105 protein-coding genes and 1 riboswitch (2 of these 106 only partly in view) are annotated in these 112,420 nt (G+C 62.3%); of the genes, 74 read left to right on the plus strand and 31 right to left on the minus strand.

The genetic code is table 11. From position 1 onward, the window contains the following. Positions 1-703, minus strand: the 5' portion of a protein-coding gene (locus HMPREF2932_RS08120; protein ID WP_071409968.1) for an HNH endonuclease signature motif containing protein. 374 nt of this gene lie to the left of the window's left edge; the window shows 703 of its 1,077 coding nt (coding positions 1-703); it begins with the start codon at positions 701-703; its stop codon lies off the left edge, out of view. 363 nt (positions 704-1,066) lie between these two features. Here HMPREF2932_RS08120 and ileS point away from each other — a divergent pair, with 363 nt between their 5' ends. Continuing rightward, positions 1,067-4,264, plus strand: coding sequence for an isoleucine--tRNA ligase (ileS, locus tag HMPREF2932_RS08125; protein WP_071409969.1), 3,198 nt, complete (start codon positions 1,067-1,069; stop codon positions 4,262-4,264). Positions 4,265-4,395: 131 nt separating this feature from the next. Here the strand turns inward: ileS and HMPREF2932_RS08130 are convergent, their stop codons facing one another. Both HMPREF2932_RS08130 and HMPREF2932_RS08135 read right to left on the minus strand, forming a co-directional pair. Then, positions 4,396-5,745, minus strand: coding sequence for an MFS transporter (locus HMPREF2932_RS08130; RefSeq protein ID WP_049155277.1), 1,350 nt, complete (start codon positions 5,743-5,745; stop codon positions 4,396-4,398). Beyond that, positions 5,742-6,383, minus strand: coding sequence for a GntR family transcriptional regulator (locus HMPREF2932_RS08135; protein WP_071409970.1), 642 nt, complete (start codon positions 6,381-6,383; stop codon positions 5,742-5,744). The genes HMPREF2932_RS08130 and HMPREF2932_RS08135 overlap by 4 nt, the downstream gene beginning before the upstream one ends. Before the next feature lie 150 nt (positions 6,384-6,533). Here HMPREF2932_RS08135 and HMPREF2932_RS08140 point away from each other — a divergent pair, with 150 nt between their 5' ends. Further along, entirely contained in the window at positions 6,534-7,988 is a 1,455-nt protein-coding gene (locus HMPREF2932_RS08140) for a DNA polymerase IV (protein ID WP_049155282.1), read from the plus strand. Here HMPREF2932_RS08140 and HMPREF2932_RS08145 read toward each other — a convergent pair. After that, positions 7,985-8,920 (minus strand): asparaginase, encoded by a 936-nt coding sequence (locus HMPREF2932_RS08145; protein ID WP_071409971.1) that lies wholly within the window; start codon positions 8,918-8,920, stop codon positions 7,985-7,987. The two genes, HMPREF2932_RS08140 and HMPREF2932_RS08145, sit on opposite strands and share 4 nt — an antisense overlap. A gap of 106 nt (positions 8,921-9,026) precedes the next feature. Between HMPREF2932_RS08145 and HMPREF2932_RS08150 the strand changes: the two genes are divergently transcribed. Then, positions 9,027-9,629 carry a WKL family lipoprotein gene (locus HMPREF2932_RS08150; protein WP_046647983.1) on the plus strand — a complete coding sequence of 201 codons (603 nt, stop codon included), beginning with the start codon at positions 9,027-9,029 and terminating at the stop codon, positions 9,627-9,629. Positions 9,630-9,757: 128 nt separating this feature from the next. Here the strand turns inward: HMPREF2932_RS08150 and HMPREF2932_RS08155 are convergent, their stop codons facing one another. Continuing rightward, positions 9,758-10,705 (minus strand): DUF6263 family protein, encoded by a 948-nt coding sequence (locus HMPREF2932_RS08155; protein WP_070512489.1) that lies wholly within the window; start codon positions 10,703-10,705, stop codon positions 9,758-9,760. A gap of 32 nt (positions 10,706-10,737) precedes the next feature. Between HMPREF2932_RS08155 and lspA the strand changes: the two genes are divergently transcribed. From lspA to HMPREF2932_RS08175, 4 genes are read left to right on the plus strand one after another with little or no spacing between them, the layout of a single operon-like run. Beyond that, positions 10,738-11,253 carry a signal peptidase II gene (gene lspA / locus HMPREF2932_RS08160; RefSeq protein ID WP_071409972.1) on the plus strand — a complete coding sequence of 172 codons (516 nt, stop codon included), beginning with the start codon at positions 10,738-10,740 and terminating at the stop codon, positions 11,251-11,253. Beyond that, positions 11,253-12,176: an RluA family pseudouridine synthase gene (locus HMPREF2932_RS08165; RefSeq protein WP_071409973.1), complete on the plus strand. Its 924-nt coding sequence runs from the start codon at positions 11,253-11,255 to the stop codon at positions 12,174-12,176. Before lspA ends, HMPREF2932_RS08165 begins: the two co-directional genes overlap by 1 nt. Further along, complete coding sequence (locus tag HMPREF2932_RS08170) at positions 12,173-12,772, plus strand: hypothetical protein (RefSeq protein WP_070512499.1); 600 nt, start codon at positions 12,173-12,175, stop codon at positions 12,770-12,772. The genes HMPREF2932_RS08165 and HMPREF2932_RS08170 overlap by 4 nt, the downstream gene beginning before the upstream one ends. An 18-nt stretch (positions 12,773-12,790) precedes the next feature. After that, positions 12,791-13,060, plus strand: a complete 270-nt coding sequence (locus HMPREF2932_RS08175; RefSeq protein WP_070512502.1) for a type II secretion system protein — start codon at positions 12,791-12,793, stop codon at positions 13,058-13,060. Here HMPREF2932_RS08175 and rarD read toward each other — a convergent pair. Then, positions 13,057-13,959 (minus strand): EamA family transporter RarD, encoded by a 903-nt coding sequence (gene rarD / locus HMPREF2932_RS08180; RefSeq protein WP_071409974.1) that lies wholly within the window; start codon positions 13,957-13,959, stop codon positions 13,057-13,059. The two genes, HMPREF2932_RS08175 and rarD, sit on opposite strands and share 4 nt — an antisense overlap. A 65-nt stretch (positions 13,960-14,024) precedes the next feature. On the opposite strand from rarD, the gene dnaE reads away from it, so the two are divergent. Further along, positions 14,025-17,600 (plus strand): DNA polymerase III subunit alpha, encoded by a 3,576-nt coding sequence (gene dnaE, locus HMPREF2932_RS08185; protein ID WP_070546904.1) that lies wholly within the window; start codon positions 14,025-14,027, stop codon positions 17,598-17,600. A 111-nt stretch (positions 17,601-17,711) separates the two neighbouring features. Further along, positions 17,712-18,908 (plus strand): cobalamin-independent methionine synthase II family protein, encoded by a 1,197-nt coding sequence (locus HMPREF2932_RS08190; RefSeq protein ID WP_070546811.1) that lies wholly within the window; start codon positions 17,712-17,714, stop codon positions 18,906-18,908. A 114-nt stretch (positions 18,909-19,022) separates the two neighbouring features. Here HMPREF2932_RS08190 and HMPREF2932_RS08195 read toward each other — a convergent pair whose 3' ends face one another. Together HMPREF2932_RS08195 and HMPREF2932_RS08200 are read right to left on the minus strand one after the other, a co-directional pair. Continuing rightward, entirely contained in the window at positions 19,023-19,637 is a 615-nt protein-coding gene (locus HMPREF2932_RS08195) for a hypothetical protein (RefSeq protein WP_070515724.1), read from the minus strand. Positions 19,638-19,747: 110 nt separating this feature from the next. Then, positions 19,748-21,709 (minus strand): choice-of-anchor I family protein, encoded by a 1,962-nt coding sequence (locus tag HMPREF2932_RS08200; RefSeq protein ID WP_071409975.1) that lies wholly within the window; start codon positions 21,707-21,709, stop codon positions 19,748-19,750. Between the two features lie 176 nt (positions 21,710-21,885). Here HMPREF2932_RS08200 and ilvA point away from each other — a divergent pair, with 176 nt between their 5' ends. The 4 genes from ilvA to HMPREF2932_RS08220 are packed head-to-tail and all read left to right on the plus strand — an operon-like array spanning position 21,886 to position 24,471. Continuing rightward, complete coding sequence (ilvA, locus tag HMPREF2932_RS08205) at positions 21,886-23,169, plus strand: threonine ammonia-lyase IlvA (protein ID WP_070515721.1); 1,284 nt, start codon at positions 21,886-21,888, stop codon at positions 23,167-23,169. Next, positions 23,169-23,807 (plus strand): YigZ family protein, encoded by a 639-nt coding sequence (locus HMPREF2932_RS08210; protein WP_071409976.1) that lies wholly within the window; start codon positions 23,169-23,171, stop codon positions 23,805-23,807. Before ilvA ends, HMPREF2932_RS08210 begins: the two co-directional genes overlap by 1 nt. Before the next feature lie 34 nt (positions 23,808-23,841). Further along, positions 23,842-24,078: a hypothetical protein gene (locus tag HMPREF2932_RS08215; protein ID WP_070546804.1), complete on the plus strand. Its 237-nt coding sequence runs from the start codon at positions 23,842-23,844 to the stop codon at positions 24,076-24,078. 6 nt (positions 24,079-24,084) lie between these two features. After that, on the plus strand, positions 24,085-24,471 hold the full coding sequence (locus HMPREF2932_RS08220) for an RNA-binding S4 domain-containing protein (RefSeq protein ID WP_010190494.1): 387 nt from the start codon (positions 24,085-24,087) through the stop codon (positions 24,469-24,471). On the opposite strand, the gene HMPREF2932_RS08225 is transcribed toward HMPREF2932_RS08220, so the two are convergent. The 5 genes from HMPREF2932_RS08225 to HMPREF2932_RS08245 all read right to left on the minus strand — a co-directional run bounded on the left by HMPREF2932_RS08225 (position 24,468) and on the right by HMPREF2932_RS08245 (position 30,510). Beyond that, on the minus strand, positions 24,468-25,472 hold the full coding sequence (locus HMPREF2932_RS08225; protein ID WP_071409977.1) for a GTP pyrophosphokinase: 1,005 nt from the start codon (positions 25,470-25,472) through the stop codon (positions 24,468-24,470). The two genes, HMPREF2932_RS08220 and HMPREF2932_RS08225, sit on opposite strands and share 4 nt — an antisense overlap. Positions 25,473-25,523: 51 nt before the next feature. Then, positions 25,524-26,132 carry a hypothetical protein gene (locus HMPREF2932_RS08230; RefSeq protein ID WP_070512523.1) on the minus strand — a complete coding sequence of 203 codons (609 nt, stop codon included), beginning with the start codon at positions 26,130-26,132 and terminating at the stop codon, positions 25,524-25,526. 145 nt (positions 26,133-26,277) lie between these two features. Further along, entirely contained in the window at positions 26,278-27,663 is a 1,386-nt protein-coding gene (locus HMPREF2932_RS08235) for a 3'-5' exonuclease (RefSeq protein WP_070515713.1), read from the minus strand. Positions 27,664-27,712: 49 nt separating this feature from the next. Next, entirely contained in the window at positions 27,713-29,923 is a 2,211-nt protein-coding gene (gene glgX, locus HMPREF2932_RS08240) for a glycogen debranching protein GlgX (protein ID WP_049155312.1), read from the minus strand. A 38-nt stretch (positions 29,924-29,961) separates the two neighbouring features. After that, positions 29,962-30,510: a TetR family transcriptional regulator gene (locus HMPREF2932_RS08245; protein WP_049155313.1), complete on the minus strand. Its 549-nt coding sequence runs from the start codon at positions 30,508-30,510 to the stop codon at positions 29,962-29,964. Between the two features lie 176 nt (positions 30,511-30,686). Between HMPREF2932_RS08245 and HMPREF2932_RS08250 the strand changes: the two genes are divergently transcribed. After that, positions 30,687-31,442 (plus strand): hypothetical protein, encoded by a 756-nt coding sequence (locus HMPREF2932_RS08250; protein WP_049155315.1) that lies wholly within the window; start codon positions 30,687-30,689, stop codon positions 31,440-31,442. An 8-nt stretch (positions 31,443-31,450) separates the two neighbouring features. Then, on the plus strand, positions 31,451-31,993 hold the full coding sequence (locus tag HMPREF2932_RS08255; RefSeq protein WP_232745218.1) for a hypothetical protein: 543 nt from the start codon (positions 31,451-31,453) through the stop codon (positions 31,991-31,993). Here the strand turns inward: HMPREF2932_RS08255 and HMPREF2932_RS08260 are convergent. Further along, positions 31,990-32,913 carry a YbjN domain-containing protein gene (locus tag HMPREF2932_RS08260; RefSeq protein WP_046648000.1) on the minus strand — a complete coding sequence of 308 codons (924 nt, stop codon included), beginning with the start codon at positions 32,911-32,913 and terminating at the stop codon, positions 31,990-31,992. The two genes, HMPREF2932_RS08255 and HMPREF2932_RS08260, sit on opposite strands and share 4 nt — an antisense overlap. A gap of 166 nt (positions 32,914-33,079) precedes the next feature. Between HMPREF2932_RS08260 and hisD the strand changes: the two genes are divergently transcribed. The 14 genes from hisD (at position 33,080) to pyk (ending at position 45,572) form a co-directional block, all read left to right on the plus strand. Then, a complete protein-coding gene (gene hisD / locus HMPREF2932_RS08265; RefSeq protein ID WP_071409978.1) occupies positions 33,080-34,429 on the plus strand; it encodes a histidinol dehydrogenase in 1,350 nt (449 codons plus the stop codon). Between the two features lie 3 nt (positions 34,430-34,432). After that, positions 34,433-35,536 carry a histidinol-phosphate transaminase gene (locus HMPREF2932_RS08270; RefSeq protein WP_049155319.1) on the plus strand — a complete coding sequence of 368 codons (1,104 nt, stop codon included), beginning with the start codon at positions 34,433-34,435 and terminating at the stop codon, positions 35,534-35,536. A gap of 43 nt (positions 35,537-35,579) precedes the next feature. Then, positions 35,580-36,212, plus strand: a complete 633-nt coding sequence (gene hisB / locus HMPREF2932_RS08275) for an imidazoleglycerol-phosphate dehydratase HisB (RefSeq protein WP_049155321.1) — start codon at positions 35,580-35,582, stop codon at positions 36,210-36,212. 6 nt (positions 36,213-36,218) lie between these two features. After that, positions 36,219-36,401, plus strand: coding sequence for a hypothetical protein (locus HMPREF2932_RS08280; RefSeq protein ID WP_049155322.1), 183 nt, complete (start codon positions 36,219-36,221; stop codon positions 36,399-36,401). A gap of 50 nt (positions 36,402-36,451) precedes the next feature. After that, positions 36,452-37,672 carry an MFS transporter gene (locus HMPREF2932_RS08285; protein ID WP_049155324.1) on the plus strand — a complete coding sequence of 407 codons (1,221 nt, stop codon included), beginning with the start codon at positions 36,452-36,454 and terminating at the stop codon, positions 37,670-37,672. Further along, the gene (gene hisH, locus HMPREF2932_RS08290) at positions 37,669-38,304 is read left to right on the plus strand and encodes an imidazole glycerol phosphate synthase subunit HisH (RefSeq protein WP_071409979.1); all 636 of its coding nucleotides are present in this window, start codon (positions 37,669-37,671) and stop codon (positions 38,302-38,304) included. Before HMPREF2932_RS08285 ends, hisH begins: the two co-directional genes overlap by 4 nt. A 30-nt stretch (positions 38,305-38,334) precedes the next feature. Then, on the plus strand, positions 38,335-39,117 hold the full coding sequence (gene priA / locus HMPREF2932_RS08295; RefSeq protein WP_049155328.1) for a bifunctional 1-(5-phosphoribosyl)-5-((5-phosphoribosylamino)methylideneamino)imidazole-4-carboxamide isomerase/phosphoribosylanthranilate isomerase PriA: 783 nt from the start codon (positions 38,335-38,337) through the stop codon (positions 39,115-39,117). Positions 39,118-39,121: 4 nt separating this feature from the next. Next, the gene (locus tag HMPREF2932_RS08300; protein ID WP_071409980.1) at positions 39,122-39,925 is read left to right on the plus strand and encodes an inositol monophosphatase family protein; all 804 of its coding nucleotides are present in this window, start codon (positions 39,122-39,124) and stop codon (positions 39,923-39,925) included. 161 nt (positions 39,926-40,086) lie between these two features. Beyond that, entirely contained in the window at positions 40,087-40,851 is a 765-nt protein-coding gene (gene hisF / locus HMPREF2932_RS08305) for an imidazole glycerol phosphate synthase subunit HisF (RefSeq protein WP_070546773.1), read from the plus strand. After that, on the plus strand, positions 40,848-41,246 hold the full coding sequence (gene hisI / locus HMPREF2932_RS08310) for a phosphoribosyl-AMP cyclohydrolase (protein WP_049155332.1): 399 nt from the start codon (positions 40,848-40,850) through the stop codon (positions 41,244-41,246). The genes hisF and hisI overlap by 4 nt, the downstream gene beginning before the upstream one ends. Next, positions 41,239-41,868: a TIGR02234 family membrane protein gene (locus HMPREF2932_RS08315; protein WP_070546770.1), complete on the plus strand. Its 630-nt coding sequence runs from the start codon at positions 41,239-41,241 to the stop codon at positions 41,866-41,868. Before hisI ends, HMPREF2932_RS08315 begins: the two co-directional genes overlap by 8 nt. Before the next feature lie 192 nt (positions 41,869-42,060). Continuing rightward, the gene (locus HMPREF2932_RS08320) at positions 42,061-42,888 is read left to right on the plus strand and encodes an indole-3-glycerol phosphate synthase TrpC (protein ID WP_070546767.1); all 828 of its coding nucleotides are present in this window, start codon (positions 42,061-42,063) and stop codon (positions 42,886-42,888) included. 41 nt (positions 42,889-42,929) lie between these two features. Then, positions 42,930-43,850, plus strand: a complete 921-nt coding sequence (gene lgt / locus HMPREF2932_RS08325) for a prolipoprotein diacylglyceryl transferase (RefSeq protein ID WP_049155334.1) — start codon at positions 42,930-42,932, stop codon at positions 43,848-43,850. A gap of 300 nt (positions 43,851-44,150) precedes the next feature. Continuing rightward, on the plus strand, positions 44,151-45,572 hold the full coding sequence (pyk, locus tag HMPREF2932_RS08330) for a pyruvate kinase (RefSeq protein WP_070512713.1): 1,422 nt from the start codon (positions 44,151-44,153) through the stop codon (positions 45,570-45,572). A gap of 156 nt (positions 45,573-45,728) precedes the next feature. Here the strand turns inward: pyk and HMPREF2932_RS08335 are convergent, their stop codons facing one another. Both HMPREF2932_RS08335 and HMPREF2932_RS08340 read right to left on the minus strand, forming a co-directional pair. Beyond that, positions 45,729-48,119, minus strand: a complete 2,391-nt coding sequence (locus HMPREF2932_RS08335; protein WP_049155336.1) for a glycogen/starch/alpha-glucan phosphorylase — start codon at positions 48,117-48,119, stop codon at positions 45,729-45,731. A 99-nt stretch (positions 48,120-48,218) separates the two neighbouring features. Further along, positions 48,219-49,427 carry an amidohydrolase gene (locus HMPREF2932_RS08340; RefSeq protein WP_071409981.1) on the minus strand — a complete coding sequence of 403 codons (1,209 nt, stop codon included), beginning with the start codon at positions 49,425-49,427 and terminating at the stop codon, positions 48,219-48,221. Between the two features lie 36 nt (positions 49,428-49,463). On the opposite strand from HMPREF2932_RS08340, the gene HMPREF2932_RS08345 reads away from it, so the two are divergent. Further along, positions 49,464-49,862, plus strand: a complete 399-nt coding sequence (locus HMPREF2932_RS08345; protein ID WP_046648013.1) for a hypothetical protein — start codon at positions 49,464-49,466, stop codon at positions 49,860-49,862. A gap of 34 nt (positions 49,863-49,896) precedes the next feature. Here HMPREF2932_RS08345 and HMPREF2932_RS08350 read toward each other — a convergent pair whose 3' ends face one another. Further along, positions 49,897-51,015 carry a glycerate kinase gene (locus HMPREF2932_RS08350; RefSeq protein ID WP_046648133.1) on the minus strand — a complete coding sequence of 373 codons (1,119 nt, stop codon included), beginning with the start codon at positions 51,013-51,015 and terminating at the stop codon, positions 49,897-49,899. A 171-nt stretch (positions 51,016-51,186) separates the two neighbouring features. Between HMPREF2932_RS08350 and gdhA the strand changes: the two genes are divergently transcribed. Together gdhA and HMPREF2932_RS08360 are read left to right on the plus strand one after the other, a co-directional pair. Beyond that, positions 51,187-52,533: an NADP-specific glutamate dehydrogenase gene (gene gdhA, locus HMPREF2932_RS08355; RefSeq protein WP_070512568.1), complete on the plus strand. Its 1,347-nt coding sequence runs from the start codon at positions 51,187-51,189 to the stop codon at positions 52,531-52,533. 115 nt (positions 52,534-52,648) lie between these two features. Then, positions 52,649-53,395, plus strand: a complete 747-nt coding sequence (locus tag HMPREF2932_RS08360) for a DivIVA domain-containing protein (protein ID WP_046648014.1) — start codon at positions 52,649-52,651, stop codon at positions 53,393-53,395. On the opposite strand, the gene HMPREF2932_RS08365 is transcribed toward HMPREF2932_RS08360, so the two are convergent. Continuing rightward, a complete protein-coding gene (locus tag HMPREF2932_RS08365) occupies positions 53,334-53,975 on the minus strand; it encodes a hypothetical protein (RefSeq protein ID WP_230308876.1) in 642 nt (213 codons plus the stop codon). The two genes, HMPREF2932_RS08360 and HMPREF2932_RS08365, sit on opposite strands and share 62 nt — an antisense overlap. A gap of 133 nt (positions 53,976-54,108) precedes the next feature. Between HMPREF2932_RS08365 and HMPREF2932_RS08370 the strand changes: the two genes are divergently transcribed. The 17 genes from HMPREF2932_RS08370 (at position 54,109) to ffh (ending at position 75,620) form a co-directional block, all read left to right on the plus strand. Beyond that, positions 54,109-54,648, plus strand: coding sequence for a YceD family protein (locus HMPREF2932_RS08370; protein WP_071409982.1), 540 nt, complete (start codon positions 54,109-54,111; stop codon positions 54,646-54,648). Beyond that, positions 54,645-55,415: a ribonuclease III gene (rnc, locus tag HMPREF2932_RS08375; protein ID WP_046648016.1), complete on the plus strand. Its 771-nt coding sequence runs from the start codon at positions 54,645-54,647 to the stop codon at positions 55,413-55,415. Before HMPREF2932_RS08370 ends, rnc begins: the two co-directional genes overlap by 4 nt. 14 nt (positions 55,416-55,429) lie before the next feature. Next, complete coding sequence (mutM, locus tag HMPREF2932_RS08380) at positions 55,430-56,278, plus strand: bifunctional DNA-formamidopyrimidine glycosylase/DNA-(apurinic or apyrimidinic site) lyase (protein WP_046648017.1); 849 nt, start codon at positions 55,430-55,432, stop codon at positions 56,276-56,278. 34 nt (positions 56,279-56,312) lie between these two features. Further along, positions 56,313-57,839, plus strand: a complete 1,527-nt coding sequence (locus HMPREF2932_RS08385; RefSeq protein WP_046648018.1) for an alanine/glycine:cation symporter family protein — start codon at positions 56,313-56,315, stop codon at positions 57,837-57,839. Beyond that, positions 57,840-58,145: an acylphosphatase gene (locus tag HMPREF2932_RS08390; RefSeq protein ID WP_046648019.1), complete on the plus strand. Its 306-nt coding sequence runs from the start codon at positions 57,840-57,842 to the stop codon at positions 58,143-58,145. It begins immediately after the preceding gene. 10 nt (positions 58,146-58,155) lie between these two features. Beyond that, on the plus strand, positions 58,156-61,659 hold the full coding sequence (smc, locus tag HMPREF2932_RS08395) for a chromosome segregation protein SMC (RefSeq protein WP_071409983.1): 3,504 nt from the start codon (positions 58,156-58,158) through the stop codon (positions 61,657-61,659). A 74-nt stretch (positions 61,660-61,733) separates the two neighbouring features. After that, positions 61,734-63,626 carry a signal recognition particle-docking protein FtsY gene (gene ftsY / locus HMPREF2932_RS08400; protein WP_071409984.1) on the plus strand — a complete coding sequence of 631 codons (1,893 nt, stop codon included), beginning with the start codon at positions 61,734-61,736 and terminating at the stop codon, positions 63,624-63,626. A gap of 188 nt (positions 63,627-63,814) precedes the next feature. Further along, positions 63,815-66,796, plus strand: coding sequence for a DUF4040 family protein (locus HMPREF2932_RS08405; RefSeq protein WP_070682056.1), 2,982 nt, complete (start codon positions 63,815-63,817; stop codon positions 66,794-66,796). Further along, positions 66,793-67,230, plus strand: a complete 438-nt coding sequence (locus tag HMPREF2932_RS08410; RefSeq protein WP_010190439.1) for a cation:proton antiporter subunit C — start codon at positions 66,793-66,795, stop codon at positions 67,228-67,230. The genes HMPREF2932_RS08405 and HMPREF2932_RS08410 overlap by 4 nt, the downstream gene beginning before the upstream one ends. Continuing rightward, the gene (locus HMPREF2932_RS08415) at positions 67,231-68,772 is read left to right on the plus strand and encodes a monovalent cation/H+ antiporter subunit D family protein (RefSeq protein ID WP_070515684.1); all 1,542 of its coding nucleotides are present in this window, start codon (positions 67,231-67,233) and stop codon (positions 68,770-68,772) included. Beyond that, positions 68,773-69,327: a monovalent cation/H+ antiporter subunit E gene (locus tag HMPREF2932_RS08420; RefSeq protein WP_049155361.1), complete on the plus strand. Its 555-nt coding sequence runs from the start codon at positions 68,773-68,775 to the stop codon at positions 69,325-69,327. Then, complete coding sequence (locus HMPREF2932_RS08425) at positions 69,324-69,614, plus strand: cation:proton antiporter (protein WP_070515683.1); 291 nt, start codon at positions 69,324-69,326, stop codon at positions 69,612-69,614. The genes HMPREF2932_RS08420 and HMPREF2932_RS08425 overlap by 4 nt, the downstream gene beginning before the upstream one ends. A 4-nt stretch (positions 69,615-69,618) precedes the next feature. Then, a complete protein-coding gene (locus HMPREF2932_RS08430) occupies positions 69,619-69,987 on the plus strand; it encodes a Na+/H+ antiporter subunit G (RefSeq protein WP_046648025.1) in 369 nt (122 codons plus the stop codon). Between the two features lie 157 nt (positions 69,988-70,144). Further along, a complete protein-coding gene (locus HMPREF2932_RS08435; protein WP_070515681.1) occupies positions 70,145-71,530 on the plus strand; it encodes an ammonium transporter in 1,386 nt (461 codons plus the stop codon). A 3-nt stretch (positions 71,531-71,533) separates the two neighbouring features. Then, on the plus strand, positions 71,534-71,872 hold the full coding sequence (locus tag HMPREF2932_RS08440) for a P-II family nitrogen regulator (RefSeq protein WP_070701736.1): 339 nt from the start codon (positions 71,534-71,536) through the stop codon (positions 71,870-71,872). Between the two features lie 3 nt (positions 71,873-71,875). Continuing rightward, positions 71,876-73,975, plus strand: a complete 2,100-nt coding sequence (locus HMPREF2932_RS08445) for a [protein-PII] uridylyltransferase (protein ID WP_071409985.1) — start codon at positions 71,876-71,878, stop codon at positions 73,973-73,975. 49 nt (positions 73,976-74,024) lie between these two features. Further along, positions 74,025-75,620: a signal recognition particle protein gene (gene ffh / locus HMPREF2932_RS08450; RefSeq protein WP_049155367.1), complete on the plus strand. Its 1,596-nt coding sequence runs from the start codon at positions 74,025-74,027 to the stop codon at positions 75,618-75,620. Between the two features lie 69 nt (positions 75,621-75,689). Here ffh and HMPREF2932_RS08455 read toward each other — a convergent pair whose 3' ends face one another. Further along, positions 75,690-77,942, minus strand: coding sequence for an acyltransferase family protein (locus HMPREF2932_RS08455; protein WP_070682050.1), 2,253 nt, complete (start codon positions 77,940-77,942; stop codon positions 75,690-75,692). Between the two features lie 294 nt (positions 77,943-78,236). On the opposite strand from HMPREF2932_RS08455, the gene rpsP reads away from it, so the two are divergent. Continuing rightward, on the plus strand, positions 78,237-78,761 hold the full coding sequence (gene rpsP / locus HMPREF2932_RS08460) for a 30S ribosomal protein S16 (protein ID WP_046648030.1): 525 nt from the start codon (positions 78,237-78,239) through the stop codon (positions 78,759-78,761). Positions 78,762-78,814: 53 nt separating this feature from the next. Here the strand turns inward: rpsP and HMPREF2932_RS08465 are convergent, their stop codons facing one another. Beyond that, positions 78,815-79,483 (minus strand): TetR/AcrR family transcriptional regulator, encoded by a 669-nt coding sequence (locus tag HMPREF2932_RS08465; RefSeq protein ID WP_046648031.1) that lies wholly within the window; start codon positions 79,481-79,483, stop codon positions 78,815-78,817. 23 nt (positions 79,484-79,506) lie between these two features. Beyond that, a complete protein-coding gene (locus tag HMPREF2932_RS08470; protein ID WP_070515676.1) occupies positions 79,507-79,905 on the minus strand; it encodes a cupin domain-containing protein in 399 nt (132 codons plus the stop codon). Positions 79,906-79,938: 33 nt separating this feature from the next. Here HMPREF2932_RS08470 and rimM point away from each other — a divergent pair, with 33 nt between their 5' ends. From rimM to HMPREF2932_RS08490, 4 genes are read left to right on the plus strand one after another with little or no spacing between them, the layout of a single operon-like run. Continuing rightward, complete coding sequence (gene rimM / locus HMPREF2932_RS08475) at positions 79,939-80,439, plus strand: ribosome maturation factor RimM (RefSeq protein WP_070512602.1); 501 nt, start codon at positions 79,939-79,941, stop codon at positions 80,437-80,439. Next, entirely contained in the window at positions 80,436-81,278 is an 843-nt protein-coding gene (gene trmD, locus HMPREF2932_RS08480; protein WP_046648034.1) for a tRNA (guanosine(37)-N1)-methyltransferase TrmD, read from the plus strand. The genes rimM and trmD overlap by 4 nt, the downstream gene beginning before the upstream one ends. A gap of 31 nt (positions 81,279-81,309) precedes the next feature. Further along, positions 81,310-81,648, plus strand: coding sequence for a hypothetical protein (locus HMPREF2932_RS08485; protein ID WP_232751664.1), 339 nt, complete (start codon positions 81,310-81,312; stop codon positions 81,646-81,648). A 40-nt stretch (positions 81,649-81,688) separates the two neighbouring features. Further along, positions 81,689-83,992 (plus strand): Tex family protein, encoded by a 2,304-nt coding sequence (locus HMPREF2932_RS08490; RefSeq protein ID WP_070754164.1) that lies wholly within the window; start codon positions 81,689-81,691, stop codon positions 83,990-83,992. 218 nt (positions 83,993-84,210) lie between these two features. Here HMPREF2932_RS08490 and HMPREF2932_RS08495 read toward each other — a convergent pair whose 3' ends face one another. Beyond that, the gene (locus HMPREF2932_RS08495) at positions 84,211-85,320 is read right to left on the minus strand and encodes an HNH endonuclease signature motif containing protein (protein WP_046648037.1); all 1,110 of its coding nucleotides are present in this window, start codon (positions 85,318-85,320) and stop codon (positions 84,211-84,213) included. A gap of 320 nt (positions 85,321-85,640) precedes the next feature. On the opposite strand from HMPREF2932_RS08495, the gene HMPREF2932_RS08500 reads away from it, so the two are divergent. Then, positions 85,641-87,806, plus strand: coding sequence for a YhgE/Pip domain-containing protein (locus HMPREF2932_RS08500; protein ID WP_071409986.1), 2,166 nt, complete (start codon positions 85,641-85,643; stop codon positions 87,804-87,806). Here HMPREF2932_RS08500 and HMPREF2932_RS08505 read toward each other — a convergent pair. The 6 genes from HMPREF2932_RS08505 to thiC form a co-directional block, all read right to left on the minus strand. After that, positions 87,803-88,861, minus strand: coding sequence for a ThiF family adenylyltransferase (locus HMPREF2932_RS08505; RefSeq protein WP_071409987.1), 1,059 nt, complete (start codon positions 88,859-88,861; stop codon positions 87,803-87,805). The two genes, HMPREF2932_RS08500 and HMPREF2932_RS08505, sit on opposite strands and share 4 nt — an antisense overlap. A 25-nt stretch (positions 88,862-88,886) precedes the next feature. After that, entirely contained in the window at positions 88,887-89,666 is a 780-nt protein-coding gene (locus HMPREF2932_RS08510) for a thiazole synthase (protein WP_046648040.1), read from the minus strand. A gap of 7 nt (positions 89,667-89,673) precedes the next feature. Further along, positions 89,674-89,871: a sulfur carrier protein ThiS gene (gene thiS, locus HMPREF2932_RS08515; RefSeq protein ID WP_046648041.1), complete on the minus strand. Its 198-nt coding sequence runs from the start codon at positions 89,869-89,871 to the stop codon at positions 89,674-89,676. After that, on the minus strand, positions 89,868-91,013 hold the full coding sequence (thiO, locus tag HMPREF2932_RS08520; protein ID WP_071409988.1) for a glycine oxidase ThiO: 1,146 nt from the start codon (positions 91,011-91,013) through the stop codon (positions 89,868-89,870). The genes thiS and thiO overlap by 4 nt, the downstream gene beginning before the upstream one ends. Beyond that, positions 91,010-91,660 carry a thiamine phosphate synthase gene (locus HMPREF2932_RS08525; RefSeq protein WP_071409989.1) on the minus strand — a complete coding sequence of 217 codons (651 nt, stop codon included), beginning with the start codon at positions 91,658-91,660 and terminating at the stop codon, positions 91,010-91,012. The genes thiO and HMPREF2932_RS08525 overlap by 4 nt, the downstream gene beginning before the upstream one ends. Beyond that, a complete protein-coding gene (thiC, locus tag HMPREF2932_RS08530) occupies positions 91,653-93,455 on the minus strand; it encodes a phosphomethylpyrimidine synthase ThiC (RefSeq protein ID WP_071409990.1) in 1,803 nt (600 codons plus the stop codon). The genes HMPREF2932_RS08525 and thiC overlap by 8 nt, the downstream gene beginning before the upstream one ends. Beyond that, positions 93,451-93,565, minus strand: a riboswitch (TPP riboswitch). It overlaps the preceding gene by 5 nt. Positions 93,566-93,738: 173 nt before the next feature. Here thiC and rplS point away from each other — a divergent pair. The 9 genes from rplS to HMPREF2932_RS08575 all read left to right on the plus strand — a co-directional run bounded on the left by rplS (position 93,739) and on the right by HMPREF2932_RS08575 (position 100,976). Then, positions 93,739-94,083, plus strand: coding sequence for a 50S ribosomal protein L19 (gene rplS, locus HMPREF2932_RS08535; protein WP_046648044.1), 345 nt, complete (start codon positions 93,739-93,741; stop codon positions 94,081-94,083). A 221-nt stretch (positions 94,084-94,304) separates the two neighbouring features. After that, positions 94,305-95,000, plus strand: a complete 696-nt coding sequence (gene lepB, locus HMPREF2932_RS08540; protein ID WP_246818647.1) for a signal peptidase I — start codon at positions 94,305-94,307, stop codon at positions 94,998-95,000. Beyond that, positions 94,978-95,679, plus strand: coding sequence for a signal peptidase I (gene lepB, locus HMPREF2932_RS08545; RefSeq protein ID WP_070701711.1), 702 nt, complete (start codon positions 94,978-94,980; stop codon positions 95,677-95,679). Before lepB (HMPREF2932_RS08540) ends, lepB (HMPREF2932_RS08545) begins: the two co-directional genes overlap by 23 nt. Positions 95,680-95,684: 5 nt before the next feature. Beyond that, positions 95,685-96,326: a ribonuclease HII gene (locus HMPREF2932_RS08550; protein ID WP_046648047.1), complete on the plus strand. Its 642-nt coding sequence runs from the start codon at positions 95,685-95,687 to the stop codon at positions 96,324-96,326. A gap of 87 nt (positions 96,327-96,413) precedes the next feature. Then, complete coding sequence (locus HMPREF2932_RS08555) at positions 96,414-96,719, plus strand: DUF2469 domain-containing protein (protein WP_005528899.1); 306 nt, start codon at positions 96,414-96,416, stop codon at positions 96,717-96,719. A gap of 207 nt (positions 96,720-96,926) precedes the next feature. Beyond that, positions 96,927-97,364: a YraN family protein gene (locus HMPREF2932_RS08560; RefSeq protein ID WP_049155384.1), complete on the plus strand. Its 438-nt coding sequence runs from the start codon at positions 96,927-96,929 to the stop codon at positions 97,362-97,364. Next, complete coding sequence (locus HMPREF2932_RS08565; protein ID WP_070701708.1) at positions 97,351-98,874, plus strand: YifB family Mg chelatase-like AAA ATPase; 1,524 nt, start codon at positions 97,351-97,353, stop codon at positions 98,872-98,874. Before HMPREF2932_RS08560 ends, HMPREF2932_RS08565 begins: the two co-directional genes overlap by 14 nt. Next, entirely contained in the window at positions 98,871-100,049 is a 1,179-nt protein-coding gene (gene dprA / locus HMPREF2932_RS08570) for a DNA-processing protein DprA (protein WP_049155388.1), read from the plus strand. The genes HMPREF2932_RS08565 and dprA overlap by 4 nt, the downstream gene beginning before the upstream one ends. 15 nt (positions 100,050-100,064) lie before the next feature. Then, complete coding sequence (locus HMPREF2932_RS08575; protein ID WP_049155390.1) at positions 100,065-100,976, plus strand: tyrosine recombinase XerC; 912 nt, start codon at positions 100,065-100,067, stop codon at positions 100,974-100,976. Here HMPREF2932_RS08575 and HMPREF2932_RS13185 read toward each other — a convergent pair. After that, positions 100,939-101,445, minus strand: coding sequence for a M23 family metallopeptidase (locus HMPREF2932_RS13185; protein ID WP_070515659.1), 507 nt, complete (start codon positions 101,443-101,445; stop codon positions 100,939-100,941). The genes HMPREF2932_RS08575 and HMPREF2932_RS13185 overlap by 38 nt on opposite strands. 394 nt (positions 101,446-101,839) lie before the next feature. Between HMPREF2932_RS13185 and rpsB the strand changes: the two genes are divergently transcribed. The 5 genes from rpsB to HMPREF2932_RS08605 all read left to right on the plus strand — a co-directional run bounded on the left by rpsB (position 101,840) and on the right by HMPREF2932_RS08605 (position 106,328). Continuing rightward, positions 101,840-102,667 carry a 30S ribosomal protein S2 gene (rpsB, locus tag HMPREF2932_RS08585; RefSeq protein WP_010190382.1) on the plus strand — a complete coding sequence of 276 codons (828 nt, stop codon included), beginning with the start codon at positions 101,840-101,842 and terminating at the stop codon, positions 102,665-102,667. A 247-nt stretch (positions 102,668-102,914) separates the two neighbouring features. After that, positions 102,915-103,727, plus strand: a complete 813-nt coding sequence (gene tsf / locus HMPREF2932_RS08590) for a translation elongation factor Ts (protein ID WP_070701706.1) — start codon at positions 102,915-102,917, stop codon at positions 103,725-103,727. Positions 103,728-103,975: 248 nt separating this feature from the next. After that, positions 103,976-104,713: a UMP kinase gene (gene pyrH / locus HMPREF2932_RS08595; RefSeq protein ID WP_070512635.1), complete on the plus strand. Its 738-nt coding sequence runs from the start codon at positions 103,976-103,978 to the stop codon at positions 104,711-104,713. Between the two features lie 70 nt (positions 104,714-104,783). Further along, the gene (frr, locus tag HMPREF2932_RS08600) at positions 104,784-105,341 is read left to right on the plus strand and encodes a ribosome recycling factor (protein ID WP_046648055.1); all 558 of its coding nucleotides are present in this window, start codon (positions 104,784-104,786) and stop codon (positions 105,339-105,341) included. A 132-nt stretch (positions 105,342-105,473) separates the two neighbouring features. Then, positions 105,474-106,328, plus strand: coding sequence for a phosphatidate cytidylyltransferase (locus tag HMPREF2932_RS08605; RefSeq protein WP_175973262.1), 855 nt, complete (start codon positions 105,474-105,476; stop codon positions 106,326-106,328). A gap of 3 nt (positions 106,329-106,331) precedes the next feature. Here the strand turns inward: HMPREF2932_RS08605 and HMPREF2932_RS08610 are convergent, their stop codons facing one another. Next, positions 106,332-106,736 (minus strand): LapA family protein, encoded by a 405-nt coding sequence (locus HMPREF2932_RS08610; protein WP_046648056.1) that lies wholly within the window; start codon positions 106,734-106,736, stop codon positions 106,332-106,334. Positions 106,737-106,829: 93 nt separating this feature from the next. On the opposite strand from HMPREF2932_RS08610, the gene rlmN reads away from it, so the two are divergent. From rlmN to HMPREF2932_RS08625, 3 genes are all read left to right on the plus strand, one after another. Beyond that, positions 106,830-107,936 (plus strand): dual-specificity RNA methyltransferase RlmN, encoded by a 1,107-nt coding sequence (gene rlmN, locus HMPREF2932_RS08615; protein ID WP_070512717.1) that lies wholly within the window; start codon positions 106,830-106,832, stop codon positions 107,934-107,936. A 70-nt stretch (positions 107,937-108,006) separates the two neighbouring features. Continuing rightward, entirely contained in the window at positions 108,007-108,828 is an 822-nt protein-coding gene (locus tag HMPREF2932_RS08620; RefSeq protein WP_070701704.1) for an ABC transporter ATP-binding protein, read from the plus strand. Next, positions 108,825-110,414, plus strand: coding sequence for an ABC transporter permease (locus HMPREF2932_RS08625; RefSeq protein ID WP_246818645.1), 1,590 nt, complete (start codon positions 108,825-108,827; stop codon positions 110,412-110,414). Before HMPREF2932_RS08620 ends, HMPREF2932_RS08625 begins: the two co-directional genes overlap by 4 nt. A gap of 85 nt (positions 110,415-110,499) precedes the next feature. On the opposite strand, the gene HMPREF2932_RS08630 is transcribed toward HMPREF2932_RS08625, so the two are convergent. Beyond that, complete coding sequence (locus HMPREF2932_RS08630) at positions 110,500-110,949, minus strand: DUF2631 domain-containing protein (RefSeq protein ID WP_010190371.1); 450 nt, start codon at positions 110,947-110,949, stop codon at positions 110,500-110,502. A 192-nt stretch (positions 110,950-111,141) separates the two neighbouring features. Here HMPREF2932_RS08630 and dxr point away from each other — a divergent pair, with 192 nt between their 5' ends. Together dxr and HMPREF2932_RS08640 are read left to right on the plus strand one after the other, a co-directional pair. Further along, a complete protein-coding gene (gene dxr / locus HMPREF2932_RS08635; protein WP_070701702.1) occupies positions 111,142-112,308 on the plus strand; it encodes a 1-deoxy-D-xylulose-5-phosphate reductoisomerase in 1,167 nt (388 codons plus the stop codon). A gap of 15 nt (positions 112,309-112,323) precedes the next feature. After that, positions 112,324-112,420, plus strand: the 5' portion of a protein-coding gene (locus HMPREF2932_RS08640; protein ID WP_071409992.1) for a M50 family metallopeptidase. Its footprint extends 1,112 nt past the window's final position; only the first 97 of its 1,209 coding nucleotides appear in the window; the start codon lies at positions 112,324-112,326; its stop codon lies off the right edge, out of view.

Below are 112,420 nucleotides of genomic sequence, written 5' to 3' on the forward strand. Positions count from 1 at the left end.
TCGCGAGCGCGCCGTCTTTATCGATTTCACCGGCGATGACCTTGTTGAGGTACTCTGCCCCGGTCATCGTGGCGCCATTGGTCATCTGGAGGGTGATTTCTTCGCCGTCACCGTCGAGAATTTTCGTCATTGCATCCAGCGGCACAAGGATATTGGTCTGCAAGCCGCGGCGCGGTGCAGCGCCTTTGAAGAAGGCCTCGCGGATGGACTCGAGGGGACGTGCCGGGTCGACGGCGTCGTTAAGCTCTGCAATCAGTTGCGAGGGGCCCGTGATCGCCATCGTCCACGGTGCATTGCGGCGGCGGTAGACAGTCACGCCCTCCTTCGGCGTGGGCGGTGCTGAGTGTTCCTTGAGCTTCTTCTTCGCCAGCGCCTCCATGGCGAGGGTGTCAGCGCTCGTTCGGCAGAGTTCTAGACGCAGCTTCCAGCCCAACGCTTGTGTTTTGGCTTTCCGGGCATAGCGGTCGATGACCTCCAAGGTAGGCAAAGAATGCTTGCGTTGGCGCGCTGCCTTCACTGCGTCGCGTTGCATCCGCGTCATGGCGGTTTTGCCAAAGAAGCTCGTATGCAGCCGCACCAACTCCGCGGCGGTTTTGTCTGGGGAACCGGCGGCGATGAGGTCTGCTTCAGACATGCCTTCGCACTCGGCGACGACATCGATGCCGGCCCCGAGTGCGTTAAGGAAAGTCTGCAGTGCGCTCATGACATTGGAGCTTAAAACACCTTATGACCTGCTCGCATTAGAAAAAATGTTCCTGTGGAAAACCTTATCCCAGGTACCTCATTCATGTACTGTCGTTTCTATTTTGGGGCTTTCGGGAACCTGCGCCTGTGAAAACTTGACCGGCTCGCTATACTTTTAGGCGTATGCAGTGAGCCGGCTATCACCGGGGAGCATTCCGGAAGAACGTGCTTCGCGCTTAGCAGAGCATTATTAGAACCGGGCGGGTAGGGACCGTCATCTCCTTCACATCAACGAAGCGGGGCGCCTCGGCGCCCAAGCGGGGTGGTACCGCGAGCCGTAAGGCGCGTCCCCGCCACAGCGAACGAGTGAAGGAATTTTTAGATGAGTAGCAACCCCGCGAACGTCGGCAGCGTTTATCCCAAAGTTGATATGACTGCTGGGTCTTCCCGTTTCCCCGATATGGAGCAGGAAGTCCAGAAGTACTGGAAGGCCGACGACACCTTTAAAGCCAGCCTCGAGCAAACCGAGGGCTGCCCCGAGTACGTCTTTTATGATGGCCCTCCCTTTGCCAACGGTCTGCCGCACTACGGCCACCTGTTGACCGGTTACGTCAAGGACATCGTCCCGCGCTACCGCACTATGGCCGGCAACCACGTTCCGCGCGTCTTCGGCTGGGACACCCACGGTCTGCCAGCGGAGCTGGAGGCAGAAAAGCAGCTCGGCATCACCGACAAGGCCCAGATCGAGGAGATGGGCCTGGAGAAGTTCAACGAGTACTGCGCCAAGTCTGTGCTCGAGTACACCGATGAATGGGAAGAGTACGTCAACCGCCAGGCTCGCTGGGTGGACTTTGAAAACGGCTACAAGACCATGGACTTGAACTACATGGAGTCCGTGATGTGGGCGTTTAAGGAGCTCTATGACAAGGACCTGATCTACCAGGGCTTTAGGGTTCTGCCGTACTCCTGGGCTGAGCACACCTCGCTGTCGAACCAGGAGACGCGCCTGGATGATTCCTACAAGATGCGTCAGGATCCGACCCTGACGGTGACCTTCCCGGTAGCGGGCGCTGTGGAGGGAAGCGCGGCGGAGAAGACGTTGGCGGATAACGCCGAGCTTGCCGACGCCTCCTTCCTCGCCTGGACCACCACCCCGTGGACCCTGCCGTCCAACCTGGCTTTGGCGGTCCACCCGGAGGTCGACTACGTCCTGTTCAAGGCCACCGAGGGCGACTTTGCTGGCCGCACCTTCATCATGGCCGAGGCGCTCACCGGCACCCTGGCCAAGGAGCTGGGTGAGGCGGAAGTTCTCAAGACGTTCAAGGGCGCTGAGCTCGAGGGCTTTAAGTACCAGCCCATCTTCGATTTCTTCCCGGATGTCGAGAATGCCTACCAGCTGCTGCTCGCAGATTACGTCACCACTGAGGACGGTACCGGTGTGGTCCACCAGGCTCCGGCCTTCGGTGAGGACGATATGCTCACCTGCCAGAAGTACGGTGTGGGCCTGGTCATTCCGGTGGATGAGGATGGCAAGTTCACCTCGCAGGTGCCACCTTACGAGGGCCAGCTGGTCTTCGACGCTAACAAGGGCATCATCAAGGACCTGAAGGAAGCTGGCCGCGTGGTGCGCCACGTGACCATCGAGCACTCCTACCCGCACTCCTGGCGCTCCGGCGAGCCGCTCATCTACATGGCGTTGCCGGCATGGTTCGTCAAGGTGACCGAGTTCCGTGACCGCATGGTGGAGCTCAACCACAACGAGATCGAGTGGCTGCCGGAGCACATCCGTGACGGCCAGTTCGGCAAGTGGCTGGAGGGCGCTCGCGATTGGAACATCTCTCGTACCCGCTACTGGGGCGCTCCGATCCCGGCGTGGATCTCCGATGACCCGGAGTACCCGCGCGTGGATGTCTACGGCTCCCTGGATGAGCTGGAGCGTGACTTCGGCGTGCGCCCCACCAGCCTGCATCGCCCGCACATCGATGAGCTGACCCGCCCGAACCCGGATGATCCGACGGGCAAGTCCACGATGCGCCGTGTGCCGGATGTGTTGGATTGCTGGTTTGAGTCCGGCTCGATGCCGTTTGCCCAGAAGCACTACCCGTTTGAGAACAAGGAGTGGTTTGAGACCCACTCGCCGTCTGATTTCATCGTGGAGTACTCCGGTCAGACCCGCGGCTGGTTCTACGTTATGCATGCGCTGTCCACCGCGCTCTTTGACCGCCCGGCCTACAAGAAGGTTGTGGCCCACGGCATCGTTCTGGGCAATGACGGCCTGAAGATGTCCAAGTCCAAGGGCAATTACCCGAACGTTAACGAGGTCTTTGACCGCGATGGTTCGGATGCCATGCGCTGGTTCCTCATGTCCTCGCCGATCTTGCGCGGTGGCAACCTCATCGTCACCGAACAGGGCATCCGTGAGGGCGTGCGCCAGGCTATCCTGCCGATCTGGAATGCCTACACCTTCCTGCAGCTTTACGCTTCCCAGGACGCGAAGTTCGATGTCAGCTCCACTAACGTGCTGGACCGCTACATCTTGGCCAAGACGCATGACTTGGTAAAGAACACGAATGATGCGTTGGCGAATACCGATATTGCTACGGCAACCGAGGAGGTTCGCCTCTTCGCGGATGCCTTGACTAACTGGTACGTGCGCCGCTCCCGCGACCGTTTCTGGGAGGGCGAGGAGACCCACGCAGAGGCTTTCAACACCCTCTACACGGTGCTGGAGACCGTCTCCCGCGTGGTGGCTCCGCTGCTACCGCACGTGGCTGAGGTCATCTACCGCGGCCTGACCGGTGAGCGTTCCGTGCACTTGGCTTCCTACCCGAAGGCTGAGGACTACCCGGCTGACGCGAACCTGGTGGCCGCTATGGATGCCACCCGCGCGGTGGCTTCGGCGGCGTCGTCTGTGCGCAAGTCCAATAAGCTGCGTAACCGCCTGCCGCTGCCGAAGCTGACGGTGGCGATGCCGGATTCGGCTCGCTTGGCCGACTTCAAGGACATCATCCGCGATGAGGTCAACGTCAAGGACGTTGAGCTGACCGATGATGTCGATGAGGTCGGCACCTTCGAAGTAGTCTGCAACGCCAAGGTGGCGGGCCCTCGCTTGGGCAAGGACGTACAGCGCGCCATCAAGAACCTGAAGGCGGGCAACTACGAGCGCGACGGCGAGGAGGTTATCGTCGACGGCGATATCCGCCTGACCCCGGACGAGTACACGGAACGTCTCAAGGCGGCGAACCCGGAGTCCACGGCGCGCGTGGACGGCGTGGATGGCCTAGTGGTGTTGGATACCAACGTCACCGAAGAGCTGGAGGCTGAGGGCTGGGCCGCGGATGTCATCCGCGGCCTGCAGGATGCCCGCAAGGCCGAGGACTTCGTGGTCACCGACCGCATCACCGTGGCCCTGTCTGTCCCCGCGGAGAAGGAAGAGTGGGCCAACCGCCACCGCGAGCACATCGCGGCAGAGGTACTCGCCGTCGACTTCACCGTGACGACCCAGCCTCTCGAGGCTGGTGCCGACAAGAACGTCCACGACGTTCTCAAGGGCGTGACCGCCACGGTGGCTAAGGCCTAAGACGGCAACAGCGACGTTAACGGTCGCAGAAAAAGCTCCGCCTCCCGGATCCGGGAGGCGGAGCTTTTAGCGTCTGTGCACAGGTAGCGCAGTGCGGCCCAGGGGAGGGCGCCCGACTGGTGGGGCCGGTGCTAGCGGCGAGTGCCGGGCAGGTGCGCGCGCCAAGCAAGGATGACATTGATGAGGCAGACCAGAGCCAAGAAGCTACCGATGCTGAACAACGCGGTGAAACCAAGGTAAGGTGCGAGGGCGCTGAAAGCCATCGGGATGAAGAAACCGGTGTAGGAAATGGAGTAGTACACGGCGGTCAGGCCGGCGAGCTCACGCTCGCCCGCGATGCGTTGGACCTCCGACAAGCCGGCGACGAGTGCCAGGCCGTATCCTGCGCCCATGGTCGCGGCGGCGGCGATGCCGAGCGGCAGGGAGAGCGAGTGGGCGGCGAAGGCTCCGAGGATGGCGCCGACTGTGATGACGAACATGGCCAGCGCCGAGGCGCGCGCAGACTTATGGGTATCCACCAGTCGGCCCAACATCTGGACAGCGACACCGCACCCCAGGGTGATAACGGTCATCAGGCCGGAGAAAGCGATGGGGGCATCGCCTGCCGAGTCGGACAACAGCTGTGGCAGGAGCGCATAGGCCGCTCCCGCGCAACCGAATACCCACGGGGCCACAGGGACGACGACGCGTAGGAAACGCTTGTGAGCAACGGCGGGAATGTGCAGCATCTCCAGCATGTCGCGCACCCGAAGCTCCAAGATGGTGGTCTTGACGTCGCCCCGGGTGGGCTGGCGGGTCTCCGGAGTATGCAGGATCCACACGGCGGTCAGCAACGTAAGCAGCATGTGGAGGATATAAGCCGTGTGCGTCGGCCACGGACCCCACTGGGCGAGCACCGAAGCGATGCCCGCGCCGACGAGGAAGCCGGCAGTCAAACACAAGGAAGCCTTGCGGGCGCCCGCCGCCGGGTCACCGCCAGCCCTCGTGATGAGCTCCGTAATCCACGTTGAGCCCACGGCCATGACCAAGCCCAAAGCCATGCCGCATAGGACACGCCCCAGCGCGATGATGAGTGGCTCGTTGGGCGCGATGGACAGCAAGAAAGACCCCGCCAAAGACAGTGGCGCTGCGGGGAGTAACAGGGGGCGGCGGCCAAGCAGATCGGACAGTGGGCCGCCGATCAGAAGGGCGGGGATGATGCCCACGACGTAGGCGGCCAAGAGCCCGTTGACTGTCACCTGGGAAAAGTTGGAGGTCTCGCGGTACATCACCAGCAGCGGGGTGAACTCGTTTCCACCCCACGCCACGGCGATCATGGAACCGGCGACGGGGAACCACGCGCGCGGCGACAGCGGCGTTCCGTCCGAGTGGATAGACGAACGCGAGGAGGTGGGGCTTTCGGCAGCGTCGGTGTCCAGAATGGCGTCGTGCTCGGTGGTGGGCGCCTCGACAGCAGGGTTCGAATGCGCAGAGACAGTCACAGTTGCTTCCTTGAGGAGTTGAGGTGGGAGTGGAGTTCGGTGAGGTAGGAGTCGATGTCGCCGGAGCGGAGGGCGTCGGCAAGCACTGCGTGCTGGGCCACGAAGGCGCGGGCCTTCTCAACGCTGCGGCCGATGGCGGTGGCGGTAAAACGCTGTTGGCGCTCGCGCAGCGTGTGGCCGAGGTGCGCCAGCAGGCGGTTGCCGCCGTTGTCCATGATGGTCTGGTGGAACTTTGCGTCCAGTTGGGTGTAAGTGCGCAGATCAGAGTTGTCGAGGGCGGCTTTCTGTTCCTCGATCGTGGCATCGAGGACATCAGCGATAAGGCCACGCTCTTCGGCGGGGAGCTCGCAGATGTGGCGGGCAGAGTGCTCGTCCACGAGGAGGCGTGCCTCGTAAACCTCTCGGATCTCGCGGGGGCTGATGGGAACGACCAACGCGCCGCGCTTGGGGTAGAGCTTCAAAAAGCCCTCCATCTCCAACCGGAGGAACGCCTCACGCACCGGGGTGCGGCTCATTCCTAGCTCGGTGGCAAGGGCGGCTTCGGAGAGCATGTCCGAGTCATCGACCTCGTCATCGATGATGCGGCGCTTGAGGTGCTCATAGGCCCTTTCTGCGGCAGGTACCTTGTCTTTTTGCATGCATACATGATGCATGCATGTGGGGCTTAGTGTCTAGTACCACACGCCAATCGTGGGGCATAGATCACTCATGCCGCGCGTGAGAGCTAGTTCTCTTTGCCTGCCGAGGGCTTCCTTGTGGATGCGAATATATGTTTTAGACTTGTAGCTATGCAGCGCTGGGTTCTTCACATCGACATGGATGCGTTCTTTGCCTCGGTGGAACAGCTCACCCGCCCCACCCTGCGCGGCCGGCCGGTGTTGGTGGGAGGGACATCCGGCCGCGGGGTCGTCGCGGGTGCGTCCTACGAAGCGCGCGCTTATGGTGCGCATTCCGCCATGCCCATGTTCCGCGCGCAGCAGCTTGTGGGTTATCGAGCCGTGGTGGTGCAACCGCGCCGGGCGGTCTATTCGGCAGCCTCGCGCCGGGTGTTTGGGATTATTGCGCAGCACGCCGGGGTAATCGAACAACTATCTATCGATGAGGCCTTTATGGAGCCTGAGGCACTCGTCGGTGCCTCACCAGCCGAGGTCCGCGAGTGGGCAGAGAACCTCCGCCGCGTGATTCGAACGGAGACGGGCCTGCCCAGCTCTATTGGAGCGGGTGCGGGAAAGCAGAGCGCGAAGATCGCCTCTGGGGAAGCTAAACCGGATGGCACCTTCGTGGTCCCGCAGGAGCGCTTCGACGAGCTCATTCACCCGCTGCCGGTGGGCAAGCTCTGGGGAGCGGGCCCAGTTACGCAGCAGAAATTGGCCGCCATCGGAGTGGAGACCATCGGCCAGTTGGCGGCGATGAGCCGCAAGGAAGTCGAGATTTCACTCGGCGGCGTGGTGGGGGTGCAGCTGTGGGAGCTTGCCCAGGGAATTGATGAGCGCCCCGTCGCCCCGCGCGCGATTGCCAAACAGATCTCCACCGAATTCACCTACCCAACGGATCTGCGCACGGCGGCCGAGGTAGACGCGGCGCTGATCCGCGCGGCACACGGTGCTCATTCTCGGTTGCTCAAGGATGGGCGCGGCGCGCGCACGGTGACGGTGAAGCTGCGGATGGCGGACTTTCACATCGAGTCACGCTCAGCCACCTTGCCCTACGCCACCGATGACCTGAAGGTGCTCGAAGCCAAAGCACTGAGCTTGGCCCGCTACCCGGAGGAGCTCGGACCGATCAGGCTGGTGGGCGTGAGCTACTCAGGGCTGGAAGAGGCCCGCCAAGACGTGCTCTTTCCGGAACTGGATCGTGAGATTGTGCGCCGGGCACCGGACACCGACTACGAAACCGGGGTCAGTGATTATCTGCCTGGGACGCCATCTGTCCCCGAGAGTGTTTCCCCGGCGGGCGGAGCTGCGGATTCCGAAGAATCGCTGAGACACCGGTGGCGAGCGACCCAAGACGTCTACCACCCCGACTTCGGCCACGGCTGGATTCAGGGCGCGGGCCACGGGGTGGTCAGTGTGCGCTTTGAAACCCGCGCTACGGGCCCGGGGTTCGTGCGCTCCTTCGCGGCTGAGGATGAAGACCTCCGCCCCGCCGACCCGCTGGACTCACTGGCGTGGGAGGACATCCCGCCGGATGAAGACGCCGACCCCGAGGACGCGGTAGAGGCCCCACCACGAGAGGACAGCTAGCCCGCGGTATAGGTCGTGGCAGGCGGGGTCGAGCTAAACATCTCGCCCACCGGGGTACCCGTGGCGAGGGCAGCGGCGAGCATGATGCGGGCTTGGCCTGCGCGGAATCCGCCGGAAGCCACCGCGCCCATTTCGCCCAAGGTGGCTCCACCGCCTGCACCGCCATAGGCCAGCTTTGTCACTCCATAAGGCGTGCGGGTGCTAATCACCACGGGCACACCCGCCTGTAGCGCGCGGGTTACGCCGGCACCCATCTCCGCGCCCATGTTGCCGGAGCCCATCGCCTCGATGACGAGGCCGGAGGTGTGGGGGAGGGAGGCGTCGACAAGCGTGGCGCCGGCCCCCGGGTAGGCCGCGATGATCTCCACTGGGTGCTCAGCCAAGGGCGCCAGGGGGAGGGGCTCTAAGGAGGTTTCTCCCACCGGCAGCTCCTCAAAGCCGTTGAGCTGCGACGTGTGCCACTTGCGCGCACCGCGCCCAGGGATGGTGCGGCCGCCAAACTGCACCCACACACCCGGCTTCCCAGAACACAGAAGTTCATAAGCATCGCGCAGGTTGCGCGGTCCGTCACCATCCGGGTGGTCAAAGGCGCGCTGCGCGCCCGTGAGCACGATGGAACCTGCACCTAAGTTAAAGAGGGACAACGCTAGGGCGGTCTCCTCCATAGAATCGGTGCCATGGGTGATGAGGACGCCGTCGATGTCCGAGCGGGCCAGCTGGTCACGTACGCACAGCAGCAGCTCATCGAGGTCTGCCAAAGTAATCGAGCTGGAGTCCAGGGCGCGGAACTCCACCACCTCGATATCGTGAGGGCTGCCCGCAGTGCCTAGGGATGCGGCCAGCTGCTGGCCGCTGACGGTGGGGACGAGGGAGCCGTCACGGACCGTCGTGCAGGCGATGGTGCCACCGGTGGCGATGAGTGCAAAAGTCATGCCAGCAGGCTACTACAGGCGCACACCTGCGCGGGAAACCCAGGGTGAAGCTCGCGGGCGCTAGAGTAAAAGGGATGAACCACGATCCCCAACGTGAGGAGTATTTGTGAAATCCTTCAAGCTGAGCGCCGCCGTCCTGGCTTTGGGCGCCGCGACTGCCCTGTCCGCCTGCTCGTCTTCCGACGACGGCGCGGCCGAGAACAGCACCGCCGCTAAGCCCTCGGGCGAAACCTCCGCCTCGCAGGTTGTCTCCACCGAGATGCCCTCCGTGGAGGAACTCAACGAGATCTTGGCTAAGGCTGCCGACCCGAACCTGCCGCAGGAAGAGAAGGTGCAGCTGGTGCAGGGCAGCGAAACGGCGCCGGAGCTTTTCGACGTCATGTCGCAGTCCCAGGCCGAATCCGGTGCCACCTTCGAGGTTGTGGCCCCGGTCATCCCGGGCCTCGTGCCGGATTCCGCGCTCGCTACCGTCCACATCAACACCCCTGATGGCCAGCAGCAGACCGCTGACCAGGTGGAGTTCATCAACGAGGGCGGCACGTGGAAGCTGTCTAAGACCTGGGCTTGTGTCTTGGTCACCAACATCGTCCCGCCGGAAGAGGTCCCGGAGATGTGTGCGGACTCCGTGCCGGAAGGCGCTGGCGCCGAGGAAGGCGCTGAGGCGCCTGCCGACGCCCCCGCAGAAGGTGCTGAGGCTCCCGCCCAGTAAACCCGGGTTTTCATAACTTAAGCGCCCGCCACTCGCTGGATCTCATGCCAGCCAGGTGGTGGGCGCTGCCTTGTGCGGAGGCTGTCTGGCGGTGCTCGCGCGCAGGAGAAGGTGTGGCGCGAAGCAGGCTACTCGGTGGTGAACTCCATCTCGGTGGCGCTGGTCTGCACCACGCGAAGATCAGAGCCTTCCGCACCATAAGAAATCGCGGTGGTCACGGAGACATCGCCGGCGGTGGGAAGCGGCTTGGTCAGATCAACGGTAACGGAGCCCTCCGAGGTCGATGTGTGGTCCGTAACCTTCAGCTCCTTGCCACGTAGCTCTTCGGGGGCGTCGGCGCCGTCGAAGGACAGTGCGCCCAGGGAAGGCCGCTGCTCAATCTTCACGCTGAGCTCAGCGATATCCCCGTCCAGCTTGTCCAAGGTATAGGTCGTGGTTTGCAACAGCGTGGATTCGCCAGTGACGCGCGATTCCACCACCCACGTCGCACCCGGGCCGATTTCCTCATCAGGGAAGACGATGGGCAGTGAGGTCAGGCTGGTGATGGCGCGCTCGACGGTGCTGCGGGCCTGATCGGTCGCCGCCTGCGGGGCGGCCAGGCGCAGCGAGTTCATCTGGCCCGTATCCGTGCCGCGCCATCCAAACTGGAAGCCCTCGGCGGAGGAGACATCCGCGCCGTCAGCCTCCGGCTTTCCGACGGTGACGAACGCGTTGCGGCTGGCTGGAAGTTGGCCTTCGACATTCTCGGTGGCAGCCTCCACCGAGGCCTGGAGCGGAAGAGTGACCTTGTCCTGAGCTTCCGGTGAAGGGGCGGCGCTGCCGTCCTTGCGTAGCTGCTGGTCGAAGCCCGTGGCGACCTCATAGGTGAGTTCCTGCGTGGCATCGAGGTCCTTAAAAGCCAGGACCTGACCGGCGCCGTCACCTGGTTCTAGGAGGGTCACGCGCGGGGCATCGAGGGCCAGCCCCACTGGCTCCTCGACGGGCTTGGCCGGCTGGGAATAGGAACAGCCGGCGAGCGCGCCGGCGACTCCCAGGACGGTGGCGGACAGGACTGCTAGGGCTCTCACACGAAACACGCATTCCAAATTACCGGATGAGCCTGTTTAGAATGGAACGGGTGAAAGCAAGGAGTTATATCGGAGTGATGGTCGCGGTGGTGCTCGGTGTGGCTGCCGTCGACCAAGCCGTGAAGGCGCTGATGCTGTCCATCCTCACTGAAGGTGAAGCGTTGCCGGTAATCGGTGACTGGTTCCGTTTCTACCTTCTGTTTAACCCCGGCGCCGCCTTCTCTATGGGCGGGGAGGGATCGACGTGGCTGTTTACCACGATCCAATTGGCCTTCATCATTGGTGTGGCCATCGCCGCCCCGCGCATTCACGATAAGTGGCAGGCGATAGGCCTGGCCATGATCGCCGGAGGTGCCCTGGGCAACTTCATCGACCGCCTCGTGCGTGAGCCGGGGTTTTGGTTTGGGCACGTGGTGGATTACATCTCCGTGGGCAGCTTCGCTGTTTTCAATATTGCAGATGCGGCCATTACCTGTGGCGTCGTGGTCTTTATCAGCGCGATGTTCTGGGCAGAGATGAAAGAAAAGCCACAAGAGCAGGAAGCGGGGGAAGCTTGATGCGTGAAAGTCGTAGGTTGCCGGTGCCCGAGGGCTTAGAAGGCATGCGTGCGGATGCCGCCCTGGCCAAGCTCTTGGGTATTTCGCGGGCCCGGGTGGCCCAGTTGTGCGCGGCGGGAGACGTGGAAATCGATGGTGCCGCCGTGGGCAAGTCCGAGCGCTTAAGTGCTGGCGGCTGGATCGACGTCATGATGCCAGCGCCTGAGGAACCGCTCATCCCCAAGGACGAGCTGGTGGAGGGCATGGATGTCCTCTACGCGGACGAGGACATCATCTGCGTGTGCAAGCCCGTCGGTGTGGCTGCGCACCCCACGTTGGGTTGGGATGGGCCCACCGTCATCGGCGGGCTGCGGGCAGCAGGCTATGCGCTTGCCGACGCCGGCCCTACCGAACGCAAGGGTATTGTCCACCGTCTCGACGTGGGGACCTCAGGCGTCATGGTGGTGGCCGCCAGCGAGCGCGCCTACTCCCAACTCAAGAACGCCTTCCGCGAGCGCACCGTGCAGAAGACCTATCACGCCGTGGTGCAGGGCCTGCCGGATCCCATCGTGGGGACCATTGATGCACCCATTGGCCGTCATCCTTCGGCGGGCTGGAAATTTGGGGTCGTCGATGACGGCAAACCGGCCGTGACACATTACAAGCTGTTGGAGGCCTTCCGCGAGGCTAGCCTCCTCGAGGTTCATTTGGAGACCGGCCGAACCCACCAGATCCGTGTCCACATGTCCGCCACCGGGCATCCCTGTGTCGGCGATCCGATGTATGGCTGTGACCCGAACCTAGCCAAGCGCGTGGGCCTGAGCCGTCAATGGCTGCACGCGGTCGAACTCGGCTTTACCCACCCGGGAACCGGCAAGTGGTTCGAGTGCACTGCACCCTACCCGGACGATCTCAAGCACGCCGTGGAGGTTTTGCGCGGATGAGCCCGCAGCGAAGCACCAGCCAACGCATCTACCGGCGCCGCCGTGCCGCGGCGCTGGTGCTGTTGGCCGTGCTCGCCTTGGCCGTGGTGGTCGCCTTCGGGCTTTTCGGAACGCAGCCCAGCACGGCGGTGCAGGGAGACCAACTTGGCCCTGATGGCTCGGAGAGCGCGGCCGATTATCGGGAGCGCGCGGAGACCTCATTAGCGCACGCAACCGATCCGGCCTACGCGCTGGTGGGCTTTCGCGAGCCGCTGAGTCCGCAGGACGTGAGCGACGCCCTGCAGCCCGTCGAGCGCATGGATGCCATCGTGATCGGGCTGGCCGCGCCCATCGCGGTCCCCGAGCCTGTCGCCGGCGCCACGCGCGCCGACGTTATCGATACCGTCTTGGCCCGCGTGGCCGACCATGCCCGTGACATGGCGGAGGATGCACCAGCGAAGGTCGATGCCGTCGTGGTCTATTCCGGGGGGAGTCAACTGCGCGCCCTCGCTAACGATCCGCGGGTCGATACCGTGGAGGTCGCGCCCGCTGACGCCGCGTGGGGCTCCTTCGGCGTGCGCCCGCCCGCCAACGTCGGACAGAATGAGAACCGCTAGAACAGCCGAGGAGAAGACATGCGCCTGTTTCCCAACACATCCGAGTGGCCGCCGAACTACCGCTTTGCCTACCTCTTGATGTGGGCGGGCGCGTTCATCGCCTCTGGGGCCGCCATCGCGCAAGGAATCTGGGGAGCGGACAAGCTCACCTTCGGCATTCTCATCGTGGTGGCCATCTACTGCATCGCCATGGCCATCCTCATGCCGCGGTGGGCGCTTAATGCACGCGAGGAATCCGCCCGGCGCGCCGAGGCTAAGCAGGCGCGCGAGGAGCTGAAGCGCCGTTAGCCCTCTGCGGTGGGTGACGCGTCGGCGGGGTGGAGGCGGGCGCGGCGTCGAGAAGCGCGGCCCATGCGCACCAAGTCTGCAAGGTAGATGATCACCGCAACCCAGATGATGGCAAAGCCAATCCAGCGTTCGGTGGACATGTGCTCCTGGGTCACGAACAGCGCCCACAGCATCTGCATGATGGGGGTCATGTACTGCAGCATGCCGAGCGTAGACAGGCGCAGGTGCTTAGCGCCCTGGGCGAAACACAACAGCGGCAGAGCGGTGACGAGGCCGGAGGTGACCAGCAGTGCGACGTGCTCGGGGCCTTCGGTCGTGAAGGTGGATTCGCCCTGTGCCTGGAGGTAGCCCAGGTAGACCAGCGCGAAGGGGAGCATGACCAAGGTTTCCGCGGCCACTGAGCCCATCGAGGAGACCGTGATGCGTTTCTTCAGCAGGCCATAGATTCCGAAGCTGAAGGCCAAGGCCAGCGAATAATAGGGGGCCTGGCCCGTCATAAAGGTCAGCCACAACACCGCGATGAAGGCGATGCTGACCGACGCCACCTGCGCCTTCGTCAGCTTCTCCTTGAGGAAGATAATGCCGAGGGCCACGGAGACGAGCGGGTTAATGAAATAGCCCAGTGCGGCATCGGCCACGTGATCGCTGTTGATGGCGATGACATAGGTACCCCAGTTGATGGTGATGGCCACGCCGCAGGCGAACATCCACCCCCAGGTGCGCAAGCTGAATGCGCGGAGCTCGCGCCAGCCACCAGTCACCAGCAGCATTGCGGTGACGAGAACCGCAGTCCACACGATGCGGTGGGCCAAGATCTCAAACGGGCTGGCGGGGCGCAGCAGCGGGAAGAACGCTGGGAAGAAGCCCCACATGAGATAGGCGGCAATAGTGTAGAACATTTAAGAAAATGTACCTTAACGAGGACCTACGGGCGAAGTTTGACGGCCCCGCTAAGATGAGCCGCATGGCCAAAAACTCCTCCTTCGTCCATCTGCACAACCACACCGAATTTTCCATGCTGGACGGCATGGCCAAGGTGGACATGTTGGCGGATGAGGTTCTCCGCCAAGGCATGCCGGCAGTCGGTATGACCGACCACGGCAACATGTATGGATCCAATGCCTTCTATCAAAGGATGACCAGCGCCGGCATTAAACCAATCATCGGCATCGAGGCCTACCTGGCTCCTGAGTCACGTTTCAACAAGAAGCGCGTGCTGTGGGGAACCCCGGACCAGAAGCGCGATGACGTCTCTGCCTCCGGTGCCTACCTGCACCAGACCATGTTGGCGGAGAATGAAACCGGGCTGCGCAACCTGTTCAAGCTTTCCTCCTTGGCTTCCTACGAGGGCCAGTTAGGAAAGTGGCCGCGCATGGACGCGGAGCTTATTGCCGAGCACGCCGAAGGCATCATCGCGACCACCGGCTGCCCCTCCGGCGACGTGCAGACCCGCCTGCGCTTGGGCCAGTTCAACGAGGCTCTCGAGGCTGCCGCGATGTGGCAGGACATCTACGGCAAGGACAACTTCTTCCTGGAGCTCATGGACCATGGGCTGGACATCGAGAAGCGCACGCGCGACGGCCTGCTGGAGATCGGCCGCAAGCTGGACTTGCCGCCGTTGGTGACCAATGACTGCCACTACGTGCTGGAGTCCCAAGCCCCGGCGCACGAGGCCATGCTGTGCGTGCAGACCGGTAAGACGTTCATGGACCCGGATCGCTTCAAGTTCGATGGCACCGGCTACTACATCAAGTCCGCCGCGCAGATGCGCGAACTGTGGGATCACATGGTGCCGGAGGCCTGCGATAACACCCTGTGGATTGCGGAGCGCGTGCAGGACTACGGTGCGATTTGGGAGGAGCACACCCACGATCGCATGCCGATTGCCGACGTCCCCGAGGGCCACACCCCAACCTCCTGGCTGACCCACGAGGTGATGGAAGGACTGAAGGATCGCTTCAACGGTGGGGATGTGCCGCAGGAGTACATCGATCGCGCTGAGTACGAGATCAGCGTCATCGACATGAAGGGCTACCCCTCTTACTTCCTCATCGTGGCCGAGCTCATCAAACACGCGCGGTCCATCGGCATTCGCGTCGGTCCGGGTCGTGGTTCGGCGGCCGGTGCACTCGTGGCCTACGCGCTGACCATTACCAACATTGACCCCATCGAGCACGGCCTGCTCTTTGAGCGATTCTTGAACCCGGAGCGTCCGTCCGCACCGGATATCGATATCGACTTCGATGATCGCCGCCGCGGCGAGATGATTACTTACGCCGCCGAGCGGTGGGGCGAGGACAAGGTTGCCCAGGTGATTACCTTCGGCACCGTGAAGACCAAGCAGGCCATTAAGGACTCCGCTAAGGTGCACTTTGGCCAGCCGGGCTTCCAGATGGCGGACCGCATTAACGGTGCGCTGCCGCCTGCCATCATGGCCAAGGACATCCCGCTCGCCGGCATCATGGACCCCGAGCACGAGCGCTACTCGGAGGCGACCGAGGTCCGGCAGATGATTGAGACTGACCCGGACGTCAAGAAGATCTACGAGACCGCTCGCGGCCTCGAGGGCGTGGTCCGCCAGGCCGGCGTGCATGCCTGCGCGGTCATTATGGCCTCGGTCCGGCTTATGGACCACATCCCGATGTGGAAGCGCCCAGCCGACGGCGCCTACATCACCGGCTGGGACTACCCGGCCTGTGAGGCCATCGGCCTGCTGAAGATGGACTTCCTGGGTCTGCGCAACCTCACCGTGATTGGTGACTGCCTGGAAAACATCAAGAAGAACCGCGGCGAGGAAGTCCACCTAGAAGACCTCCATGCCGACGACCCGAATGCCTCAAAGGTCTATGACCTGCTCTCGCGCGGCGATACTCTGGGCGTGTTCCAGCTGGACTCCGGCGGCATGCAGGAGCTGCTCAAACGCATGAAGCCAACGGGCTTTAAGGACATCGTGGCGTCGCTGGCGCTCTACCGCCCGGGCCCGATGGGTGTGAACGCGCACTGGGATTATGCCGACCGCAAGAACGGCCGCAAGGAAATTACCCCAATTCACCCCGAGCTGGAGGAGCCGCTCAAGGAAATCCTGGATGAGACCTATGGCCTCATTGTGTACCAGGAGCAGATCATGCGTATCTCGCAGAAGGTGGCGAACTACACCGCCGGCGAGGCAGACGGCTTCCGCAAGGCCATGGGTAAGAAGAAGCCGGAAGTGCTGGCCCAGCAATATGACAAGTTCTGGGGCGGCATGAAGGATAACGGCTACTCCAAGGAAGCGATGGACGCTCTGTGGGGCACCATTGAGCCCTTCGCCTCCTACGCGTTTAACAAGTCCCACGCCGCCGGTTACGGGTTGGTGTCCTTCTGGACGGCTTACCTGAAGGCCTATTACGCGCCGGAGTACATGGCCGCGCTGCTGACCTCGGTGGGTGACAAGAAGGATAAGTCCGCTATCTACCTGGCCGACTGTCGCCACCTGGGCATCCGCGTGCTCTCCCCGGACGTCAATGAGTCCCAAGAAACCTTCCAGGCCGTGGGCGAGGATATCCGCTTCGGCATGGGCGCTATCCGCAACGTCGGTGGGGAAGTGGTGGATTCCATCGTGAAGACCCGCCGGGAGAAAGGCGCTTTCACGTCCTTCTCCGATTACCTGGAGAAGATCGAGCTGGCGGCCTGTTCGAAGCGCGTGACCGAATCCCTCATCAAGGCCGGAGCCTTCGATTCCCTGGAACACCCGCGCAAGGGCCTCATGCTCATCCACGAGGATGCCGTGGATTCGGTGCAGACTACCAAAAAAGCAGCCGACAAGGGCCAATTTGACCTCTTCGCTGGCTTTGGCGGTGGTGATGAACAGGGCGACTCTGTCTCCGCCTTCGCCATCGATATCCCAGATGAGAACTGGGATCGAAAGCACGAGCTGGCCTTGGAGAGGGAGATGCTCGGCCTGTACGTGTCCGGCCACCCGCTCGATGGCTTCGAGGAAGCCCTCAACGCGCAGACCGACACCCCGATTACCAAGATCCTCAACGGTGAAGTCGGCAACGGGCAGGAGCTGGTGATCGGCGGCATTATCTCGGGCGTCGACAGGCGCTTTTCCAAGCGCGATGGCTCGCCCTGGGCCATCGTCAGCATCGAGGACCATAACGGCGCCCAGGTGGATATCCTCGTGTTCAACCAGGTGTACTCGCTGGTGGCCCCGCAGATTGCGGAAGACAATATCATCCTGGCCAAGGTTCAGGTGAAGATTCGCGATGAGCGCATGTCCTTGTTCTGCTCCGATATCCGCGTTCCCGATTTGGGGCCGGGCAACGGTGCTGGCCTGCCGCTGCGACTGACCATGCGCACGGATCAGTGCACGATGGACAACATTGCGCGGCTCAAGCAGGTCTTGGTCAACAACAAGGGTGAGTCCGACGTGTACCTCACGCTTGTCGACGGCGAAGAGTCCACCATGATGGTCCTCGGCGAACATCTGCGTGTGGAGCGCTCCAGCAACCTCATGGGTGATCTCAAGGCGACGATGGGCGCCGGCATCCTTGGGTGAGCCCACCTGCTGGGGCCGCGTGCTGAATAAAAGTGCAGAACGAAGCGGGCTGTGCTTCGCCCGTGGGTTACGCTAGACAGCACAGTCTAGTTGAAAGGGAATGTACCTCCTATGGTCAATAAGATCCGCACCACCCACGTCGGCTCGCTGCCACGCACCAAGGAGCTGCTGGAGGCTAACCTCGAGCGTTCTGCCGGCACCATCTCCGATGAGAAGTTCCACGAGATTCTTCAGCGCTCGGTTGCTGACGTGGTCAAGCGCCAGGTTGATCTCGGCATCGACATCATCAACGAGGGCGAGTACGGCCACATCACCTCCGGCGCTGTGGACTATGGAGCTTGGTGGAACTACTCCTTTACCCGCCTGGGTGGATTGACCATGACGGACAAGGACCGCTGGGAAATCGGTGACAAGATCCGTTCCGAGCCGGGCAAGATTCGCCTTTCCTCGATGAAGGATCGCCGCGACCGCGCACTGTTCGCCGAAGCTTACAACGATCCGGATTCGGGTATCTTTACCGGCCGCAAGAAGGTCGCTAACCCGGAGTTCACCGGCCCGGTTACGTACATCGGCCAGGAGCAGGTCGAGGCGGACGTGAAGCTGCTTGCCCACGCCCTCCCCGAAGGCACCGAAGGCTTCGTCGCCGCCCTATCTCCGGGTGCTGCGGCACGTCTGCCCAACAAGTACTACGAGGATGAGTCCGATCTCGTGCGTGCGTGTGGCGAGGCGCTCAAGGTGGAGTACAAGGCCATTACCGATGCCGGTCTAACAGTCCAGTTCGATGCCCCGGATCTGGCCGAAGCTTGGGACTCGGTGGTCCCGGAGCCGACCGTAGAGGACTTCCAGGCATTCCTGCGCGAGCGCATTGACATCCTCAACGAGTCCATCAAGGATATCCCGCGCGAGCAGACCCGCCTGCACATCTGCTGGGGTTCCTGGCATGGCCCGCACGTGACGGATATTCCGTTCGCGGACATCATTGAAGAGATCCTGCAGGCCAAGGTCGGCGGCTTCTCCTTCGAGGGCGCCTCGCCGCGCCACGCACACGAGTGGCGCGTGTGGCAGGACCACAAGCTACCGGAGGGCACTGTCATCTACCCGGGCGTGATTTCGCACTCGACAAACGCGGTGGAGCACCCGCGCCTAGTGGCGGATCGCATTATCCGTTTCGCCGAGTTGGTGGGCCCCGAGAACGTCATCGCGTCGACGGACTGCGGTCTCGGCGGACGCCTGCACCACCAGATCGCGTGGGCAAAGTTGGAGTCCCTCGTTGAAGGCGCACAGATCGCTACGGAGGAACTGTTCTAACCCGTCGCCGGGGCTGGGGCGCGCAAATGCTCTAGCGCGCGGTCCCGTCCGAGGACGAAATAAATAGGCGCGAACCAAGTGTGGTTCGCGCCTTCGAGATCGTACGGTAGGGAATTATTCCTCAGCCGCGTCGGCCTCTTCCTTCTTCTTGGTGTTATCCCAGTAGAAACCGTGGCTCTTGAGGAAGGCACGCAGGTCGTTGAGGACAGCCGGGTTGGACTGCGCGACCGCGGCCAGCAGGTTGATGCCGACGGAAAGTAACGCAGCCGCGCCACCGATCCACGCAAAGACTTCCTCGGCCGTGTCATTGGGGCGTGCAGACTGTACCCAGTCCGGCATCTCGTCCCACTCCTTCTCCAGCTCAGCGTCCTTTTCTTCCTGGACGCAGTCCGGCTCTTCCGGCATACCGGAGGAACCATAACCGTTAAGGATGCCGAGTCCGAGCTCCTTCGGCCCCATGAAGGACGAGCCCGCAGTGTCATCGGCCACCGCGTTTTCGTGCTCCTCGCGCGCCTTGCGCACCGCATCCGCGCACTCCTCGGAGAGGCCGGAGGTATTGGTGTGACCGATGTTCATCGAGCTTCCGCCAGTGGAGCTCTGACCGTTCTGTCCGCTCTGGCTCTGCGCGGCGGGCTGAGCGCTACCAGAAGCGTCGTCGGCTGCAGCCAGCGGAGTTACCAGGGCCATGGTCGTGGTGCACACTGCGATCAGGGAGGTTGAAAGGCGCATAATCAGAGGGTTCTCCTTGGGAAGGGATGCGAGGGGATGAGAAAAAAGGGGGAGGGGCTTCGAGCAAGCCCATCTCAATGTAGCAGCCCTCCCCAGGAGCGCGGTAGGGGCTAGAGGAACTTCTCCAGCTGCTCGCGCAGCGGCGCAGGAGCCAGGCTGAGGACCGTTTCACGGATACCCGGGGCGCGCAGCAGGCCTACGGCAGCGGCTAGGGCGGCGATGACACCGATGACAGAACCAGCGATGATGGCCGCGGTGGACGGGCGGGAGCTCTGGCCGTCCTTGTTCTGGTCGTCCTGGTCCTGCGAGTCATCGCCAGGGTTCTCATCCGGATTCTCGTCCGGATTCTCCTCGTCGTCCTTGTCGCCAGCGAGGAGATCCTTAACGGAGTAGACGGTCGTGGTTCCGGATACCTCGTTGCCGACGATGAGCAGGTACTCGCCGTTGGGGGAGTCCGCCTTGTCGACGAAGGCAAAGCCCTCCGGGCCTAGGTCGCCGGCAGCAGCGGACTCGTCGGTGGAGAAGTCGCGGTTGTTGACGTAGGTAACGAAGGAAGAGTTAGCAGGGTCGGTGACGTCGTAGACAAAGATGCCGCCGACGCGCTCCGCGCCGATGAAGGCGTATGTGCGATCTCCCACGGTGCCGATGGTGAGAGCCTCGGGCTCGGGGCCCTTGTTGTCGGAACGGTCATCAAACTCGGCGCTCTCATTATCGGCGTTGTGGTGGAACACGCCCGGCTCGTTGAGCTCGGCGGTGATCTTTTCGAACTCGGCACCGGAGTCGAAGACAACGTTGCCCTCCGCGTCGTAGATGCTAAAGGAACGGGAGCCGTAAGCATAAAGCTCGTCGAAGCAGCCCTTCTCTTCGTTCCAGCCAGAGGCGTTGCTCAGCTTCAGGTTGCCGGCTTCCTTCTTGTCGGCGAGCTTGTCCAGGTCGACGTCGCCAAGCGCGCCCTCGCACACCTTGCCATCCTCGACCACGTCCTTGAGCTCCACCTCATCGGTGTAGACGCCGGAACCGCCGTCCTTCTCCTCCACGCCCCATTCGCGGGCGTCGCCCTCGTTCGCGGTGGCGAAGTAGGTCTGGCCGCCAGCGGTGAAGGCACCGATGGAATCGGGCATGGACAGACCCTTAACCGGGATGGTGCGCAGCTCCGCCTTGTCATCCTTGTTCGAGGGGTCCAGCGGGACTGTCGAGTGATCCGCAATGTGTGCAGGCAGAATCTTTTCCACGGTGGCGGACTCGATGTCAATGACACCGATGGCGTTGGCCTCCTGCAGCGTTACAAAGGCCTTGCCGTCCTGGGAGGTGATGTACTCCGGCTCGAAGTCGATAGAGGGCTTGGAATCGTGACCGGAGGGGCCGAAGACGCGCACGCCCTCTGGCAGGGGCTGACCGTCGAAGGCTGTGAAGTCGGCGATACGGGCGTGCGCTTGGGTTGAAGCCTCAACACCCTCCGGCAGCTTAATGACGGAGACGGAACCTTCCGGGTCCGTGATGTAATCGGTGCCCTCGGCGTTGAGCTCGTTCGAGGGCTCGCCCTCATTAGCCAGGAGAGCGTAGCCACCATCGGCGGTGATGTGGACGTTATCCGGCAAAGCGCCCACCATCACGCGCCCTAATTCGGCGGTCGCTAGGTCCTCGGCCGCGGCGTTGAAGAACAGTGCTTCGCCCTCCTCGGTCTTGTCCGCTTGCTGGACGGCGGCCACAGCCAGGCCATCGGGACGCACGGCCACGGAGTTGATTTCCTTGCCCTCGCCAGCAGAAATGGAACCGATGAGCGTGAGCTTGGTCGGATCCGAAGCATCGAGGACATCAATCTGGCCCGCGTGTGCGTTGACGGTGAGAATGCGCTTGGAGGCCGGGTGGAAGGCCACGATCTCTGCGGCGGACTCTTCGTAGACCCCAGACTCATAGGTGCCAATCGGGGTGACCTTGAGGTTAGCGTCGGCAGCAGAGTGTTCGATGACATTCTCTACAATCGCAGCCGAGGAAGTCGGTACAGCCAGGCTAAGGCACGTGGCGGTCGCAGCGCACAGGGTGAGGGAGCGGCGGGAGATAGAACGAGACATGCAGAAAGACTCCTTGTTGCGAGACGAAAAGATTCCGCACCACCGTACGTTTGCCCCTAGTGCTTTTGGGGAACAGTAAGTTGCGGCCAAACGAGATCTGGGTAAACGTTCGGTGAACCGGTCGAATGCTAGGTAATGTGCGACGCGTGGAGAGCGGGGCGCTAAAATAAGCCACCATGACAACCATCCCGCAAGACTTCGAGCCTATCCACGCCTCTGATATCCAACTGGCCCAATCGCGAATTAGCTCGGAGATTGCCCCGACTCCGCTGCAGTACTGCCCGCGCCTGTCCCAAGAGACAGGTTATGAGGTGTACCTGAAGCGCGAAGATCTGCAGGATGTGCGCTCCTACAAGATCCGCGGGGCTATTTACGGCATGTCAAATCTCAGCGAAGAGCAGCGCACGCAGGGGATAGTTACCGCCTCGGCGGGAAATCACGCCCAGGGCGTCGCCTACGCCTGCCGCACCATGGGAATCCACGGCAAGATCTACGTGCCGGAACCGACCCCGAAGCAAAAACGCGACCGCATCCTGGTTCACGGTGGTGATTTCGTGGAGTTGGTGGTCACCGGCGCCAACTTCGACGAGGCGGCTGCGGCCGCGCACGCGGATGCCGCCGAGCGCGGCGCCTTCTTCATCGAGCCTTTCGACTCGCGCGATACCGTCACCGGTCAGGGAACTGTGGCCGCGGAAATCGTGTCCCAGCTGTCCTCAATGGGCAAGTCCTTGGATACCGTGGTGGTCCCCGTGGGCGGCGGCGGACTCATTTCCGGCATCACCTCTTACCTCGCCGATATGGCCCCGCGCACCGCGGTGGTGGGCATTGAGCCGGCCGGGGCGGCGTCGCTGAGCGCTGCGTTTGCGGCCGGTGAGCCGGTGACCCTGGAGACCGTCGATCCTTTCGTCGACGGTGCTGCCGTCAAGCGCATCGGTGAGCTGCCTTTCAAGATTTTGGAAGCCAACCAGGGCCGCCTGCACCATGACATCGTCTCGGAAGGCGCCGTGTGCACGGAGCAGCTCGCGCTCTACCAAAACGAGGGCATCATCGCCGAACCCGCCGGCGCGCTGAGCGTGACCGGCCTGCGCACTCTCAACCTGCAGCCGGGCTCAACGGTGGTCTGCGTGATTTCCGGCGGCAATAATGACGTGCTTCGCTATGCCGAAATCATGGAGCGCTCCCTGGTGCACCGCGGACTCAAGCACTACTTCCTGGTGAACTTCCCGCAGGAGCCCGGCCAGTTGCGCCACTTCCTCCAGGATGTTCTTGGCCCAGAAGATGACATCACGCTGTTCGAGTACCTCAAGCGCAACAACCGTGAGACCGGCGCCGCGCTGGTGGGTATCGAGTTGGGGAGTGCCGCAGGTATCGACGGACTGCTGGAGCGCATGGAGAAATCGAAGCTCAACTGCCAGCAGCTTCAGCCCGGCACGCCTGAGTACGACTTCCTCGTCGCATAATGCTGGAGAGCTATCAGCGCCCCGCCGCCGGTGAGATTGTCGAGCACGAGATTGAGATCAAGCGCTCGCGGTTTATCACCCTCATCGGCCGCGCCACGACGGAAGCGGAAGCACGCACGCTTATCGACGCCGCCCGCGACCGCTTCCCCGACGCCCGCCACCACTGCTCGGCCTACATCTACCACGTTGACGGCTCGAATCCAGTGGAGCGCTCCTCCGATGATGGCGAGCCCTCCGGCACGGCGGGCAAGCCGATGCTCGATGTTCTGAAGGGCTCCGGACTGCTCGATATCTGTGCGGTCGTGGTGCGCTACTTCGGCGGTATCAAGCTGGGCGCGGGCGGGCTCGTGCACGCCTATGGAGGTGCCGTCAGCGAGACGATGGAGCAGGTTGAGCCCGTCACGCGTGCCTTGCGCGAGCTCTATACCGTCGAAGTGTCCCATGCGGAGGCCGGGCGGCTGGAAGCGGAGCTGCGCAACCGCGGCGTCGACATGGTGGATACCGCTTATGGCCAGGCGGTGACCTTCACCGTGTCCGTTGAGCCCGGCGGTGAGGAGAAACTCGCTGCAACGCTCGCGGCACTGACCCAGGGTGGGGTAGAGCCGAAGGAAGCCGGAACAGCCTGGGTGGAGCTTTAAGGGTGTGGGCTTCTGGCCATGTAAAATAAGCCCCATGACTATGCAGCGACGCCCCAACAACCCCATTGAGCAACGCAAGCAAGCCGTGCGCACCCACGCACGCAACGGAGCTATCTGTGTCGTGGGCGGCGTCGCCGGCGGTGTGCTCTTGGGCTGGGCGCTTACCGGTTTCTGGACCTGTATGGCCATTGGCCTCATCGTCGCCGTGGTCGGCGGCGCCTACAACTGGGTAAAGATCCAGAAGATCGTCAACGAAAACCACAACCTTTAAGCGCCTATGGTGAATCAGCCCGACGGGCGGCCCGTCCGCATTGACGCCTGGGTCTGGTCCGTGCGCATGTTCAAGACTCGGTCAGAAGCTGCCACGGCGGTGCGCGCCGGGCACGTCAAGCTCAACGGCAACGCCACCAAGCCCGCGCAGCAGGTTGTCCCCGGCGACCGCGTGCGCGTGTGGCGCAACCACCACGAACATGATCTCGAGGTGCTCGCCACTGTGTCCAAGCGCGTGGGCGCTCCCATCGCGCGGACCTGCTACATCGACCATGCCCCGCCGCCACCGCCGAAGGAGTTCATGCCCTCCGTCCCAGTCCGCCCGCGCGGTGCAGGCCGCCCCACGAAGAAGGAGCGCCGGCAGATGGAGAAGTTCCGCGGCGGATTCCGCTAATTATTCCGGAAGTTCTTTAAGGCCTTCAGGCGCGCGTTCAAGCGGCGCTTGCGGTCCCTGCGGTCGCCGGCATCGGCGGTGGCCTCGATGTGCTGGGCGCCGAATTTGTTGAGCAGCAGGTCGTCGATAAGCCTGACCTGGCCCGGGCGGAAGCGGTAGCGCATGGCGTCGTGAACGTGGGCGATGTCGTCATCATCGAGCAGTTGCCTGAGCTGGCTCAAGTGTGTGATTCCGTTGTTCTCCAGCAGCTCGGCAAGGAAGCGATAGTGTTCCGAACGCGAACGTGGGAAGCGGCTGCCCAGAATAATGGCGAGGACGCCGGGGAGGGTTTCGGCCGTGATCTCGACGTCGTCTCCGGCCTCAGAGCTGGGTGCCTTGAGCGCGGCGATTTCATCGAATTGCTGATCCGCCAGCTCAATGAGGCCTGCGGCGAGCGTAAAGAGCCGATCGACCTGTGGGGAGGGAGGATTCGGACCCTGTTTGTAGCGGATATCGTGTTCGAACTCGGCCCACGCGTGCTGGAGTACGGTGCGAATCTGAATCTCGAAGGTCCAGCCGATATAAGGCTCAAGTTCCTCCAGCGTGGCGGCGCTATCCTCCGATACCGTCAGTACCAAGTGATGGGAGCCATAACCAAAGCCACCGGAAATTCGCGTCTCCGCTGCCTTATCCACTGAGCGAAGCACGGTAAAGGTCTCTCCTAAAACCTCCAGGGCCTCTGGGATAATCGTGGAGTGGAAGACAGTAATCCGCACGCCCAAAACATCGTGAATATCCTCCCACGGGTTCGGATACATGAGCTCGCCGTTCTCTCGACGCTTCTTCGCCTTGGCCTTGAGCGACGGCCATTGTTTTACACGGGTGGCCACGCGGTCGAAGATAATTCCGGCGTCGTTCAGCAAGTCCTCGATGGCGTCGCGGAAGTCTTGCGCCGCGGTGGGGTGCGCGCGTACCCAGGAGTGGTACTGGTTGCCCAGGCGGGACATGGATGATTCAGGCATTGTGAAGAACGTGACTCCTTTCGGCCACGGCAAGAATGACGTGAGGCGTATCTACACCTCGAGAGGGAAGCCGTTAGCCAATACTAGTGGTTGCAGGCTCAGAGGGGGACGATGGCGCGGGCGCAACTCGGCCGCGCGGCAGGCCAGTTCCGTCGCTCGCTGTGGGGAAACGTTCAGCAGCGCGTAGAGGGTGTGCGCATCAGGAACGAGGTAGGTAATACTCGTGGCTTGGCTCAAGCGTTTCAGATGATTATCCAGGATAACGAAGGCCTGCGGATGCGCCAACCACGACGATACGGTGCAGCGATGCACGCGCACCTCGAGGCTGCCTTCAGCGCCGCTGAGACTCTGCTCCGCTGGCCGGGTAAAGAAACGCAGTCCCTGCTGTGTTAACGCGCGGCGTTGAAGATTAAGCGCTGCGGTATCCCACGCTTGGCGCGTAGTCAGGCCCAGATCGTCCAACGCACGCTGGCTCACGCGCTTGGTTTCGGCACCCGTGCCGTGCACCATGGACATCGATAGCGTCCGCGAGAGCTGGATGCGCGCGGGCGAGTCGCCGAAGCCATCATCGCACAGCTTAATTCCGTTGAGCTCTTCGCTCGGGCAGAGCGAAGGGAGTAGGTGATCGACGTGAAGCGAGGTGGGCAGCGCGATGGTCATGTGTTCGTCTCCGTGAAAGGTAGGCTAGTGCGGATTCCTTGCCTTTATTGGACTGTGTCTTGCGCCCACAGGTTCCCACCGGAGAAGAGAAATTTCACTGCGCGCTAGAGCTTGGATGCCCTAGCGCCCTAGCGCCTTTTACTGCCTAGAACGGTGGGGCTTCGTCGAGCTGCAGTTCCTCTAAGAGCTTGTCGGACTGCCAGATGGCGATGTCCTGGCCGTTGCTTTGCAGCTCTTCGGCACGCTTTTCCTTCGACGTCTTGGTGGCCCACTGGCCCACGACGAGGATGGTGGTCTTCTTCGTGACGTTTTTGCCTACCTGGCCGCCGCGCTCAGCGATCTTGGACCACAACAAGCCCTTGTCGAAAGGCTCAAAGTCACCGGTGAGGGTGACATTCTGGCCAAACAACGCGCCTTCCGGGTCGGCATCGGGGTTCGGATCCGGGATGGTGTCCGGGGTGGACACGGACTGCCACGGGGCCGGCCCGCGGCGCTCCTGCGAGGAGGAGCGTTTCTTCTGAGCACCCGAGGTAGCACCCGCCATGCGGGTGTTGTCGCGGAAATCTGTACCCGCGCCTAGGTCTGCTGCGGAAAGCGGTGCGGTGTTGGCGCGGAGGACAGGGATAACCGAATCCTCGCTTAAGGTTCCCAGTGCAAACTCGCGGGTAGAGAACAATTCCTCGATGGAACCGGAGTGGCCAAAACGTTGAGCCAAGGCGCTGACAATTTCCCCAGCGGCGCGGGCATCCGCCGTGGCCTCGTGGTGCTGAAAATCTTCGGCGCCAATGTAGGAGGCAACGGTGGGAAGCTTATGGTTGGCCACGTCGATAACGCCGGCGCGGGAGGCGTCGCGAGCCAGCGCTAGCGAACATGCTAGGCGCACTTCTGGGACTGGAGCCGCCGCCTTCTGGAGGCCACTGCGCAAAGCGGTGGAATCGAATTGCGCGTTGTGGGCGACCAACGTGTCGGAACCGAGGAACTCGAAGAGCTCGGCAGCGGCGTCCGCGAAGGGGGAAGCGCCGGCGACGTCGTCTGCTGTGATGCCGTGGATACTGATGTTGACATCGTCGAAGTGCTCCAGACCCGGCGGGGGAGTACACAGCCACGTGCGGGACTCAGTTTCTTCACCATCGCGGAAGCGGACCGCGCCGATTTGGCAGACCGAACCCCAGTTGTCGTTAGCGGTTTCCACATCGACAGCGGTGAAATTCAGTCCGTCGACTCGGCTGCTGGTCGCCGGCGCTTCGCCGCGGAGGGCGGCCTTGACCGCCTGAGCGAAGGCCTCCGCGTCCTGGCCTGGGGCGAAGCGGATGACCGTGTCCCCAGCATTCCCCGCAGCATCGACCGTGCCGCGCACCACGACCTGCCCGAAGCCCGTGGCCGTTGGCGCCGTGCACTCCACGCTCGTGGCATCGGCCATCGAGAGAGCCTCGTGGGCCGGTGCGCCGAGGGACGCAGCAAGCTGGGAGCGGCGGAACGTGAGGGCATCGGCGGTGACATCAATGACAGCGCCATGGGCGGTATAGGACACAGATTCCTTTCAGGACAGGGGAGCAGAGCGTAGGTGGTAAAGGAGCAGTCTAGTTCTCGTCTGCTCCGGCGGACTCATCGCTGTCATCGAAAACCGGCGGCTCGGTCTGGCGGAGGATGAGCGACGTGCGCGGTTGCACCACGATGGATCCCTCAGCCGCGATGAGCTTTTCTTCATCTGGGTAGCCACCGGAGTCAGACGTATCCACGATGAGGCGCCAGCTAGCACCCAAGTCCTTCTTCGGCAGAGTGAACTCGATCTCCTCGTGGTGAGCGTTGAAGATCATGATGAAGGAATCATCCGTGATGCGCTCACCCCGGGCAGTCGTCTCCGTAATCGCGTTGCCGTTGAGGTAGACCATAAGCGCCTTACCGAACTCAAAGTCCCAGTCTTCAGGGGTCATCAGCTTGCCGGAGGGAACCAGCCACGCAATATCTCGGTCTTTCACCTCAGAACCGAAGGGGCCGCCGGCCAAGAAACGCTGGCGACGGAACACCGGGTGGTTCTTGCGGATATTAATCAGGCGCTTGGTAAAGCCGTGCATGGCGATGTTCTTCTCTTGCTCCAACATCGACCAATCGATCCACGAAATCTCGTTGTCTTGGCAGTACACATTGTTGTTGCCGCCCTGGGTGCGGCCCAGCTCATCGCCGTGGCACAGCATCGGGGTGCCCTGGGACAGCAGAAGGGTGGTGAGGAAGTTACGCACCTGGCGGCGGCGAAGCTTCTTAATCTCTTCGTCGTCAGTGGGGCCCTCCACACCGTGGTTCCAGGAGCGGTTGTGGGATTCACCGTCGCGGTTGTCTTCCCCGTTGTCGGCATTGTGCTTTTCGTTGTAGGAGACCAAATCACGCAGCGTGAAGCCATCGTGCGCGGTGATGAAATTGATGGACGCGGTGGGGCGGCGGCCGTTGTTGGCGTAGAGGTCGGAAGATCCGGTAAGGCGCGAGGCAAACTCGCCCATCGTCGACGGCTCGCCGCGCCAAAAGTCACGGACGGTATCGCGGTACTTGCCGTTCCACTCGCTCCAAATGGGCGGGAAGTTACCAACCTGGTAGCCGTTATGGCCCACGTCCCAGGGCTCGGCGATGAGCTTGACCTTGGAAACCACCGGATCTTGCTGGACTAGATCGAAGAAGGTAGCCAGCTTGTCGACGTCATCAAGCTCGCGCGCCAAGGTGGAAGCCAGGTCGAAGCGGAAGCCGTCGACGCGCATTTCCGTTACCCAGTAGCGCAGCGAATCCATGATCAACTGGAGGGAGTGCGGGTGGCGGACATTAAGAGAGTTACCGGTGCCGGTGTAGTCCATGTAGTGCTCGGGGTTGTCATCAACCAACCGGTAATAGGCGTGGTTATCAATGCCGCGGAAAGCAATGGTCGGACCCATGTGGTTGCCCTCGGCGGTGTGGTTGTAGACAACGTCGAGGATGATTTCGATGCCGGCCTCGTGGTAGGCGCGAACCATGGCCTTGAACTCGGCGACCACCTCGCCGGGCTTCTTGGCGTAGGCATAGTCCGCATGGGGCGCGAAGAAGCCGAAGGTGTTATAGCCCCAGTAGTTGCGCAGCCCCAGCTGGCGCAGGCGATCATCCTGCAGGAACTGATGGACTGGCAGCAGCTCGACGGCTGTCACACCCAGGTCCTTGAAGTAGTTGATGATGGCCGGGTGTGCCATGCCGGCATAGGTTCCGCGCAGCTCCTCCGGAACATCCGGGTGCGTCATCGTCATGCCCTTGACGTGGGCTTCGTAGATGATGGTCTCGTTATCTGGCGTGTGGGGGCGGTTGTCGCCGTGCCACTCGAAGAAGGGATTAATCACCACCGACAGCATTGTGTGGCCTAGGGAATCATCGTCGTTGCGTCCGGTGCCGGGCTCGTCCGCGAAGATATCGTAGGAGTACAGAGAGGCATCGCCATCAAAGTCACCGTCGAAGGCGCGAGCATAAGGATCGACAAGAAGCTTTGAAGGATCGCAACGCAGGCCATGTTCTGGTTCATAAGGGCCATGGATGCGGTAGCCATAGCGCTGCCCCGGGCTGACGTTGGGAAGGTAGGCATGCCAGACGTGGGCGGTGATCTCGGTCAGTTCAATGCGTTCTTCGTTGCCGTTGTGATCGATGAGGCAGAGCTCGACCTTCTCGGCGATCTCGGAAAAGATAGCAAAATTAGTACCGGCCCCATCGAAGGTGGAGCCGAGTGGGGAGGGGGAACCAGGCCACACCTGGCGAGATGGCGTTATATCAGCACGGGTCTCAGTCATGAGGCTTAGTTTAGTCAATTCCGCTGCATGCGATCGGTTCACAGCGTGCGTAAACCCGCGACCATGAGTTCTGCGGCGCGCACCAAGGTGTCAACGCCTGACACAGCATTCGACGCTGAGGGAGCTGCGCTTGGTGACGCCCCACTGAGCTGTTCTCGGGATTGCTCCATGAAGGTCGCTCCCAGGACGTAATGGATGAGAGCGCGGGCGGCGACGCCACTATCCTCCGGTGATGCCCCGGGGGCTTCCCGCTTCAACGCGGAGGTGAAAAGCTCCTCCAAGTCAGAACTTGCTGAGGATTCGGGGAAAGCGGCACCTGCTATGGCGACTTCGGCGCCGTCGCGCCAGCGTGTGAGTTCCCCATGAAGGGAGCTGACCAGCTCCGTTGTGGTCTCTCCTGTAACGGGGGAGAGGATCTCGGAGGTCATTGCGGCGATGAGCGATTGCTTATTGGCCACATGCCAGTACAGCGCGCCGGGAGCAACGCCGAGGTTGGTGGCAACACGGCGCATGGTGACATCGGCGAGCCCGTAGCGTGTCAAGAGCTCGAGGGCGGTGGAAACGATAGCGTCGCGAGAAAGGTGCACAACAACCCACTCTACGCGGCGCGGAAAAACACCAAGCGTGGCTCACAGGAAGCTTCAAGGTGAAGTGTAGGGTTTATACAATCATGCCTTGTTAGGGTTATGTGAAGTGCCCAAGGGCAACTGCCACGCCCAGCGTGGTTTTACTATCGCTCTCTATAGATATTAGGAGTTATCCCTTGTCTTTTCTGACACCTGCCAAGAAGTCCCTCGTCGCTGTTGCGCTCGTCGCGCCGCTCTCCTTGGCTGCTTGCGGTTCCGATGATGAGAACGCTACCGATACCGCTTCCTCCGCGGTGAAGACCACCACCACGACGGAGTCCAAGGACAAGACCTCCGAGGGGCAGTCGAAGGAGAAGGATTCTGAAAAGAAGGAGGGAGACGAAAAGAAGGAAGGCGAAGAGAATAAGGACGGCGAGAACGCCGATCCGAAGCCGGAAGGGGAGAACCCCGAGGGCGGCGAAAACCAGGCCATGGCTAACCCCTTCGAGAACGGTGTGGATCCGTTCCAGAGCATGCCGAAGGTTGAGCCGGTCCAGGGTGAGGCTGCAAGCCAGGAAGACATTGACGGCATCAATGGTCTGGTCCGTGGCATGTACGAGCAGCAGACCATGCGTTCCTTCGTGAAGTACCTCCCGGAGCACACCTGCGCTGAAGTGCGCAACGACCCGAACTCCGGCCTTGACCAGGTGGACTACAACCAGGTTCCGGATGTTCCGATGGACCAGCTCAAGGACATGATGGCGGCAGCTGGCCAGGACACCTCGCAGATGGAAGGCTTTGACTGGTCCAAGACCGGTGTTGAGTCCATCAACGATGTCGTGGTCAACGGTGACGATGCATCCGCAACCGTGAACGTCAACACCAGCAAGGGCATGGACAGCTCCACCATGCGCTTCAAGCGTGAGAACGGCAACTGGACCTTCTGCGGCTAGAACATATCGTGCCTGCACTGCGTGCACCTAGCTTTCGCATACCCCGCGCCATCGGATTTGGTGCGGGGTTGCTCGCATTAGCGCTCCTCGGGTTTTCTGTGGCCGGCGCCGCGTGGGGGCTGTGGCGTCCTGCCCTCAAGGGGCACCGGGTTGATGATGGCGGCTACGCCCTGCGCAACGTCGCTAACGTTCAGTTTGATTCCTACATTACTTTTGTACTCATTACCGGTGCCCTGGGTATGGCGTTGGGGCTTATTGCCTATCGGCGCGGCGAGCGCTACCGCGGCGTCGGGGTATTGCTGTGGGTAGCCCTGGCTTCCTTGGCTGGCGCGGCGTCGTTCTACGTCTTTGGTGGAGCTACCGCAACGAGTATCCCGGACGATCCCGGGGAAATTGTGGAGTTCGTGCCGAAATTCTCGCCCGGCATCGCCTGGCTCGTGGGGCCGTTCATGGCCATGTTTACGTACTGGTCCGCAGTATTTGTCAATCCTCCTCGTGCCGTGGACGACGAAGAAGCGGAGGCAATGGCGGCTGAGGCAGAGGCTCCTTAGGGCCAAGCGACGGGGGAGGAGCCCACAGCATCGCGTGAAATGTCATCGATGCCGTGGAGGACGTGTTTGATGCCGCGGCCTAGGGCGGTGATCAGTTGGGCGTCGGAAAGCCCAGCGCCCGTCATAACGGCGTAGTCAATGCGCACCTGCAAGCCATCGACGTTGGAGTGGCAGAAGGCAGAAGCCGAGTGGTTGGTGCGGTTCCAGTCATTGCAGATGAGGAAAATTTTGGAGAATTCGCTGCCTGGGAGGTTGGGATCCCAATGGCCTTTAATGATGAGGCTCGGCCCAGAGTCGATAGCGAAGGCAAAGAGGACATCGTTTATCCACGCGTAGACGGCCTCTTCCGCATCTGCTTGGAAACGCGTAATACCGAGGGCGGGTAAAAGCTCCCCGAGACGAGCGGTATCGACTGTGCCGACGGGGCCGTCGAGCTCTATCTGTTCTTCCGGAGCCGCCGGGCGGGGAAGCGTCAAGACGGGGAAATAATCCGCTAATTCCTCAAGGCAGGCCGCCGCGTTGTGCAGCGCAGGGATGACAGAGGCGGAGAGCTGGGCCGCCGTGGGTTTCTGGTGCACGACGAGGAAGGAATGGCCCCACACCTCGACCTCGGTCGGGGAGGAATAATTGAGCACGAGCTGCGGCGAAAGACAATCGTGGTTCCAGTCGTTGACGAACTCGCTGAGCGCGGGGATATCGCCGAAGCCCAAGACCCCGTGGTGGGTGGTGCAGAAACGTAAAATGGGCTCGCCCTCGGTATCCATAAAGGCGCGGGTCTCCCCGAGCGGCGGATGGGGGAAGAGGAGTTCGTGCGCGCTGACCCGGATGCAGTGGAGGCTTTCGCGGTGCGCGAGGTGCTCCACACGGGCAAGCAGATCCGAGGTGGAGTGGCTGTCATTACCTTCGGCGCCGTTGCTCATCTCGCCGCCTCCCTTCGCCGAGTCGGGGTGCCGGAACGTGTTAGTAGTGACACATTCTATAACCTGCACCTGCCAGCTCGCTGGCTTTTTGGCACGGGTATAGTAATGGGAAGGTATAGAAACCGCTGCATATTATGCGGCTGTATATTATGAAAAGGGCTTGAGCATGCTACGAACCATTGACCTGCGCGGAGAGACTCTCACCACCTCCCGCCTGCGCCGAGTATTGCCGCGAGGCGGAACCGATGTTTCCTCAGTCATGGACATTGTTATCCCCATGGTGAACAAGGTGCGAGAAGGTGGTGTTGCGGCGGCCCTCGACTTTGGTGAGAAATTCGATGGCATCCGCCCCGCCGCGGTGCGGGTCCCGCATGAGGAGCTCGAGAAGGCGGCCCAAGAACTGGCCCCTCAGGTCCGGGCAGCTATCGAAGAATCTATCGCCCGCGTGCGCGCCGTTCACGCGGACCAGAAGCCGGCCCCACACACGACAACGCTGGCGCCAGGTGCAACGGTTACCGAGGTTTTTCAACCCATTGAGCGGGTAGGACTGTATGTGCCAGGAGGCAAGGCGGTGTACCCATCCTCCGTCATTATGAATGCCGTCCCGGCCCAAGAAGCAGGCGCTGAAGCGATGGTCGTGGCTTCTCCGCCGCAGAAGGAATTCGGTGGCCTGCCGCACCCGACGGTGCTGGCCACCTGCCACATGCTCGGCGTGGACGATGTCTGGGCAGTCGGTGGTGGACAAGCCATCGCGCTTCTGGCCTACGGCGACGACGAACCCGCCACGGGGGAGGATGCTCTTGAACCCGTGGACATCATTACCGGTCCCGGCAATGTCTTTGTTGCTGCTGCTAAGCGCGCGGTGCAGGGAGTGGTAGGCATCGATGCGGAAGCCGGCCCCACCGAGATCGCTATCCTGGCCGACGAGACCGCCAACCCGGTCTACGTGGCCTATGACCTCATTTCCCAGGCGGAGCATGATCCGATGGCTGCCTCTGTGCTCATTACAGATTCGGAGGAGCTGGCTGCCGCCGTGAATACGGAAGTAGCTCAGCGCTACACCGCCACCGCGAACGCCGAGCGCGCAGCCGAGGCTTTGCGCGGCGAACAGTCCGGCATCGTGTTGGTCGATAACCTCGAGGCGGGTATCGCTGTCGCGGACGCCTATGCCGCTGAGCACTTGGAGGTTCACACAAAGAATGCCCGGGCAGTAGCGGAGCGTATCCGCCACGCCGGTGCCATTTTCGTGGGTGATTATTCGCCGGTGCCGCTCGGTGATTACTCCGCTGGCTCCAACCACGTCTTGCCCACCTCGGGAACCGCGCGGTTTAGCGCTGGGCTGTCGACGCACACCTTCCTGCGCCCGGTCAACCTCATCGAGTATGACCGCGCAGCACTCGGGGAGGTGGCGGAGAATGTGATTGCCTTTGCCACCGCGGAGGCACTGCCTGCCCACGGTGAAGCAATTGCTGCACGATTCGCCGATGCCCCAGATACCCAGAAAGTAGAGGCTTAAGTAATGGCTGAGTTGAAGGATCTTCCCCTGCGCGAAGAATTGCGCGGCTCCAGTGCCTATGGAGCCCCGCAGCTGACGGTGACCAACCAGCTCAACACCAACGAGAACCCCTACCCGCCGTCGGAGGCGCTGGTCAAGGACATCGTGGCGGCCGTCGAAAAGCACGCCCGAGAGCTCAACCGCTATCCAGAGCGCGACGCCGTCGAACTGCGCACGGCGCTGGCGGGGTATGTCAGTGAGCAGACCGGCGTGAATGTCAGCGTGGACAACGTGTGGGCGGCCAATGGTTCCAACGAGGTGCTGCAGCAGCTGCTCCAAGCCTTCGGAGGGCCGGGGCGCAGCGCGCTGGGATTTACCCCGAGCTATTCCATGCACCCCATCCTGTGCGCGGGCACCCAAACCGAATTCATCTCCTGCCCGCGGAACGAGGATTTCCGCATTGCGGAAAAGGAGGCGCTGGAGGCCGTCGCCAAGCACCGCCCCGACGTTGTCTTTATTACCACCCCGAACAATCCCACCGGTGACGTCACCCCGATCGACCTAGTGGAGAAGATCGTGCAGGCCGCGCCGGGCATCGTCATCGTGGACGAGGCCTACATGGAGTTCTCGCCTTCACCTTCTGCCACCACGCTGCTGGCGAAATATCCGACCAAGCTCGTGGTCTCACGCACGATGTCCAAGGCCTTCGATTTCGCCGGCGGACGCTTGGGCTACTTCGTGGCCGATCCGGCTTTCGTGGAAGCCGTGATGCTCGTCCGCCTGCCCTATCACCTCTCTGTCCTCTCCCAGATCGCGGCCACCGTGGCTCTGACACACAAGGAGGAGACTTTGGGCACCGTGGCGAAGCTGTCGGCGGAGCGGGACCGGGTTGTCGCACGGCTCCAGGAGCTCGGGTACTACGTGGTGCCGAGCGAATCCAACTTCGTGTCCTTCGGACGCTTTGCCGATCAGCACGCGGTGTGGCAGGGGTTCCTGGACCGCGATGTCTTGATCCGAGATAACGGCGTACCGGGACTCCTGCGCGCCACGATTGGCCTGCCTGAAGAGAATGATGCCTTCCTTTCGGCCGCAGAGGACTTGGCAGATACAGTAGAGATGATTAACTGAGCCCCTCCTATGGGGCACGATTTGAAGGAGGAGCGTGGGGACGATGAGCGCTGATGAAGCTGCACGCCGCGATGGCGGCGACCGCATTGGCCGCGCCGAGCGCGTTACTGGGGAGACAAAGATCTCTGTAGAAATCAACCTCGATGGCACCGGCCAAGCGGATATTTCGACGGGGCTGCCGTTCTTTGATCACATGCTGAATGCTGTGTGCACCCACGGCTCCTTCGACCTTCGCGTCCACGCCGACGGCGATATCGACATCGATGCCCACCACACCGTCGAAGACACCGCGATTGTTCTCGGCCGTGCCTTCCTGGAAGCACTGGGGGACAAGTCCGGTATCCGCCGTTTCGGGTCCCAGCTGCTGCCCATGGATGAGGCGCTGGTGGAGGCCGTCGTCGACATTTCTGGGCGCCCCTACTTCGTGATGAATGGCGAACCGGAAAACATGGAGTGGCAGGTCATCGGCGGGCACTACGCCACGGTGATCAACCGTCACTTCTTCGAAACCTTTGCCACGCACTCGGCGACGACTCTGCATGTCAACGTGCGGTACGGCCGCGATCCGCACCACATCACGGAGGCTGAGTACAAGGCGGTGGCCCGCGCCCTGCGCCAGGCTACTGAGCGGGATCCGCGCGTGACCGGAGTTCCTTCGACGAAGGGAGCCCTCTAAGCCGTTATGAACTTGTTGGTTCTCATTCTCTTTCTGGTCACCGGTTTGCTCGTCGGCGGCGCGTGGGCGGCGTATCAGAATGGCTCGGTGCTGATGACCGTGGTCGCGGGTGCGCTCGCGGCGGTCTCCGCGATCGCGGCGCTGGCCTGGATGCTTGACATCTTCTCAGCGGGGGTGGCAGCGAAGTGACAGAAAAGACCCCTCAGAGCGTATGGAAGGTCGCCGGCTTTAAGGAAACCATGATCGCGGTGGTTTCCGCCTTCGGTGCTTGGTCGGTCCTGCTTCCGGTGGTGCCCCTAGCCGTGCTGGACTCCGGTGGCTCCGCCACGTTGGCTGGCGCCACCACCGGCGTGTTCATGTTGGCCACGGTGCTTACCCAGATGGCGACTCCGATGCTGCTGCGCATCTTTGGGTACCGTCCGATCATGGCGGCCTCGGCACTGTTGCTGGGGCTGCCGGCGTTGGGGCACATGCTGGGCGACGCCGCCCCGATCGCCCTGGGATTCTCCGCCCTGCGCGGCATCGGTTTCGGCGCTCTCACAGTGGCGGAGAACGCTCTCATCGCAGAAATTACGCCGCGGCGTTTGCTGGGCAAGGCCACCGGTATCTTCGGTTTGTTCATCGGTGCAGCCCAGATGGCGTTCTTGCCTTTGGGTCTCGCAGTGGCTTCAGCCTTTAACTACAACACGGTGTATCTCCTAGCCGCTGGCCTTGGCCTGCTGGGATTCTTTACCTGCATTTTGGTACCGCAAATCAAGGCAGCTCCAGTGGGGTTGCCGGACCCAACGGATACCACTCCGCGGGCACCAATGTGGAAGCTTGTGCTCGTCCCAGCGCTCGCGCTGACCAGTTTCTCCGTGAGCTACGGCGTCGCCTCCAATTTCATTTCCCCGGCGGTACGAGAGCTGGATCCTGAGCGTGGCGCTGTCCTGGGTGGCCTCATGCTGTCCGTGATCGGTGGCGCGGCCATGATTTCACGCTATGTCGCCGGTGTCGTGGCGGACCGCGTGGGCCAGCCAGGCACGTTGATGATTCCAGCCCAGGCTTTCTCAGTCTTTGGTGTGGGTCTAATTGCCGCCGTGCTGTGGCAAGAATGGTCAGTATGGCTGCTCGTCTTCGGTACTGTCATTTATGGTGCGGGTTTCGGCATCGTCCAGAACGAGGCCTTGTTGTCGATGTTCGACCGTCTCCCTCGCGAGCGCCTGTCCGAAGGTTCTGCGGTGTGGAATATCTTCTACGACGGTGGAACTGGACTTGGTTCGACGGTTCTCGGCGCCGTCGTGGCTATGTCCGGATACGATGGCGCCTTCGCGGCTGGTGCCGCCATCATCGCGGTTGGCCTGCTCATGTCCGTGGCTGACCGCGCTTTGGGCAAGACCCGTGTGAGCGAGCTGAATGATATTCAGACTCGCCTGCGCATGATTAGAAGGCCGAGGAGGCCCGGAAAGGAGCCACGATGAGCTCATACGACGTAGTAGTCTTGGATTATGGTGCTGGCAATGTCCGGTCGGCAGTGCGCGCGCTGGAGCGGGTCGGCGCTACCGTGACGGTCACCGCGGACCCGAAACTGGCTGTAGAAGCCGATGGCCTCTTGGTACCCGGCGTGGGCGCCTTCGCTGCCTGCATGGAGGGGCTGCGCGCCGCGCAGGGACCACGGATTATCGGTCAACGCTTGGCTGGCGGGCGCCCCGTCCTGGGAATCTGTGTGGGTATGCAGATTCTTTTTGAGTCAGGCACTGAACACGGCGTACACACCGAAGGTTGCGGCGAGTGGCCGGGAGAGGTCACCCGCTTGCAGGCTCCCGTCCTCCCACACATGGGGTGGAACACCGTGGAGCTTCCCAGCGGTAGCTGCATGTTTGAAGGCGTGAGCGCGGATGACCGCTTCTATTTCGTGCACTCCTATGCCGCGCGCAGCTGGGAGCTCGAGACCGAGATTACTGAGCCACCGAAGGTGGCGTGGTCTGAGTATGGCGGTGACCGCTTTGTCGCCGCGGTAGAAAACGGTGCGTTGTGGGCCACTCAGTTCCATCCGGAGAAATCGGGTGACGTGGGTTCGCAGCTGCTAAAGAACTGGATTGGAACGCTTTAAAGAGCCCGCGTGAAAGGTAGACTACCCACCATGAGCTTTACACTGTTGCCCGCGGTTGACGTCGTTGATGGTCAGGCAGTACGCCTCGACCAAGGAGAAGCAGGAACCGAAAAGTCCTATGGATCGCCGCGGGAGGCCGCCCTCAAATGGCAGGCCCAAGGCGCGCAGTGGTTGCACGCGGTGGATTTGGACGCCGCCTTCGGTCGTGGCTCCAATCACGAGCTGCTCGCTGAAATTACGACGAGCGTGGACCTAGACGTGGAATTGACCGGAGGCATCCGGGACGACGATTCCTTGGCGCGCGCACTGGCCACTGGCGCCCGCCGCGTCAATATTGGAACCGCGGCGCTGGAAAACCCAGAATGGATTGCCAAGGTCCTCGCAGAGCATGGCGATCGCATTGCAGTGGACCTCGCCGTCCGGATGGTGGATGGTGAGTGGCGCACACGCGGTCACGGCTGGGTATCCGATGGCGGAGACCTCTGGGAGGTGCTCGAGCGCCTTGACGCAGCTGGCTGCACCCGTTTCGTGGTGACGGATGTGTCGAAGGATGGCACGCTCCAGGGCCCCAATATCGAGCTCCTGCGTGAGGTGGCGGCCGCCACGGACGCCAAGGTGACCGCCTCCGGCGGTATTTCCACTCTCGACGATCTGCGCGAGTTGGCTCTTTACGAGAACGAGGGGATCGATTCCGCCATCATCGGTAAGGCGCTCTACGAAGAGCGCTTCACCTTGGAGGAGGCTCTTGCAGCCGTTGCGGAGGTTACCCCGCTGCCGGGAGAGGAATACATCGACCCGATCGAGGAGAAGTAGGCCTATGGCCCCGATGACAGGAACTCCAGCGTCGGATCCGCGCGAACTTGTTGCCTTTGCGGAAGCCGCGGTGGACCAGGTTGATGATCTCTTCCGCAGGGGCCTCGGCGCGGCACCCGCGCGTTTCAAAGGCGAAGGAGACTTTGCTACCGAGGTGGATCTGCTCATCGAACAGCAGTTGCGCCAGACATTGGGCCAGCTCACCGGCATTCCGGTGTTCGGTGAAGAGTCCGGTGGCAACTTGGAGGAGACGGTGTGGGTTGTGGATCCGGTAGACGGAACCGCGAACTACTCGGCTGGGAATCCGTGCTGCGGCATTCTTGTTTCGCTCCTGCACGATGCAAAGCCGGTCGTCGCCGTCGCCGACTTTCCATTGTTGAACCGCCGTGTTGTTGCGGCGCAAGGGATGCCGCTGCGTACGACCGGCGGCCCGGCGACCGGGTTCGGGGGAGGAGAGGAGGCTCTCGGATTCGACGAAGCGCGCGGACACGTGGGCTGCTCCTCGCACCTGCCCACGAGCCTATTCAACGACCTACGGGAGACCGGGTTGCGGCCCCGCATGATTGGGTCGGTGGGGCTGGACAACGCTTTTGTCGCTCAGGGCGTGTTCGACGGTGCAGTGAATTTCTCGCCGCACCCGTGGGATAACGCGGCGGGCGCGCTCATCATTAAGGCTGCCGGTGGCCGTGTGAGCGACCCCGAGGGCAATGAGTGGACTGCACACTCGAAGGGTTTCGTGGGCGGGACCCCGCAGGTGCATGCCACGATTTTGGAGGCCATTGCTCGAAATCCGCGTGGGGACCGCTAAATAGGCCCCGTCCCGGGGCTGAAACCGGTGCTCAGCACTGGCGCTGAATCCCGGACTTATTCTTTAACGTTTTACCGTTTTCCTACTATGTTCATCACCGTTCGGTGGTCCCGAGTGGACTGCTGTTTATCTCACCTTTAGCTATGAGGAGGATTGTCACCATGGCGCTTGCCGTGCGCGTGATCCCGTGTCTGGACGTTGATAATGGCCGCGTGGTCAAAGGCGTCAACTTTGAAAACCTGCGTGATGCCGGCGACCCAGTGGAGCTGGCCGCTCGCTATGGTCAGCTGGGCGCTGATGAGCTGACATTCTTGGATGTCTCCGCGTCCAAGGACGGCCGCGGCACCATGCTCGACGTCGTTCGCCGCACGGCGGATCAGGTGTTCATCCCACTAACCGTCGGCGGCGGCGTGCGGTCGGTGGAGGACGTTCGTGAGCTGTTGCGGGCTGGTGCCGATAAGGTGTCCGTTAATTCTTCCGCCATTGCGCGCCCCGAGTTGTTGCGCGAGCTCGCGGATGTGTTTGGTTCTCAGTGCATCGTGTTGTCCGTCGATGCTCGCCGTGCGGCGGGCTTTCCCAGCGGATTTGAGGTCACCACGCATGGCGGCACACGCTCCGCGGGGATCGACGCTGTGGAATGGGCCAAGCGCGGCGAGGAATTGGGGGTCGGCGAGATTCTGCTGAACTCCATGGATGGTGACGGAACCAAGGCAGGCTTCGACCTCGAATTGACTGAGGCCGTGCGTGCAGCGGTTTCGGTGCCGATCATCGCCTCGGGTGGGGCCGGGAAGGCCGAGCACTTTCCACCGGCTATCGACGCCGGAGCGGATGCCGTGCTCGCGGCTAGTATCTTCCACTTCGGCGAGGTGGAGATTTCCGAGGTCAAGCAGGCATTAGCTGCTGCAGGAAAGGAGGTCCGTCAATGACAGAGGACAGCACTAACTCCGCCAGCACCACGAACGTCGGGGACTATGAGCTGAGCGACGACATTGCCCTGCAGCTCAAGCGCAATGAGGCGGGCCTAGTCCCGGCTATCGTGCAGTCGGAACGAGGTGAGGTACTCATGCTGGCGTGGATGGATGACCACGCGCTGGCTTACACGCTGGCGACGCGCCGCGGGACCTACTACTCACGCTCGCGTCAAGAGTATTGGATTAAAGGGCTGACGTCCGGCAATACCCAAGAGGTAGTGGGTGCGCGCCTAGATTGCGATGGTGACACCATTCTGCTCACCGTGCGTCAGCGCGGCGGGGCATGCCATACCGGCGACCGGACCTGTTTCGACGCGCGAACCCTTCTTGGGGAGGAAGATCATGGCTAAGCGCGGCGGACCCGTACTGATGTTGGTCGGCGCCATCTTGTTGTGGCTATCCTCCCGCATGACGTGGGTGAAGGCGGCGGTCGAAGACGATAAGGCCGGATCGAGCGTGGTGGAGCTATCCGGCTCCTTATGGTCCCTTGAGCTCATCGCGCTGAGCGTGGTGGTCCTGGCCGGTGGCGTGGCTGCCTTCGCTCTCCGGCGGACTGGCCGGCGCATCGTCTCCGTCATCACCGCCCTCGCTGCTGCGGCTGCGGGATGGCGTCCGGTGGCGCTGTTGACTGCCGGCTCCGAGGCGGAGCGTGCCCAGGAGCTTCTGCAAGGCGGGACCAACGATACCTCCGTGGATACGACGACTATTTCCGATTGGGCCGTCGTCCTCACCGCGGACGCGTCGACTGCGGGCCCAGTTCTCGCGCTCGTCGGCGCCGCCCTGGCGCTCTTTGGGGCGGTGCTGGTGGCGAGCAACCCGGGTGCTGATAAACCCCGCACAGCCAAATACGAAACCCCGGCGGTACGGCAGGAGCGCCTGCAGGAAGAACTCGAAACCTCCCAAGATTCCGGCCGCGTGATGTGGGACGCGCTGGATGCTGATATTGATCCCACAGATCCCCGCTCCTCCTAAACTCCCCGTTCCGCCTAAACACACGCGCCGCGACGGCGAGCATAGTGACGGAGAGCCTGGTGAGAAAGGCCCTGTTGCGGGGAACGGGTGCCCCGGATTTCTAGTTAGAGGTGAGGGCGCGCTAGCCTAAATGTGATCTCGAACGCCCCTGTTTCTTTCTTTGAGTCTCCTTCGGGGAAGGGAGGTGGAATCATGCCTACCCCGATCGCCGTCGATCACCTCGTGGCCGGAGTGCTGGCTGATGTAGCCGCGCGGGAGGCCCGTGTCCCGTTCAAGGAAATTAAAGCAAGGTCCCGCGACATGGACGCTCCGCGCGATGCCGCGAAAGCTCTGCTGCGCCCGGGATGCTCTATCATCACCGAAATCAAGCGCGCCGTGCCCTATGGCGGTGAAATTGCCCACTTGGATAGCCCGAAGTCGGTGGCAGAACTGGCACATAGCCTGGAGGAAGCAGGGGTTCATGTGATGGCCTGTCAGACAGATCGTCGCCGCTTCCACGGGTCACTCGAGGACATGCGGGTCGCCCGTGCAGCCGTCGACATACCGATGCTGTGCCGCGACACCATCGTTGATCCCTATCAGATTCATGAGGCGCGGTGTTATGGGGCAGACGCGATTCCCTTGCAGGTGGAGCTGCTCAGTCAAGCTCGCCTCGAGTCACTTCTCGATCGCGTGGAATCCCTCGGGATGACCGCCATCCTGGAAGTCCGCACCTGTGCCGAGGTGGATCGCGTTATCAAGGCAGGGGGAACTGTCGTGGCGATCAACGCGTGGTCATTGGCCTCCGATGCTATTAATCGGGAGGCCTTTTCTGCTATTTCGCCCGGTCTTCCTGAGAGCATCACTCGCATCGCGGTGGGCGGTGTTAATAACCCGCGCAACGTGCTGTCTTATGCCTCGCAAGGTGCTGATGCCATCCTCGTTGGTGAGTCCATCATGGCTGCCCAGGACCCGATGACCTTGGCCCGTTCTTTGGTGGCCGCAGGCCAACATCCTGCGTGCCCTTCGCGTAGAAGCTAAGCGCGTTGTCGCGGCCGTCATTTTCAGGCACACTGTTTCCCGTGCAGATTTACAACCTCGCCAATATTCCTTCCCCGCCACAAGGCGTGTGGCATCTCGGCCCGGTCCCGATTCGTGCTTATGCCATGTGCATCATCGTCGGCATTCTCGTTGCGATGTGGATGACGCTGCGCCGCTATACCGCCCGTGGTGGCAACCCTGACGTGGTGTGGGATGCTGCCCTGGTGGTAATCCCGGCCGGCATCATTGGCGGGCGCCTCTATCACGTGATTACGGATTACGATAAGTACTTTTGCTCCACGTGTGATCCCATCGATGCAGTGAAAATCACCAACGGGGGGCTCGGTATCTGGGGAGCAGTCGCGCTGGGCGCGGTGGCACTGTGGATCATGTTCAAGATTAAGGGTATTCCGTTGGGGCCCTTTGCTGATGCCGTCGCCCCAGGGCTTATCCTGGCCCAGGCCATCGGCCGCTTGGGCAATTGGTTTAACCAGGAACTGTATGGCCGTGAGACCACTGTCCCGTGGGCCCTCGACATCTACTACCGAATTAATGAAAGCGGCGAGTATGCGCCCATCAGCGGCCGCTCGACTGGGGAAGTAGTGGCCTCTGTGCATCCGACCTTTCTCTATGAGCTTGTGTGGAACGTGGCGGTATGCGTGTTCCTGCTTTGGGCGCACAAGGCGTTCAAGCTTGGCCATGGTCGTGTCTTCGCGCTGTATGTTGCCGGGTACACCGCGGGCCGCTTCGTCGTGGAAAACATGCGTGCGGACGATGCCACGCACATCTTCGGCCTCCGGGTCAACGTCATCGTTTCCGTGGTCTGCTTTGTCGTGGCGCTTATCGTGTATTTCCGGTTGCCGCGCGGGCAGGAGTCGCCGGAGGAAGTCGATCCCACCCGCGCCACGGAGACTGCGGTGGGCAGCGCTGCCGAGGGTAGCGCCGGTGAGTCTAAATGGTGACGGTGTGCGTAGTGCCCACCGTATATAGGCCCTGAGATTCTGTGGAGTAGCCGGGATCACACGTGGGGTTTGCGGCTCCTTACATAGCAATCTAGAGACCGGTGAAGCGGAGCCGAAATGCCCGGATGTGCCCGGTTATTACCGTTTGTAGCTGCAATACGGGTGTCGCGTTTTCCGCTTGGAATACCGGCGTTACGGGTCGAAAACCCGGCATGAGCTTCGTTCGTGGTGGCCGAGACCAGTAAACGGGGGTAGTTTAGGAACCGTTAGAAACTCCCGATGTGAATAAGGCACTCCATGTTGGATAGAAGAACCAAAATCGTTTGTACGTTGGGTCCTGCAGTCGCAAGCAAGGAAGGAATTCTTGGGCTTGTTGAAGCAGGCATGAACGTGGCGCGTCTGAACATGTCCCACGGCGAGCATGCGGACCACGAGGCGAACTACCGCTGGGTCCGCGAGGCCACCGATGAGACCGGCCACGCAGTCGGCGTCTTGGCGGACCTGCAAGGCCCGAAGATTCGCCTAGGCCGTTTCGTCAACGGTGAAGAGATGTGGAAGGACGGCGAAATCGTCCGCATCACCGTTGATGACGTCGAAGGCACGCACGACCGCGTGTCCACCACCTACAAGAACCTGGCACAGGACGCGAAGCCAGGTGACCGCCTGCTGATCGACGATGGCAAGGTCGCCGTCGTGTGCAAGGAAGTCGACGGCAACGACGTTGTCTGCGAGGTTACCGAGGGCGGACCGGTCTCGAATAACAAGGGCGTGTCCCTGCCGGGAATGGACATTTCTGTTCCGGCGCTGTCGGAAAAGGACATCGCAGATCTTCGCTTTGCGTTGAAGCTCGGCGTAGACATGGTTGCCTTGTCCTTTGTGCGCTCCCCGGCTGACGTGGACAAGGTCCACGAGATCATGGATGAGGAAGGTCGCCGCGTTCCTGTCATCGCCAAGCTCGAGAAGCCGGAAGCAGTCGACGCTCTCGAGTCCATCGTCCTAGCCTTCGATGCCATCATGATCGCCCGCGGTGACCTCGGCGTCGAGGTTCCGCTGGAACAGGTTCCGCTGTTCCAGAAGCGCGCTATCCAGATCGCTCGTGAGAATGCCAAGCCGGTGATCGTGGCAACGCAGATGCTCGATTCTATGATCTCCAACCTGCGCCCGACTCGTGCGGAGGCCTCCGACGTTGCCAACGCAGTGCTCGATGGCGCCGATGCGGTCATGCTCTCTGGTGAGACCTCCGTCGGCATCGACCCCCACAATGTTGTGCGCACGATGTCCCGGATCGTGATGAACGCTGAGCAGGGCGGCCAGGTTCCTCCGCTGACGCACGTCCCGCGCACCAAGCGTGGCGTTGTGTCTTACTCCGCACGTGATATTGCTGAGCGCCTTAACGCGAAGGCTATCGTGGCCTTTACGACGTCCGGTGATACCGCTAAGCGTGTGGCTCGACTGCACTCCCCGTTGCCGCTCTTGGCCTTTACCCCGCACCCGGCGGTGCGTTCGCAGCTGGCCTTGACGTGGGGCGCGGAGACCTTCTTGAGTGACGCGGTTGAGTCCACCGATGACATGATGGCCGCCATCGATGGGGCGCTGCTGGGGATGGATAAGTACAAGGAGGGCGATATGATCATCGTCATCGCCGGTACCCCTCCTGGAATCTCCGGTAACACGAATATGATTCAGGTCCACGAACTGGGCCAGACCCTGCGCGATAAGTAATACTGTCGCAGATAAGCAGACAGCGCCGCCTCACCCCGGTTGCTTCCTTACCCACTAAGTGGGAAGGAGGAACGGTGGTGAGGCGGCGCTTTGTCTGTGAGGAAAGCCCGTCGAGGGGTTAATAGGCAACAGTGCGTCTATAAACCCCTTTTTTGTCTAGACGTTGGAAATGGGGGTCGGGGCCAGCTTCCACACCTCGTTGGCATAGTCAGCGATGGTGCGGTCGGAAGAGAAGCGCCCGGAGTAGCAGATGTTGAGCCAAGCCTTCTTGGCCCATGCCATCTCGTCAGCGTCATAGTCGGCAGCCATGCGGTCACGGGTCTCGCGGTAGTCTGCGAAATCTCCGAGGACGTAGTAGGTGTCCTGAGCGTGCTCACCAAAGCCATCGAGCAGCGAGGAGCGCAGATCCCCAAACATCCCGGCATTTTCAGAGCCCAACGTGCCATCGGTAAAGGCATCGAGGACGCGGGACAGGCCCGGAACAGTGTTGTAGAGCTCGCCCGGGTTGTACTCGGCGCGAAGCTGCGGGATCTCCTCGTTGCGGGCGCCGAAGATGTAGGCATTCTCTTCGCCCACTGCCTCGACGATCTCGACGTTGGCGCCATCCATCGTGCCCAGGGTCAGTGCACCGTTCATCATGAACTTCATGTTGGAGGTTCCGGAGGCCTCCTTGCCGGCCACGGAGATCTGCTCGGAGACATCGGCGGCAGGGATGATGTGCTCGGCAGGGGAGACGTTGTAGTTCTCCACAAAGACCACGTTGAGCACGTCCTTGGTGGCCGGGTCGTTGTTGACCAAGTCACCGATGGTGTTGATGAGCTTGATGATGGCCTTTGCGCGAACGTAGCCCGGGGCGGCCTTCGCGCCGAAAATGAAGGTGCGCTTCGGAACGGTTTCGCCGTCGACCTTGATACGGAAGTACAGGTCCAGAATGTACAGAGCGTTCATCAGCTGGCGCTTGTACTCGTGCAGGCGCTTGATCTGGACGTCGAAGATCGAATCCGGATCCACCGTGGCGCCTTGGTGTGCCTCAATCCATGCGGCAAAGTCCTGCTTGTTGGCGCGCTTGATGTTGATAAGCTGGCGCAGCACCTTCTCGTCCTCGGCCAAGGAATCCAGCTTGGCCAACTCGGTCAGATCGGTGACCCAGGCATCGGAACCAGCCTGCTCAGTGAGCAGGTCGGACAGGCGCGGGTTGCACATGCGCAGCCAGCGGCGCGGGGTGACGCCGTTGGTCTTGTTGTTGAACTTCTCCGGCCACAGTTCGTACCACTCAGACAGCGTGTCTGCCTTGATGATCTCGGTGTGCAGCGCCGCCACGCCGTTGATGGAGTAAGCGGCGTAGCAAGCAATCCATGCCATGTGGACGTGACCGTCGGACACCGGGGCCATGTAATCGATGCGGCCCTGGTCGAGGCCACGCTGGGCCATGTCCTCGCGGAAACGGCGGTCAATCTCTTCCACGAGCTCCCAGATGCGCCAGAAGAGCTTCTGGAAGATGGAGATCTCCCAGCTTTCCAGGGCCTCTGCCAGCACCGTGTGGTTGGTGTAGGCAAAGGTCTCGGTGACGACCTTCCATGCCTCGTCCCAGCCCATTCCGTGTTCGTCGAGAAGCAGGCGGAGCAACTCTGGAATGGCCAGCACGGGGTGGGTGTCATTGAGCTGGATGCAGTTGTACTCAGCGAAGCCGGTGAGGTCCTCGCCGTGGTGCTCGATGTAGTTGTCGATCATCTGCTGCAGCGAAGCCGATACGAAGAAGTACTGCTGACGAACGCGCAGAACCTTGCCCTCGTAGGTGGTGTCGTTGGGGTAGAGCACGCGGCAGATGTCCATGACGCGCTCGCGCTCCACGATGGCCTCGGTGAAGCGCTGCGAGTTGAAGGCGTCGTAATCGAACTCATCGATGGGTTCGGACTTCCACAAGCGCAGCGTGCCCACGTTGTCGGTTCCATAGCCGGTAATCGGCATGTCATAGGGGATAGCGCGGACATCCATGTCATCGAAATGGACCAGGCGCTGCTCGGAGGCGCGGCGAATGATGAAGTCATAGCCATTCTCCATCCACGCATCCGGCTCTTCGCGCTGGAAGCCGTTGTCAAAGGACTGACGGAACAGGCCGTAGCGGTAGAGCAGACCGTAGCCGGTGACGGGGAAGTCTTGGGTGACAGCGGAGTCGAGGAAGCAGGCAGCCAGGCGGCCCAAACCGCCGTTTCCTAGCGCGGCATCGTGCTCGGCCTCGAGGACATCGGCCAACTCGTGGCCGGTGGCCTGGGTGGCGGCGCGGGCCTCGTCGACGAGGCCGATGTTGGTGAGGTTGTTGAGCAGGGCTCGACCCTGCAGGAATTCAGCCGAGAAGTAGTGCTGCTGGCGGGTGGCGGCGTAGGCGCTGCGGGTGGCTTCCCAGTTGTCCGCAATCTGCTCCATTACCGAGGAGGACAGGCCGGACCAGAACTTGCGGTTGGTGGCAGCGGTGGGGGAGACGCCGGCGGCGGCGCGGACGTGTCCGGGAACTGCGGTCTGAAAATCGGAGTGCTGGGGTTGACTCATGAGAATCCTTCACCTTAGGCATAAAAAATGCGGAAAAATACCAACTCCCAAGCTTAACCAGTTCCGTACTCACTCGCAGACCGCGCTGAGTACGGAAAACTAGTTCCCAAGGAAAGACAGCACGGCGGCAGCCCCAGCGCGGGTGGCCGAGCTCATGGTGGGCTCATAGTCCGGGAGGAACGTGGACTGATGGTTGACCGGCGGGTTGTCTAGGAGGTCCTCCGGTGTGGAGCCGATGAACCAGAAGTAGTACGGCACGCCCCAGGCCTGCGGGAGGTAGCAGAAATCCTCGGACACAGTGGAGGGCGTGGCAGTGACGGAGAGATCACCGAAGACCGCGTCGAAGGCCGAGCGAACGGTTTCATGTGCGGCGGCGTCGTTGTCGGTGACTTCGCCGTGGGCGAAATACTCAAAGGTGGGCTCTGCTGGGCATCCCGACGCTTCACATTCAGCGCGCACCATGCGCTCGAGGGAGGCGTAGACTCGCTTGGCCAACTCCGGCTTGTAGTAACGGGTGTTGAGCACCAGCTCGGCGCTGCCCGGAATGATGTTGTTCTTATCGCCCGAGTGCAGCTCGCCCACCGAGATGACGAAGAAGTCATGGGGAGGTACTTCGCGGCCGACGATGGCTTGCAGGCGGGTCACCACCATGGCGGCCACGTAGGACGGATCGATGGCCTCATGCGGCATGGAGGCGTGCGCGGAGCGCCCCGTGATGCGGATGCGGAGGGAGTCGCAACCGGCCAGGATGGGCCCGGCGGTGGACTGCACTTGGCCGGCGGGACCGGGCATGACGTGTTGTCCTAGGCAAACATCCGGGGTGGGGACTCGGTCGGTGAGTCCGTCAGCAATCATGTACTTGGCGCCCATGGATGATTCCTCCGCCGGCTGGAATAGTGCTAGGAAGGTGCCGCGCCAGGCCGCACGGTGGGCGTCGAGAATCGCGCACGCACCGAGCAGTGCGGTGGCGTGTACGTCGTGCCCGCACGCGTGCATTGCCCCGTTGGTGGCGGCGAAGGGCACGCCGGTTTCCTCGGTCACGGGGAGGGCATCAAAGTCGGCACGCATCAAGGCGGTGGGGCCGTCGCCATTGCGGAAAATCGCGACGATGCCGTGGCCGCCGATGCCGGTGACGAGCTCGCAGTCGTAGTTCTCTAGTTGTTCGAGGATGCGCCCGGCGGTGCGTTCCTCCTCGTGGGACAGCTCCGGGTGGGCATGCAGATCTTCGTAGAAGGCGCGTTGCCAGCTGAGATCAACGGCGTCCTCCGAAAGGAGTGCAGTCAGCGTGGAAAGTGTGGGATCTGCCATAGTTACCGTCCTTGAAGTTTGGGTAGGGTTACCTACATGCCAATGATTCACTTTGATGTTCTGGTGCCGGATGCCCAAGCGGAGCGTGTGGCCGAAATCTTTAGCACTGCCACCCGTAAGTTGGTGGAGAACAACTCGCTGGCCTCTGCAGAGGTTACTCGCGTGCCTGAGCCTGTATTCCCAGAGGGGTTGGAAGAACAGCTGCGCCAGACTTACCGTGAGGAACACGAAGAGCGGGACCTGGAGGGGGCAAACGTGTATCGCTACGCCATCGCCGTCGATGGCGTGACGGGGTCCGTTAACCAGCTGACGATGGTCCTCGCGCGCCTGCTGACCCCGCATGCGGTGCTACCGAAAGATCATGTGTTGCTGGAAGATGAGCTCGCCCACGAGCGCCCGGCTATCTTCCCGTGGGCGGTGCAGGTAGCCCCTTAACTTCCTGCAGAAAGCTTTAATTCTGCAGGAAGCTCTAATTCTGCAGGAAGTTCAGCACAAGACGCTCGGCCGCGGCGCTCAGTTGCTCGGCCACGCTAGCGTGCGCGTCGCCGTCGAGCTCTTCGAGTAGCGCGCCCTGCGGTGCCGGGGCGGTAGCGGAGCCGGCGATGATGCCGAGAGTGGGCGGTCCAGTGAGCTCGGCCAGCGTGCCTACCACCTTTCCGGTGAGTGATTGTTCGTCGAAGCGGCCTTCGCCGGTCAGGACGAGGTCCGCCTCGGCGATGCGGGCGGGAAGATCGAGGGCCTCAGCTACATAGCGGCCGCCCGGCACGATGCGGCAGTGCTCCGAGGTGCCCCAGAGTGTGCGCGAAAGCCAGCTCAGGGCGATGGGGATACCGCCGGCGGCACCAAAGAACTCGGCCTCCGGATCGGTGTCCGTGACCTCGCACAATCGCAGCATCGCGCCGGCTAGGAGCGCGACCTGGTCGCCCTTGGCCCCCTTCTGCGGCCCATACATTGTTGCGGCCTGGATGGGCACGGCGCGGGTATCGGTGACCAAAGTGTAGTCCAACATGGCCGCCTTCATGTTTAGTTGCGCCGTGTCGATGTGGTCGAGGTTGACCAGCGGAGCACCCCCTTTGGGGAGGGCATAGCCGCGGGCATCGTGTGCGGCGGCGCCGAGTGCGGCGAGGATGCCGAGCCCGCCGTCGATGCTGGCGCTACCGCCGAGGCCGAGAACGATGTGCTTGGCGCCGCGCGATTCGGCATCGGCCACCAACACGCCCGTGCCATAGGAGTCCGCATGCAGCGGGTCGAGGGCATCGGAGACAGCAGGCAGCCCAGTGGCGGCGGCGACGTCGATGAAGGCTGTATCGCCGACGAGCTGATAGCTGGCCTCGGTGAGGCGTCCAACAGCATCGGTAGTTGGCAGCGTAATGGTCTGGCCCGCAGTGCCGTGGCGAGCCACGGCGGCACTAGCGAGAACCTCCGCGGTTCCCTCGCCACCATCGGCCGTGGGAAGGGCATGTACCTTCGCCGTGTCGGCATACGGGGAGGAGCTCAGCGCGCGGCGCGCGCCGAGTGCAATGGCAGCAGCGGCTTCGGCGGCGGTGGCGGTGCCTTTAAAGGAATCGGGGGCAACAAGAATGCGCATGTTCACGAGTATATGGCAGAGATGTGAGAAAAAATTTTCGCGCTCTGACCAGCCTTTAAGGCGCGCCGCAGTACGGACGTCTTGCAATTTAGGTCAATTGATAGAAAACTATCGTTTGTTCAATGGATGACGCACCGACCGCGAGGCACGGTGTCGAATGAAAGGATAGCCATGTCCATCGACCAGCAAATCTCCGACTATTACAGCAAGCTCCTCAAGCGTAATGCGGGCGAACCGGAATTCCACCAGGCGCTCGCTGAGGTGCTTGACTCCCTGAAGATCGTCCTCAACAAGGACCCGCACTATGCTGATTACGGCCTGGTCGAGCGTCTATGCGAACCCGAGCGCCAGCTCATCTTCCGCGTTCCATGGGTAGATGACAGCGGCCAGATTCAGGTTAACCGTGGCTTCCGCGTGCAGTTTAACTCCGCCCTCGGCCCCTACAAGGGCGGCCTGCGCTTCCACCCGAGTGTGAACTTGGGCATCATCAAGTTCCTCGGCTTCGAGCAGATTTTTAAGAACTCCCTGACCGGCCTGCCTATCGGTGGTGGCAAGGGCGGTTCCGACTTCGACCCGAAGGGTAAGTCCGATGCCGAGGTCATGCGCTTCTGCCAGTCCTTCATGACGGAGCTACACAACCACATCGGCGAATACCGCGATGTCCCGGCCGGCGATATCGGCGTGGGCGGCCGCGAAATCGGTTTCCTGTTCGGGCAGTACCGCCGGCTGGAAGGCAAGCATGAGTCTGGCGTTCTTACCGGCAAGGGTCTGTCCTGGGGTGGCTCCCTCGTGCGTACCGAGGCTACCGGTTACGGCCTGGTGTATCTGACCTCGGAGATGATGAAGACCCATGGTGAGTCCTTCGACGGCGCCAAGGTTATTGTCTCCGGCTCCGGCAACGTCGCCATCTACGCCGCTGAAAAGGTGCAACAGCTCGGCGGTACCGTCGTCGCGATGTCTGACTCCTCCGGCTACATCACCACCCCGAACGGTGTGGACCTGGAGCTGCTCAAGGAGATTAAAGAAGTCCGCCGCGAGCGCATTTCCACCTACGCCGGCGAAGCGGGTGCAGGCGTGGAGTACCACGAAGGCGGCAACGTATGGGAGGTGAGCGCCGACGTTGCCCTGCCGTGCGCTACCCAAAACGAACTTGACGGTGACGATGCCAAGCTTCTGGTGAAGAATCAGGTCCGCTATGTTGCCGAAGGTGCGAACATGCCGTGTACCCCGGAGGCAGCGCACTACTTTGTGGAAAGTGGCATCGCCTTCGCGCCGGGTAAGGCCGCGAATGCGGGCGGCGTGGCGACCTCCGCGCTAGAGATGCAGCAGAATGCGTCCCGTGACTCCTGGTCCTTCGAATACACCGACCAGCGCCTGCACGAGATCATGTCCAACATCTTCCGCAACATTGACAAGACCTCCAAGGAATATGGCTTGGAGGGCGACTACGTTGCCGGCGCCAACATCGCAGGCTTCAAGAAGGTGGCCGACGCCATGCTGGCACAGGGCGTTATCTAGCCCCGCTCCTGTCCTCTATTGCCAGGTTGAGCCTCCCCGCCTAGCGGGGAGGTTTTCGCCGTTTTGCCCGCGTGGGATACGTGGTGGTGCGCTCTTGCTTGGATAGTCTGGTGCCATGTACCGCGTATTTGAGTCCCTCGATGAACTTGTTCGCAACCTGGAACAGGCCTATGCCGTTCCCATGACCTCCAATTGCATGGTTCCGCGCCACGAGATGCTGGCGCTTCTCGACGATCTCCGCAACGCCCTCCCCGTTGAAATGGATGATGCCCAAGATGTTCTGGACAAGCAGGATGAGATCCTGCAGGGTGCCGAGGAACGCGCGAACCAAATCATTTCCGATGCCAACGCAGAAGCCGATGACACCGTTACCCGTGCGCGCGAGGACTCCGACGCCATGCTGGCCGACGCCCAGCACCGCGCCACCACCATGGTGGCCCAGGCAGAAGATGAGGCCACCAACCTCGTAGAAAACGCGCGCTCTGATGCCGAGCGCACCCGCGCCCAGGCAGATGAGGAGTACCAGCGCACCGTTGCTGCGGGCCAAGCTGAGCAGGACCGTTTGGTCTCTGAATCCGAAGTTGTGCGCCGCGCCGACGACGAAGCGCACCGCATCGTGGAATCCGCCCACTCCGAATCCAACCGACTGCGCACCGAGTGCGATGAATTCGTCGACGCCAAGCTGGCGGAATTCGAAACCACCTTGTCGGATCTCCTGCGCACCGTCAACAACGATCGCTCTGCCCTGCGGCGAGGCGCCGGTGTGCGCTCCCGCGGGGAGTCCCGCGGCGAGGGGCGCACTAGTGCGCGCGAACACCGCGAGCCGGGGCGCCGTGCACCCCGCGCGCCGCGCGACTACTAACGTGAACTAACGCGCGTGCCTCCTCCGCGCGGCGGATACGGGCGGCTTCCTTAGCTGACATGGTGCTCAGTGCCGCGGCAAGTCCGGCGGAGATGAGGCCTGGGAGTGCATAGAGCAGCCACATGATGCCGAAATTCGTGTCTACGGCGTGGGGTTCTGAGAGAGGGCCCCAGGCGGCGTCGGCAAGCATCAGCAACACATCCACCGCCCCGACGGTGAGCATCATCAATCCAATCCCCATGCTGGCGGCCGAAAAGGACTCCCGCGCGCCCCACGCGATGAGCGCAGCAAAAAGCGAGAACAGCGCTGAAGAAATAATGACAATTGGCCCAAAGTGCAGGGGGAGAAGAGACACGGCGCCGACGATCACACCTGCGAGGGCACTGGCGAGAGCCACGCGGTGCAAGGAAAGGCCGGCATCGCCAAAGATGCTGGGGCGGTGTCGAGTGATGACGTGGCGGCACGCCACCCCGGCAACGGCCAGTGCTACGGCGGGGACAAGGCACTGCAGCGGAAAGCTGAGTGCGAGGTCGCGTGCCGTGGCGGCCAGAGGCGCCGTGCCCGTAGCGGTGTAGCTCATGGGCCTTTAGGCTAAAAGCCTGAAGCGGAAGAATCGAGGCTTTTGTGCAAGTGCTTAAGTGGCTATGACCCTGCGTTCAGGTCCTTGCCAGTCTAGGGCGCAGGGGGCAGCACAGGGTAAGCTGGTGGGCGCTATGAAATCACCATTGAAGTTCGACGTGACGGAATTGCTCCGCAGCCAAGGAACCGAGACGCTGCCTGAGCACCGCGTGCAGACCGGACCCGCGCCAGAGCGCATCGGCGTGGAAATGATCGGCGTCCCGGAAGGCGCTGAAGTCACGGTGGAAGCCACCTTGACCCCGTTGGGCTCCGGCGTGTTGGTGGACGCTGATGTCACCGGCACCCTCAGCGGCGAATGCGCACGCTGCTTGGCTGAGCTACACCCAGAGATGGATCTCCACGTGTCCCAGGTGTTTTCCGCAGACGAATCCTTCGTCGGCGGGGATGAGAGCGAGGAAGAGGATCGCGGTTCGGGCGATGAGGTACCCGAGATTCAGGACGGGATTCTTGACCTCCTGCAGACCGTGATCGATGAGGCAGGGTTGTCCCTTCCGTTTGCCCCAACGTGCGAAGGCGGCTGCGAGGTGGACGTGCCCGAAGGTGTGACCACGGGGGTATCCGGGGAAGAAGAACGCGTTGATCCGCGGTGGTCCGGGCTGGAGAAATTCCTATGAGCAAGAAGAAGAAACTGACCGGTGAGCAGGCCCTTGCCGCAGCATTCGCGGAGGTAGACCACGCCCCGTTGCTGAAAGCACTCGGCGTGGAGCTCAGCGATGAGCTGCTGTGTTTGGCGCTGACACACCGCTCCTTTGCTAATGAGAACGGGCACCTTCCCAACAATGAGCGCTTGGAGTTCCTGGGGGACGCGGTCTTGGGCTTGTCCGTCGCGGCCAAGCTCTACGACAAGTACCCCTCGCGCCCCGAGTCGGATATTTCCAAGATGCGCGCGTCCATCGTGTCGCGCTACGGGTTGTCTGACGTGGCCCGTGAGATTGGCGTGGGCGACCACGTCTTGTTGGGCAAAGGCGAGCAAGCCACTGGAGGACGCGACAAGGATTCCATCTTGGCCGATACCACCGAGGCCATCCTGGGCGCTATTTACCGTCAACATGGCTTCGAGGTCGCCCGCGGGGTGGTGCTGAAGCTGTTCGCCGCCAAGATCGACAACGCCGTGGTGTCCGGTCGGCACATGGACTGGAAGACGACCTTGCAGGAGCTGTGCGCTGAGTTGAAGGCCGCGATGCCGGTCTATTCAGCCACGTCGACGGGTCCTGAGCACGATCAAACCTTCAACGCCGTGGCCACCGTGGCCGGTTTGACCGTCGGCCGGGGGACGGGCCACAACAAGAAGCTCGCTGAGCAGCAGGCGGCGGAGGAAGCGTGCCAAACCTTGCGTGAGACGCCGTTGCTGGTGCAGGGCACCGCCGGCAAAGAAAGCTAAAACACGAGGACTCGATGCCAGAACTTCCCGAAGTTGAGTCCGTCCGCCGCGGGCTCGAGCCTTATGTTGTGGGGCGCTCCTTCGCAGCAGTAGAGGTTCTCCACCCGCGCGCTAACCGGGGCCAGGAAGCGCCGCTGTCCGCGCTGCTGGTGGGCAGGAAGATTGCCGCGGTGGCGCGCCGCGGCAAGTTCATGTGGCTGGAGTTCGCCGACGAGGACCACACTGACCCGGCACGCGATGTGCTCTTCATCCACCTCGGTATGTCGGGGCAGGTGCGGATCGGTGAGGTAGATTCGCCGCATGTGCGTATCGCCGCCGTGCTTGACGACGCCACCCGCCTCAGCTTCGTGGACCAGCGCACCTTCGGCTATTGGCGTCTCGGGCCATGGCTGACCATGGCGCATATCGCTCCCGATCCTCTCGAAGCAGACTTTGACCTTACAGCGGCAGGGCGGCGCCTGCGCGCGAAGCGCACCGCGGTCAAGGTAGCTCTGCTCGACCAAACGGTGCTCAGCGGGGTGGGCAATATCTATGCCGATGAGGCGTTGTGGGCGGCCCAGATTTCTCCGCTCAAGAAGGCTAGCGCCCTGCGGCAGCGCGATGCCGTCGCGGTGATATCCGCGGCCGGTGATGTCATGCGCGCGGCGCTCGCCGTTGGCGGAACTAGCTTTGACGCGTTGTACGTCAACGTCAACGGTGAATCCGGATATTTTGACCGTTCCTTACATGCCTATGGCAGGGGTGGCCAGCCCTGTGATCGCTGCGGTGAGGAAATCGTGAAAACCGTGCTTGGCGGGCGTGGGACCCACTACTGCCCGTCCTGTCAGCGCCGCGGAGAGGGGAGGCTGCCCGCGGCCAACTAGGACGATTCTGGTGTGAGTTATTAATGTGTAACGCATGCAAGAAATCTTCAGCACCGTGATCGGTGTCATTAACGACAGCCTGTGGTCTTATGTCCTGCCATGGCTGCTCATTGCCGCGGGCCTCTTCTTCGGCATCCGCACCGTCTTGGTGCAGATCCGTATGGTGCCGGACATGTTCAAGGCGGTCGTCGAAAAGCCCAAGGGCGTCGGTGCCGATGAGGATGCCGACTATGGCGGAATCTCCGCCTTCAAGGCATTCACCATTTCGGCAGCCTCCCGCGTGGGCACCGGCAACGTCGCGGGCGTGGCCGTGGCCATCTCCGTGGGCGGGCCCGGTGCGGTGTTCTGGATGTGGCTCATCGCCATCCTTGGTGGCGCGACTGCATTCGTCGAGTCCACTTTGGCGCAGCTATGGAAGGTGCGTGAAGGGGATACCTACCGTGGTGGCCCCGCCTACTACATGTCCCGCGGCTTGGGCTGGAAGCCTCTGGCGACCATCTTCTCCGTCGCCATCGCCATTACTTTTGGCTGGTTCTACAACGCTTTCCAGACCAACGCTATCTCCGATTCCTTGGCGGCCTCCTTCGGGCAGGATTCCAGTGCTTTCAAGGCAGGCGTGGGCATCGCCGTCGTCGCAGTGTCCGGTCTCATCATCATCGGTGGCGTGCAGCGCATCGCCTCGATGACTCAGTTCATCGTGCCCTTCATGGCCGGTGCTTACCTCATCATGGGCATCATCGTGGTGGTCCTGAACTTTGACAAGGTGCCGGACATGCTTGCCTCCATCATTGGATCGGCGTTCGGCTTCCGCGAAGCTGCCGGCGCGACCGTGGGCATGGCGATGCTCAAGGGTATCCAGCGTGGTTTGTTCTCCAACGAAGCGGGTGAAGGTTCTGCTCCAAACGCAGCAGCTACCGCGACGGTGTCCCACCCAGTCAAGCAGGGCCTCGTGCAGACCCTCGGCGTGTACTTCGACACCCTGGTGGTGTGTACGATTACCGCCTTCATCATCCTGCTGGGTACTGATTTCGAGCGTTTCGGTTCCGATGCGATTGAGGGTGTAACCCTGACCCAGAATGCGCTCTCCGGTGTGGTGGGTGAGTGGGGCATCCACTTTGTCACCTTCATCCTCTTCTTCCTCGCCTTCTCCTCGATTCTGGGCAACTACTACCTTGCCGAGTCCAACGTGGAGTACCTCTCTGAGAAGAAGTCGGTGCTGTGGATCTTCCGTCTCATCGTGTTGGCCTTCGTCTTCTACGGTGCAGTGGCCCCGCTGGGCACCGTGTTCGACCTGGCCGATACCGGCGCTGCCATCATGGTTCTGCTCAACGTGTGCGCCATCGTGCCGCTGTCGGGCGTGGCCATCAAGCTGCTGAAGAACTACAACGAACAGCGCCGCAAGGGCCTGGATCCCGTCTTCCACCGTGATATGCTGCCGGAACTGCAGAACGTCGAGTGCTGGGATGGCACGGATCCGGTAACCCGCCGCAGCGCGGAGGACCGCCGCCGTCTCAAGCACGAGCATGACTTGGGTGACCGCACGAACTTGAGGGAGTACTAGATGACGCAGCAGGCAGCGGCCACAGGGAATGAGCGGCTCACGGCTTTCGTCCATGGCCACGTCCAAGGCGTGGGCTTTCGCTGGTGGACGCGTTCCCGGGCACTCGAACTAGGGCTGGCAGGACACGCGACGAACCTGCAGGATGGCCGCGTCCAGGTGGTTGCTGAAGGGCCGCGTGCTGATTGCGAGAAGCTGCTGGCCTTGCTGCGTGAAGAACCGTCGACCACCCACCGCCCAGGCGTAGTGAACGCCGTGGTGGAGCAGTGGGCCGCACCGCGCGGTGAGTCGGGCTTCATCGAGCGCTAAACTAAACCGAATGCACCTCAAATCGCTCACGCTCAAAGGATTCAAGTCCTTCGCGTCCGCGACGAACCTGAAATTCGAGCCCGGCATCTGCGCCGTGGTGGGCCCAAATGGCTCGGGTAAATCGAACGTCGTCGATGCGCTCGCGTGGGTCATGGGTGAAGGCAGCGCCAAGACGCTGCGCGGCGGCAAGATGCAGGACGTCATCTTTGCCGGCGCCGGGGACCGCAAGGCCCTCGGCCGCGCCGAGGTTACGCTGACGATTGACAATTCCGATGGCGCCTTGCCCATCGAGTATTCGGAGGTCTCCGTCACCCGCCGCATGTTCCGGGATGGCGCGAGCGAATATGAGATCAATGGGGCGAAGGCGCGCCTCATGGATATTCAAGAGCTGCTGTCTGATTCCGGCATTGGCCGCGAGATGCACATCATCGTGGGCCAGGGAAAGCTGGCGGAGATTCTGGAATCCCGCCCGGAGGATCGCCGCGCCTATATCGAAGAAGCCGCGGGCGTGCTGAAGCACCGCCGCCGCAAGGAAAAAGCGCAGCGCAAGCTGACCGGCATGCAGGCCAACCTGGATCGCCTGCAGGACTTGACCGATGAGCTGGGCAAACAACTCAAGCCCTTGGCGCGCCAAGCGGAGGCCGCCCAGCGCGCAGCAACCGTGCAGGCGGATTTGCGGGATGCCCGCCTGCGTCTTGCCGGCGACCGCGTAGTGCGGTTGCGCGCGACATTCGACGACGCTGAAAAGCGCGCGGCGGTGCTCGCCGAGCAGGTCGAGGAAGTGACAGCCCAGCTGGAAGAGGCGACCGAAATCCAGCTCGAGGTAGAAGCCGAGCTGGGGGATGTCACTCCGCGCGCGGAGGCCGCGCAGAAGCTGTGGTTCGAGCTCTCGACGCTGTCGGAGCGTATCTCCGCCACGCAGCGTATCGCGGCCGAGCGCGCCAGCAACGTTGGCTCACAGGTCGCCTACGCGGGCCAGGATCCGGATGAGTTGGAGGCACGCGCCCAGCGGGCCGACGAGGAGCATGATGAGTTGCTGGCCGCGGCCGAGGAGGCGGCGGAGCGTCTGGAATCGATCCGGGAGGAAGTGGCTGAGCGCCGGGAAGCCTTCGAGGCCGCCGATAAGGAACACATGGCGCAGCTGCGCGCCATTGCGGATCGCCGCGAAGGCGTGGTTCGCCTCATCGCCGCTGAGGAGAACTTAGCCGGTCAAGTAAGTTCCGCGGAGTCCGAGTTGGCGCGGCAGGAAGAGACGCTGGCGAACACGAAAGCCCGTACCAGGGGAGCACAGGCGGAAGCCGATGAGGTGGCGGACAAGCTGGAGCACCTGGCCGCCGAGCGTGAGCCACTGGAGGAAGCGCATGTGCGCGCGGCCAGCGAATCCGCAGCGGCCGATAAACGCTTGGAACAGCTGCGTGACGCACAGCGGCAACACGAGCGCAGCGTGTACAGCTTGCGCGCGCGCATCGATACCCTAGGCCAGACCGTTCCAGAAGCACTGGATCTCGGTGAGGGCTTTAAACCTCTCGCGGAGTTCATCTCCACGCGTTATGAGACGGCCGTTGCGGCAGCACTCGGCTCCTTCGCCGAAGCCCAAGCCGGCGCGGTGAGCGGGGACATCGTGCGCGATCTCGCTGCGGCGAGCCGCACGCCGCTGATCGACGTCGCCGCGGAACCCACCGGTTCAGCCTGGCGCCTTGACGCGGACTTGCCCTCCGGGGCGAGCTGGCTGCTGGACCAGATGGTCTTGGTCCCAGAAGTCTCAGCGGCGGTGACGCGCTTGCTCTCCGACGTGGTCCTCGTCGATGACTATGCCGCAGCCCGCGAGCTCATCGCGGAGGATCCGCGCCTGCGAGCTGTGACCCCTGAGGGCCTGCTCGTCGGCGAAGGTTGGGTAGAGGCCGGAACTGGAGCTGCCTCGACGGTGGAGGTGAGCGGCCAGATTACGGAGGCCGAGCAACAGCTGGAGACCGCCACCCATGAGCTGGAAGAACTATCCGGCACGCTGGAAGGCGCGAAGCTGGCGGCGGACGATGCGCGCGTGGGTGCGGCGAGCGCCAAGGCCGCGCTACGGGAACACGATCACGAGTTAGAGGCGTGGAAGCGCGATCACCAGCGCTTGCTCAAGCAGTACGAAGCAAACAAGGCTGAGCACGAGAAGGCCGCCGCCCGCGCCACGGATATCGAGGTGCAGTTGGCCCGCCTGCGCGAGGAGCTGGCGGAGGCGCGTGACCGCTTGTCGCGCGTGGACGCTGAAGAGCAGGCTGATGAACCCTCCTCGGTGGAACGCGATGCTGCCTCGACGGCCCTCGAACAGGTCAAGGCCATGGAGGTGGAGGCCCAGCTGGCGGCCCGCAGCGCCGAAGAGAAGGTCGGCCAGGCAGCGGGTAGGGGAGAGGCCCTTCGGCGCCAAGCCCAGCACGAGCGCCAGGCCAAAGCTCGCCACGATCAGGCCATGGCCCGCCGGCAAGCGCAGGCGAGGTTGGCGGGGGCCGTCGACAAGCATGCCCAAGATTTGGCCGCCCGGACCGCGCAGGCACTCGAGCGGGCCGCCGAGGAACGCGATGAGCTGGTCACCCAGCGCGGCGTGCTGCAAGGCCGTGCACAATCGGCGAAGCAAGCGGTCTCCTCGACCCGCCAGCAGCTGGATCGCCTGACCGACTCCGCGCATAACTCCGAGATCGCCCGCAGCCAAGCGCAGGTGCGCGTGGATGAGGCCGAGGAAAAAATCGTGGAGCAGCTCGGCATTGCGATTCCCGACCTGCTCAAGGACTACACCCCGGGGGAGGATTTCGATCGTTCCGCCGAAACTAAGCGGTTGAAGCAAGCCGAGAAGGACCTCAATTCCTTGGGTAAGGTCAACCCGCTGGCCTTGGAGGAGTACAAGGCACTGGAGGAGCGCTATAGCTTCCTCTCCACGCAGCTGGATGATGTGATCCAGGCGCGCAAGGACTTGGCAGGCGTTATTGAAGACGTCGACGCGCAGATCCTGCAGCTGTTCACGGATGCCTGGCACGACGTGGAAGCGGAGTTTCCCAAGGTCTTCCAGACGCTGTTCCCCGGAGGCGAGGGTCGCCTCATCCTCACGGAGCCGGATGACATGCTGGCCACCGGCATCGAGGTGGAGGCCCGCCCGCCGGGTAAGAAGGTGAAGCGCTTGTCGCTGTTGTCTGGTGGCGAGAAGTCCTTGACAGCCCTGGCTATGCTCGTGGCGATTTTCCGCGCGCGCCCCTCACCGTTCTACGTCATGGACGAGGTGGAAGCCGCGCTTGACGACGTCAACCTGCGCCGTCTCATCGCCCTTTTCGAGGAGCTGCGTAAGGATTCCCAGCTCATCGTCATCACCCACCAGAAGCCGACGATGGACGTGGCCAACGTGCTGTATGGCGTCACGATGCGCGGCGATGGCGTGACGCGCGTGATTTCGCAGCGCATGTCTCGCGCCGGTGAGGCGCCGGGCACAGCACAGGCGGCGGAGGATGCCACGCGTCTCGGCGTGGATGCCCCGCGCTAGGGCGGGGCTTGCGCCCAGCACTTTTCACCCTCCTTGTCGTGCCGTACGTGGACAACCCTGGCACTATGGAAGGCATGAATACTACTTTTATGTGGATTGCGATAGCAGTCATCGTCCTGATTCTGCTCGTGGTCTTGTTCGTTGTCCTAGGCAAGAAGCGCGGCGAATCAAAGAAGGTCTCCTTTGAAAAGCCCGTGGAGGAGCCGAAGGAGCTGACCCAGCAGCAGAAGTCCGGCAACTACCAAGCCAAGTCTGGTTTTAATTTTGCCCCGGCTGGCGGCGGTGCAGTTAAGGAGCCTGTCACCGCCTCGAAGCCCGAGCAGCCGGCGCCACAGCCGCCAGTTGCCGAGCAGCCCGCGCAGGCCCCGGCTGAGCCCAAGCCCAAGCCTGAGCCGCAGGCGGAGCAGCGTGATGCCACTGATCTGGCGAATGCTCAGCTCAAGGGTGAAGAGGAGACCCCGAAGGCAGCGAAACCTGCGGCGGAACCGAAGCCTCAGGCAGAGCCTAAGCCGGAACCCGTCGGAGACGCGAAGCCGGTGAGCGAGCCGGAACCGGCTGCGCAGAACGAACCGGCAAAGGAAGAAGAGGATAAGGATTCTTCCGCTGGTGTAGCCGCTGCAGGAGCTGCGGGCGCTGCCGCCGCTGGTGCTGCCGTATCCGGCGCCGCTGCTGTTGACAAGGATGACGAAGACACGGAAGAGGATGTCCCGGCCACCGAACAAGAGATTGCCGAACCGGAGATTGCTGAACCGGAGCCGGTAGTTGAGACTCCGAAGGTAGAGGAGGAACCGGAGGTACCTGAGGCTCCGGCCGAGGAGGAGCCTTCCGCCCAGTCTGAGGCCGAAGAAGAGGTAGAAGCACTGCCTGAGCCAGAAGCACCGGCCGAGTCTGAGGAAGCCGAAGCAGAGGAGGCCGCCGCGGCAGCGGGGGCGCAGGCGGCGTCGGCAAGCGCGGCACTCGAGGCTGAGCCGGAGGAGCTCGAAGTATCCGACGACGCCGAGGTTGTCGAGGCCCCGGCAGCCCAGCCGCAGGAGGACATTGCGCCGGCTGCCGGCCGCTTGGGCAAGCTGCGCGGGCGTCTGTCGCGCTCGCAGAACGCCATTGGCCAAGGCCTCATGGGCATTCTTTCTGCTGGTGACCTTGATGATGATGCCTGGGAGGAAATCGAAGACACCCTCATCATGGCGGATCTGGGTACGAAGTCCACCATGCAAGTTACCGACTCCCTGCGTGACAAGATTGCAGAGCGCGGAGTCAGTTCTGAGTCCGAAGCCCGCGCCATGCTGCGCGAGGCCCTCATCGAGGTGGGCCACCCAGAGATGGATCGCTCCATCAAGGCCATGCCGAATGAAGGCAAGCCGGCCGTCATTATGGTCGTCGGCGTCAACGGCACCGGCAAGACCACCACGACCGGCAAGCTGGCCCGCGTGCTCGTGTCCATGGGGCACAACGTCTTGCTCGGCGCGGCGGATACTTTCCGTGCAGCGGCTGCGGACCAGCTGGAGACCTGGGGCCGTCGCGTGGGCGCTACGACTGTCCACGGCAAGGAAGGCGCGGACCCGGCCTCCGTGGCCTTTGATGCCGTGGCCGCTGGCGTTGACCAGGGCGTCGACGTTGTTCTCGTTGACACCGCTGGCCGTCTGCACACCTCCGTGGACCTCATGGACCAGCTGGGCAAGGTCAAGCGCGTGGTGGAGAAGAAGACCGAGGTTGATGAGGTCCTGCTTGTACTGGATGCGACGGTGGGGCAGAACGGCCTGACCCAGGCCCGTATCTTCCGTGATGTTGTTGATATCACCGGCGTTGTCCTCACGAAGCTGGATGGCACCGCCAAGGGCGGCATCGTCTTCCAGGTGCAGGAGGAACTGGGCGTGCCGGTCAAGCTCGTGGGCCTCGGCGAGGGTGCAGATGACCTCGCGCCGTTTGAGGTTGAAGGATTTGTTGATGCCTTGCTGGGGGAGAAGTAAGTCCTTATAGATCCCTGGGCTATGCCTAAGTTCTTTCGAGACGCAGCGCCTCCTTTGTGGGGCGCTTTCGTCGTCTTCATCCCATTAAAGATGTGCTTTGGGGGAGGTCACAATGATACTCTGGGAAAGTCCTGTCTATGTGAGGCTGATTAAACAGCCCTAACAACGGTTCGTGAGGCTACTCTTCCGTGACACTCCTGTATGTTGTCCTCCTCGCAGCTGTCGCAGTGGCGCTTGCACCAGTAGCCGTCAAGGTTGCTGATCGCGCAGCCGGCTACCCGCTAGCCGGCATTTTTATTGTCGCCGCGGCACTGTTGGCTAAAGAATTTCCGGCGCTTGCCCGTGGCGAAGAACTGACCTATTCCGTGACGTGGGTGCGCGATGTGATCGCGCCCGGCGTTGATGTCAACCTCGCCTTCCGCGGCGATGCACTCGGCATCTTCTTCGCCATGCTGGCTCTCGTCATCGGTGCGGTGGTGTTTACTTATTCTGCGGCTTACTTGCCTAAAGGAAAAGGAAACGTCAGTTTTTATGTCCTGATGACCGCGTTTACGCTGTCGATTCTCCTGCTCGTGCTCGCTAACGACGTCGTGGTGCTCTTCCTTGCCTGGGAGCTGGTATCGCTGGCGTCGTTCATGCTCATTGCGCGCAGCGGTAAGTCAGGTGAGGCGGGTTCGCAGCGCACGTTGATCCTTACCTTCGTTGGCGGCCTCACTCTGCTATCGGGCGTGGCGATTGCTGCAACCGCAGCGGGGACGACGAACCTTGAGGGCATCTTGGCCTCCGACGTGTGGGCGGAGCGCCCAGGCCTGACCGCCGGGGTTGCCGTGCTCATTGCGGTATCGGCATTTACCAAGTCTGCACAGTTCCCCTTCCACTTCTGGCTGCCGGAAGCCATGGCGGCCGCGACGCCGGTCTCGGCCTTCCTGCACGCGGCAGCAGTGGTCAAGGCCGGTGTCTACCTCTTGATTCGCTTCTCCACTATCTTCCACGACGTTGCCGTGTGGAACTGGCTGCTCATCATCGCCGGTATGGGTACCGCCGTGATGTCGGCGGTCTTCGCGGTGCAGAAGACGGACCTGAAGAAGCTGACCGCGTACTCCACCGTGTCCCACCTGGGATGGATCGTGGCCACGATTGGTGTGGGCACGCCTTTCGCCATCGCGGCGGCGCTCGTGCACACGCTGGCGCACGCGCTGTTTAAGTCCTCCATCTTCATGCTCATTGGTGTCATCGACCACGAGGCCGGTTCCCGCGATATCCGCCGCCTCGGCGTGCTGTGGAACAAGATGCCGTGGACCTTCGGCTCCATGCTTATCGGTGCTGCCTCGATGGCGGCGGTCCCGCCGCTGTTCGGATTCGTGTCGAAGGAAGGAATGCTCACCGCCTTCGAGGAGGCACCAATTGGTTCTACCGGCCAGGCGCTGCTGCTCATCGTCGCCGGCGTGGGTGCGTTCTTCACGTTTACTTACTCCGCCAAGATCATCTTCGGCGCCTTTTTCGATGGCCCGCGCAACATGTCGCATGTCCATGAGGCACCGGTGCGGTTGTGGCTGCCCGCGGCTCTGCCGGGTGTGATGTCGGTGCCGATCATTTTCGTCATGGGAGCGCTCGATAAGCCGCTCGATAACATCGTGGCGGCCATCGGTATGGAGGGCCATTCCCACCTCGCGCTGTGGCACGGGCTGAACGTCCCGCTGCTTATTTCTGTGGTGGTGCTGATCGCTGGCATCATCGCGTTGTTCTTCCGCGGGCCGCTGTGGACCGCGATGGAGGAGCGCCAGCTCCTACCGCGCACCGGTAACCAAATCCTGAAGTGGATTCAGGATGTGTGCGCGGCCTTCGGCCGTTTCGTTGGCCGCATGTCCGATACCCACAACCCGTCGAAGCTGATCCTGCCGATCATTCTCCTAGTCATCATCCTGGCGGGCTCCACTCTGGTGTCCACGGGTGTCGACGGTGTGGCTCTCAACCCGCGCGTGGATGGCCTTGATAATCCGTGGGACCTGTTGCCGCTGGGCATCGTGGCGCTGTCCATGTTTGGTCTGGTGCGTACACGCAACCGCCTCACCGGTGCGGTCATGATTGGTACCGCGGGAACCGGCGTGACCTTGCAGATGTTCTTGCTCGGCGCACCCGACGTGGCCCTGACGCAGTTCACGGTGGAGGCGCTGTCCGTCATCGTCATGATGATGGTCCTGCGCTATCTGCCGGAGAAATTCCACCCAGTACAAAACAACAACCGCAAGGTGGGTTCCATCGTGGTGGCCGTGCTCGCTGGGCTCACCGCATTCCTGGGCGTGTGGGCGCTGATGGGGCGTCACGAGCGCTCGGACCTGGCCATGTGGTACCTCAACAACGCTCCGGATATTACTGGTGGCGACAACGTGGTGGCCACCATCATCGTGGAGTTCCGTGCACTCGATACCCTGGGTGAGCTGTCGGTGCTGGGCATGGCCGCCGTGGTTATCGCTGCGGTCACCTCGACGCTGCCGCGCTTCCCGTTCACCTCCGGTACGCGTCCGGCGCCGTTCGGCCAGTCGCAGCTCAACTCGGTGCCGCTGCGCAAGGGCATTGCCGTGGCCATCCCAATCCTGGTGGTCATGTCCTTCATTGTCTTCTACCGCGGCCACCAGGCTTCCGGCGGCGGCTTCCCGGCGGCGCTCATCATGGGTGCGGCCATCGGCCTGACCTACCTGTCCCGCGGTACCGATGAGATTGTCTTCGGGCGCATGACTCCGATTCACCTCACCGGCGTGGGCATCATCGTGGCACTGGTGGCAGGCTTCATCGGCTACATCCCGACGTCGCATAGCTCCGGCGGTTTCCTCACAGCCATCCACGGCCACGCCCTGGGGCAGCACTGGACGACGTCGCTCATCTTCGACCTCGGCATTTACCTCGCGGTGTTGGGCATGCTCACCATGGCCATCAACGCCTTGGGCGGCTACCTGCGCCCGGGCACCGAGCGGGACTACTTGCCGTGGGTTCATGACGATGATTCCGCGCTGCCGAATACCCCGCGCGTGGTCATGGAGGATGTCGACGACCCGTATCCCGAGTCCATCAACCCGTCTTCGGACCCAACGGCGTTGCTCAATGACTCCGAGGCACGCCACCGTGCGTCCTCGTCCCACCGAATCTCGGCTCAAGAGGAGAAGAACTCATGATCCTCGCACTGACCATTGCTTTGCTCATCGGTAGCGCCGTCTACCTCATCCAGCAGCGCGGCCTCGTGCACATCGTGCTGGGCATGATGGCCTTCGGCCACGGTGCCAACCTTATGCTTCTGGCTACCGGCGTGTACTCCTACCGCGGGGAGTCCTTTCCCTCGCAGGTGGGCATGGACCAGATGGCGGACCCGCTGCCGCAGGCCTTTGTGCTGACCGCCGTGGTGATTTCCATGGCTACCTCGACCATCCTGCTGACCATGGCGGCGATGGGCGCGAACGACGACACGGACGTTGTTGAGCCGGTGGATGACAACACCATTGACCACGCTTTCTCCACGCTGGGACGCGACACCCAGAACCGGGAGATTCTGGAGCGCTCGGCTAACAAGATGGATCGTTTGAAAGAACTCGAACAAGAGGAGGACAACTAGATGTATGACACCGTAAGCGCCCTCCTCCCGCTCTTCCCAGCGGTTCCCCTCGTATCGGCGGCGCTGGCGCTCCTCGCGCCATGGAGCCGCGTGCGCGATGCCATCATGCTCATCGTTCCGGGCGTGGGTATTTTCGCCTCCTTTGCGCTGTTGCTCTACACCATGAGCAACGGGGTGGTGGCGCACAGCGTGGGTAACTACCTGGGCAACGCGGGTATTGCCTTCGCCGCCGATACCTTCTCGGCACTCATGCTCATTACGACGATGATCGTGGCCTTCGGTGCCAACTGGTTTGCCATCGTGGGCGGTGAGACCAAGTCTCGCTACTACCCGTCGCTGACACTAATCCTTATCACTGGTGTGTGCGGCGCCCTGCTGACCGCTGACCTCTTTAACTTCTTCGTGTTCATCGAGGTCATGCTGCTGCCGTCCTATGGCCTCATCACGATGTCCGGTACCTGGTCGCGCTTGGCTGCCGGCCGCGCCTTCGTGCTGGTGAACTTGTTCGCCTCCACGCTTTTGGTGGTCGGCGTGGGCTATATCTACTCGGTGACCGGCGTGGTCAACCTGGCGGCGCTCACGGGCGCTGCCGCCGGCAATGGTCCGGTGACGGTGGCCTCGGGCATCATCGTTATCGCCATCGCTGCGAAGGCCGGCGTGTTCCCCGTGCAGTCCTGGCTGCCACGGACCTACCCGGGAACATCGGCTGCGGTCATGGGCCTCTTCTCGGGCCTGCACACCAAGGTCGCGGTGTACATGCTCTACCGCCTGTGGGTGCAGCTGTTCGATATGGACCAGCGCTGGGGAACACTCATCATCGTCATCATGATCATCTCCATGGTGGTGGGCTCCTTCGGCGGTTTGGCCGAGAACTCCATCCGCCGCGTGCTGGGCTACCAGATGCTCAACGGTATGCCCTTCATCCTGGTGATGATGGCCTTTACCACCCACGATGCACAACGCGCACTGGCCGCCGGAATCCTGTACACCATCCACCACATGCTCACGGTGGGCTCCCTCATCTTGGCCTCCGGTGCCATTGAGGAGACCTACGGCACGGGCGGGCTCAATAAGCTTTCTGGCTTGGCGCGCCGCGATCCCATCATCGCGTGGATCTTCGCCGCCGGTGCCTTCTCTGTTGTGGGCTTCCCGCCCTTTTCCGGCATGTGGGGCAAGGTTCTCATCGTCGCGGAAGTCGCCCGCACCGGCGGGGGATGGGCATGGACCGTCATCGCGGTGATTATCATCGCCTCCTTCGCCGCGTTCCTGGCCATGCTGCGGGTGTGGCGTCGCGTCTTCTGGGGCAAGGATTTGCCCAAGGAGAAGGTGCCCGATGAGCTGGTGATCCGCAAGAAGCTGATGGCGCCCTCGGCCGCGCTCATCTTGGGCTCGCTGACCATGTTTATCCTCTCCGGGCCGGTCATTAGCATCACCATGGAAGCTTCTGCAGACTTGTTGGATACGGAGGCCTACGCACACGCTGTGCTTGGCGACGACCCCGTAGCCCTACCCGATATCGACTCCCTTCAGGAGGGCCGTTAAATGAAGACTGCGTTGCATGCTGTTGGCTACGCGCTGTGGCTGATCAAGGAAATCTTCGTTGCGGGTTTCTCGCTCGCCGCGGAATCCTTCAAGCCGCAGAATAACTACCGCCCGGTAGTGGTGCGGTACCCCCTGCGCGTGACCAGCGCGTGGGAGATCTTCTGGTTCACCTCGTCCATTACGGCAACCCCGGGGACTCTGTCCTTGGGTTTGCGCGAGCCGGTGGCAGAAGGCCTGCCGCGCATCGTGCTGGTTCAGGCGGTCATGGGGGATGACCCAGCCAGCATCATGGAGGATCTCGCGGACATGGAGGAACGCCTCGCCCCGCGAGTGAAGGGCATTGACTATGGCGTTCCTGGTCAGGGCCCCACCAAGGAGCTCGCCTCCACGTTCTACGAGTACCCGCTGGATACGCTGGGCCGCCATATGCGTGCACCCGACATTGCAAAGACCGACGATACCCCGCTGGCCGCGCACGATGTGGAGAAGTACTCCGTGTGGCCCTTGCGCCAGGTTGCACAGAACAAGGATGCCCGAAAGGATGATAAGAAATGATTGATTTTTCCTCGATGAGCGCCTTTCAATGGGTAGTTTTTGTCAGTATTTTCCTCATCGGCGCATCGGTGTGCGCGGCCCTAGTGTTGGCACTGCGCTCCCGCGACGAGCTCACCCGTACCGTGATGAGTGACATGGTCTTCTACGGCATGTTGTGCATGTACATTGCGTGGGCCATGACTAATCACGCGTCCATCGTCTACGACATCGCCATGCTCGCGGCTATTGCGGCCGGCGTGCTGCCGACGTTGTCGATGGCCCGCATCATCTCGAAGGGTAGGAGGTAAGACCATGACTATCGCGGAGATTATCGCCTCGATTCTGTTGGTCGTAGCCACGGTCTTGGTCATTGGGACCGCCATCGCCTTGTGGCGTGCGCCCGATGCCCTGACCCGCGTCAACCTGCTGGGGCCGACGGTCGGTTTGGCCGTTCCGCTGCTGCTTGTGGCGAAGTTGGTCGTGGATTTTGCTGAGAACGGGTTTTCCCTGTGGTCGCTGATCAAGGTCATGATCGCGTGTTTCGGCGTGTGGATCATCGCGTCGGTGGGCTCCTTCTACATGGGCCGTTCCATCTACGGCGTGACCGTCACCGACGTGAAGTATGCCAAGCGTATGCGCGAGCGTGAGCAAACGGTAAAGGCTTCCGAGGACGAGCTCTAGGGCGCGTGCTGGGACAAGCGGCGAGGAGAGTGCTTCCCTCGCCGCTTTTTCGATCTTAAGTGTGATCTGCAGCTCACTTTCCTTCCTAATTCTATAGTGCGATAGGTATATTAAGTCCCGTTACCTATCAAGCTATAGAAACGAGGTTAGTTGACGTATGACTCCTGAAGCATTTTCTTCCGGCGACGCAGCATGGATGCTCATCAGCGCATCCTTGGTGCTGCTCATGACCCCCGGATTGGCGTTGTTCTACGGCGGAATGGCGGGCAACCGTCACGTCCTCAACATGATGATGATGTCCTTCGGCGCACTAGCGCTCGTCCCCGTGCTCTACGTTCTGTGGGGGTGGTCCATGTCCTATGCGGAAAGCTCGCTGGCCGGTATCGTGGGCAACCCGTTTGAAGCCTGGGGGCTACGCGGCCAAATCACCGGGCCCTCCGCCGAGTACCTTGCCGGCAGTGCTGGTTACCCCAACATCATCGACATCGGTTTTCAAACAACCTTCGCCATTATTTCGACAGCCATCATCTCCGGAGCCCTCGCCGGCCGCGTGAAGTTCTCCGCGTGGCTCACCTTTGCGGGCGTGTGGATCACCTTCGCCTACTTTCCGCTCGCTCACATGGTGTGGGGCGGGGGAGTGCTCTCCCATGCCCCGCGTTCCCTCGCAGCGTGGCTCTTCGGTGTATCAAACGGTGAGGCTCTCATTGCTCCCATCGACTTCGCGGGCGGCACCGTCGTGCACATTTCCGCCGGCGCGGCTGCCCTGGTTCTGGCTATCGTCGTGGGCCCGCGCGCGGGCTTCCCGAAGCACATCGATAGGCCCCACAACCTTCCGATGGTGATGCTGGGCGCTGCGCTTCTGTGGTTCGGCTGGTTCGGCTTTAACGGCGGTTCCGCTTTCGCTGCGGACGGTCTTGCTGGCCTGGCATGGCTCAACACCACTGTTGCAGCGGCCGCAGCGATGCTCGGCTGGATGCTCGTGGAAAGAATCCGGGACCACGCCGCGACTTCTCTCGGCGCTGCATCCGGCGCGATTGCAGGTCTTGTCGCCATCACCCCGGCCGCAGGAGCACTCAGCCCGCTCGGTTCCATCGCCCTCGGGTTCCTCGGCGGCATTATCGCCTGCCTGTGTATCAGTCTGAAGTACCGCTGGGGCTTCGATGACTCCCTGGACGTCGTCGGCGTGCACCTGTGCGCTGGCCTGTGGGGAACCATCGGGTTGGCCTTCTTCGCCACGGATAACGGCATCCTCACCGGTTACCTCTCGGAAGGCTTCAAGCTGCTCGTCGTCCAGGCGGTCATCGCGCTCGTCGCCATGCTGTTCTCCGCTGCCGTTACGCTGGTTGTGGCGCTCCTCATCCGCGCCACCCTGGGGTGGAGGGCCGATGATGAAGACCAAGGCATCGACCTGAGCGAGCACCGCGAGTCCGCCTATGACTTCCGTGAGTCCGTGGCGTCTCACCGTCGCCACACCCACGACGCTAGGATTAACCCTGCACCTACCGTCCAGCCGCGGGTCGACACCGCCGGAGCTAAGGAGTAACAGATGAAGCTCATCACTGCCATCGTCAAACCGTTCACGCTGCCGGACATCCGTGAGGCCTTGGAGCAGCACGACGTGCACGGCCTGACCGTGACCGAGACCCAGGGTTTCGGCCAGCAGCGTGGCCACAGCGAGGTCTACCGTGGCGCCGAGTATGCCACCGACTTCGTGCCCAAGGTCAAGCTGGAGGTAGTCACTTCCGACGAGCAGGTGGAGGATATCCTTTCTGCCATCGTTGACGCCGCCTATACCGGAAAGATCGGTGACGGCAAGATTTGGATCACGCACGTCGAGGACGTCATCCGCGTACGCACCGGTGAACGCGGCGAGGCCGCTCTCTAAAAGGTGTCTACGGCCGCCCAACTGCGTGAGGATGCCTATGCCTCGGCGATAGAGCTGACGCAGTCTCTGCAGCTTCCGCCCGGCTGTGCGCTTGCCGCCACGGGTTCTTTCGCCCGGCGGGCGATGACCCCTTTTTCGGATCTCGACTTGATTCTCCTCCACCCGGATGACACCGAGCTTCCCGAGGACGTCGTCTCCGAAATCTGGTACCCCATCTGGGACGCCAAATACCGGCTTGACTACGCCGTGCGCACCCCGCGCGAGTTCGGCGCCATCGCCGGATCTGATCCCGCCGCCGGCTTCGCGCAGCTGGATCTGGCTTTCGTCGCCGGCGACAAGCAGCTCGTGGACTCCACCCGCGCCCAGGTCTATGCCTCGTGGCGCCGCCTGTTGCAGAGCAACTTCGACGCTTTCGTCGACCTCGCCATTACTCGCTGGCGCCTTTCTGGCACCCTGGCCACGATGACCCACCCGGATATCAAGAATGGGCGGGGCGGCCTGCGCGACATCCAATTCCTGCGGGCCCTCGCCCTGGGAAACCTCGCCGACGCCCCAGCACTCGAGGAGGAGCAGGCCTTGCTTCTCGACGTCCGCACGCTCCTCCACGTCACCGCCCACCGGCACCGCGACGTCCTCGATCCTGAGTTCGCTGCGGAGATCGCCCACGAGCTTGGTTTCGCTGACCGTTATGACTTGTCCGCGGCCGTGGTCACCGCGGCTACCGCGGTAGATAAAGCCGTGGAGAGGGCATTGGCGACTGCCCGGGGAGTCGTATCCAAACGCAGCCACAACCGCACACGTAAGCCCCTCGATATCGGGGTGGTCGATGCCGGGGGCGAGATCCGCCTCGCTCGCACCGCCGATCTCGACGAGCCGTGGCTGCTCCTGCGCGTGGCTGCCGCTGCAGCGCGCTCGGGTAGAACCGTGCCCTCCCATGTCTGGGAGCAACTGCGCGAGTTGCCGGAACTGCCCGAACGCTGGCCCGCCGCCGCGACGGATGCCTTCTTTAGCCTGTTGTCTTCACCGCTCAACACTCCGCGCCTCATCCAGGAGATGGACGCTCACGGCTTGTGGGAGCGGCTCGTCCCAGAGTGGGAGCACATCCGGGGGTTGTTGCCGCGCGAGCGCACGCACGCTCACACCGTGGACTACCACTCCATCCTTACCGTCGCGCGCTGTGCAGAAGCACGCACCTCCGTAGCGAGGCCCGATCTGCTGCTCTTGGTGGGGCTCTACCACGATATCGGGAAAGGATATGGTCGCCCGCACGAGCTGGTGGGGGCGGAGATGGTGGCGCGTGCCGCGGCCAAGTTGGGACTCGACCTGGCGGACCGCTCCCGCGTCCAAACCGTGGTCGCTGAGCACACCACGCTGGCGCGCATCGTCTCCCGCACCGATCCTTCATCCGATGAAGCCCGTGACGAGCTCCTCGAAGCCGTGCGCTATGACTACCTCACCTTGGCTCTCCTCGTCGTGCTCGCCCGCGCCGATGCCGAATCCACCGGACCCGGTGTGTGGAACCGCAGGCTAGAGCAGGGCATTGAAGCGGTCAGCGGGCATGCTTTTGCGCAGTTGGAGGCACTGCGCCCAGTTCGTCCTCTGGTTGCCGCCGACCGCGACATCGGCCTGCGCCACAACCCGGAGGATGACAGCTTTACCGTCCTGTGGCGCGGCAGCTACCAGCGGGAGGCAGTGCGCCCCCTGGCCCTGATTGCCGCGCTGGGCTGGAACATTCTTTGCTCGCGCCTCGTGCGCACCGAGGAGGGCTATGCCGGCGAGTTCGACATCCGCGCTCTGCACGGTGCTATCGATCTCGCCACGGTGGAGGAGCGCCTCGTTCAGTCCTATAAATCCGGCACCTATACCGTGCTGCCCGAATTTGTGCCGGGCCCCGCGACCGCGATGTGGAGCAGGGGAGTCTTCGAAGTTCGGATCGATGACTACCCGGGTACGCTCGGCCACGTGCTGGCGCTGCTTCCCGAGTGCGAGTGGGTATCCACCGCCGCGCCCGGCGCCACGATGGTGCTCCACGCCGTGCCGCTTGGCGACGTCCCCCGCGCCGCCCTCGTCCGGAATGTGACCCAAGCACTGGTCAACGGCTAAGCTGGGGAAGTTATAAATTTATCCACGATAGTTGAGGGAGCACTGCACCGTGTTTGAGTCTTTGTCTGACCGCTTGCAATCAGCCCTGTCCGGCCTGCGCGGCAAGGGCAAGCTGACCGAGGCGGACATCAACGCCACAGCGCGCGAAATCCGCCTTGCGTTGTTGGAGGCGGACGTCTCGCTCAACGTCGTACGCGGCTTTATCAAGCGCATCAAGGAGCGTGCGGCCGGTGCCGAGGTCTCCGAGGCCCTCAACCCGGCGCAGCAGGTAGTCAAAATCGTCAACGAGGAGCTCATCGAGATTCTCGGCGGCGAAACCCGCCGCCTCAACCTGGCCAAGAATCCACCGACGGTCATCATGCTCGCCGGCCTCCAGGGCGCTGGTAAGACCACCTTGGCGGGCAAGCTTTCCAAGCACCTTGCCTCCAAGGGACATACCCCGATGCTGGTGGCCTGTGACCTCCAGCGCCCGGGCGCGGTGCAGCAGCTCCAAATCGTCGGCGAGCGCGCCGGGGTCGACGTCTACGCGCCGGATCCTGGCACCTCCCTGGACTCCCACGAACATGAGATGGGTACCTCGCACGGGGATCCGGTGGACGTCGCCAAGCGCGGCATCGAAGAGGCTAAGCGTACGCAGCACGACATCGTCATCATCGATACCGCTGGTCGCCTCGGCATCGATGAGACCCTGATGACGCAGGCGCGCAACATCCGCGATGCCGTCAACCCGGACGAAGTGCTCTTCGTCATTGACTCCATGATCGGCCAAGACGCCGTGCAGACCGCTGAAGCTTTCCGCGATGGCGTGGACTTTACCGGTGTCGTCCTGACCAAGCTGGATGGTGATGCCCGCGGTGGTGCAGCCCTGTCCATCCGTGAGGTCACGGGTAAGCCCATCATGTTCGCCTCCACAGGTGAGAAGCTCGAGGACTTCGACGTCTTCCACCCGGAGCGCATGTCCTCGCGCATTCTGGGCATGGGTGACCTGCTGACACTTATTGAGCAGGCGGAATCCAAGCTGGATCAGTCTAAGGCGGAGGAAGCCGCCAAGAAGATGGGCTCCGGCGAGATGACGCTCAATGACTTCTTGGACATGATGCTCATGGTGCGCAACCTGGGGCCGATGGGCAACCTGCTCAAGATGATGCCCGGCGGCAACAAGATGAACCAGATCGCCGACATGGTCGACGAAAAGCAGCTTGACCGCATCCAGGCCATTATCCGCGGTATGACGCCGGAGGAGCGGGAAAACCCGAAGATTCTCAACGCTTCACGTCGTAAGCGCATTGCCCTCGGTTCTGGCGTGAGCGTGTCTGACGTCAACCAGCTCATCGAGCGCTTCACCGAAGCCAAGAAGATGATGTCGCAGATGGCCGGCCGTTTTGGTATGCCGGGCATGGGCGGTGGGCGTTCCGCTACCAAGAAGAAGCCGAAGGGCCGCAAGGGCAAGAACGGCAAGCGCAAGCCGCCGAAGCGTCGTGGTGGCGGCGGTATGCCGGGTGGCATGCCGTCGATGCAGGAGCTGCAAAAGATGCAGGAGCAAATGGGCGGCGGCATGCCCGGACTAGGCGATATAAAGATGCCGAAGGGCATGGAAAATATCGACCTCAGCAACCTGGACTTTGGGCAGGGCAAGAAGAAATAACCGAAGAAGAACATAGCCTTCTTCGGTGAGACAAGGGCCGGCGCTTTGTAGCGCCGGCCCTTCTGCGTACTAGATGGCTTCTCCTGTGGGGTAGGCCGGAAAGGGGATGGGCTCCGCGGGTGTGGCCGGAGGCGTCTCAGCGGACTGGGGGATCACGGGGCTATCGGCGGGAATCTGCGGGGGCTGCTGTTTGACCTGCTCGCCGTTGAGGATAGGCGCGATTGCTTCACGGATGAGCGGGATGGCAGAGTCGGCGAAGGCCTTGGTGAAGTGGTGCATATCGCGATAGACCATAATATTGCCGATGATGACCGGGCAATCGCCGTCGGCGTTGCAGAACCACTTCGAGGTGTCCACGGCGAGCATGTTGTCGTACTGCGAGAGGACTTCAGCGCCGGGGTCATAGGGCGCGTAGACCTCCTCGAAACGCATGCCACACCCGAGGGAATCCTTGGTGGCCACGTAGCACTCATCAAACTGGCGGCCATTGCCGTGTTCATCGAAGCCCCACGGGTTGTCGCGGAAGCCTACAAAGGGGATATCGTGCTTGGCCAGCTCGTCCCAGAAGGCTATGTAGCCTGGTGGGACAGCATCGGGGCCGTGGCCGAACGGCTGTCCTGGCCGCGTGGAATTGGACACAACCAACGCTGGGTCCGCGTCGATGATGCGCTTGACCACTTCCTTGCTCCATTCGGCGCAAGAGGGCTTCACACTCAGTTCATCGCCCAACTCGATGGGGCAACCCACGCGGGTAAGCGGGACGAGCTTAAAGCCCATCTCGCGGCCCAAGTAATCCAGCGCCGAGGAGAACTGCTCCGCATGCGAGCCACCAACCAAGTAGACCTCGACGTCGGAATCAACGTCACCAAAGATGCACGGCGTCACGCCGTCTTTCTGCGTCTCGATGAAGTAGTCCGTTGGTTCCTGCTCCGGAATGAAGCACCAATTATCAGCGACCGGCGGCTGGATGCCGCGCGCGAGAATCGGGTCAGGCTTGATCTCTACGTTCTCAGGCGGCGTGATGTTCTCAACGAAGGTCGTGGCTCCCGGGTAGAGCCTCGGATCTAGGATTTCGCGGTTGGCCTCCTGCAGGCTACGCAGCCACAGCGGCTGAACGGCCACGAGAGCAATGGTGCAGGCAGCAACGACGACGCCACCGACCCCGCGGAGAGCGCCGGTGCGGGTGCGGAGGTCGGCGAGGCCGCGGTGGACGGGGAGGTCGTCGGCAAGCGGGCGTTTGCGGTGTTGGCGCAGGGGCTTCTCGACGAAACGATGCGTCACGTCCGCCAAGCCCAGCGACACCACGATAATGATGGCACCGAGCCACCACGGAGGGGTTTCCAGGCCGAGGGCGGCGATGGAAATGATGAGCAGAGGCCAGTGCCACAGATAGAGCGGGTAGGCGATATCACCGAGCCAACGAGAAACCCGGGTGGTGAGCACCCGCGAGAAAGACCCGCCGGAACCGATAATGATGAGCACCGCGCCGCCGATCGGCAACAGGGACAGCGGCCCAGGGAATGCCAAGGTATCGGAGATAACCAGACCGGTGCAGGCGAGCGCGGCCAGACCGACGGCGGTGGCGAGGTTGGACAAGTGTTGCGGCATGCGCAGGTGCGAACCATAGATGACGAGCACCGCGCCCAAAGTCAGCTCCCACGCGCGCGACCATGTGGAGTAGTAGTTCTCCGGGGTGCCAAAGAGCCCGTCGCGGGATGCATAGGCAAAAGAAGCGACGGTAACTACGAGGAGAATCGGGCCAGCGATGGAATTAATGGAAGAGAAGCGCTGTTCTCGCAGGCCCGTGTTCTTGGGGCGCAGGCGCATGAAAGCGGCCAGGCCGAGAGCGAAGAAGATGCCCAGCAGGTAGAACTGGCCCTGGACCGCCATGGACCACATGTGTTGCAGTGGTGATGTGCTTGCGGAGGCAGCGGCGTAGTCAGCGTTCTGCCGCGCTAATTCCCAGTTCTGGTAGTAGAAGACCGTCGCAGTGATCTGCTTGGTGAGCTCCGTGTTCATGAGCTTCGGAGCGAAAAGCCGGACGAGTAGATAGCTCACGCCGATGACGAGCACGAGGGAAGGAACAAGCCGGCGGAGCGTGCGCCAGATAGGCCACCACGGGTTCAGGGAGGCATTCGGCCGCGCAGCATAGCGCAGCTGCGAGCCCAAGAAGAAGTACCCGGAAAGCAGGAGGAAGACATCGACGCCACCTGAGACACGACCAACGAAGACGTGGTACAGAACAACCAAGGCGATCGCGATGCCGCGGAGGCCGTCAAGGTCGTAACGGTAGCGGAATGTGGAGGGTGCTTGTTTATTCATAAAAGGAGGATTGTGTGGCGGCGAAATAACCGCATTACAGACTACCCCTTTCACGGGGTAAGGCCTAACTATGCAAGAGCTAAAGGGAATTTCCTATCTCGTGTGGGTTCCGCTAAAGTTGTTGAGGTTGTTCACGCACCGCGTGGAGGACACGTAAAACTTCATCTCTGCGTAACGCCGGTACCGCCTACGGACGGCCGGCACGTCACGCGCAGGATAAATCCAAGGGTTGAACCGGCGCGCCAGAAAGCGGCGCGTGTCTGAACTGCCCGGTGACTAGAAAAGGAGCCAATCATGGCCGTCAAGATCAAGCTGCAGCGTATGGGTAAGATCCGCAACGCTGAGTACCGCGTCATCGTCGCTGATGCACGCACCCGCCGCTCCGGCAAGGCTATCGAGAACATCGGTATCTACCAGCCGAAGCAGGAGCCGTCCCTGATCCAGATCGATTCCGAGCGCGCTCAGTACTGGCTGGGTGTCGGCGCACAGCCGACCGAGCCGGTTCTCGCACTGCTCAAGGTGACCGGTGACTGGCAGAAGTTCAAGGGTCTGCCGGGCGCAGAGGGCACCTTGAAGGTTGCTGAGCCGAAGCCGTCCAAGCTGGATCTCTTCAACGCTGCTCTGGCTGAGGCCAACAACGGCCCGACCATCGAGGCCATCACCGAGAAGAAGCGCAAGGCCAAGGAAGAGGCTGAGGCTAAGGCTGCCGCCGAGAAGGCTGCTGAGGAAGCCGCTGCCGCTGAGGCTGCTAAGGCTGAGGAAGAGGCCGCTAAGGCTGAAGAGGCCGACTCCGCTGAGGCTGAGGAGTCCGCAGAGTAATTTCTGCACTCCAAACGTAATATCCCCGCTGACCAGTAGGTCGCGGGGATTATCTAGTTTTTCGGCCGTGGGAGGCGGACCTCCAGAGGGTTTTCGAAGTCCAAGCCGCGGACAGCGGAGGCAATAACTGACTGCGCCATAGCTTCCACCTTTTCCTCCGGTAGCGATCCCAAATGGCCGCTGAGGCACAAGACTGTGAAACCGTGCACCGTTGACCAGCCGGCCAGGCAATTCTGCATCATGTGCTGCCTCTTGGGTTGCTGGCCGATGGATCGCGCGTACTGCTCCATGTAGCCGTAGAAATTGAACATTGCCTGCACGCGTGGATCTTCGCCGGGCCCCTCAGCCGCGGCTACGAGCCCGGCCGGAATATCAAAGCTGCTCGCGGCCATCATGCACATAAAGAAGTGCGGCTCTTCCAAGGCGTGGTGGAAGTAGGTGAAACCGGCCGCCATCATCTTGTCAATGATGGTGCCCTCCGTCGTTTCGAAGGTATCGCTGAGCTTGTTGATGAGTTCGTAGGTGGCGACGGCCCCGACGGCGTCGAGAAGCGCAGCTTGGTCCTTGAAGTGACGGTAGGCGGCGGTGGGGGAGACGCCCACCGCGCGCGTTGCGGCGCGAATCGTCACAGCCTCCGGTCCGCCCTCCCGGCCGAGCTTAATGGCCTCCCGGAGGATCTCTTCATGCAAATTTCCATGGTGATACGGCTTCGAACTACTCACGATCTTAGAATCGTACTAAAAGTCTAGACATTCGCGCCAGTGTTCGGTGTCAACATGGTGAGCAGCATGAGTGCAGGTTCCTCGCTACATGTCACCGCATGCGGCACGTACGCCGGAAGGTGCACTATGCGTCCGGGAGCGAGCACCTCATCTTGTTCCCCGCAACTAAAAATCACCGATCCCTGGAGCACCTGGACGGTGATGGGGTGCGCGGCCTTGTGATCAGGTAGGTCTTGTCCAGGCAGGAAGGAGAAGAGGATGAGGTTTGCGCCGTCGGCACTGAGGACCCTCTTAACGGCTGGTCTGGGGCGTGTGGGGTTCGGCTCGGGGGCCTCATCGAGCAGATTCAGCGTTGTGAGGGCGGCACTGTTGTGGGAGGCGTCGCCAAAGGTGGTTGCATCATTGATGGGAAGCTCAGTCATGCCGCCCCAGCGTAGCCCGTTAAGCTAGCAGGCATGGAACTACTCATTGGTCGCGTGGTGAAATCCCACGGCATTAAAGGCGAGGTCTCCGTCGAGGTGACCACCGATTCCCCGGAGACCCGATTCGCCGTCGGCGAGGTTCTCCACGGCACACAAGGCAAGAAGGAACACGAACTCACCATCGCGGCGGTGCGCGCCCACAAGGGGCGCCTGCTCATCACCTTTAAGGAAATCCCGGATCGCACGGCCGCGGACTCGCTGCGTGGCACCCAGTTCTTCGCCGAGCCTCTCGAAGACCCAGAGGATGACGGCTTCTATGACCACGAGTTGGAAGGCTTGCGCGTCCTCCTCGATGGCATAGAGGTGGGCGAGGTGACCGGCGTGACCCACGGCCCCACGCAGTCCCTCCTGGAAGTCACGCTCACCGATGGCAAAGAAGCGCTCGTCCCCTTTGTGGAGGAGATCGTGCCGGAGGTCGATCTGGAGGAAGGAACCTGCACGATTACTCCACCGGAAGGGCTGCTCGACCTATGAGAATCGACGTTGTCACCATCTTTCCGGAGTATCTCGACCCGCTGCGCCACGCATTGCTGGGCAAGGCCATCGAGCAGGGGAAGCTCGCGGTGGGCGTGCATGACCTGCGCCAGTGGGCCACCGACGTGCATAAATCCGTCGATGATTCCCCCTATGGCGGTGGTCCCGGCATGGTGATGAAGCCTGAGGTGTGGGGGCCCGCGCTTGACGACGTCTCCTCCGGCACCGCCTCCACCCAGGACCTCCAGAGCGCTCTGCCGCACCTGAGCAAGCCGCGCCACGACGATATCCATGGCGTTGAGGCGCGCGCCTATGGCGAGAGCGAGAATTCGGATAAGCCGTTGCTTATCGTGCCGACTCCTGTGGGAGAGCCTTTTACGCAAGCCGATGCGCAAGCGTGGTCTGCGGAGGAGCACATTGTCTTTGCGTGCGGGCGCTACGAGGGCATCGACCAGCGCGTCGTCGACGATGCGCAGCACCGTTACCGCGTACGCGAGGTCTCCATCGGCGACTACGTGCTCATCGGCGGCGAGGTAGCTGTGCTCGTCATCGCCGAGGCCGTCGTGCGCCTTATCCCCGGCGTGTTGGGGAACCGACGCTCGCACGAAGAAGATTCCTTCTCCGATGGCCTGCTGGAGGGGCCCAGCTACACCAAGCCGCGCGAGTGGCGCGGCCTCAAGGTTCCGGACGTGCTGACCTCCGGTGACCACGCCCGTGTGGACCGGTGGCGCCGCGAGCAGTCGCTGGCGCGAACATGGCAGCGCCGCCCAGAGCTGCTCGATGCAGCGGAGTTAAGTGAGGCCGATCGCGCCTACCTGGAAACCTTAAAGGAGGATTGAGATGGACGTCAGCACTGACTTGTCAATACTTATGACTGAGGCTGAATGGAACAAGGTCCTCAAGGCCATGCCGCAGCGCCTGCGCGAAGGAGGCGTCGAACCGCTCGACATCAACGCAGAGATCATCTCCTTTACCTGCGAGCCCGACAATATCTTGGTCAACGAGTACATGGATAAACACGGCCAGCCGCCGGTGAGTGAGCACGTGTGGAGGGTCATCGTCAACGGCACCTCTGACCTGCCGCTGACCAAGGTCACCGCCGCCGTCGCGGAGTGCTTGCCGCCGCATACTCTCTGGTACGGAACCTCAGAGATTGGTCACACCGAGTTTGGCCTGGGCACTTCCTGCGCGTGGCAGGGCGGGGTATAGGGTGAGAAGGTCTTAAGTCCCCGACCCATAAAGAGGTTTTGTGAATATCGCAGCCACCATTGCTGGAGAGCTGGGCGTCAAAGAGCAGTTTGTCGAAGCCGCCCTCAAGCTCATGGCGGAGGGTAACACCGTTCCGTTCATCGCCCGATACCGCAAGGAAGCCACCGGCGGGCTGGATGACTCGCAGCTGCGTATCATCGAGGAACGCTCGACCTACCTGCGGGAACTGGAGGAGCGCAAGGAAACGGTGCTCGCCGCGATTGAGGAGCAGGGCAAGCTGACCGATGAGCTGCGCGCGCTCATCCAGGGCTGCGAAACCAAGGCGCGCCTAGAGGATCTGTACCTGCCGTATAAGAAGCGCCGCAAAACCAAGGCGGATATCGCGCGTGAGGCAGGCTTGGAGCCGCTGACCGATAAGCTTATCGAGAACCCTTCGGCGGACCCGGCCGAGCTGGCAGGGGAGTACCTCACCGAAGGTTTCGAGGAAACGAAGAAGGCCCTCGATGGTGCTCGCGCCATCTTGGTGGACCGTTTTGCGCTGGACGCGGATCTCGTCGGCGAGGTGCGCGAGCGCATGTACACCAGCGGTTCCATGAACGCCGGTGTGGTGGAAGGCAAGGAAGCCGAAGGCGCAAAGTTCAAAGATTACTTCGAGTTCTCTGAACCCTTCGAGAAGCTTCCCTCGCACCGCATCTTGGCGCTGCTGCGCGGCGAGAACGAAGGCGTGCTGCAGCTCAACCTCGATGCCGGCGATGACGCCATCTACGAGGGCATGATCGCAGATCGCTTCGACCTAGACGTTGACACCTCCCGCTGGCTTGCCGACGCCGTCCACTGGGGCTGGCGCACCAAACTCTCCATCTCCTCGGGCCTCGACGTGCGCATGCGTCTCAAAGAGAAGGCGGAGGAAGGCGCGCTCAAGGTTTTCGCGACCAACCTGCGCGATGTTCTGCTGGCGGCCCCGGCGGGCCAGCGCGCGACGCTGGGCTTGGACCCGGGATACCGCAACGGCGTCAAGTGTGCGGTCGTCGACCCGACGGGCAAGGTCCTAGCCACCACCATCGTCTACCCGCACCAGCCGCAGCAGAAGTGGGCTGAGGCGGTGAGGGAGTTGGCGTCGTTAAGCGCGGCTCATTCGGTGGACCTCATGGCGATTGGTAATGGCACCGCTTCGCGTGAGACGGAGAAGCTTGCCGGTGAAGTCGCGGACCTCATCGCGCAGGCGGGTGGGAAGCGGCCGAGCCCGGTCGTGGTGTCGGAGGCGGGCGCGTCGGTGTATTCGGCTTCGCAGCTGGCGGCCGATGAATTCCCCGACATGGACGTCTCCCTGCGTGGTGCGGTATCCATCGCGCGCCGCCTGCAGGACCCGCTGGCGGAGCTGGTGAAGATTGACCCGAAGGCCATTGGTGTGGGGCAGTACCAACATGACGTCAACCAGGTCGCACTCGCGCGCACGCTCGATGGCGTGGTGGAAGACGCGGTGAATGGCGTCGGCGTGGACCTGAATACGGCGTCGGCTCCGCTGCTGGAGCGCGTGGCTGGCGTGAACTCCACGATTGCGGCCAACATCGTGGCCTACCGCGATGAGAATGGCACGTTTGCCTCGCGCAAGGAGCTGAAGAAGGTGCCGCGCTTGGGGCCGAAGGCTTTCGAGCAGGCGGCGGGCTTCCTGCGCATCAATGGCGGTAAGGATCCGCTCGATGCCTCGGCCGTGCACCCGGAGGCCTACCCGGTGGTGGCGCGCATCGCGGAGAAGACTGGTCTGGGGGTCTCGGAGCTCATCGGCAATTCGCGGGTGTTGACGAAGCTGTCGCCGGCGGACTTCGCCGACGACACCTTCGGTGTGCCGACGGTGACGGATATCATCGCGGAGCTGGACAAGCCGGGCCGCGACCCGCGCCCGGAGTTTAAGACCGCGACGTTCAAGGAGGGCGTGGATAAGGTCTCGGACTTGAAACCGGGCATGATTCTGGAGGGCACCGTGACCAACGTTGCGGCCTTCGGTGCGTTCATCGACGTTGGCGTGCACCAAGACGGGCTTGTGCATGTGTCCGCGATGAGCCACAAGTTCGTCTCCGACCCGCACGATGTGGTCCGCTCGGGCCAGGTAGTGAAGGTGAAGGTCATGGAGGTAGACGTGGAGCGCCAGCGCATTGGTTTGTCGCTGCGGCTTGACGACGAACCCGGCCAGCCCGCGCCTAAGCGCCGCAACGACGGTGGGCGTTCCGAGGGGCGCGGCGGCCGCTCCGACCGGCGCAACTCCCGCCGCGACGGTGGGCGTGGCCGCGTGGACCGCGGCGGCGGTGGCTCAATGGCCGACGCTCTCAAGAAGGCCGGCTTCTAACCGTTCAAACGGTCGGAGCTTTGTGTGTTCTCGCCCCAGCGGCGGCTTTAGAGTCCGTCTCCTGAGAATCCGAGATCGTTCAGTGCAGACGGCGGGATGAGACTTAGCTGAGGGATCGCCGAAGGCGCGGAAAGCCTCGCGGTTTTGCGGGGCCTCCGCGTGGAGTAGGCACCATGCTGGGGATGAGCTGCTTTGGCGGCACGGTGCTGGGGTGCGAGCTATCCGGGCGGTGGGCTACCGTTTGGTGGATCCGGCGGTCGGGCGTGGGTTTTGTCGGCGGCGAGCCGTTTGACCGCTTCTTGGTAGGCGGGCTGCCCGGTAATCGGCGTTCCCCAGGGCGGGATGTAGTCAACGGGCCCTTTTAGACGAAAGACATAGCCTCTGCCGGTCGGGCTGGTGGGGTCATCGTCGTTGATGCCGTTGTGGTAGGCGCACAGCATGGTCAGGTTGGGCGGGTTGGTCTCCCCGCCTGCCTGCCAGGGAATGATGTGGTGGACTTGGCAGTAGTCCGCCGGTTTATTGCAGTCCTCGATAGCGCAGGTGGGGTGTTCGGCGCTGGCCATGATGCGCTGCTCGAGGCTGGCAAAGCGCGAAAGTCGGTGCAACCACACCGGCCCGATGGTGGGGTGGACCAATGTGGCGTAGCCAGTTTCGGCGAACTTGTAGGTGAGAAACTCTGCGCCACTCATGCGCCCGCCGTTGGTGAGCTCGAGTTCGATGTCGTCGCCGTCATGGCGGACGACTTTGTCGAGCTCGTCGAGCGTTATCACGACGTTGGTTCCCACCGCCGGCCGCGAGCCCACGCCTTCTTTGAAGAAAACCTGGTGGGTGGCGTCCAGGAGGTCGGCGGGGTTGATGGACTCGAGTGTGCTGCGAATGGTGGATATGTTCAGAGCGGTATCGGTAACCGTGAGCGAGTGCGGGCCATTCTTGCGGTAGGTCAGCCGCACCCCTGGTGAAGGCACGCGTTTGGGCCTGAGCTCCTTCAAGCGCTCCACCGCCACTGAAGCAACCCGTTCTGAAGGCGTGGATGCCAGCGCGACGCGCAAATTCCAGACATCGAGCTGTTTCTTCAACTTGGCGGTGTAGGACTCAATCAGGTTCAACGTGGCCAGGTCGTGGCCCTGGCGTTGGGCCGCCTGACGCGCTGCGCGCTGCTTTCCGGTGAAGCGGGTATCGCCGAAATAAATGGCATGAAGCGACGCCAGCTCCGCGGCATCACCGGCCGAGGCGCCGAGCGCACGTAAGCCTTCGGGTGTGCTGGTTGCTGCTTCCACCAACGCAATCCCCGAATTGCGAAGGCGGATGTAGGTTTCGATATCCCCCATGGGCACAGAGACTAAAACAGGCCTTAATGCCTCGCAACCGGAGGAGAAAACGCCCTGTTCATGTGCCTCATAACTTGGATCTCACGCGGGAATGGCCAGCACCCACACGGCCAAACGCAGCCCCGAGCTCGTAATCCACGCGAAAAAACTGGACGGGGCGCAATGGCACGAATGATAATAAGTTTATGTCGTCAACTCCTCCAGTGGTATGTTTGGTGAAACAAACGATCTAGCGGTCTCGCTCATGCTCGCTCTTTCGTCGAATATGCCTGGACAGAGGGTTAGAAGCGGACCTGAGCTATCACTATAAGGAGGCGGGAATGAGCCGTGAGACTGAAGAAGACCGGAAGAATGGTTCTTCGCCTGGTCGGGCGAATGAGGGGAGTGCTGCGACCCGCGACAGCGAAGCCATGGGCTGGCACCGCGTCCTGGATTGGCGCCCCACGAGTACCGTGTCGCGCGTGCTCATCGTTTTTCTTCTCGTTGCACCGCTGATCGTCGCCGGCACCATGATGTGGGCCATGTGGGACCCGTCAAAGTACATGCGCAACATTGACCTGGCGGTGGTGAATGAGGATGCGGGCGTCGAGAAGCAGGGCAAATACACCAATTACGGTGATCAGGTCGTCGAAGGCCTGTTGGAGACGGGGTACCTGAACTTCGCCGAGGTCAGCAAAGACGATGGGGACGAGGGGTTGCTCAAGGGCAAGTACCTCATGGTGGTGACCATCCCGGAGAACTTTTCCGAGCAGGCCGTCACCATCATCAGCGATAAACCAGTCAAACCGGAGATTCATTTCGCCACCAATGATTATTACGGCACGAATGGCTCGGTGATTTCCTCCAGCCTCATCCCGCAGGTCCAGACCAGCGTGGAAAATGCGATTTCCAAGAAATACGCCGACCAGGTCATCGAAGGTCTCAACAAACTCAGCGACGGCCTAGGCACCGCGGCGGAGGGCGCCGGCCGTCTCGATGAGGGTGCGGGCAAATTGCAGGAAGGCGGCGGGCGTGCGGTCGAGGGAATCGCCAAGCTGGACGCCGGCGCGGGCGATCTCAACAACGGCACGGGCCAGCTGCTGGACGGCACGAACCGCCTGAATGACGGAGTAGGACGCCTCAGCGATGGCGCCGCGCAGCTCGATGATGGCGCCGCCCAGCTTGCCGACGGCTCCGACAAGCTCCTTGCCGGCACCGGCCGCCTGGCGGATGGCGCGGGTCAGATCGACGGCGGTGTTAACCAGCTCACGGGCATGCTCATCCCGGTGCTCAAGCAGGCGCAGGCCGTGGCCCCGGCACTCCTGCAGCTTGTCGACGTCCTCCGCGGCCTCGGCATGCACCAACAAGCTGAGCAGCTTTATTCACTGGTCTCCAAGCTGGACCCGGCCGCCAGCGGCAACATGGTGGCGCAGTTGGAGAAGCTTTCTGCCGGCACCGGCCAGCTCTACTACAACCTGGCCGATCCCAATTCGGAGTACCTGGGCGGCATGATGGCTCTTAATGACGGTGCGCACCGCTTGTCCGATGGTTCCCAGCAGCTGCGCGCGGGTGTTGGCGAACTGAGCGACGGTGCCGCCCAGCTGCAGGACGGTGCTTCCCGCTTGCACGAGGGCACCGGCACGTTGAAGGATGGCACGAGCCAGCTCGCCGCCGGTGGCACGGAGTTGAAGGATGGCATGGACCAGCTCAAGGCGGGATCCAACGAATTGGCCACCAAGCTTGCCGACGGCGCCGCCAAGGCCCCCTCCATTACCCAGCCGGATACGTCTGCGCAGAACATGGCCGTGCCCATCAACTTCACCTCCTCCAACCTTCACCCAGTGCAGACGGTGGTCGACCCGGTCGATCCGACCCAGAAGAACATCACCGGTGGTGTATCGATGCTCTTCGTGCTCGTCTTCGGCTTCCTCGTCATGCTGCTGGTTGCCATGACACTGCCTTATTATCTGGGGCGCCGGGGCGAGTCGGCCACAAGCCCGGTGCGCGGTATCCTCGCAGCCTTTGGAGTCGTGGCGGGCTTGAATTTCCTCGTCCTAGCCTTCATGGCCTTCATGTCCTCCATGATGGGATGGTCACCGGCGAGCTGGCCGATGATGCTGCTAGTTATCGCCGCCATCGCCGCCGTGGGGGCGGCGACCTACCAGTTCTTCCTGGTCACCTTTGGACGCAAGATCGGCGCCATCTTCGCCGTAGGTGCGTTCGCTCTGGGCATCATGGTCTTCGGCGGTGTATGGCCGGTGGCGGCGATTCCGCGCCCGTTGAGCATGTTGCATCCTTTCCATCCGATGTCCTATGCGAAGAATGCCTTTACTCGCGCCACCGACGGCATCCACGACGGAACTTTCTGGGCCGGTATTGCAGTGTTGTTTATTGTGACTGCCCTCGCACTGGTGGCTTCCTGCGTGGTCTTCCGGGCTCGCCACCATGGCACCGCCCGAATTGTGGACGAGCACCTCTTCCGCGCTCCGGCGGTGGTCGACGCCTAGTAATCGCGAGACGCGAGCCCACCCGGAAGGTTACGCAGCTCGATGCCCATATCCGCTGCCAGATCGGCGTAGCGTAGGACGAAGCCAGCGCTGCGCCCACCGGAGGGGCAGGCAACGTAGACCAGTTCGGAAGAGCACGAAGCGAGCGCACGGCGCACGGCATCATCATCGGTGACGGTATGCCAGGGCAGTGACACCGTGGCATCAGGAAAGCCGGTGTTCTCGGAGATATCGAGGAGGGCGGCGTGGCCGTCGCGAAGCTCAGGCGGAAAGCTGCGCTCTCCGGGCAAGGTGCTGACCAGCGGGCGCGCAGGATCCGGGCCGACTGTGAGCGTGCGGAAACTACCGGGCAGCGCCTCATAGGACGTAACACGGCCACGCAGCTCCTCATGGTGCGGAAGCTTCCCCAACCAGCCCAGCGTCGCGGTGGCCATGAGCCCCGCGATGACGGACGTCGTAGCACCCAGGACCCCAGCCGTGGAGCACTCGAGCGCCTCGCCCTCCGGCGGGGCGGGGAAGAGATCACGCAAGCCCACCCCGCGCCCGTCAGCGCAGTCCTTACCGGAATGCCACAGCGCGGCCTGCCCGCCGTAGCGCAGCACGGTTCCCCAAGCCAGCGGGGTAGAGGTGAGCTCGCAGGCGTCTGCGACGAGGTACTTCGTGTCGAAGGTATCTGAGCCATCGAGGACGAGGTCGGCCTCGGCGCAGAGGTCAAGAACAGTAGAGGAAGTCAGCCGCGCGTTGAGCGCGGTGATTTGCAGCTCGGGGGCAAGCTCGCGGGCGCGCGCGGCGGCTACCTCGGCCTTGGGCTTGCCGACGTCCCCCGCACCAAACAGCACCTGCCTGTGCAGGTTGCTGATATCGACGGTATCGGAATCGATGAGCGTGATGCGCCCGATGCCTGCCGCCGCGAGCTGCTGGAGAGCCGGGCAGCCCAGCCCGCCGGCGCCCACGACGAGCACGTGCGCGGCATTGAGACGCTCCTGGGCCGCATCGCCGAAGCCGGGCAGGAGGCGTTGGCGCGCGGTCCGGGCGCGTTCGGTTTTGCTGAGCATGATGTCTGTCCTTTTAAGCAGTGGGCTATAGGACCTGGTCCGCCCAGGAGGCTAGGCCCTCGAAGGTGGAGGATGCCTGGGCATGTTCGCGCTGCGGGATACGACCGGCGCTGCGCGCGAGTCGTCCCGCTTCGACGGCGTGGCGCATGGCGGTGGCCATGGCTTCCGGATCTTGGCAGCGGTTGACTGCGCTGGCGAGCAGCACACCGGAGCAGCCGAGCTCCATGGCGAGGGTGGCATCGGAGGCGGTGCCGATGCCGGCGTCGACAAGCACGGGCACCGAGGCACGTGAGCAGATGAGCTCGAGGTTGTGCGGGTTGAGGATGCCCAGCCCGGTGCCGATGGGGGCGCCCAGCGGCATGACGGCCGCAGCGCCCGCATCCTCGAGGCGCTGGGCGGCCACGGGATCGTCGCTGGTGTAGGCCAGCACGGTGAAACCTTCGGCGCTGAGCAGTTCGGTGGCGTCGAGGGTCTCCACGACATCGGGCAGGAGCGTGTGCTCGTCGGCGATGACTTCTACCTTGACCCAGGATGTCCCCAGCGCCTCGCGGGCCATGCGGGCGGTGAGCACGGCCTCGCGCGCGGTGCGGCAGCCGGCGGTGTTGGGCAACGGAGCGATGCCCAGCCGGCGCAACAGGTCGAAGATGCTCTCACCGTCACGGGTACCAGCGTGGCGGCGCATGGCCACGGTGGTCAGCTCGGTTCCGGAGGCGACGAGCGCGCGCTCCAAGGCCTCATGGCTCGTGGCCCCACCGGTGCCCATGATGAGGTGGGAAGAAAAGGTGGTATCGGCGATGGTGAGCATGTAGTTTCTAGCCTCCCTGAACAGCGGTGAGGACTTCCACGGTCGCGCCTTCGGTGAGTGGGGTGGACTCCCACTGCGAGCGTGGAACGACCTGCTCGGACAGTGCCACGGCGGTGCCGTCGGCGTCGATGCCTTTTTCTTCCAGCAGTTGGGCGACGGTGTCTGCTGCCGTGTCATAGGGCTGACCGTTAAAGATCAGAATCATTGTTGCTCCTTGAGGTGTCGTAGGGGATCACATGCGGTGAGATCGATGCTGGGTTCGGTGCCTTCGATGAGCTCGCGGGTACAGCGCGCGGCCAGAGCCGTCAGCAGAATGCCGTGGCGGAAATAGCCGGTGGAGATGACGAGCTTGTCGCTGACGCGGCCGAGATACGGCAAGTCATCCGGAGTGCCAGGGCGGGCACCCGCGCTGGCCTCGAGGAATTCGCATTCTTCGATGGCGGGGAGGATGCGGATGGCGTCGCGAAGCAGCGCGTAGACACCGCCGGCCTGGGCCGTGGCAAGCGTGTCCTCGCGGGTTGTAGCGCCGACCGCGAGGGTGCCATCGCCGCGGGGGATGAGGTAGATGGGGCGGTCCTCCACGAAACCGCGGACCACGCGGGTGAGCAGCGGCTGGAGCTCGTCCGGTACGCGCAGTCGCAGGATATCTCCGTATACTGGGCGCAGGTGGAGCGGGGAGCGATGGAGCCCAGCCGAGGCTGCCCAGTCGATGTCGCGTGCTCCCAGGCCTGCTGCGAGCACCACATCGTCGGCGTGGAATTGGCCTGCGGGAGTGCTCACGACGCCAGTGGCGGCGTCAATAGACTGCGCTGCCGTACGGAAGAAACGCACACCGAGTGCTTGGGCAGCGCTGATGAGGGCAGCTGTCCACTGGCGGGGGAAGACCTGCGTGTCACCCGGGATGCTGACGGCCCCGGCCAAGCGTGGTGACAGCAACGGTTCGGCGCGCCGGGCTTCGCGCACGGTGATGCGCTCGACCTCCATGCCGTGGAGGGACTGATAATCCGCCAGCTCGGTGAGGTGCTGAGCATCCGCGCGGTCGGCGGCGATGACAAGGGTGCCCTCGGCGCGGTAGCCAGTGGGGACCTCCGTGTGGGCGGCAACCAGATCGATAAGCTCTGGGTACCACGCGCCGGAGGCACGCATCAGCGGGAAGAGAGGATCCTGCTGGTAGACCACCTCGGCGGCAGGGGCGAGCATGCCGCCGGCGAAGTGGGTAGCTCCGGAGGCTGGCGCCGGATCCAGCACCGTGACCTTAAAGCCCCGCGCGGCCAGTTCCACGGCGGTGGCCAGACCGATGACGCCCGCGCCGACGACGATGACCGAAGGTTCAGAGCTAGTACTCATCGCGCACCTTCATCAAAACCGGCAAGCAGCTCGCGGCAGTAGGCTTCCGGGTCGGCGGCATGCATGATGCCGCGCACCACAGCGAGGCCCGCAACGCCCGTCGCGGCAAGGTCGGCGGCATCCTCAGCAGTGACATCACCGATAGCCACGAGTGGCACACGGGAGAGCTTCACCAACTCCGGGTAGGCGTGAAGCCCCAGCGGCGAGCGGCCGGAGTCCTTCGTTGGGGTCGCGCGGAACGGGCCGCAGCCGATGTAGTCAATGACATCTGCGGCGTCGTTGGCGGACTCAACCAACTCGCGGGTGCCGGTAGTCAGACCGATAATCGCGTCCGGACCCAACAACGCGCGGGCAGCGGCCACGGGTAGATCGTCCTGGCCGACGTGTACGCCGTGCACCGATTCGCCGGCGTGGCGTAGGGCGGCGGCGACGTCGACGCGGTCGTCGATAAGCACACGCGTTTCTGGGTTGGCCTGTGCCACCGCGCGGGCTACCTCTCGACCCAGATGGTAGAGGTCGCGGGCGGAAATCGGCTTGGAGCGTACCTGTACCACCCCGGCACCGCCCCGGGCCGCTGCGGCAGCGATGCGCACGATCTCCGCAGGCGTGCCCTTGCCCGTGACGAAGTAGCAGCGAAGATCAGGCATGCGCGGTTTCTTCTTCCTGATAGAGCTGTGAGCCCTGGGCCTTGAATTCCTCCGACATCTGCTTCTCTCCCGCGCGGGCGGCTGCCACGACTTCGGGATCGATGGCGCCCTTACCTGGAAAGCTTGGCATGCCCAGCGAATCGGAGAATGTATCCCGAATGTCCTGGCTGATGCGCATAGAGCAGAACTTCGGGCCGCACATGGAACAGAAGTGTGCGGTCTTGGCCGGTTCGGCGGGCAGAGTCTCATCGTGATAAGCCTGCGCGGTGTCTGGGTCGAGGGAGAGCGCGAACTGGTCGTGCCAGCGGAACTCAAAGCGAGCCTTGCTCATCGCGTCATCCCAGGCGCGCGCACCTGGGTGGCCCTTGGCCACGTCGGCGGCATGGGCGGCAAGCTTATAGGTGATGACGCCGGTCTTGACGTCATCGCGGTTGGGCAGCCCCAAGTGCTCCTTCGGGGTGACGTAGCACAGCATGGCCGTACCACCCATGGCGATGTGCGCCGCGCCAATGGCGGAGGTGATGTGGTCATAGCCCGGGGCGATATCCGTAACCAGCGGGCCCAGCGTGTAGAAGGGAGCGTCCGAAGCCCAGTCCTGCTCGAGCTCGTTATTTTCCTGAATCATGTTGAGCGGGACGTGGCCCGGGCCTTCCACCATGACCTGGACGTCATACTCCCAGGCGCGCCGGGTGAGCTCACCGATGGTCTTGAGCTCGGCGAACTGGGCGGTGTCGTTGGCATCCGCTAGGGAGCCGGGGCGCAGGCCATCGCCGAGCGAGAATGCGACGTCGTAGCGCGCAAAAATCTCACAGAGTTCGTCGAAGTTTTCATAGAGGAAGGACTCCTTATGGTGCGCCAGGCACCAGCCCGCCATGATGGAGCCGCCGCGGGACACAATGCCGGTAACACGGTTCGTGGTCAACGGCACATAGGGCAGCAGCACGCCGGCGTGCACGGTCATGTAATCCACGCCCTGCTCGCACTGTTCGATGACGGTATCGCGGAAAATCTCCCACGTCAGGTCCTCTGCGACGCCATTAACCTTCTCCAGCGCCTGGTAGATGGGCACGGTGCCGATGGGGACCGGTGAGTTGCGCAGGATCCACTCGCGCGTGGTGTGGATGTCATCACCGGTGGAGAGGTCCATCACGGTATCCGCGCCCCAGCGGGTGGCCCAGCGCAGTTTGGATACTTCCTCCTCAATGGAGGAGGTCACCGCGGAGTTGCCGATGTTGGCGTTGATTTTGGTGAGGAACTTCCGTCCGATGATCATCGGCTCTGATTCCGGGTGGTTCACGTTATTGGGCAGAATGGCGCGGCCACGGGCAATTTCGGAACGCACGAACTCTGGGTCGCAGTGCTCGCGCAGAGCCACGAACTCCATCTCCTTGGTGATGATCCCCTGGCGTGCGTAGTGCATCTGGGTAACGCGCTTGCCTTCCTTCGCACGCAGCGGCTGGCGACGCTCCCCCTTCCACTCCAAGGAAGCCGCACCGCGGCGCTCGGCCGAGCGGCCATCGTCAGCAAGGTTGCGTGCGCGGCCCTCATACTCTTCAACGTCTCCGCGCTCCGCAATCCATTCGGCGCGCAGGGCCGGCAGGCCTACTTCAGGCTCACACTCCGGGCCGCGCGTGCGGTAGATGCGGAAGGGTTCGTTGGGCCCTGTGGGGGAATCATCCAGCTGGATCTCGGTCTCGGGCACCTCCAGACCTTTCTCCCGGATGGGGGAGTAGGAGTGCTTGGGGTGGATCTCGCCGGAGTCGGTGGACTGGATGGGGTTATGGGTAGCCGTCATGGCTGCTCCTCTCTTCCTTCGCTGGTGCTAACCAGACAGGTTCGAACGGTGCAGGCGCGGTATCAGCGCCACTCTCAGCCCACTTCCCGTGGGCACCCGTGGGGTATCAGTGCGTCACCCACCTTAGAGCCCCCGGTGGGCAGGTGTCAGGCGTTTGGGGCAATTTGTTCTGCGGGGGTGGGGTGTGGAAAGATAGCGATGTTCTGTGTAATAGGCACGAACCGGTCAGCCGCCTCGCGGTGGCGCCAGGGTCCTCTGTCTTAAACTGAAAAGGAAAACACCAATGGCAAACCTCATTGATAAGGTTGATGCAGCTTCGCTGCGCGACGATATCCCGTCCTTCCGCCCGGGCGATACCCTTGACGTCAACGTCAAGGTCATCGAGGGCAGCACCGAGCGTACCCAGCTCTTCAAGGGTGTCTGCATCCGCCGTCAGGGCGACGGCATCCGCGAGACCTTCACCGTGCGTAAGGTTTCCTTCGGCATCGGCGTTGAGCGTACCTTCCCGGTTCACTCCCCGAACATTGCCTCCATCGAGGTAGTTCGCCGCGGCCGCGTGCGCCGCGCGAAGCTGTACTACCTGCGCGACCTGCGTGGCAAGAAGGCCCGCATCAAGGAGCGCCGCTAGTTCTAGCTGCTCTTCAGCCCTCCGCTTCCCACCGATTCTTGTGGGTAAGGCGGAGGGCTTTGTGTTTTCAGCAGCCTCCGGCCGAGCCGCATACCGGGATGTCGGCGCGCATTGCTAGGATTTAGCCCGTGGAAAAAGAAAACGACATTACTGAAGGTTCCCAGGGCGTGGGGAAAGAGGCGTCGGAGAGCGCAGCACCCCCCGCTGAGGAAAAGAAGCAGATGCCTTGGTTGCTGGAGACCGCACTGGTGATGGTTTCCGTGCTTGCGGTCGTTGGTGTTTTCCAAAACTTTGTGGGCCGGCAGTACGTCATTCCATCAGGGTCGATGGAGCCGACTTTGCATGGCTGTGAAGGCTGCAATAACGACCGCATTTTTACCGAGAAGGTCTCCTATTACGGCGACAAGAACCCAGAGCCCGGTGATGTCGTGGTGTTCAAGGGAACGCCGGACTGGGACAGGAATTGGGTATCGCCGCGTTCCGACAACCCGGTCATCCACCGCATTCAGGACGCGCTGAGCTACGTTTCGCTCACCCCGCCAGACGAGAACATCTTGGTCAAGCGTGTTGTTGCTACCGGTGGCCAGACCGTGTCCTGCCAGGAGGGTGATCCTGCGGTCATGGTGGATGGCAAGCCCATCGAACAGGACTATGTGCAGGACCCGCCGACGTATCGCGTTGATGAGACCACCGGTTCTTACGCCTGTGGCGGCGCGTATTTTGGCCCCGTGACCGTGCCAGAGGGCAATATCTGGGTGATGGGAGATAACCGCACGGCCTCCGCGGACTCGCGCTATCACATGCAGGATGAGTTCCAAGGAACGATCCCGCTGGAGAACGTCCGCGGCAAGGTCATGTTCATCTACTTCCCCTTCAACCGCATCGGTGGAGTCGATGACCCGGACATCCAGTCCTAGAGTTCGCGATGTCCTGTGGGCGCTGGCAGTTACCTTCGTGGCGCTGGCGCTGATTCAGGCCTTCGTGGGCAGGATGTACCTCATCCCGTCCTCCTCCATGGAACCCACACTGCATGGCTGCCCGGGATGCACAAATGACCGCATCGCCGTGCAGAAGATGAGCTATTACTTCAACGACCCGCGTCCTGGGGAGGTCGTGGTCTTTTCCGGGCCAGACTCGTGGAACACGTCTTTTGAGGTAAAGCGTTCCCGCAACGTGCTCCTGCGCGGCATACAAAACCTTGGTGCCGCCGTGGGGCTCGTTCCCAACGGCGACAACATCTTGGTCAAGCGAGTCATCGCCACCGGCGGGCAGACCGTGTCATGCCAGGAGGGGGATCCAGCCGTGATGGTGGATGGCAAGCCCACCAACCAGGACTTCGTTCTGAATCCGCCGGAGATACCTGTTGATGAACGCGTGGGCTCGCAGGCCTGCGGTGGCGCCTACTTTGGTCCCGTCACGGTCCCGGAGGGTCACCTGTGGGTCATGGGAGACAATCGCACAAACTCGCTGGATTCGCGCGCTCACCTCGGAGACAAACTGCAGGGCACCGTACCCGTGGAGAACGTTCGTGGGAAGGTCGCCGCCGTGGTGATGCCGTTCAGCCGCGCCCAGACTATCGATGCTCAACCGGCGTAAACGCTATGCGCCGTCTCAAACAGAAGAGAACCTATGAGGTTGCGCTCTCCAAGGCGGGGCTGGGGCCTGTCGCGGGGGTGGATGAAGCCGGGCGTGGGGCCTGCTGCGGGCCGGTGACGATTGCCGCGTGCATTTTGCCCGATCGCATCATTCCCGGTTTGGAGCGGCTCGATGACTCGAAGAAGCTCACGCCGGCGGCCAGGGAGAAGCTGGAGCCGCTGATCAAACGTCGCGCGCTGGCGTGGTCGGTGGTGCACGTGGGAGCAAAGGACATCGATGCCTTTGGCATCCAGCACGCCAACCTGTCGGGGATGCGCCGCGCGGTGGCACAGCTTAAGGTCCGACCGGGCTATGTGCTGAGCGACGCCCTCTTTGTCCCCGGCCTGCCTACCCCGCAACTGCCGATCATCGGCGGCGATACTGCCGCACGCTGCATCGCTGCGGCAAGCGTTGTGGCCAAGGTGTCTCGTGATCGCTTGATGGATGAGCTCGCGCAGCGCTACCCGGGCTATGCCTTGGAATCGCATAAGGGGTATGGCACCGCCGCACACCAAGAGGCCATCGTGCAGTTGGGAGCGACGCCGGAGCACCGCATGAGTTATCGCAACGTTGCTGGGGCTCATGCGCAATTCCTCGCGCGCGCCTGAAGCCTGAGGCGGGGTGCGGGAACTAAGCTGGTGCTCAATCTGTGACACCGTGATCCCGGTTGATTGTGAGCGAAGGAGAAGCACACCGTGAGCGCTGAGGAACTCGATAACTACGAGGCTGAAGTCGAGCTGTCGCTGTACCGCGAATACCGCGATGTAGTCAGCCAATTCTCCTATGTGGTGGAAACCGAACGCAGGTTTTACCTGGCCAATGCGGTCGAGCTCATTCCGCATACGTCTGGACCGGACGTCTATTACGAGGTCCGCATGTCCGATGCATGGGTATGGGATATGTACCGCTCGGCGCGCTTTGTGCGCTACGTCCGTGTGATCACTTACAAGGACGTCAACATTGAAGAGCTGGACAAGCCGGACTTTGTCCTCCCAGAGTAAAGCTCATGTGCGGGGTGCGGGTGCCAATAAAGTGGTGAGCCCGGACTAGTTATCCACAGATTTGGTGTGGGGAGGCTCAAAGCTCTCGCCAGGGGGATACCGAGTGAGGTGTTCTGGAAGTGCCGTAAGGGGGTGTGCGGCACAGGAATTGTCTTGTGTCGTGCTTGCGGCGTGTTGTGTACACGTTCAATTCCAAGGAGCACCATAATGACAAAAAATCTAGCGACTTCCGTGCATTCACCGAGCGTGGGGCAGACCATCCGCCCTGCGGATGCACTGGGGAAAGCGGGGGAGAAGTTCGCCGCTGACTTTTACCGAGCGCGCGGGGCTCAGGTGATAGCCGCGAACGTCCACTACCGTGTGGGCGAGCTCGACCTCGTTGTGCGCGAGCCTGATGGAACCATCGTCTTCTGTGAAGTTAAAACCCGGGCAACCCGCAACTTTGGCGTCGCTGAAGCGGTAACACCGCGCAAGCTGAAGCGCCTTCGCAAGGCTGCCGCGCAGTGGCTGAGCGCAAGGCGGAGTACTACCCAGCCCTTAAGCAAGGTTCGCTTTGATGTACTCGGGCTCGTGTCCACAGGGGCTGAGAAGGGGGAAACCTTCGACGTGGAGTATTTCCAGGGAGTTGACCATGGCTCTCGGTAGGTGCGACACGATTGCGCTAGATGGCGTGCTGGCCAGGGTGGTCACCGTGGAAGCCAACGTGGGTCCCGGGCTGCCCGGTGTCCATGTGGTGGGACTGGGTGATGCCGCGATTTCGGAGTCGCGGGATCGCATCCGGACCGCGGTGAGCAACTCGCACCTACCGTGGCCGAAAACAAAGGTCGTGGTGTCCATGTCACCAGCATCGTTGCCCAAGGCCGGCGCACATTTCGATCTCCCCATGGCGCTGGCTATCTTAGCGGCAGGCCAGAGCGAGAAAAGTCGGCTCAGCGGGGCGCTCGTGCTCGGCGAGTTGGGACTGGACGGGCAGGTTCGCCCGGTCTCCGGCATCATCCCGGCGATTCTGGCGGCGCGCTCGCAAGGCTATGACACGCTGATCATTCCGGTTGGTAATGCGGCGGAAGCAGCATTGGTTCCCGGCATGCGAGTGCTGGTTGCCGAAACCCTCTGGGATGCTTTCGCTTGGGTATGCGGGAGTGATTGCCTGCCGGACGCGCAGCTGATCACGCACGCTGCGGCGCCCGCGCGCGAACAAGTTGCAGACTTCAGCGAAGTAGCCGGACAGCGGGAAGCCAAGTGGGCAGCAGAGGTTGCCGCGGCTGGCGGCCATCACGTGATGATGGTGGGGCCACCTGGTTCCGGCAAATCAATGATTGCTTCGCGTTTGCCGGGCATCCTTCCGCGCTTGACCACGGAAGAAGCGGTGGAGGCTACCGCGATCCACTCGGTGGCGGGAGCCGTTGGCACCGCGATTTCCCGGGCCCCTTTCATCGCGCCGCACGCTTCGGTCACGAGGGCCGCGCTGATTGGCGGTGGATCGGGGCGCCCGCGGCCAGGTGCGGTGAGTCTGGCGCACCATGGAGTGCTCTTTCTCGACGAGGTCAGCGAGGTTCCGGCGCAAGTACTGGATAGCTTGCGCGCACCGCTGGAAGAAGGACAGGTGCGCCTGACTCGGGCTAGCCGCGAGGTAATCTTTCCCGCCCGCTTTCAACTGGTGTTGGCTGCGAACCCGTGCCGCTGTGGCGCTGAGGAACCGTCACGCTGCGAATGCCGGGCAGCAGACAGGATGAACTACCTATCCAACCTTTCGGGCCCATTGCGCGACCGCCTCGACATCATTGTGTCTTTGTCGGGGCAATCCGCGGTACTGCACCCAGAAGGGGAGGAAACCTCCGCAGACATTGCTCAACGCGTGGCCGCCGCCAGGGAACGAATGAAGGCGCGCTGGGAGGCCGATGGGCTGGGAAGCGTAGTCAATGGCGCCGTGTCTGCTTCCTATTTGCGGCGTCATCGCCCAGCAGCGGAGTCGGCCATGATTATGCTTGCTGCCTACTTGGCTGAAGGGGAGCTCAGCCAGCGTGGGGTGGATCGTGTGCTGCGCTTGGCGTGGACGTTGGCAGACCTCGATGGAACCGCCCGTCCTGAGCTTGACCACGTCAGCCGCGCACTCGATCTCCGTGGCGCTGACACGATCGAAAGGCTGGCCGCATGAGCGAACTCAACGTATCGACCAGCCGTCACACCTGGGCCTACCTCAACCGCGTGGTGGAAGGACCCTCACCAACCCTCCACGGTCTGCTGACCCAATACCCGGCTGAGGAGATAGCGCGAGGAATCTATAAGGGAGAGGACTGGATCGGACCCCTGCGGCAGGCTACGGCATCGCGGCGGGACTGGCTACGACAAGACGAAGACCTCGCCGCCGCAGAGGCGGTCGGAGCCCGGCTCATCACACTCGATGACGCGGAGTGGCCCGGGGAGGAATTTGCCCGTGCCTTTGGGTTCTACCACCAGGGGCTCGTCGATGCCCCGGCGACGTTTGATGACCAAGCAGTCCCGCCCCACAGCCTCTGGGTTCGCGGCGGGAACCTGCGCGAAGCGGTAGCCCAATCCGTTGCCCTGGTGGGCACGCGCGCCGTGAGCCGGTACGGCTGGGAGGTGGGCTCACTTCTGGCTGGTGGCCTCGCAGCGCACCAATGGACCGTGGTGTCCGGTGGGGCAGTGGGGGTTGATACAGCGGTGCACGAGGCAGCTCTCGACGCAGGTGGGCAGACCGTCGCGGTAGCAGCCTGCGGTATCGACATTTCCTACCCGGCGCGCAATGCGCGTCTCTTTGACAGGATCGCCGGGAATGGGTGCATCGTGTCCGAGTTCGCGCCGGGCACACGGCCACAGCGCTTCCGCTTCTTGTCCCGCAACCGCCTCGTGGCGGCGATGACCAGCGGCACCGTGGTGGTGGAAGCCGGGTTTCGTTCTGGTGCGTTAAACACGCTGAACTGGGCGGAGGCCCTGGGCCGGGTTGCCATGGCGGTACCGGGCCCAGTCACGACGTCTGGGTCCTTGGGGTGCCACCAACGCATCCAGGATGGGCGAGCGCAACTGGTGGCCTCAGTCGATGAAATACGCGGACTCGTGGGCAAAGTCGGGGAAGTAGACGCTGCGGGTCAGTATGAACTTGAGTTCCAGCCAACCCCGGTACAACGCTTGTCCCGCAATGAGCTCAAAGTGTATGACTCCACTCCGCCGGAAAGCGCGGAGGAAGGAGCGAGTGCGGAGGATATCGCGGCTGCTGCGGGAATGCGGGTGGCGCTGACCATCCACCTGCTCGTGGCGATGCAAAAGATGGGGGTGATAACGCGCTCGGGCGCGATGTGGCAGCGCACCTGAGTACACTCATGTGACATGAGTGGAGCATGTGGTAACAGTGAGCGGCGCGTGGGTGGCCAGCTGGAGGAAGCGATCGAGGACTTTGCGGATTATCAGCGCATTGTCCGCGGTCGCTCCGAGGCGACCGTCCGTGGCTACTGTTCAGACCTGCGCCTGCTGGCTGCCGACGTCCCGAGTTTCTCGTCATTTACTCTGAACGCCCTTCGCGCATGGCTGGCGGGTGCCGTCGATGAGGGAAAATCTCGCTCCACGCTGGCGCGGCGTACCGCAGCGGTGCGCGCCTTTTCCACGTGGGCCGCGCGTGAGGGGCACCTCGAGACTGATGTCGCCCAGCGCCTGGCTACGCCCAAGGTGGGCAAGCATCTGCCCACTGTGATGTCGCCCGCCGCCGCCGGGGAGCTGATGGGCAATGCCGTTTCCGCCGATGAGATCCATTTCCTGCGTGATAGCGCCATGCTCGAGTTTCTCTATGCCACCGGTGCGCGTGTAGCCGAATTGGTGAGCCTGGACATCGGGGATGTGGATCTTTCCCGCCGCACCGCGCGCGTGACCGGTAAGGGCAATAAGCAGCGCGTCGTTCCCTTCGGGGACGCGGCCCACGACGCGCTGCGCGCCTGGCTGAAGACGGGGCGCCCCGAGCTCGCCGGTGAAACAGAAGCGGTCTTCGTGGGCACGCGCGGACGCCGAATCGATGCGCGCCAGGTCCGCCGCGTCGTCGAACGCGCCGCACAAGTCACGGGCGCGCCGGGGCTCACCCCGCACGGCCTACGCCACTCCGCGGCTACGCATCTGCTCGAGGGCGGGGCCGATTTACGCATCGTGCAAGAGTTGCTCGGCCATTCTTCTCTGCAGACCACGCAGGTCTATACGCACGTTTCTGCCCAGCGCCTTAAGGACGTCTACGCTCGCTCCCACCCGCGGGCTTGAGTCGAATGACGGGCTCGCCGAGGAGATCCAGCGGGTTGATGTAGTCCTCGCGACCTTTAATTGCACCCCAATGGAGTCCCGGATAGCCATCCACGGACGGCGCGAGCGTGCCGATCACGTCTCCTTCCTGCACTCGGTCACCTTTCTTAACCCGCGCGAACACTGGTTGATAAGTGGTGCGTAGGCCGTTGCCATGAGCAATCGAAAGGGCTGGCTTACCCGCTATGGAGCCTGCGAAGTACACAACGCCGTCGCCAGCGGCACGCACCTTACCGCCGACGGGCAGATCCAGATCGACACCGCGGTGCCCGGCCATCCACCGCTTCTCAGGAGGTTCGAAGCCACGCAAGACACGCGAAGCAACCGGCTCCCCAGTGGTGGGGTCGACGAAGGCGGCGGCGAGGGGGACGTCGGCAAGCGCGGCCCAAACGCATAGCAGGGCAGATAAACAAAGTAGACGGTGACGCATGACCTCAAGCCTGCGCGTGAGCGCGGCTCGAGGGAAGAGCGTGCGGTCGACCTGTGGATAACTCGTTACAGAAGTAACCCATGGTGCGCTAGGGAAAAGTTCGTTTAGCCTGTCAACAATCCAGCGGAGGTGATTCGGTCGCGTCGTTTGGAATCACCGTGTGTGCAGTACTAAGCTAGCCCACAGCAGTCTGTGCTCGGCACCGAATGGTTACCACATGGACTGACTACGCGCGGCGAAGTAGTCGCTTCCTGGGTTAAGGAAGAGACAGTCCGTGGTTGACGTGGTCCCCGGGATAATGGGGTGTTAACCAGGGCCTTCGTTGCTAGGGTGCGGAATAAAACACCGCACAATCTTTGCAAAACCGAAACAACATATAGAAAGCGAGCGAAACATGGCAGTCGTAACCATGCGCGAGCTCCTCGACGCTGGTGTCCACTTCGGTCACCAGACCCGTCGCTGGAACCCGAAGATGAAGCGTTTCATCTTCACCGACCGTAACGGCATCTACATCATCGACCTGCAGCAGACGCTGACCTACATCGATGAGGCCTTCGAGTTCGTGAAGGAGACCGTCGCACACGGCGGCACCATCCTCTTCGTTGGTACCAAGAAGCAGGCTCAGGAAGCCGTTGCTGAAGAAGCTTCCCGCGTTGGTATGCCGTACGTGAACCACCGCTGGCTCGGTGGCATGCTCACCAACTTCCAGACTGTCTCCAAGCGCCTGAAGCGCATGAAGGAGCTGCAGGCTATGGATGCAGCTGAGGACGGCTACAAGGGCCGTACCAAGAAGGAAGTTCTGATGCTGACCCGCGAGCGCACCAAGCTGGAGCGCGTCCTGGGCGGTATCTCCGATATGACCAAGGCTCCGTCCGCACTGTGGATCGTTGACACCAACAAGGAGCACATCGCGGTCAAGGAAGCCCAGAAGCTTAACATCCCGGTTGTTGCCATCCTGGACACCAACTGCGACCCGGATGAGGTCGACTTCCCGATTCCGGGCAACGACGACGCTATCCGCGCCACCAAGCTGCTCTCCGGCATCATCGCCACCGCTGTGGACGAGGGCAAGAAGGCTCGCGAGGAGCGCCAGCTTGCACAGGCCAAGGAGGCCGCCGGCGACACCGCTGAGAAGGACGCCCGCGACGCCGCTGAGGCTGCCGCTGCGTCTGACCCGGCTTCCGCTGAGAAGTCCGAGGACGCCGAGAAGTCCGCAGAGTAATCTGCATACCTGAAGCCCCCGTACCGCGCGGCGCCTACTGTCCGCGGCGATGGGGGCTTTTTCTCACGTGTTTTCCGAAGCTTGCGAAGGCGCGTGACACACCACAGGGGTGAAACACCACGCAGAGGGTTTCCTCCGTTGGGGGAGTGGGAGAAAGCTAACACCCCCTCAACGCGACGTGGTGGTAGCGATTCAGCTACGCTATTTCAACGAATACCGTTTAAATCCAAGGAGGATCGCTCCAACTATGGCGAACTACACTGCTGCAGACGTAAAGGCATTGCGTGAGGCCACCGGCGCCGGCATGCTCGATTGCAAGAAGGCTCTCGACGAGTCCCAGGGTGACTACGACAAGGCCGTCGAGTACCTGCGCATCAAGGGCGCAAAGAACGTGTCCAAGCGCGCTGAGCGTGAGGCAACTGAGGGCCTGATTGCTGTCTCCGGCAACACGATGGTGGAGATCAACTGCGAGACCGACTTCGTGGCTAAGAACGAGGCTTTCAAGTCCTTCGCTGCCAAGATCGCTGAGGCTGCTGGTGAGGCCAAGGTCAACTCCGGTGAGGAACTCAACAACCTGGAGATTGACGGCAAGAAGGTTTCCGAGGTCGTCGACGAAGAGTCCGCAAAGACCGGCGAGAAGCTGCAGGCCCGCCGTGCCGTCACCATTGAGGGTGACAACGTAGCTGTGTACCTGCACCAGCGTTCCGCTGACCTGCCGCCGGCAGTGGGTGTCCTGGTGTCCTACGAGGGCAACGCAGAAGGCGCACACGCAGTCGCTCTCCAGATCGCAGCTATGAATGCCGAGTACCTCACCCGCGAGGACGTTCCGGCTGAGATCGTTGAGAAGGAGCGCGAGATCGCGGAGGCCACCACCCGCGAGGAGGGCAAGCCGGAGGCTGCCCTGCCGAAGATTGTGGAAGGCCGCCTGAACGGCTTCTACAAGTCTGTGGTCCTGCTGGAGCAGGCAGCATTGTCGGACTCCAAGAAGACCGTTAAGCAGGTCGCAGAAGAGGCTGGCACCACCATTACCGGTTTCGTCCGTTACGAGGTCGGCGTCTAAGCGCTCCTGAAGCTGTCGCAGTCATGGCCGCCTGTCGTGCGGCGACTGCCTTCTGCTCCCTCCTCCACTCCTTTTCCCTACGCCGTGTGGCCAAAGGAAACAAGTGGGGGAGGGAGTTCGCTGTTTTAGCCTGCCCCTGAGGGTGGGGCTCGCTCGCAGCTGAGTATTAGCGAGCGGCTTCCTATGGTTAAGATGGAACAGAATTATTCAAGCGCTTAACTGAAGCGTCGCCATGCGTGAAGGAGACGATGAAGACCGTGACCAACCCTGAACCGAAGCGAACCGGATACAAGCGAGTCATGCTCAAGCTGGGCGGTGAGATGTTCGGCGGTGGCAAGGTCGGCATCGACCCTGATGTGGTAGAAAACGTCGCCCGCCAAATTGCCGAGGTGGCGCAGCAGGGTACCGAAATCGCCGTCGTTATCGGCGGCGGTAACTTCTTCCGCGGCGCCGAACTTTCCCAGCGCGGCATGGACCGCGCGCGCTCCGACTACATGGGCATGCTCGGCACCGTCATGAACTCCCTGGCGCTGCAGGACTTTCTCAAACAGCAGGGCATCGACTGCCGCGTGCAGACCTCCATCAACATGGCACAGATCGCTGAGCCCTACCTCCCGCTGCGTGCCGACCGCCACTTGGAAAAGGGCCGCGTCGTCATCTTCGGCGCCGGAATGGGCATGCCGTACTTCTCCACCGATACCACTGCGGCGCAGCGAGCCCTAGAGATCGGCGCGGAAGTCCTCTTCTTGGCCAAGGCAGTCGATGGCGTCTATTCGGCCGACCCCCGCACCAACCCGGATGCCGAACTGTATTCCGAAATCACCCCGCGTGAGGTTATTGAGAAGGGTCTGAAGGTGGCCGATGCCACCGCATTCAGCCTCTGCATGGACAACAATATGCCGATTTTGGTCTTCAACCTTCTCACGGAAGGCAATATCAAGCGCGCTGTCAACGGCGAGCAGATCGGCACGCTGGTCCAGTCCTAGTACAAATGGGCTGCGACCTGCTAAATTCTTTCCCAGAACTTTTGACTATTTCAAGGGAGTTGTAACCCTCATGATCGACGAGATCCAGCTCGAAGCTGAAGAGCACATGACCGCTTCGGTAGAGCACACCCGTGAGCAGCTGCTCACCATCCGCACCGGCCGCGCCAACCCGTCCATGTTTAACGGCTTGGTCGCTGAGTACTACGGGGTTCCGACCCCGATTACCCAGATGGCCACCATCTCGGTCCCTGAGCCGCGCATGCTGCTCATCAAGCCTTATGAGCAGTCCGTGATGAATGAGATTGAGAACGCAATTCGCAACTCGGATCTCGGTGTGAACCCGACCAATGATGGTCAGGTACTGCGAGTGACCATCCCGCAGCTGACCGAGGAGCGCCGCCGCGACATGGTCAAGATGGCCAAGAGCAAGGGCGAGGACGGCAAGATTGCTATCCGCAACATCCGCCGCCGTGCCATGGAGCAGCTGAAGAAGCTGCAGAAGGATGGCGACGCGGGTGAGGACGAAGTTATCGCCGCCGAGAAGGAGATGGAAAAGATTACGTCCGGCTACATCGAGCAGGTGGACCAGCTCGTAGCCAACAAGGAAGAAGAGCTCATGGAGGTCTAGCCTCCGCGCTCACAGAGTTTTGACTTGCCGCCGCGCCAGGCACCGACCAGCACGGCGGTCTTTTCTGTGTAGAACTTGACTTACCCCACGATTGAATGAGGAGCACGCGTGAGCACTGAGCACTCGAGCCGAATGCCCAAACCCAAAAACTCCGCGGGTCGAGACATGCCCGCGGCGATTGCCGTTGGTGTTGGTTTGGGTGCGCTCGTTGTCTTTGCGGTGTGGGCCGGGCCCCTTGTGTGGTACCTCGTCGTAGCCACAGCGCTGGGCTTAGCCATGTGGGAGGTCCTTACCAGGCTGCGGGAGCACTCCTACTACGTCCCGCGGACGTTGCTCATCGTCTTGGGACAAGCCATGGTGTGGGTCTCGTGGTTCCTCAATGCCTCCGGCCTCGTCGCGGTTTATGTGGTTGCGGTCTTGGCGCTCATGTTCGGCCGCCTCTTTCACAACGGCAGACATCGCCCCCCGATCAACTATTTGCGCGATATGTCCGTGGGTATTTTCGTTCTCACCTGGATCCCACTTTTTGGCACTTTTGCCGCGATGCTTTCGCGGGTGGAGACCCCCTTCGCCTCGGGGGCGGCGTCGATTGTCGTGTTTATGCTCTGCGTCGTCGCCTCCGACACCGGTGGTTTCATCGCCGGCGTGATGTTTGGATCGCACCCCATGGCCCCCGCGGTGAGCCCCAAGAAGTCGTGGGAGGGCTTTGCCGGCTCGGTAGTTTTCGGCACCCTGACCGGTGCATTGAGTTTCGCGTTCCTGCTGCACCACACTCCATGGGTGGGCGCGCTCATGGGCCTCGGGCTCGTTTTCTGCGCCACCCTCGGTGACTTGGTGGAGTCTCAGTTTAAGCGGGAATTGGGCATCAAGGATATGTCTGCCTTGCTGCCCGGTCACGGCGGCATCATGGACCGCCTGGATGGCATGCTGCCATCCGCGATGGTCACGTGGGTGGCAATGAGCTTCCTGACCACCCTGGCGCCGTAGGTCTTAGCGGCGCGCTTGCTTGCGTACCTGGCGGCGCAACTCGAACATGCGCCAGCCGCCCACCAGGGCCATAATGAGCGCGCCGGCAATGGCGCAGATGAGGTAAGTGACACCGGCGGGGAACTGCACTGACCAGTTAAGGAAGTTCAGCGGTACTTGGTGCTGGTTCTGCAGGATGAAGATGATAAGGACGATGAGCAGCAGGAAGCCCACGATGAGGGCAATCCACGTGCTGGCGGCGAAGGAGCCCTTGACCTTTCCGTCATTTTTATTGTCATAGTCGGTTGCGCGCGGAGCCGGCTCCACCGCACCGCCACCGGAAGTGGTTTCCGCAGACAGGTCGGTCAGCGGCTCGTCGGCCGGAGCGGTGGTGCGGAATTCCTCAGGGGAGTTTTCTGGATTCGTCATGCATCTATTAAATAGGTTGAGATGTCACTTTCGCCACTCCAGCAGAGCCTAGATTGGATAATGTGGCTGAAAACGTGGAAAATGGGCTCTACCATGGCTGAACCACTGAAACTGAATTTCTCCGCTCCGCGCCGCGGGCTACCCCCGAAGCACTTCGCGGACCTGACCGAGGCCGAGCGCATTGAGGCGCTCGCGGAACTTGGCCTGCCTAAGTTCCGGGCAAAGCAGCTGGCCAAGCACTACTACGTCCACCACACCGCCGATGTTTCCGAGATGACGGATATCCCGGCTGCCTCCCGCGAGGCAGTCCAGGAGCGTTTGTTCCCCACGCTCATGCAACCCATTCGGCAGACTTCCACCGACGACGGCGAGACCACCAAGTCCCTGTGGCGTTTGCACGACGGCACGCTGCTGGAGTCCGTGCTCATGCGCTACCCAGGGCGCGCCACCCTGTGTATCTCCTCCCAGGCCGGGTGCGGCATGGCCTGTCCGTTCTGCGCCACCGGCCAGGGCGGGCTGGACCGCAACCTGTCCACCGCGGAAATTGTGGAGCAGTTTAGGCACGCTGCTCGCCTTTTGGAAGAGGAAGGCGGGCGCTTAAGCAACGTTGTCTTCATGGGCATGGGCGAGCCGCTGGCCAACTACAAGCGCGTGGTTCATGCGGTGCGCCAGATTACCGGACCTGATCTCAGCGGCTTCGGATTGTCCCAGCGCAACGTCACTGTATCGACGGTGGGGCTGGCCCCGGCCATCCGCAAGCTCGCGGATGAGGATTTGTCCTGCACCCTCGCAGTGTCCCTGCACACCCCGGACGATGAGCTGCGCGATACTCTCGTGCCGGTCAACAACCGCTGGCCGGTCGAGGAGGTGCTCGATGCCGCTAAGTACTACGCCGACAAGTCTGGCCGCCGCGTGTCCATCGAGTATGCGCTGATCCGCGATAAGAACGATCAGGATTTTCGCGCCGACATGCTGGGCCGGAAGCTGCATGCGGCACTGGGCTCTAAGGTTCACGTCAACGTCATTCCGCTCAACCCCACACCGGGTTCGGAGTGGGACGCTGCCCCGAAGGCGCGCCAGGACGAGTTCGTTCGCCGCGTCATCGCGCAGGGCGTGCCGTGTACCGTGCGTGATACCAAGGGCGATGAAATCGCTGCGGCTTGTGGCCAGCTCGCCGCTGATGAGCGCGAGACCGCTTAAGGGCTCTGCTTACAGTTTCCTAACGATAGTTTTTCGGAGAACAAAGCATTAATGGTTCTTGATACCGTTAATGCTTATGACTTATCCTTATCGTGCGGACTTAGCCGCTGATCCGCGCACCCAAGCTCTTGCGGTGCGCGACCTGCGCAAGTCCTTTGGTTCTCAGATCGCTGTCAACCACCTCAACCTGGATGTCCCGCGTGGTTCCATCTACGGGATAGTGGGGCCCAATGGCGCGGGCAAGACCACGATGCTGACCATGGCCTGTGGCCTCCAGCGCCCGGATTCTGGCCACAGCTTCATCGCTGGTCACAATGTGTGGGAGGATCCCATCCCCGCCAAGCGGGCCATGGGTCTGCTCATGGATGGGGCACCGGTCTTTGACCGACTGACCGGCGCTGAGTACCTCCACTACCTTGGAGCGCTGCACAAACTGGAACGCACCGAGTCGCTCCGCCGTGCCCAGGAGCTTCTCGACGCCCTCTCCCTCTCCGATGCCGCTGATAAGCGCATTGCGGATTATTCCGCCGGCATGACCAAAAAGATCCTCTTGGCCGGCGCCGTCCTGCACAACCCAGAGGTGCTCATCTTGGATGAGCCGCTGGAAGCCGTGGATCCGGTCTCCGGGCGCCTCATCCAGCAGATGCTGCGCGCCTATGCTGCGCGTGGCGGCACGGTTATTTTGTCTTCGCACGTCATGGAGCTTGTTGAGGGGCTTTGTGACCACGTTGCCATCATCAACGGCGGCCAAGTCATCACCGCAGGCCACGTGGATGATGTCCGGCAGGGCCAAAGCCTGAGCGATCTGTTCATCGCGGCCGTTGGGGGACGGGATCTGGACGCCTCGAAGTTTGGGTGGCTGCGCTCGCCAGCGGCAGGTGAGCGCGAATGACATCCACTCTGTTCAGCCTTCATCGCACTCTGTGGTGGCGAAGCGTTTCCTCCAACCCGGCGACGCTCATCATGGGGCTTATGATGCTGATCTACGGGGCACTCGGCCTCCTGTCGCTCGCATTCATGGTGTATTCCGATATCACCACCCCGGGCCACGGTTACCAAGCGCTGACTGTCGGGGTGGCAGGCGGCATGCTCATCTACGTACTCCTCGCTCTCTTCATGCCGGCGGGGGAGAAGCAACTGAGTCCGACAACCTTAGGAGCTCTTCCTCTGACTTCCCGCGAGGTTCTTCCGGGCCTTTTCTTGTCGGGCCTGCTGACTACCCGCGCTATCATGTCGGTTGTCTTTTCCCTAGTGTATGCGGTCATCGGAAGTGTCTTTCTTATTCTGACGGGGCCTGGGTGGGCTGCAGTGCCCTTCGTTGTGGGCATGGTTTTATCGTGCGCGACAACCATCATCTTCGGCGAATGTCTCGGCCAAGTGGCTTCCGTCATCGCAGATTCCCAGAAATCCCGTACCCAAATCGCGGCGATGGTGGTTATGGGCCTGCTGGTCTTTGGCATGCTGCAAGCGCAGAGTGTCTTGGAGTCTTTGCCGCCTCTTCACACCGTGGGTGCCGTTAGCGCCTGGACCCCGTTTGGCGCAGGGGTGGGGTGGACGCTCGCGCTTGCCGACGGTCACCTCCTCACCGCCCTAGCCCAACTGCTCATCGCGGTGGCCAGCCTTGGGCTGCTTGGCTGGGTGTGGTCCCGTCAGATAACTGGTCTCATGCGCAATCCGGGAGCGGGTGGTGACGTAGCCAGCGAGGTGACAGGAAAGGGCGTGTCCAAGTTGGAGTTGGGCGCGTGGTCTTATTCCAGCCCTGCGGCGATGGAATATACCCGCGCGTTGCGCTATCTCACCCGTGATAAACGGCAAACAGGCATGCTGTACATGATGCCTCTGTTCGGCGTGCTGACGCTCTATCAGTTGTGGAGAGGCGATGATTTCACCGCCTATTTCATGCTGTGCTTCAGCGCAATCGTGCTCTCATCTCTCTTGGCTAATGATTATGGCTTCGATGGGCCATCGAATTGGGTCCATATGGTGGCGCCGGTTGCCCCGCGCACCATCCTTCATGCGCGTCACCTCGCACACGTGACTATTCCCTTTATTGGGTTTGTTCTGCTCGCCGTAGTGGCTCTTGTCTTTAGCGAGAACTTCACCTTGGGCTTGTTGAGCACAGCTGTGGCCATAGGCGTGTTCATCTCCACCGCGGCGGTGGGTTTGGGCCTGACCGTGCTTAACCCTTATCCCTTGTCCGCTCCTGGGCAGAACCGGTGGAATGATAAGTCTGGCTATTCTGCTGGTGCTTTTCTCACTGCGTTTGTCGGCATGCTGTTGGTGTGGGGGCCCGCGCTTCCTGGCATCGTGGTTTCTGCCCTCGCCTATGAGCGTGGCGGCTGGTTGTTGTATACCGCGTTGATTGTTTCCGTGCTGGTTCCGTCGCTTGTCTACGCCGGGGTCTGGCGGTTCGCTGGAAACAAGGCACAAGAGCGGACGCCGGAAATCTACGCCAAGGTCAACCGTTACGTGAGCTAGGGGACAAGGGCAGACAGAAAAAGCTCCCTTCCTGCAGTCCATTCATGAACTGCGGGAAGGGAGCTTTGTTTAAAGCGAAGAAGCTTTAGTTGGTCACCGGCTTGGCGGCGTGGCGGCCTTCGGAAACACCGCGGAGGTGAGCAATGCGGGAGGGCTCAATGTTGAGGGCGCGCAGCTCATCATCGGTCAGGGAAGCGTAGACGTTGTGAACGGTCTTCTGCTCATATGCCCAATCCGGTTCCTCGTGGCCCACCGGCTTGTTACGGGCGGTCAGGGTGCGCACCTGGGAGAGCTTTGGCTGCAGGGCGTAAATCACCAGACCAAGGGCAATCAGGATTGCCAGGGCGAAGAGCCAGATCGTCTCCACGTGACCCTTGTGGTTACCAAAGTTATAAGCAAGCAGGAACACGACGGACGTCCAACCAGCGATCTGTACGCCCGAGCGGCTGATGCGGGACCAACCGAAACCTGCGGACGGGACGTCATCGGTGGATACGCCGTCGAAAACCTGCGATGCCGGCTTGTGGGAAGACACTTGCTCTCCTTTGCGTGTACATGCAGCTCGCCCTGCTTAGAACTAATTGATTCGAGCGAGTGCACGAAAAATGCCAGTTATTCTGTGTAGTAGTTTAAATGATCCTGCCGATAACCGCGATTAAACACCCCCGACTATCGTTAGCGCAGCGCTCACGACTCTTGCTTGGGTTGACCGGCTAGGGTTGAGAGGGTGAGTACCCAACGCATTCTTATTCTCGGCTCTACTGGCTCGATTGGCACCCAGGCTCTGGACGTTATCGCGGATAACCCGGATAAGTTCACAGTCGTGGGTATCGCCGCCGGCGGTTCCAACCCGCAGCTCGTCGTTGAGCAGGCTCGTGCGCTCAACCTTTCGTTTGACCACGTGGCCGTCGCCAAGCCCGATGCGGCACGCACCGTTTCCGAGGCCCTCGGTGGCACCGTGCTTTCGGGCCCAGACTCTGCCGAGGAGCTGGTCAAGGCGGTGGACGCCGATAAGGTCCTCAACGCGCTTGTGGGCTCCATGGGCTTGGCCTCCACCATCGCCACCTTGGAGAAGGGTGAGCTGTTGGCGTTGGCGAATAAGGAATCCCTCGTTGCTGGTGGTTCCATCGTGACCCGCCTGGCGGGGGAGGGGCAGATCATCCCGGTGGATTCCGAGCATTCCGCCATGGCGCAGTGCCTGCGCGCAGGCAGCGGTGTGGAGCTCGAGCGCCTCGTACTCACCGCCTCCGGTGGTCCTTTCCGCGGGTGGACTCGCGAGGAGATGTGGGATGTCACCCCGCAGCAGGCTGCGCAACACCCGACGTGGTCGATGGGGCAGATGAACACCCTGAATTCGGCGACGTTGGTGAATAAGGGCCTTGAGCTCATTGAGGCGACGCTGCTTTTCGACGTCCACCCGGACCTCATTGACGTCACCGTCCACCCCCAATCCATCGTGCATTCCATGGCCACCTTCACCGATGGCTGCACGATTGCACAATGCTCCCCGCCGTCGATGAAGCTGCCGATCTCCTTGGCGTTGGATTGGCCGCACCGCGTGCCAGGCGCACAGCCGGCGTTAGATTTTTCCGCCGCACATGATTGGCGCTTCGAGCCGCTCGATGACGAAGCCTTCCCGGCCGTTCGCCTTGCCCGTGAGGTGGCCGCTGCCGGAGGTACCCACGCTGCCGTGTACAACGCCGCGAACGAGGAAGCGGCAGCTGCTTTCTTGGCGGGCCGCATTCACTTCCCGGAAATTGTTGACGTGGTTAGCCACGTCGTGGGTGAGGCCTCAGAGTTTGCTGGTGTACCCTCTAGCGTCGATGATGTCCTCGCCGTGGAAGGTGAGGCCCGCCGTCGCGCTAATGCGTTGGTGGATTCGCTCGCTCGTTAGAAAGCCCCCTATTTTATGGCAAATGTCCTCGGTATAGTCCTCTTCGCTGTGGGGATCGGCATCACCGTTGCCTTACACGAGGCGGGCCACATGTTCACCGCCCGTGCCTTCG

This window comes from Corynebacterium sp. HMSC074H12, from assembly GCF_001813755.1.
Taxonomy (GTDB): domain Bacteria; phylum Actinomycetota; class Actinomycetes; order Mycobacteriales; family Mycobacteriaceae; genus Corynebacterium; species Corynebacterium hiratae.

Excerpts from the sequence above, each read along its gene's own strand:
- ileS (WP_071409969.1), top strand. The coding sequence starts at position 1,067 with ATGAGTAGCAACCCCGCGAACGTCGGCAGCGTTTATCCCAAAGTTGAT.
- HMPREF2932_RS08135 (WP_071409970.1), bottom strand. The coding sequence starts at position 6,383 with ATGCAAAAAGACAAGGTACCTGCCGCAGAAAGGGCCTATGAGCACCTC.
- HMPREF2932_RS08140 (WP_049155282.1), top strand. The coding sequence starts at position 6,534 with ATGCAGCGCTGGGTTCTTCACATCGACATGGATGCGTTCTTTGCCTCG.
- HMPREF2932_RS08145 (WP_071409971.1), bottom strand. The coding sequence starts at position 8,920 with ATGACTTTTGCACTCATCGCCACCGGTGGCACCATCGCCTGCACGACG.
- lspA (WP_071409972.1), top strand. The coding sequence starts at position 10,738 with ATGGAACGGGTGAAAGCAAGGAGTTATATCGGAGTGATGGTCGCGGTG.
- HMPREF2932_RS08165 (WP_071409973.1), top strand. The coding sequence starts at position 11,253 with ATGCGTGAAAGTCGTAGGTTGCCGGTGCCCGAGGGCTTAGAAGGCATG.
- HMPREF2932_RS08170 (WP_070512499.1), top strand. The coding sequence starts at position 12,173 with ATGAGCCCGCAGCGAAGCACCAGCCAACGCATCTACCGGCGCCGCCGT.
- HMPREF2932_RS08175 (WP_070512502.1), top strand. The coding sequence starts at position 12,791 with ATGCGCCTGTTTCCCAACACATCCGAGTGGCCGCCGAACTACCGCTTT.
- rarD (WP_071409974.1), bottom strand. The coding sequence starts at position 13,959 with ATGTTCTACACTATTGCCGCCTATCTCATGTGGGGCTTCTTCCCAGCG.
- dnaE (WP_070546904.1), top strand. The coding sequence starts at position 14,025 with ATGGCCAAAAACTCCTCCTTCGTCCATCTGCACAACCACACCGAATTT.
- HMPREF2932_RS08190 (WP_070546811.1), top strand. The coding sequence starts at position 17,712 with ATGGTCAATAAGATCCGCACCACCCACGTCGGCTCGCTGCCACGCACC.
- HMPREF2932_RS08195 (WP_070515724.1), bottom strand. The coding sequence starts at position 19,637 with ATGCGCCTTTCAACCTCCCTGATCGCAGTGTGCACCACGACCATGGCC.
- HMPREF2932_RS08200 (WP_071409975.1), bottom strand. The coding sequence starts at position 21,709 with ATGTCTCGTTCTATCTCCCGCCGCTCCCTCACCCTGTGCGCTGCGACC.
- ilvA (WP_070515721.1), top strand. The coding sequence starts at position 21,886 with ATGACAACCATCCCGCAAGACTTCGAGCCTATCCACGCCTCTGATATC.
- HMPREF2932_RS08210 (WP_071409976.1), top strand. The coding sequence starts at position 23,169 with ATGCTGGAGAGCTATCAGCGCCCCGCCGCCGGTGAGATTGTCGAGCAC.
- HMPREF2932_RS08215 (WP_070546804.1), top strand. The coding sequence starts at position 23,842 with ATGACTATGCAGCGACGCCCCAACAACCCCATTGAGCAACGCAAGCAA.
- HMPREF2932_RS08220 (WP_010190494.1), top strand. The coding sequence starts at position 24,085 with ATGGTGAATCAGCCCGACGGGCGGCCCGTCCGCATTGACGCCTGGGTC.
- HMPREF2932_RS08225 (WP_071409977.1), bottom strand. The coding sequence starts at position 25,472 with ATGCCTGAATCATCCATGTCCCGCCTGGGCAACCAGTACCACTCCTGG.
- HMPREF2932_RS08230 (WP_070512523.1), bottom strand. The coding sequence starts at position 26,132 with ATGACCATCGCGCTGCCCACCTCGCTTCACGTCGATCACCTACTCCCT.
- glgX (WP_049155312.1), bottom strand. The coding sequence starts at position 29,923 with ATGACTGAGACCCGTGCTGATATAACGCCATCTCGCCAGGTGTGGCCT.
- HMPREF2932_RS08260 (WP_046648000.1), bottom strand. The coding sequence starts at position 32,913 with ATGAGCAACGGCGCCGAAGGTAATGACAGCCACTCCACCTCGGATCTG.
- hisD (WP_071409978.1), top strand. The coding sequence starts at position 33,080 with ATGCTACGAACCATTGACCTGCGCGGAGAGACTCTCACCACCTCCCGC.
- HMPREF2932_RS08270 (WP_049155319.1), top strand. The coding sequence starts at position 34,433 with ATGGCTGAGTTGAAGGATCTTCCCCTGCGCGAAGAATTGCGCGGCTCC.
- hisB (WP_049155321.1), top strand. The coding sequence starts at position 35,580 with ATGAGCGCTGATGAAGCTGCACGCCGCGATGGCGGCGACCGCATTGGC.
- HMPREF2932_RS08280 (WP_049155322.1), top strand. The coding sequence starts at position 36,219 with ATGAACTTGTTGGTTCTCATTCTCTTTCTGGTCACCGGTTTGCTCGTC.
- HMPREF2932_RS08285 (WP_049155324.1), top strand. The coding sequence starts at position 36,452 with ATGATCGCGGTGGTTTCCGCCTTCGGTGCTTGGTCGGTCCTGCTTCCG.
- hisH (WP_071409979.1), top strand. The coding sequence starts at position 37,669 with ATGAGCTCATACGACGTAGTAGTCTTGGATTATGGTGCTGGCAATGTC.
- priA (WP_049155328.1), top strand. The coding sequence starts at position 38,335 with ATGAGCTTTACACTGTTGCCCGCGGTTGACGTCGTTGATGGTCAGGCA.
- HMPREF2932_RS08300 (WP_071409980.1), top strand. The coding sequence starts at position 39,122 with ATGGCCCCGATGACAGGAACTCCAGCGTCGGATCCGCGCGAACTTGTT.
- hisF (WP_070546773.1), top strand. The coding sequence starts at position 40,087 with ATGGCGCTTGCCGTGCGCGTGATCCCGTGTCTGGACGTTGATAATGGC.
- hisI (WP_049155332.1), top strand. The coding sequence starts at position 40,848 with ATGACAGAGGACAGCACTAACTCCGCCAGCACCACGAACGTCGGGGAC.
- HMPREF2932_RS08315 (WP_070546770.1), top strand. The coding sequence starts at position 41,239 with ATGGCTAAGCGCGGCGGACCCGTACTGATGTTGGTCGGCGCCATCTTG.
- HMPREF2932_RS08320 (WP_070546767.1), top strand. The coding sequence starts at position 42,061 with ATGCCTACCCCGATCGCCGTCGATCACCTCGTGGCCGGAGTGCTGGCT.
- HMPREF2932_RS08335 (WP_049155336.1), bottom strand. The coding sequence starts at position 48,119 with ATGAGTCAACCCCAGCACTCCGATTTTCAGACCGCAGTTCCCGGACAC.
- HMPREF2932_RS08340 (WP_071409981.1), bottom strand. The coding sequence starts at position 49,427 with ATGGCAGATCCCACACTTTCCACGCTGACTGCACTCCTTTCGGAGGAC.
- HMPREF2932_RS08345 (WP_046648013.1), top strand. The coding sequence starts at position 49,464 with ATGCCAATGATTCACTTTGATGTTCTGGTGCCGGATGCCCAAGCGGAG.
- HMPREF2932_RS08350 (WP_046648133.1), bottom strand. The coding sequence starts at position 51,015 with ATGCGCATTCTTGTTGCCCCCGATTCCTTTAAAGGCACCGCCACCGCC.
- gdhA (WP_070512568.1), top strand. The coding sequence starts at position 51,187 with ATGTCCATCGACCAGCAAATCTCCGACTATTACAGCAAGCTCCTCAAG.
- HMPREF2932_RS08360 (WP_046648014.1), top strand. The coding sequence starts at position 52,649 with ATGTACCGCGTATTTGAGTCCCTCGATGAACTTGTTCGCAACCTGGAA.
- HMPREF2932_RS08365 (WP_230308876.1), bottom strand. The coding sequence starts at position 53,975 with ATGAGCTACACCGCTACGGGCACGGCGCCTCTGGCCGCCACGGCACGC.
- HMPREF2932_RS08370 (WP_071409982.1), top strand. The coding sequence starts at position 54,109 with ATGAAATCACCATTGAAGTTCGACGTGACGGAATTGCTCCGCAGCCAA.
- rnc (WP_046648016.1), top strand. The coding sequence starts at position 54,645 with ATGAGCAAGAAGAAGAAACTGACCGGTGAGCAGGCCCTTGCCGCAGCA.
- mutM (WP_046648017.1), top strand. The coding sequence starts at position 55,430 with ATGCCAGAACTTCCCGAAGTTGAGTCCGTCCGCCGCGGGCTCGAGCCT.
- HMPREF2932_RS08385 (WP_046648018.1), top strand. The coding sequence starts at position 56,313 with ATGCAAGAAATCTTCAGCACCGTGATCGGTGTCATTAACGACAGCCTG.
- HMPREF2932_RS08390 (WP_046648019.1), top strand. The coding sequence starts at position 57,840 with ATGACGCAGCAGGCAGCGGCCACAGGGAATGAGCGGCTCACGGCTTTC.
- smc (WP_071409983.1), top strand. The coding sequence starts at position 58,156 with ATGCACCTCAAATCGCTCACGCTCAAAGGATTCAAGTCCTTCGCGTCC.
- ftsY (WP_071409984.1), top strand. The coding sequence starts at position 61,734 with ATGAATACTACTTTTATGTGGATTGCGATAGCAGTCATCGTCCTGATT.
- HMPREF2932_RS08410 (WP_010190439.1), top strand. The coding sequence starts at position 66,793 with ATGATCCTCGCACTGACCATTGCTTTGCTCATCGGTAGCGCCGTCTAC.
- HMPREF2932_RS08415 (WP_070515684.1), top strand. The coding sequence starts at position 67,231 with ATGTATGACACCGTAAGCGCCCTCCTCCCGCTCTTCCCAGCGGTTCCC.
- HMPREF2932_RS08420 (WP_049155361.1), top strand. The coding sequence starts at position 68,773 with ATGAAGACTGCGTTGCATGCTGTTGGCTACGCGCTGTGGCTGATCAAG.
- HMPREF2932_RS08425 (WP_070515683.1), top strand. The coding sequence starts at position 69,324 with ATGATTGATTTTTCCTCGATGAGCGCCTTTCAATGGGTAGTTTTTGTC.
- HMPREF2932_RS08430 (WP_046648025.1), top strand. The coding sequence starts at position 69,619 with ATGACTATCGCGGAGATTATCGCCTCGATTCTGTTGGTCGTAGCCACG.
- HMPREF2932_RS08435 (WP_070515681.1), top strand. The coding sequence starts at position 70,145 with ATGACTCCTGAAGCATTTTCTTCCGGCGACGCAGCATGGATGCTCATC.
- HMPREF2932_RS08440 (WP_070701736.1), top strand. The coding sequence starts at position 71,534 with ATGAAGCTCATCACTGCCATCGTCAAACCGTTCACGCTGCCGGACATC.
- HMPREF2932_RS08455 (WP_070682050.1), bottom strand. The coding sequence starts at position 77,942 with ATGAATAAACAAGCACCCTCCACATTCCGCTACCGTTACGACCTTGAC.
- rpsP (WP_046648030.1), top strand. The coding sequence starts at position 78,237 with ATGGCCGTCAAGATCAAGCTGCAGCGTATGGGTAAGATCCGCAACGCT.
- HMPREF2932_RS08470 (WP_070515676.1), bottom strand. The coding sequence starts at position 79,905 with ATGACTGAGCTTCCCATCAATGATGCAACCACCTTTGGCGACGCCTCC.
- rimM (WP_070512602.1), top strand. The coding sequence starts at position 79,939 with ATGGAACTACTCATTGGTCGCGTGGTGAAATCCCACGGCATTAAAGGC.
- trmD (WP_046648034.1), top strand. The coding sequence starts at position 80,436 with ATGAGAATCGACGTTGTCACCATCTTTCCGGAGTATCTCGACCCGCTG.
- HMPREF2932_RS08485 (WP_232751664.1), top strand. The coding sequence starts at position 81,310 with ATGACTGAGGCTGAATGGAACAAGGTCCTCAAGGCCATGCCGCAGCGC.
- HMPREF2932_RS08495 (WP_046648037.1), bottom strand. The coding sequence starts at position 85,320 with ATGGGGGATATCGAAACCTACATCCGCCTTCGCAATTCGGGGATTGCG.
- HMPREF2932_RS08500 (WP_071409986.1), top strand. The coding sequence starts at position 85,641 with ATGAGCCGTGAGACTGAAGAAGACCGGAAGAATGGTTCTTCGCCTGGT.
- HMPREF2932_RS08505 (WP_071409987.1), bottom strand. The coding sequence starts at position 88,861 with ATGCTCAGCAAAACCGAACGCGCCCGGACCGCGCGCCAACGCCTCCTG.
- HMPREF2932_RS08510 (WP_046648040.1), bottom strand. The coding sequence starts at position 89,666 with ATGCTCACCATCGCCGATACCACCTTTTCTTCCCACCTCATCATGGGC.
- thiS (WP_046648041.1), bottom strand. The coding sequence starts at position 89,871 with ATGATTCTGATCTTTAACGGTCAGCCCTATGACACGGCAGCAGACACC.
- thiO (WP_071409988.1), bottom strand. The coding sequence starts at position 91,013 with ATGAGTACTAGCTCTGAACCTTCGGTCATCGTCGTCGGCGCGGGCGTC.
- HMPREF2932_RS08525 (WP_071409989.1), bottom strand. The coding sequence starts at position 91,660 with ATGCCTGATCTTCGCTGCTACTTCGTCACGGGCAAGGGCACGCCTGCG.
- thiC (WP_071409990.1), bottom strand. The coding sequence starts at position 93,455 with ATGACGGCTACCCATAACCCCATCCAGTCCACCGACTCCGGCGAGATC.
- rplS (WP_046648044.1), top strand. The coding sequence starts at position 93,739 with ATGGCAAACCTCATTGATAAGGTTGATGCAGCTTCGCTGCGCGACGAT.
- lepB (WP_246818647.1), top strand. The coding sequence starts at position 94,305 with ATGCCTTGGTTGCTGGAGACCGCACTGGTGATGGTTTCCGTGCTTGCG.
- lepB (WP_070701711.1), top strand. The coding sequence starts at position 94,978 with ATGACCCGGACATCCAGTCCTAGAGTTCGCGATGTCCTGTGGGCGCTG.
- HMPREF2932_RS08550 (WP_046648047.1), top strand. The coding sequence starts at position 95,685 with ATGCGCCGTCTCAAACAGAAGAGAACCTATGAGGTTGCGCTCTCCAAG.
- HMPREF2932_RS08560 (WP_049155384.1), top strand. The coding sequence starts at position 96,927 with ATGACAAAAAATCTAGCGACTTCCGTGCATTCACCGAGCGTGGGGCAG.
- HMPREF2932_RS08565 (WP_070701708.1), top strand. The coding sequence starts at position 97,351 with ATGGCTCTCGGTAGGTGCGACACGATTGCGCTAGATGGCGTGCTGGCC.
- dprA (WP_049155388.1), top strand. The coding sequence starts at position 98,871 with ATGAGCGAACTCAACGTATCGACCAGCCGTCACACCTGGGCCTACCTC.
- HMPREF2932_RS08575 (WP_049155390.1), top strand. The coding sequence starts at position 100,065 with ATGAGTGGAGCATGTGGTAACAGTGAGCGGCGCGTGGGTGGCCAGCTG.
- HMPREF2932_RS13185 (WP_070515659.1), bottom strand. The coding sequence starts at position 101,445 with ATGCGTCACCGTCTACTTTGTTTATCTGCCCTGCTATGCGTTTGGGCC.
- rpsB (WP_010190382.1), top strand. The coding sequence starts at position 101,840 with ATGGCAGTCGTAACCATGCGCGAGCTCCTCGACGCTGGTGTCCACTTC.
- tsf (WP_070701706.1), top strand. The coding sequence starts at position 102,915 with ATGGCGAACTACACTGCTGCAGACGTAAAGGCATTGCGTGAGGCCACC.
- pyrH (WP_070512635.1), top strand. The coding sequence starts at position 103,976 with ATGAAGACCGTGACCAACCCTGAACCGAAGCGAACCGGATACAAGCGA.
- frr (WP_046648055.1), top strand. The coding sequence starts at position 104,784 with ATGATCGACGAGATCCAGCTCGAAGCTGAAGAGCACATGACCGCTTCG.
- HMPREF2932_RS08605 (WP_175973262.1), top strand. The coding sequence starts at position 105,474 with ATGCCCAAACCCAAAAACTCCGCGGGTCGAGACATGCCCGCGGCGATT.
- HMPREF2932_RS08610 (WP_046648056.1), bottom strand. The coding sequence starts at position 106,736 with ATGACGAATCCAGAAAACTCCCCTGAGGAATTCCGCACCACCGCTCCG.
- rlmN (WP_070512717.1), top strand. The coding sequence starts at position 106,830 with ATGGCTGAACCACTGAAACTGAATTTCTCCGCTCCGCGCCGCGGGCTA.
- HMPREF2932_RS08620 (WP_070701704.1), top strand. The coding sequence starts at position 108,007 with ATGCTTATGACTTATCCTTATCGTGCGGACTTAGCCGCTGATCCGCGC.
- HMPREF2932_RS08625 (WP_246818645.1), top strand. The coding sequence starts at position 108,825 with ATGACATCCACTCTGTTCAGCCTTCATCGCACTCTGTGGTGGCGAAGC.